106 protein-coding genes (2 of these 106 cut by a window edge) are annotated in these 115,343 nt (G+C 61.9%); 46 read left to right on the top strand and 60 right to left on the bottom strand.

What is annotated here, in order from left to right:
* The 3 genes in view from trpC to CHU95_RS14010 are tightly spaced (at most 7 nt apart) and all read right to left on the bottom strand, a layout consistent with a single transcriptional unit that may run on beyond the window.
* Positions 1-485 carry the 5' portion of an indole-3-glycerol phosphate synthase TrpC gene (gene trpC, locus CHU95_RS14020; RefSeq protein ID WP_094456954.1) on the bottom strand. The gene continues 334 nt to the left of window position 1, outside the view, so only the first 485 of its 819 coding nucleotides appear in the window; it begins with the start codon at positions 483-485; the stop codon falls past the left edge of the window.
* The gene (gene trpD, locus CHU95_RS14015) at positions 482-1,519 is read right to left on the bottom strand and encodes an anthranilate phosphoribosyltransferase (protein WP_094456953.1); all 1,038 of its coding nucleotides are present in this window, start codon (positions 1,517-1,519) and stop codon (positions 482-484) included. Before trpD ends, trpC begins: the two co-directional genes overlap by 4 nt.
* 7 nt (positions 1,520-1,526) lie before the next feature.
* A complete protein-coding gene (locus tag CHU95_RS14010; protein ID WP_094456952.1) occupies positions 1,527-2,129 on the bottom strand; it encodes an anthranilate synthase component II in 603 nt (200 codons plus the stop codon).
* Between the two features lie 286 nt (positions 2,130-2,415).
* Between CHU95_RS14010 and CHU95_RS14005 the strand changes: the two genes are divergently transcribed.
* Positions 2,416-3,558: a divergent polysaccharide deacetylase family protein gene (locus tag CHU95_RS14005; protein ID WP_165772176.1), complete on the top strand. Its 1,143-nt coding sequence runs from the start codon at positions 2,416-2,418 to the stop codon at positions 3,556-3,558.
* Between the two features lie 46 nt (positions 3,559-3,604).
* Here CHU95_RS14005 and CHU95_RS14000 read toward each other — a convergent pair whose 3' ends face one another.
* The 6 genes from CHU95_RS14000 to CHU95_RS22930 all read right to left on the bottom strand — a co-directional run bounded on the left by CHU95_RS14000 (position 3,605) and on the right by CHU95_RS22930 (position 12,131).
* Positions 3,605-5,539, bottom strand: coding sequence for an alpha/beta hydrolase family protein (locus CHU95_RS14000; protein WP_094456950.1), 1,935 nt, complete (start codon positions 5,537-5,539; stop codon positions 3,605-3,607).
* A gap of 94 nt (positions 5,540-5,633) precedes the next feature.
* On the bottom strand, positions 5,634-7,856 hold the full coding sequence (locus CHU95_RS13995) for a primosomal protein N' (RefSeq protein ID WP_094456949.1): 2,223 nt from the start codon (positions 7,854-7,856) through the stop codon (positions 5,634-5,636).
* The gene (locus CHU95_RS13990; protein WP_094456948.1) at positions 7,853-8,209 is read right to left on the bottom strand and encodes a type II toxin-antitoxin system RelE/ParE family toxin; all 357 of its coding nucleotides are present in this window, start codon (positions 8,207-8,209) and stop codon (positions 7,853-7,855) included. The genes CHU95_RS13995 and CHU95_RS13990 overlap by 4 nt, the downstream gene beginning before the upstream one ends.
* 6 nt (positions 8,210-8,215) lie before the next feature.
* The gene (locus CHU95_RS13985; RefSeq protein WP_094456947.1) at positions 8,216-8,509 is read right to left on the bottom strand and encodes a type II toxin-antitoxin system ParD family antitoxin; all 294 of its coding nucleotides are present in this window, start codon (positions 8,507-8,509) and stop codon (positions 8,216-8,218) included.
* Between the two features lie 64 nt (positions 8,510-8,573).
* Positions 8,574-9,818 carry a Bcr/CflA family multidrug efflux MFS transporter gene (locus tag CHU95_RS13980; RefSeq protein WP_094456946.1) on the bottom strand — a complete coding sequence of 415 codons (1,245 nt, stop codon included), beginning with the start codon at positions 9,816-9,818 and terminating at the stop codon, positions 8,574-8,576.
* A 162-nt stretch (positions 9,819-9,980) separates the two neighbouring features.
* Positions 9,981-12,131 (bottom strand): methyl-accepting chemotaxis protein, encoded by a 2,151-nt coding sequence (locus CHU95_RS22930; RefSeq protein ID WP_165772175.1) that lies wholly within the window; start codon positions 12,129-12,131, stop codon positions 9,981-9,983.
* 329 nt (positions 12,132-12,460) lie between these two features.
* Between CHU95_RS22930 and aat the strand changes: the two genes are divergently transcribed.
* Positions 12,461-13,114 (top strand): leucyl/phenylalanyl-tRNA--protein transferase, encoded by a 654-nt coding sequence (gene aat, locus CHU95_RS13970; RefSeq protein WP_094457245.1) that lies wholly within the window; start codon positions 12,461-12,463, stop codon positions 13,112-13,114.
* Here the strand turns inward: aat and CHU95_RS22735 are convergent.
* From CHU95_RS22735 to CHU95_RS13950, 4 genes are all read right to left on the bottom strand, one after another.
* Entirely contained in the window at positions 13,048-13,554 is a 507-nt protein-coding gene (locus CHU95_RS22735) for a DUF2155 domain-containing protein (RefSeq protein ID WP_207762501.1), read from the bottom strand. The genes aat and CHU95_RS22735 overlap by 67 nt on opposite strands.
* A 72-nt stretch (positions 13,555-13,626) precedes the next feature.
* Complete coding sequence (gene mlaD / locus CHU95_RS13960; protein WP_094456944.1) at positions 13,627-14,103, bottom strand: outer membrane lipid asymmetry maintenance protein MlaD; 477 nt, start codon at positions 14,101-14,103, stop codon at positions 13,627-13,629.
* 108 nt (positions 14,104-14,211) lie between these two features.
* A complete protein-coding gene (locus tag CHU95_RS13955; protein WP_094456943.1) occupies positions 14,212-14,601 on the bottom strand; it encodes an NADH:ubiquinone oxidoreductase subunit NDUFA12 in 390 nt (129 codons plus the stop codon).
* A gap of 105 nt (positions 14,602-14,706) precedes the next feature.
* A complete protein-coding gene (locus CHU95_RS13950; RefSeq protein WP_165772174.1) occupies positions 14,707-15,678 on the bottom strand; it encodes a lysylphosphatidylglycerol synthase domain-containing protein in 972 nt (323 codons plus the stop codon).
* Positions 15,679-16,150: 472 nt separating this feature from the next.
* Between CHU95_RS13950 and CHU95_RS13945 the strand changes: the two genes are divergently transcribed.
* The 4 genes from CHU95_RS13945 (at position 16,151) to CHU95_RS13930 (ending at position 22,930) form a co-directional block, all read left to right on the top strand.
* Positions 16,151-19,924, top strand: a complete 3,774-nt coding sequence (locus CHU95_RS13945; RefSeq protein ID WP_094456941.1) for a vitamin B12-dependent ribonucleotide reductase — start codon at positions 16,151-16,153, stop codon at positions 19,922-19,924.
* Positions 19,925-20,130: 206 nt separating this feature from the next.
* On the top strand, positions 20,131-20,904 hold the full coding sequence (locus tag CHU95_RS13940; RefSeq protein ID WP_245838247.1) for an N-acetylmuramoyl-L-alanine amidase family protein: 774 nt from the start codon (positions 20,131-20,133) through the stop codon (positions 20,902-20,904).
* A 159-nt stretch (positions 20,905-21,063) separates the two neighbouring features.
* Positions 21,064-21,591 (top strand): BON domain-containing protein, encoded by a 528-nt coding sequence (locus CHU95_RS13935; protein ID WP_165772173.1) that lies wholly within the window; start codon positions 21,064-21,066, stop codon positions 21,589-21,591.
* A complete protein-coding gene (locus tag CHU95_RS13930) occupies positions 21,572-22,930 on the top strand; it encodes a hypothetical protein (protein ID WP_245838245.1) in 1,359 nt (452 codons plus the stop codon). Before CHU95_RS13935 ends, CHU95_RS13930 begins: the two co-directional genes overlap by 20 nt.
* Positions 22,931-22,973: 43 nt before the next feature.
* Here the strand turns inward: CHU95_RS13930 and CHU95_RS13925 are convergent, their stop codons facing one another.
* Positions 22,974-23,486, bottom strand: a complete 513-nt coding sequence (locus tag CHU95_RS13925; protein WP_094456938.1) for an MmcB family DNA repair protein — start codon at positions 23,484-23,486, stop codon at positions 22,974-22,976.
* A 63-nt stretch (positions 23,487-23,549) separates the two neighbouring features.
* Positions 23,550-23,879: a hypothetical protein gene (locus CHU95_RS13920; protein ID WP_094456937.1), complete on the bottom strand. Its 330-nt coding sequence runs from the start codon at positions 23,877-23,879 to the stop codon at positions 23,550-23,552.
* 289 nt (positions 23,880-24,168) lie between these two features.
* Between CHU95_RS13920 and CHU95_RS13915 the strand changes: the two genes are divergently transcribed.
* Positions 24,169-24,513: a VanZ family protein gene (locus tag CHU95_RS13915; protein ID WP_133065531.1), complete on the top strand. Its 345-nt coding sequence runs from the start codon at positions 24,169-24,171 to the stop codon at positions 24,511-24,513.
* Positions 24,514-24,575: 62 nt separating this feature from the next.
* Entirely contained in the window at positions 24,576-26,276 is a 1,701-nt protein-coding gene (locus CHU95_RS13910) for a tetratricopeptide repeat protein (RefSeq protein WP_094456935.1), read from the top strand.
* A gap of 173 nt (positions 26,277-26,449) precedes the next feature.
* Here the strand turns inward: CHU95_RS13910 and lpxB are convergent, their stop codons facing one another.
* The 16 genes from lpxB to CHU95_RS13830 all read right to left on the bottom strand — a co-directional run bounded on the left by lpxB (position 26,450) and on the right by CHU95_RS13830 (position 42,281).
* Complete coding sequence (lpxB, locus tag CHU95_RS13905; RefSeq protein ID WP_094456934.1) at positions 26,450-27,679, bottom strand: lipid-A-disaccharide synthase; 1,230 nt, start codon at positions 27,677-27,679, stop codon at positions 26,450-26,452.
* Positions 27,676-28,494 carry an LpxI family protein gene (locus CHU95_RS13900; RefSeq protein WP_094456933.1) on the bottom strand — a complete coding sequence of 273 codons (819 nt, stop codon included), beginning with the start codon at positions 28,492-28,494 and terminating at the stop codon, positions 27,676-27,678. Before CHU95_RS13900 ends, lpxB begins: the two co-directional genes overlap by 4 nt.
* A 6-nt stretch (positions 28,495-28,500) precedes the next feature.
* The gene (gene lpxA, locus CHU95_RS13895; RefSeq protein ID WP_094456932.1) at positions 28,501-29,289 is read right to left on the bottom strand and encodes an acyl-ACP--UDP-N-acetylglucosamine O-acyltransferase; all 789 of its coding nucleotides are present in this window, start codon (positions 29,287-29,289) and stop codon (positions 28,501-28,503) included.
* A gap of 124 nt (positions 29,290-29,413) precedes the next feature.
* Positions 29,414-29,887, bottom strand: a complete 474-nt coding sequence (fabZ, locus tag CHU95_RS13890; protein WP_094456931.1) for a 3-hydroxyacyl-ACP dehydratase FabZ — start codon at positions 29,885-29,887, stop codon at positions 29,414-29,416.
* Positions 29,865-30,914 carry a UDP-3-O-(3-hydroxymyristoyl)glucosamine N-acyltransferase gene (gene lpxD, locus CHU95_RS13885; protein WP_094456930.1) on the bottom strand — a complete coding sequence of 350 codons (1,050 nt, stop codon included), beginning with the start codon at positions 30,912-30,914 and terminating at the stop codon, positions 29,865-29,867. Before lpxD ends, fabZ begins: the two co-directional genes overlap by 23 nt.
* A 54-nt stretch (positions 30,915-30,968) precedes the next feature.
* Entirely contained in the window at positions 30,969-31,559 is a 591-nt protein-coding gene (locus tag CHU95_RS13880) for an OmpH/Skp family outer membrane protein (protein WP_165772172.1), read from the bottom strand.
* Between the two features lie 17 nt (positions 31,560-31,576).
* Positions 31,577-33,904, bottom strand: coding sequence for an outer membrane protein assembly factor BamA (gene bamA / locus CHU95_RS13875; RefSeq protein ID WP_245838243.1), 2,328 nt, complete (start codon positions 33,902-33,904; stop codon positions 31,577-31,579).
* 17 nt (positions 33,905-33,921) lie between these two features.
* Positions 33,922-35,073, bottom strand: a complete 1,152-nt coding sequence (rseP, locus tag CHU95_RS13870; protein ID WP_094456928.1) for an RIP metalloprotease RseP — start codon at positions 35,071-35,073, stop codon at positions 33,922-33,924.
* Positions 35,074-35,094: 21 nt separating this feature from the next.
* Positions 35,095-36,261, bottom strand: coding sequence for a 1-deoxy-D-xylulose-5-phosphate reductoisomerase (locus CHU95_RS13865; protein WP_101749369.1), 1,167 nt, complete (start codon positions 36,259-36,261; stop codon positions 35,095-35,097).
* Positions 36,262-36,272: 11 nt separating this feature from the next.
* Positions 36,273-37,073: a phosphatidate cytidylyltransferase gene (locus CHU95_RS13860; protein WP_165772159.1), complete on the bottom strand. Its 801-nt coding sequence runs from the start codon at positions 37,071-37,073 to the stop codon at positions 36,273-36,275.
* Positions 37,036-37,776 (bottom strand): isoprenyl transferase, encoded by a 741-nt coding sequence (locus CHU95_RS13855; protein WP_094456926.1) that lies wholly within the window; start codon positions 37,774-37,776, stop codon positions 37,036-37,038. The genes CHU95_RS13860 and CHU95_RS13855 overlap by 38 nt, the downstream gene beginning before the upstream one ends.
* A gap of 37 nt (positions 37,777-37,813) precedes the next feature.
* Entirely contained in the window at positions 37,814-38,335 is a 522-nt protein-coding gene (gene frr, locus CHU95_RS13850; protein WP_094457241.1) for a ribosome recycling factor, read from the bottom strand.
* 40 nt (positions 38,336-38,375) lie between these two features.
* Entirely contained in the window at positions 38,376-39,098 is a 723-nt protein-coding gene (gene pyrH, locus CHU95_RS13845) for a UMP kinase (protein ID WP_094456925.1), read from the bottom strand.
* A gap of 114 nt (positions 39,099-39,212) precedes the next feature.
* Positions 39,213-40,136 carry a translation elongation factor Ts gene (tsf, locus tag CHU95_RS13840; RefSeq protein ID WP_094456924.1) on the bottom strand — a complete coding sequence of 308 codons (924 nt, stop codon included), beginning with the start codon at positions 40,134-40,136 and terminating at the stop codon, positions 39,213-39,215.
* A 137-nt stretch (positions 40,137-40,273) separates the two neighbouring features.
* Positions 40,274-41,047 (bottom strand): 30S ribosomal protein S2, encoded by a 774-nt coding sequence (gene rpsB / locus CHU95_RS13835; RefSeq protein ID WP_094456923.1) that lies wholly within the window; start codon positions 41,045-41,047, stop codon positions 40,274-40,276.
* Between the two features lie 253 nt (positions 41,048-41,300).
* Positions 41,301-42,281 carry a tetratricopeptide repeat protein gene (locus CHU95_RS13830; RefSeq protein WP_094456922.1) on the bottom strand — a complete coding sequence of 327 codons (981 nt, stop codon included), beginning with the start codon at positions 42,279-42,281 and terminating at the stop codon, positions 41,301-41,303.
* A gap of 191 nt (positions 42,282-42,472) precedes the next feature.
* Here CHU95_RS13830 and CHU95_RS13825 point away from each other — a divergent pair, with 191 nt between their 5' ends.
* Entirely contained in the window at positions 42,473-43,045 is a 573-nt protein-coding gene (locus CHU95_RS13825; RefSeq protein ID WP_133065529.1) for a hypothetical protein, read from the top strand.
* Between the two features lie 13 nt (positions 43,046-43,058).
* On the opposite strand, the gene CHU95_RS13820 is transcribed toward CHU95_RS13825, so the two are convergent.
* The 3 genes from CHU95_RS13820 to dnaE are packed head-to-tail and all read right to left on the bottom strand — an operon-like array spanning position 43,059 to position 48,667.
* A complete protein-coding gene (locus CHU95_RS13820) occupies positions 43,059-43,682 on the bottom strand; it encodes a hypothetical protein (RefSeq protein WP_094456920.1) in 624 nt (207 codons plus the stop codon).
* A 33-nt stretch (positions 43,683-43,715) separates the two neighbouring features.
* Positions 43,716-45,173: a calcium-binding protein gene (locus CHU95_RS13815; RefSeq protein WP_094456919.1), complete on the bottom strand. Its 1,458-nt coding sequence runs from the start codon at positions 45,171-45,173 to the stop codon at positions 43,716-43,718.
* A 2-nt stretch (positions 45,174-45,175) separates the two neighbouring features.
* Positions 45,176-48,667 carry a DNA polymerase III subunit alpha gene (gene dnaE / locus CHU95_RS13810; RefSeq protein ID WP_094456918.1) on the bottom strand — a complete coding sequence of 1,164 codons (3,492 nt, stop codon included), beginning with the start codon at positions 48,665-48,667 and terminating at the stop codon, positions 45,176-45,178.
* A gap of 365 nt (positions 48,668-49,032) precedes the next feature.
* Between dnaE and fliF the strand changes: the two genes are divergently transcribed.
* The 10 genes from fliF (at position 49,033) to CHU95_RS13755 (ending at position 63,010) form a co-directional block, all read left to right on the top strand.
* Positions 49,033-50,688, top strand: coding sequence for a flagellar basal-body MS-ring/collar protein FliF (gene fliF, locus CHU95_RS13805; protein WP_207762499.1), 1,656 nt, complete (start codon positions 49,033-49,035; stop codon positions 50,686-50,688).
* A gap of 12 nt (positions 50,689-50,700) precedes the next feature.
* A complete protein-coding gene (locus CHU95_RS13800; protein WP_094456917.1) occupies positions 50,701-51,453 on the top strand; it encodes a FliH/SctL family protein in 753 nt (250 codons plus the stop codon).
* A gap of 39 nt (positions 51,454-51,492) precedes the next feature.
* Positions 51,493-51,822 carry a flagellar motor switch protein FliN gene (gene fliN / locus CHU95_RS13795; protein WP_094456916.1) on the top strand — a complete coding sequence of 110 codons (330 nt, stop codon included), beginning with the start codon at positions 51,493-51,495 and terminating at the stop codon, positions 51,820-51,822.
* Between the two features lie 3 nt (positions 51,823-51,825).
* Positions 51,826-52,719, top strand: a complete 894-nt coding sequence (locus CHU95_RS13790; protein WP_094456915.1) for a motility protein A — start codon at positions 51,826-51,828, stop codon at positions 52,717-52,719.
* 43 nt (positions 52,720-52,762) lie between these two features.
* A complete protein-coding gene (locus tag CHU95_RS13785) occupies positions 52,763-54,304 on the top strand; it encodes a sigma-54-dependent transcriptional regulator (protein WP_094456914.1) in 1,542 nt (513 codons plus the stop codon).
* Positions 54,305-54,359: 55 nt separating this feature from the next.
* Complete coding sequence (gene flhA / locus CHU95_RS13780) at positions 54,360-56,477, top strand: flagellar biosynthesis protein FlhA (RefSeq protein WP_094456913.1); 2,118 nt, start codon at positions 54,360-54,362, stop codon at positions 56,475-56,477.
* Positions 56,478-56,589: 112 nt separating this feature from the next.
* Positions 56,590-57,597 carry a flagellar biosynthesis protein FlhF gene (locus CHU95_RS13775; RefSeq protein ID WP_094456912.1) on the top strand — a complete coding sequence of 336 codons (1,008 nt, stop codon included), beginning with the start codon at positions 56,590-56,592 and terminating at the stop codon, positions 57,595-57,597.
* Entirely contained in the window at positions 57,594-58,388 is a 795-nt protein-coding gene (locus CHU95_RS13770; protein ID WP_094456911.1) for a MinD/ParA family protein, read from the top strand. Before CHU95_RS13775 ends, CHU95_RS13770 begins: the two co-directional genes overlap by 4 nt.
* Positions 58,389-58,410: 22 nt before the next feature.
* Positions 58,411-61,596, top strand: a complete 3,186-nt coding sequence (locus CHU95_RS22120) for a hypothetical protein (protein WP_133065528.1) — start codon at positions 58,411-58,413, stop codon at positions 61,594-61,596.
* A 118-nt stretch (positions 61,597-61,714) separates the two neighbouring features.
* The gene (locus CHU95_RS13755) at positions 61,715-63,010 is read left to right on the top strand and encodes a DUF3422 family protein (protein ID WP_245838240.1); all 1,296 of its coding nucleotides are present in this window, start codon (positions 61,715-61,717) and stop codon (positions 63,008-63,010) included.
* Positions 63,011-63,012: 2 nt separating this feature from the next.
* On the opposite strand, the gene CHU95_RS13750 is transcribed toward CHU95_RS13755, so the two are convergent.
* Positions 63,013-63,951, bottom strand: coding sequence for a bifunctional riboflavin kinase/FAD synthetase (locus CHU95_RS13750; RefSeq protein ID WP_094456908.1), 939 nt, complete (start codon positions 63,949-63,951; stop codon positions 63,013-63,015).
* A 104-nt stretch (positions 63,952-64,055) separates the two neighbouring features.
* Positions 64,056-64,520, bottom strand: a complete 465-nt coding sequence (locus CHU95_RS13745) for a MaoC family dehydratase (protein WP_094456907.1) — start codon at positions 64,518-64,520, stop codon at positions 64,056-64,058.
* A gap of 113 nt (positions 64,521-64,633) precedes the next feature.
* Between CHU95_RS13745 and CHU95_RS13740 the strand changes: the two genes are divergently transcribed.
* The 3 genes from CHU95_RS13740 (at position 64,634) to CHU95_RS13730 (ending at position 68,248) form a co-directional block, all read left to right on the top strand.
* Positions 64,634-65,617: an alpha/beta fold hydrolase gene (locus CHU95_RS13740; protein WP_094456906.1), complete on the top strand. Its 984-nt coding sequence runs from the start codon at positions 64,634-64,636 to the stop codon at positions 65,615-65,617.
* Positions 65,618-65,669: 52 nt separating this feature from the next.
* Positions 65,670-67,355, top strand: coding sequence for a methyl-accepting chemotaxis protein (locus tag CHU95_RS13735; RefSeq protein WP_094456905.1), 1,686 nt, complete (start codon positions 65,670-65,672; stop codon positions 67,353-67,355).
* A gap of 110 nt (positions 67,356-67,465) precedes the next feature.
* Positions 67,466-68,248, top strand: a complete 783-nt coding sequence (locus CHU95_RS13730) for a type 2 periplasmic-binding domain-containing protein (protein ID WP_094456904.1) — start codon at positions 67,466-67,468, stop codon at positions 68,246-68,248.
* 70 nt (positions 68,249-68,318) lie between these two features.
* Here the strand turns inward: CHU95_RS13730 and CHU95_RS13725 are convergent, their stop codons facing one another.
* Positions 68,319-69,065, bottom strand: a complete 747-nt coding sequence (locus CHU95_RS13725) for a PhoH family protein (RefSeq protein ID WP_094456903.1) — start codon at positions 69,063-69,065, stop codon at positions 68,319-68,321.
* A gap of 657 nt (positions 69,066-69,722) precedes the next feature.
* Between CHU95_RS13725 and minC the strand changes: the two genes are divergently transcribed.
* From minC to CHU95_RS13700, 5 genes are all read left to right on the top strand, one after another.
* Complete coding sequence (gene minC / locus CHU95_RS13720) at positions 69,723-70,535, top strand: septum site-determining protein MinC (protein ID WP_094457238.1); 813 nt, start codon at positions 69,723-69,725, stop codon at positions 70,533-70,535.
* Between the two features lie 39 nt (positions 70,536-70,574).
* Positions 70,575-71,390, top strand: a complete 816-nt coding sequence (minD, locus tag CHU95_RS13715) for a septum site-determining protein MinD (protein ID WP_094456902.1) — start codon at positions 70,575-70,577, stop codon at positions 71,388-71,390.
* On the top strand, positions 71,387-71,680 hold the full coding sequence (minE, locus tag CHU95_RS13710; protein WP_094456901.1) for a cell division topological specificity factor MinE: 294 nt from the start codon (positions 71,387-71,389) through the stop codon (positions 71,678-71,680). The genes minD and minE overlap by 4 nt, the downstream gene beginning before the upstream one ends.
* A 93-nt stretch (positions 71,681-71,773) precedes the next feature.
* Positions 71,774-73,369, top strand: a complete 1,596-nt coding sequence (locus CHU95_RS13705) for an ABC transporter substrate-binding protein (RefSeq protein ID WP_165772171.1) — start codon at positions 71,774-71,776, stop codon at positions 73,367-73,369.
* Positions 73,370-73,520: 151 nt separating this feature from the next.
* A complete protein-coding gene (locus tag CHU95_RS13700) occupies positions 73,521-75,083 on the top strand; it encodes an ABC transporter substrate-binding protein (RefSeq protein WP_165772170.1) in 1,563 nt (520 codons plus the stop codon).
* 56 nt (positions 75,084-75,139) lie between these two features.
* On the opposite strand, the gene panB is transcribed toward CHU95_RS13700, so the two are convergent.
* Positions 75,140-75,964, bottom strand: a complete 825-nt coding sequence (gene panB / locus CHU95_RS13695) for a 3-methyl-2-oxobutanoate hydroxymethyltransferase (RefSeq protein ID WP_094456898.1) — start codon at positions 75,962-75,964, stop codon at positions 75,140-75,142.
* A 215-nt stretch (positions 75,965-76,179) separates the two neighbouring features.
* Between panB and trxB the strand changes: the two genes are divergently transcribed.
* A complete protein-coding gene (gene trxB / locus CHU95_RS13690; protein WP_094456897.1) occupies positions 76,180-77,133 on the top strand; it encodes a thioredoxin-disulfide reductase in 954 nt (317 codons plus the stop codon).
* 309 nt (positions 77,134-77,442) lie between these two features.
* Entirely contained in the window at positions 77,443-78,354 is a 912-nt protein-coding gene (locus CHU95_RS13685) for a LysR family transcriptional regulator (protein ID WP_094456896.1), read from the top strand.
* A gap of 151 nt (positions 78,355-78,505) precedes the next feature.
* On the opposite strand, the gene CHU95_RS22115 is transcribed toward CHU95_RS13685, so the two are convergent.
* Positions 78,506-78,742, bottom strand: coding sequence for a hypothetical protein (locus CHU95_RS22115; RefSeq protein WP_133065527.1), 237 nt, complete (start codon positions 78,740-78,742; stop codon positions 78,506-78,508).
* Between CHU95_RS22115 and CHU95_RS13680 the strand changes: the two genes are divergently transcribed.
* On the top strand, positions 78,735-78,971 hold the full coding sequence (locus CHU95_RS13680) for a hypothetical protein (protein WP_094456895.1): 237 nt from the start codon (positions 78,735-78,737) through the stop codon (positions 78,969-78,971). The genes CHU95_RS22115 and CHU95_RS13680 overlap by 8 nt on opposite strands.
* 104 nt (positions 78,972-79,075) lie before the next feature.
* Here the strand turns inward: CHU95_RS13680 and CHU95_RS13675 are convergent, their stop codons facing one another.
* Together CHU95_RS13675 and CHU95_RS13670 are read right to left on the bottom strand one after the other, a co-directional pair.
* The gene (locus CHU95_RS13675; protein ID WP_094456894.1) at positions 79,076-79,651 is read right to left on the bottom strand and encodes a hypothetical protein; all 576 of its coding nucleotides are present in this window, start codon (positions 79,649-79,651) and stop codon (positions 79,076-79,078) included.
* Positions 79,648-80,265, bottom strand: coding sequence for a hypothetical protein (locus CHU95_RS13670; protein ID WP_094456893.1), 618 nt, complete (start codon positions 80,263-80,265; stop codon positions 79,648-79,650). Before CHU95_RS13670 ends, CHU95_RS13675 begins: the two co-directional genes overlap by 4 nt.
* Positions 80,266-80,527: 262 nt before the next feature.
* Here CHU95_RS13670 and CHU95_RS13665 point away from each other — a divergent pair, with 262 nt between their 5' ends.
* The 8 genes from CHU95_RS13665 (at position 80,528) to CHU95_RS13630 (ending at position 88,700) form a co-directional block, all read left to right on the top strand.
* The gene (locus CHU95_RS13665; protein ID WP_094457237.1) at positions 80,528-80,950 is read left to right on the top strand and encodes a VOC family protein; all 423 of its coding nucleotides are present in this window, start codon (positions 80,528-80,530) and stop codon (positions 80,948-80,950) included.
* Between the two features lie 11 nt (positions 80,951-80,961).
* Positions 80,962-81,678, top strand: a complete 717-nt coding sequence (gene pdeM / locus CHU95_RS13660; RefSeq protein WP_094456892.1) for a ligase-associated DNA damage response endonuclease PdeM — start codon at positions 80,962-80,964, stop codon at positions 81,676-81,678.
* A 232-nt stretch (positions 81,679-81,910) separates the two neighbouring features.
* Positions 81,911-83,380 carry a cryptochrome/photolyase family protein gene (locus tag CHU95_RS13655; RefSeq protein ID WP_094456891.1) on the top strand — a complete coding sequence of 490 codons (1,470 nt, stop codon included), beginning with the start codon at positions 81,911-81,913 and terminating at the stop codon, positions 83,378-83,380.
* Between the two features lie 24 nt (positions 83,381-83,404).
* Entirely contained in the window at positions 83,405-84,739 is a 1,335-nt protein-coding gene (locus tag CHU95_RS13650; RefSeq protein ID WP_094456890.1) for an NAD(P)/FAD-dependent oxidoreductase, read from the top strand.
* Between the two features lie 5 nt (positions 84,740-84,744).
* Positions 84,745-85,557, top strand: coding sequence for a DUF1365 domain-containing protein (locus CHU95_RS13645; RefSeq protein ID WP_094457236.1), 813 nt, complete (start codon positions 84,745-84,747; stop codon positions 85,555-85,557).
* Positions 85,554-86,789, top strand: coding sequence for an SAM-dependent methyltransferase (locus CHU95_RS13640; RefSeq protein ID WP_094456889.1), 1,236 nt, complete (start codon positions 85,554-85,556; stop codon positions 86,787-86,789). Before CHU95_RS13645 ends, CHU95_RS13640 begins: the two co-directional genes overlap by 4 nt.
* An 8-nt stretch (positions 86,790-86,797) precedes the next feature.
* A complete protein-coding gene (locus CHU95_RS13635; protein WP_094456888.1) occupies positions 86,798-88,105 on the top strand; it encodes an MFS transporter in 1,308 nt (435 codons plus the stop codon).
* A 34-nt stretch (positions 88,106-88,139) separates the two neighbouring features.
* Positions 88,140-88,700, top strand: coding sequence for a DUF3833 domain-containing protein (locus tag CHU95_RS13630; RefSeq protein WP_094456887.1), 561 nt, complete (start codon positions 88,140-88,142; stop codon positions 88,698-88,700).
* A 67-nt stretch (positions 88,701-88,767) separates the two neighbouring features.
* Here the strand turns inward: CHU95_RS13630 and CHU95_RS13625 are convergent, their stop codons facing one another.
* The 9 genes from CHU95_RS13625 to CHU95_RS13590 form a co-directional block, all read right to left on the bottom strand.
* Positions 88,768-89,064 (bottom strand): PspC domain-containing protein, encoded by a 297-nt coding sequence (locus tag CHU95_RS13625; RefSeq protein WP_207762498.1) that lies wholly within the window; start codon positions 89,062-89,064, stop codon positions 88,768-88,770.
* 83 nt (positions 89,065-89,147) lie between these two features.
* Positions 89,148-89,822, bottom strand: coding sequence for a PspA/IM30 family protein (locus CHU95_RS13620; protein ID WP_165772169.1), 675 nt, complete (start codon positions 89,820-89,822; stop codon positions 89,148-89,150).
* Positions 89,823-89,878: 56 nt separating this feature from the next.
* Positions 89,879-90,022 carry a hypothetical protein gene (locus tag CHU95_RS22490; RefSeq protein ID WP_165772168.1) on the bottom strand — a complete coding sequence of 48 codons (144 nt, stop codon included), beginning with the start codon at positions 90,020-90,022 and terminating at the stop codon, positions 89,879-89,881.
* 272 nt (positions 90,023-90,294) lie between these two features.
* Positions 90,295-92,406, bottom strand: coding sequence for a transglycosylase domain-containing protein (locus CHU95_RS13615; protein WP_245838237.1), 2,112 nt, complete (start codon positions 92,404-92,406; stop codon positions 90,295-90,297).
* Between the two features lie 158 nt (positions 92,407-92,564).
* Positions 92,565-94,700, bottom strand: coding sequence for an NAD-dependent DNA ligase LigA (ligA, locus tag CHU95_RS13610; RefSeq protein ID WP_094456885.1), 2,136 nt, complete (start codon positions 94,698-94,700; stop codon positions 92,565-92,567).
* Positions 94,701-94,775: 75 nt separating this feature from the next.
* Positions 94,776-95,075: a ribbon-helix-helix domain-containing protein gene (locus CHU95_RS13605; RefSeq protein ID WP_094456884.1), complete on the bottom strand. Its 300-nt coding sequence runs from the start codon at positions 95,073-95,075 to the stop codon at positions 94,776-94,778.
* Between the two features lie 167 nt (positions 95,076-95,242).
* A complete protein-coding gene (gene rnhA / locus CHU95_RS13600) occupies positions 95,243-95,710 on the bottom strand; it encodes a ribonuclease HI (RefSeq protein WP_165772167.1) in 468 nt (155 codons plus the stop codon).
* Entirely contained in the window at positions 95,707-96,675 is a 969-nt protein-coding gene (locus CHU95_RS13595) for a homoserine kinase (protein ID WP_094456883.1), read from the bottom strand. The genes rnhA and CHU95_RS13595 overlap by 4 nt, the downstream gene beginning before the upstream one ends.
* A gap of 128 nt (positions 96,676-96,803) precedes the next feature.
* Complete coding sequence (locus tag CHU95_RS13590) at positions 96,804-97,901, bottom strand: alkene reductase (protein ID WP_094456882.1); 1,098 nt, start codon at positions 97,899-97,901, stop codon at positions 96,804-96,806.
* A 206-nt stretch (positions 97,902-98,107) separates the two neighbouring features.
* On the opposite strand from CHU95_RS13590, the gene CHU95_RS13585 reads away from it, so the two are divergent.
* Positions 98,108-99,427 (top strand): hemolysin family protein, encoded by a 1,320-nt coding sequence (locus CHU95_RS13585; protein WP_342744739.1) that lies wholly within the window; start codon positions 98,108-98,110, stop codon positions 99,425-99,427.
* Between the two features lie 26 nt (positions 99,428-99,453).
* On the opposite strand, the gene CHU95_RS13580 is transcribed toward CHU95_RS13585, so the two are convergent.
* Positions 99,454-100,218, bottom strand: a complete 765-nt coding sequence (locus CHU95_RS13580) for a TlyA family RNA methyltransferase (protein WP_094456880.1) — start codon at positions 100,216-100,218, stop codon at positions 99,454-99,456.
* 64 nt (positions 100,219-100,282) lie between these two features.
* Here CHU95_RS13580 and CHU95_RS13575 point away from each other — a divergent pair, with 64 nt between their 5' ends.
* Positions 100,283-100,411, top strand: a complete 129-nt coding sequence (locus CHU95_RS13575) for an entericidin A/B family lipoprotein (protein ID WP_094457232.1) — start codon at positions 100,283-100,285, stop codon at positions 100,409-100,411.
* A gap of 5 nt (positions 100,412-100,416) precedes the next feature.
* Here the strand turns inward: CHU95_RS13575 and CHU95_RS13570 are convergent, their stop codons facing one another.
* The 7 genes from CHU95_RS13570 to CHU95_RS23145 all read right to left on the bottom strand — a co-directional run bounded on the left by CHU95_RS13570 (position 100,417) and on the right by CHU95_RS23145 (position 105,982).
* On the bottom strand, positions 100,417-101,121 hold the full coding sequence (locus CHU95_RS13570) for a pseudouridine synthase (protein ID WP_094456879.1): 705 nt from the start codon (positions 101,119-101,121) through the stop codon (positions 100,417-100,419).
* A gap of 74 nt (positions 101,122-101,195) precedes the next feature.
* Positions 101,196-102,872 (bottom strand): energy-dependent translational throttle protein EttA, encoded by a 1,677-nt coding sequence (gene ettA / locus CHU95_RS13565; RefSeq protein ID WP_094456878.1) that lies wholly within the window; start codon positions 102,870-102,872, stop codon positions 101,196-101,198.
* 87 nt (positions 102,873-102,959) lie between these two features.
* Positions 102,960-103,310, bottom strand: coding sequence for a helix-turn-helix domain-containing protein (locus CHU95_RS13560; protein WP_094456877.1), 351 nt, complete (start codon positions 103,308-103,310; stop codon positions 102,960-102,962).
* Positions 103,291-103,578: a BrnT family toxin gene (locus tag CHU95_RS13555; protein ID WP_094456876.1), complete on the bottom strand. Its 288-nt coding sequence runs from the start codon at positions 103,576-103,578 to the stop codon at positions 103,291-103,293. The genes CHU95_RS13560 and CHU95_RS13555 overlap by 20 nt, the downstream gene beginning before the upstream one ends.
* A 74-nt stretch (positions 103,579-103,652) precedes the next feature.
* On the bottom strand, positions 103,653-105,428 hold the full coding sequence (locus tag CHU95_RS22485; protein WP_165772166.1) for a hypothetical protein: 1,776 nt from the start codon (positions 105,426-105,428) through the stop codon (positions 103,653-103,655).
* 90 nt (positions 105,429-105,518) lie between these two features.
* Positions 105,519-105,854 carry a helix-turn-helix domain-containing protein gene (locus CHU95_RS13545; RefSeq protein WP_094457231.1) on the bottom strand — a complete coding sequence of 112 codons (336 nt, stop codon included), beginning with the start codon at positions 105,852-105,854 and terminating at the stop codon, positions 105,519-105,521.
* On the bottom strand, positions 105,755-105,982 hold the full coding sequence (locus CHU95_RS23145; RefSeq protein ID WP_094457230.1) for a type II toxin-antitoxin system RelE/ParE family toxin: 228 nt from the start codon (positions 105,980-105,982) through the stop codon (positions 105,755-105,757). Before CHU95_RS23145 ends, CHU95_RS13545 begins: the two co-directional genes overlap by 100 nt.
* A 350-nt stretch (positions 105,983-106,332) precedes the next feature.
* Between CHU95_RS23145 and CHU95_RS13535 the strand changes: the two genes are divergently transcribed.
* Positions 106,333-106,665 carry a hypothetical protein gene (locus CHU95_RS13535; protein ID WP_094456875.1) on the top strand — a complete coding sequence of 111 codons (333 nt, stop codon included), beginning with the start codon at positions 106,333-106,335 and terminating at the stop codon, positions 106,663-106,665.
* Position 106,666: 1 nt separating this feature from the next.
* On the top strand, positions 106,667-107,158 hold the full coding sequence (locus tag CHU95_RS13530) for a hypothetical protein (RefSeq protein ID WP_094456874.1): 492 nt from the start codon (positions 106,667-106,669) through the stop codon (positions 107,156-107,158).
* 139 nt (positions 107,159-107,297) lie between these two features.
* Here the strand turns inward: CHU95_RS13530 and CHU95_RS13525 are convergent, their stop codons facing one another.
* The gene (locus tag CHU95_RS13525) at positions 107,298-109,160 is read right to left on the bottom strand and encodes a PAS domain-containing protein (protein WP_165772165.1); all 1,863 of its coding nucleotides are present in this window, start codon (positions 109,158-109,160) and stop codon (positions 107,298-107,300) included.
* Between the two features lie 341 nt (positions 109,161-109,501).
* Here CHU95_RS13525 and carB point away from each other — a divergent pair, with 341 nt between their 5' ends.
* From carB to CHU95_RS13510, 3 genes are all read left to right on the top strand, one after another.
* Positions 109,502-112,786, top strand: coding sequence for a carbamoyl-phosphate synthase large subunit (carB, locus tag CHU95_RS13520; RefSeq protein ID WP_094456872.1), 3,285 nt, complete (start codon positions 109,502-109,504; stop codon positions 112,784-112,786).
* A gap of 81 nt (positions 112,787-112,867) precedes the next feature.
* Positions 112,868-113,341 (top strand): transcription elongation factor GreA, encoded by a 474-nt coding sequence (greA, locus tag CHU95_RS13515; protein WP_094456871.1) that lies wholly within the window; start codon positions 112,868-112,870, stop codon positions 113,339-113,341.
* Between the two features lie 195 nt (positions 113,342-113,536).
* Complete coding sequence (locus CHU95_RS13510; protein WP_094456870.1) at positions 113,537-113,983, top strand: hypothetical protein; 447 nt, start codon at positions 113,537-113,539, stop codon at positions 113,981-113,983.
* 9 nt (positions 113,984-113,992) lie between these two features.
* Here the strand turns inward: CHU95_RS13510 and CHU95_RS13505 are convergent, their stop codons facing one another.
* The gene (locus CHU95_RS13505) at positions 113,993-114,658 is read right to left on the bottom strand and encodes a hypothetical protein (RefSeq protein ID WP_094456869.1); all 666 of its coding nucleotides are present in this window, start codon (positions 114,656-114,658) and stop codon (positions 113,993-113,995) included.
* A gap of 181 nt (positions 114,659-114,839) precedes the next feature.
* Here CHU95_RS13505 and CHU95_RS22110 point away from each other — a divergent pair, with 181 nt between their 5' ends.
* Positions 114,840-115,343 carry the beginning of a calcium-binding protein gene (locus tag CHU95_RS22110; RefSeq protein WP_094456868.1) on the top strand. The gene runs 2,784 nt beyond the window's last position, so only the first 504 of its 3,288 coding nucleotides appear in the window; the start codon lies at positions 114,840-114,842; its stop codon lies beyond the right edge, outside the window.

Below are 115,343 nucleotides of genomic sequence, written 5' to 3'. Positions count from 1 at the left end.
GCGTCATACAGCTCCCGCGCCAGGACATCGTCCAGGCAGGCCATGATCAGCAGGATGCAGTCGGCCCCCAGCGCCCGGCTTTCCACGATCTGATAGGGATCGATCATGAAATCCTTGCGCAGCGCCGGCAGTTCCACCGCCGCGCGGGCGGCCTGAAGGAAGGCGTCATCGCCCTGGAAGTACGGCACATCGGTCAGCACCGACAGGCAGGTGGCGCCGGCATCGCGGTAGGCCCTGGCCAGGGTCGGCGGATCGAAATCCGCCCGGATCAGGCCCTTGGACGGGCTGGCCTTTTTGATCTCCGCGATCAGGGCCCAGCGGCCCGCCGCGACGGTGTTTTCCAGGGCCTTAGCAAAGCCGCGCGGGGCGGGTTGGGCCTTAGCCAGATCGGTGACCACGGACAGCGGCCGGGCCGACTTGGCGCGGGCCACATGCTCGGCCTTATCAGCATTGATGCGGGCCAGGACGTCGGGTTGACTGGTCATAGGGTCATCGGCGTGTTGGTGATGGAGACAAGCCTATCCAGCGCCAGGCTGGCCTGGCCGGAGGCGATGCAATCGGCGGCTTTAGCCACACCGGCCTTGAGATCGGGCACGGCATCGGCCACGACAAGGGCGGCGGCAGCATTCAGCAGCACGATGTCGCGATAAGGGCCTGTGGCACCCGATAAGACGGCGCGCAAGGCGTCGGCGTTCTCCTCCGGCGTGCCGCCGCGCAGATCGGAGAGCGTGACGCGGGTCAGGCCCGCCTGTTCTGGCGTCACCTCAAACCGTCGCACCTGCCCGTCGCGCAACTCGGCAACATGGGTGGGGCCGGTGGTCGTGATCTCGTCCAGCCCATCGGCGCCTGAGACCACCCAGGCGCGGGTGGAGCCCAGGTTGCACAGCACCTGCGCCAGCGGTTCCACCCATTTGGCATCATAGACGCCCATGAGTTGACGTTGCGCCCCCGCCGGGTTTGACAAGGGCCCCATCAGGTTGAAGATCGTACGCGTGCCCAGTTCCACCCGCGTCGGCCCGACATTGCGCATGGCCGTATGGTGGCGGGTGGCCAGCAGAAAGCCGATATTGGCGTCGAACAGGGCCCGTTTCACCAGCGTGAAATCGGCATCCAGATTGACGCCCAGCGCCGACAGCACATCGCCGGCCCCCGACTTGGACGAAATGGCCCGGTTGCCATGCTTGGCCACGGGCACGCCACAGCCGGCAATGACAAAGGCCACGGCCGTGGAGATGTTATAGGTATGCGCGCCGTCGCCGCCGGTACCGCAGGTATCAATGATGCCGTCCGGCGCCTCGATCTTCAGGGCCTTGGCACGCATGGCGCGCACGGCCCCCGTGATCTCCCCCACCGTTTCGCCGCGCACGCGCAGCGCCATCAGGAATCCGCCCATCTGGGCCGGTGTGGCATTGCCCGACATGATGATGGTGAAGGCGTGTTCCGCCTCCACCTCGCTCAAAGGGGCGCCGGTGGCGACCTTCGCCAGCAGCGCCTTGAAATCCCCCATATCCCCTGACATCGGCCCCTCACGCCACGCGAAGCTGCGGACCGCGGGTCACGCCGGCCAGTTTCAGGAAATTGTCGAAAATCTTGTGCCCATGTTCGGACGCGATGCTTTCCGGGTGGAACTGCACGCCATGGATGGGCAGGGTCTTGTGCGACAGCGACATGATCATCCCATCGGGCAGCCAGGATGTCGCTTCCAGGCAAGCCGGCAGCGTTTCCTTCTCCACAATCAGGGAATGGTAACGCGTGGCCTTGAACGGGCTGGGCAGATCGGCCATCAGGCCACGCCCGTCATGGAACACATCCGACAGTTTGCCATGCATGGGTTCCGGCGCGCGAATGACCTTGCCGCCAAAGGCCTGGCCGATGGCCTGATGGCCCAGGCACACACCCATCAGCGGGATTTTGTGTTCCGCCGCCGCATGGATCAAAGGCAGGCAGATGCCGGCCTTGTCCGGGTCGCAGGGGCCGGGCGACAGCACGATGGCTTCCGGGTTAAGCGCCAAAGCCTCGTCCACACGCAGCGCATCGTTACGCCAAACGGCCATGTCAGCGCCCAATTCGCCCAGATAATGCACCAGGTTCCAGGTGAAACTGTCGTAATTGTCGATGAACAGCAGCATGGCTCTATTCCGCTATCGGCCCCCAGGGCCTTGGACCGCGAAGCCTACAGACTGCCCGCGATGATTTCCAGCCCATGCAGCCCTGTCCCCTGCGGCGGGCGGCATTGCGGCAGGGGCATTGCGCGAAGTCCTATGATTGTAGCAGTAAACTGTTCCAGTTCCCGTTGCCAAGGTCGCCCGCTCTATGCCGCCCTCAAAGCCCCGACCCGCCGGAAACAGCAAACGCCCCCGTACTGGCGGCAGCCAGGGTGCGCCGCGTCCCCGCGTGCGAACAGGGGCGGGAGCCGTGAAACGGGGTCGCGACCGGTTGGTCCACGCCCGGCGTCTGGCTATGCTCTGGCTGGCCCGTATAGGGGCGGGCGGGCGCATCGCGCTGGCACTGACCACGCTGGTGCTAGTGGCGGGCGGCATGACCGCCCTGTTGGGCGAGGAACGGTATCACCCTGTTGCCGCCGGCCCGGCTCTGACCCCAATGGAGGAGGAAGCGGACGCCAGCGGTGCGGACCAACCAGAAGATGCCGGCGATGAGGAAGCAGCGGAAACCGCCGACCTGCCCGCCCGCCCCGGCGCCGCCCCGCCCGTGCCCGACGCACAAGCCACTTTCCCGGCACAGCCACCGGTAACCGCGGACACCGCAAAACCTGCCGCCCCGCCGACACAGGTGGCGGCCCTGCCCGCTGCCCCGCCACGGCCCCTGCCGCCGCTGGTCGCTGCCCCCGCCGGCACACCCGTCTGGAAACATTTCGCGGTGGCGGCCCCGGCCCCCAACGGCCATCCGCGCATCGTGATCGTCATCGATGATATGGGTGTGGACAGGACCCGGTCGGAAAAGGTGGCGTCCCTGCCCGGCCCCCTGACCCTGGCCTGGCTACCTTATGCCCGCGACCTGCCGCAACAGACGGGAAAGGCCCGCGCCAATGGGCATGAACTGATCGTGCATATGCCCATGGAACCAACGGGCAAGGAAGACCCCGGCCCCGGTGCCCTGCTGACCCGGCTGGACGAGGCCACCTTGCGCCAGCGACTGGCCACCAATCTTTCTGCTTTCCAGGGTTTTGTCGGCATTAACAACCATATGGGCAGCCGCTTCACCGCCGATCCTACCGGCATGGCCGTGGTGATGGCCGAACTGGGGGCACGCGGCCTGCTGTTCCTGGACAGCCGCACGACGGCCAATACCGCCGCCGGCCCTCTGTCGGCGCATTATCAGGTGCCCATGCTGTCGCGCGATGTGTTCTTGGACCATGTGATGACAGCACAGGGTGTCGCGGCATCACTGGCCAAGGTGGAGGATATCGCCCGCAAAAACGGCCTCGCCATCGCCATCGGCCACCCCCACGATGTCACCATCGCCGCCCTGACCCAGTGGCTCCCGACCCTACAGGAAAAGGGGTTCCAGCTTGTGCCGCTGACGGCGGCGGTGAAATGAAAAACGCCCCGGCCATGCGACCGGGGCGTTTTCCTGTTTGGTGGGCTCACTTCCCCAGATGCGTCTTCAAGAACTTCTCCCACGCCTCCAGCACAGTCTTCATCTGGGCGGTGACGATGGGGGCGTGGTCCATGCCCTTGATCTCCACATACTCGACGGGCTTGCCGGCCCGTTCCAGGGCGCGGCGCATGTCGCGGCTGTGGGCGACGGAGGCCTGATAGTCCAGGTCGCCATGCACCAGCAGGACCGGCACCTTGATCTTGTCGGCCTGGTGATAAGGCGAAATGGGTTTCAGCGCATCGGGATTGTCACCGAAATAGAGGCCGCGCGTGATGTTACCGAAGCCTGACGACTTCACCTCATCATAAAGCCGCTCCAGATTGGCCACCGGTGCGGTCGCCACGGCGCATTTAAACAGGTCAGGCGTCTTCACCGCCGCCATCAGGGCGGCATAGCCACCATAAGACCAACCCAGGATGCACATACGGTTGGGGTCGGCATAGCCCTGGGCGATGGCCCATTTGGCGGCATCCGTTACGTCATCCTGCATCAACCCGCCCCACTGCCGCTCCCCCGCCTCGTTGAAGGCGGCGCCATAGCCGGTGGAACCGCGGAAATTAGGTTGAAGCACGCCATAGCCACGGTTGGCCAGGAACTGCGCCATCACATCGAAGGTGCCGGTATCGCGCGCGAAGGGGCCGCCATGGGGCATGATGATGAAGGGCAGGTTCTTACCCTCCACGCCGACGGGTAGGATCAGGTAACCGGGGATCTCGGTGCCGTCCGTGGCCTTATAGGTCACGGGCTGGCGCTTGCTGACATTCTCCTGCGCGATGCCGGGATAGGTGTCGCCGAACAGCGAGAACTCCTTGGTCCGCCGATCGAACATCCGGTAAGTCGTCGGCGCGTCCAGGGCGAAGCTGGCGACCAGGATCAGATTGCCGTCTGCCGCCGTGTCGATCACGATCTCCCGGCTGTCGGGCAGTGCCTTGTCCAGCGCGTCCTGCAGCTTCTGAATGGCAGGGTCAAGCCATTGCCGACGTGGCAGGTCATCCACCCAGGCGATGGCCACAACGGCCCCGCGCTGTATGATCGGTGTTTCCACATCAAAGCGCGGGTCGCTGGCGACCTTTTCGCCCATCTGGTCATTGGCCAGATCATATTTGTAAACGGCGGAACGGTCGCCTTCGTGCCGGGAAGCCACAAACAGGTTCTGGCCAGACGCATCGAAGCCCAGAATGCCGAATCCGCCATCATCCTCCAGCACCTTGTTCTTCATCATCAGTTCAAAATCGCCACCCGCCACGCGACGCAGGTATCGGCTTTCCAGCTTGCGGTCGTCATAGGTTTCCGCGATGCGGATTTCGCCCGTGGGGTCGGGGATGTATTCCATGACGTTGCGGACCGGACGGCGCACGCGGGTAAAGGCACCCGTGACCACGTTCAACTTCACGACGCCCGGCCAGGGGCCATCGTCGGTGGGAAAGGCGGCCAGCACATATTCATCATCAATGAATTGCAGGATCGGTGTATGCTGGAGATAGTAGCCATTATCCGGCGGGCGCTGCAGCAGCACCTTCATTTCCTGAAGATCCCGCGACATGGACACGGTCCGTGTAAAGCGCAGGGGCTTGCGTCCGTCGCTGGTATTCATCTTCTCGGTCGTCAGGATGCGGACCAGCAGGCGTTCATTGCTGATCCAGTCGAAGCCGATGATCTCTGCATCCGACGGGCCGATGACGGCGGGCTTCTCTGCCTGGGTCAGGGGCAGTTTGCGCACCACCAGATGCTGACGGCCACTGACGGGGGCCAGGAAGGCGACATGGCTGCCATCGGGCGACAGATCAACATCGGCCATCACAGGCTGATGCGCGAAGTATTCGACCGGGATTTCGGGTGCAGGTTCGGCCAGCGCAGCACTTGCCCACAGACCCCCAAACAATATCACGGCAATCCGGGCCACACCCCACAATGCACGCATTCCCACTCCCCGTTTCTATGACGTTCCCCAACGCCTTTGACAGGAAGGAGCGTAGAATATTCGTACAGGCACGGTAAAGGGCCCTGCACACGCCCTAGAGGAAACTGTAGGGGTCAATATCAACTTGCACACGTATGGATGCAGGCACCTCGACCCGCGCCAGCCAGTCATAGAGGATTGGTTGCAATGAGACCGATTTCGGCCCCTTGATCAGCAACCGGCGGCGGTATCGACCACGCAGCACGGCCAGCGGCGCGGGCGCTGGACCCAGAATCGTCAGGTCCTCCCGGTCGCGCGGTGCGGCCCGGCCCAGGGCGGCAGCCGCAGCATCCACCAGCCCCTCATCCTCTCCCGACACGATCAGCGCCGCCATGCGGCCAAAGGGCGGCATTTCCAGTTGCCGGCGCTGATCGGCCTCCACCGCCAGGAAACTGTCGCGGTCATGGCTGGCCAACGCCTGCATAACGGGGTTTTCCGGCATATAGGTTTGCAGCATAACGCGGCCCGGCCTCTCCTCCCGCCCTGCCCGGCCCGCCACCTGATGCAGCAGTTGGAAGGTGCGTTCCGACGCGCGCGGATCACCGCCGGCCAGCCCAAGATCGGCATCAACCACGCCGACCAGCGTCAGCATGGGGAAATGGTGGCCCTTGGCCATGACCTGCGTACCGATCAGCAGGTCGACCGCTCCATCCTTCACCTGTTCGATCACGGTGCGCAGTGCCTGCGGTCCGGACAGGGTGTCGGATGTCATCATCGCGATGCGGGCATCCGGGAACAGGGTCGCCACCTCCTCGGCCACCCGCTCCACACCAGGGCCGCAGGCAACAAAACTACCCTCGGCCTCGCACTCGGGACAGGCATCGGGGCTTTTCGCCTGATAGCCGCAATGATGGCATTGCAGCCGCTTGGTCAACCGGTGTTCGACCAGCCAAGCGGTGCAGTTCGGGCATTGCAGCCGGTGGCCGCAACTGCGGCACAGCGTCAAAGGCGCATAGCCGCGCCGGTTCAAGAACAGCATCCCCTGTTCACCGGCCAGCATGGTCTGGGCCAGTGCCTCACGCAGCACGGGCGACAGCCAAGCCCTTGCGGGCGGCGCCTGTTCCTTGCGCCGCATGTCAATCAGGGTGACGTCGGGCATGCTGGCCCCGCCATGGCGCGATGGAAGGTCGATGCGGCTGTAGCGACCATTCTCCGCATTCACCAGCGTTTCCAGCGACGGGGTGGCAGAGGCCAGGACGATGGGGAACCGGCCCAGATGGGCGCGTGCCACCGCCATGTCGCGCGCATGGTAGATGACCCCGTCTTCCTGCTTGAAGGCGGCTTCATGCTCCTCATCCACCACGATCAGGCCCAGATCGGGATAGGGCAGGAACAGGGCCGAGCGTGCGCCCACCACGACCCGCGCCTCCCCCTTGGCCACCGCCCGCCAGGTATGGCGGCGCAGCGGCGGGGCCATTTCCGAATGCCATTCAGCGGGCCGCACCCCGAACCGCTGCGCAAACCGGTCCAGCCATTGTGCCGACAGGGCAATTTCGGGCAGCAGGACCAGCGCCTGTTTGCCGGCGCGAAGGGCCGCCGCCACCGCCTCGAAATAGACCTCGGTCTTGCCCGACCCGGTCACCCCGTCCAGCAGCGTGGCCGAATAGCCGCCCGCCGAAACCTTGGCCGCCAGATCATCGGCGGCCAGACGCTGCGCGCCCGACAGGGTTTTGGGATTGGCCTCCGGGTCTGGCTGGGGAAAGCGCGGCAGGGCCAGCATGGGGACCGTGGTCAGCACGCCAGCGTCGGCCAGCCCACGCACCACACCCGTGCCGCACCCCGCCTCTGCCGCGATGTCGGCGGCCAGGCGCGGCGGGCCATCGGACAGGATTTCCAAGATACGCTTGCGCGCCGGGGTCAGGCGCAGATCGTCGGGCACCGCCGCATCGCTGCGCATATAGGCGGTCAGCGCACGCGGGTCCTCCAGCGCTGCTGATACCGACACGGCCATGCGCAGAACGGCCCCCACGGGCGACATGGTATAGGCTGCGACCCATTCCACGAAACGCCGGGTAATGTCGGGCATCGGGGGCAGGTCAATGGCGCGGATGACGGGACGCAGTTTGCGTTCCTCCACCCGCTCCCCCTGCCCGTCACCATCGGCCCAGACCACGCCGAACAGCCGGCGCGGGCCTAACGGCACCTCCACATAGGAACCGGGGACCAGCGCCATGTCACCGGGCACGCGGTAATCATAGGGTTCGGGCAGCGGCAAGGGCAGTTGTACCCGCACGCGCGCCGAAGGCGCCGTCACGCCGGAAAGCAGATCGCCGGTCAATTGTCATTATCCACGTGGCGGCGCGGGTCCATGCGATCATGCAGGACGCGCAAAATATCGACCAGCCCCGGTTCCACAACACGATAGTAGAGGGCATGGCAGGGACGCTGAACCCGTCCGTCGCGAAGTGCTGCGTCCGGGCAATGGCGCAGATGGAACTGCAGAAGCCCCTCTCCAAGATCAGGGCGCACAGCGGCACCCGACCTTCGGGGCTGCTCCGCCACCAACCGGAAAGCCGTTTCCATGAGGCCGCGATAGCGGCGTCGGGCCAGAGGGCCAAACATCTGGTGGCTATGGACCAGGATTTCCGCCACGTCGGAACGGGCAGCGGGTGCAAGACGGTATCGCGCCATCGGCTTTCACCGCACCGGCGCAGTCACGGGCCGGTCAATCTCTGCTTCAATGCTGTCAAAGAAATCGGACAGGCCCTGCTCGTCAAACTCCAGATACTCGCCATTGTCGATCTGGGTGGCACCCAGGGTCACCGCCGCCCGCAACGCCTCCAGCTTGGCCTTCTCCGCCGCCTCGCGCTTCTCGATCAGGCGGATGCCTTCGCGCAACACCTCGCTGGCATTCTGGTAGCGGCCAGAACGCACCAGTTCCTCGATCACCTTTTCGTGATGGTCGGTCAGGACGACATTGCGCGTGGGCATGGGGAACCTCCATTCAGGTCCCCCATTCTCCCACAATTGGCAGATCATGCCAATGGAACCGGTCTTACCGCTTCAGCAGCCGGTCAGACGCTAGCCCGGCCAGGGCGCAGCCGCACAGCACGGCGCACATGGGCAGGGGTGACCCACCCGTGGACAGCGCCCCCACAATGCCACCGGCCAGCGCGCCGATGGTCAACTGCAAGGCACCCGACAGCGAAGAGGCCGTGCCCGCCATATGCGGAAAGGCGGCCAGCGATCCTGCCATGCCATTGGCCCCGACCAAGCCCAGGGCGCCCAGATAGAAGAACAGCGGAATGGCCACACCATAGACACCGCCAATGCCAAAACCACCCGTAACGATCAGCACAGCGCCGATACCGGCGGTGGCCAGAATGCCCCAGCCCATCATACGATCCACACCATGCCGCAGAACCAGTCGACTGTTCACGATGTTGGCGATCATCAGGGCCACGACATTGACGCCGAACAGGAAACCGAAATGTTCCGGCGCCACACCAAAATGTTCAATGTAAACGAAGGGCGTGCCGGAGATGTAGGCGAACATGCCAGCAAAGACAAAGCCCGAGGACAATGCATAACCCATGAAGCGCCGATCCAGAAGCAGCAGGGCATAGTTGGACAGCAGACCACCCGATCGGCTGCCCATAGGCCGCGCTGTTTCCTTGACTGTCAGCAAGCCCAGCCCCGCCAGCAGACCGAAGCCGGCCAAGCACCAGAAGATGCCGCGCCAGCCCGCCTGGTCCAGGACCTGGCCGCCTGCCAAGGGCGCCAGCATGGGGGCAACCCCCATGACAAGCATCATCAGCGACATGACGGAGGCACCCCGGTCACGGTCGAAACTGTCGCGCACCATGGCGCGGGCGATGACCGGTGCCGCGCAGGCCCCGACACCATGCAGAAACCGCCAGGCGGTCAGCGACCAGATGTCAGGCGCCAGCGCACAGCCGGCACTGGCCAGGATGAACAGAGCCACACCAAGAGCCGCCGGACCCTTGCGGCCATAACGGTCGCCCAGGGGTCCCCACAACAACTGTCCCGCACCATAACCGATCAGGAAAATCGACAGGGTCATCTGCACCGCCGCCTGATCGGCGTTCAGATCAGCGCCGATGGCGGGCAAGGCCGGCAGATACATGTCAATGGCCATCGGACCGAACATGGTCAGGAAACCCATGACCACAACGAACCAGGTAAAGCTGGTGCCCGGCGGCAAACCACCTGGAATGGCAACGGCCTGACCGCCCGCCGTCTGTTCGGTGGGATTGTTCCCGATATCAACACTGCGCATGTTGGATGCCTTGCACAGAACCCGGTACTGACCAGGCACTGAAATGATTAAAGCACCAGCCTTTCCGCAGCGCACCCAACCTGTCCCGATGGCAGAGGCCCACCTGCCGCATGGCAATGTCCCCAGCCCGTTTCCAGCGCTGAACCAGCGTCCTTAGCGGCGTTACGCCACCTGACGCTGGCTTTCGGCCAGGATGACGGCCAACCGTTCGCGCAGTGCCCGCATTTCGGCCGTCACCTGTGTCGCGCGCTGACCCAAGTCCTGGGACAGGGTCCGGGTTTCACTGGCATCGGCAGCAACCGACCGGATGCGGTCGGAAACCTCCATCGTGCCATCGGCTGCACCGGCCGCACTCGCGCTGATACTTTCCGTGGCGCTGCCCTGCTGTGTAACTGCCGCGCTGATCGAACCGGCGATTTCATCGATCCGGGCAATGACATCATGGAGTTGGTGGATATCGGCGATGACACGATCAGTGGCGCGCTGCACTGCGCTGATCTGGGAGGTGATTTCTTCGGTGGCAGTACCCGTCTGGTTCGATAAATTCTTCACCTCTGCCGCGACCACGGCAAAGCCACGCCCTGCCTCCCCGGCTCGCGCCGCCTCTATGGTTGCGTTCAACGCCAGGAGGTTGGTCTGGCCTGAGATGTCGCCGATCAACTGCGCCGCACGGCCGATATTCTGTGCCGCATCGGCCAACTGGCTCACCATGGCGCGGGTCTGCGCCCCGCGTTGGACGGCCTCATGCACCATATCCGCCACAGCAGTGACTTGACGTCCAATCTCCCGCGAGGAGGTGGCCAGTTGCTCGGTTGCCGCCGCCACCGCTTGTACATTGCCAGTGGCATCATTGGCGGCACCCGCCACACCATCTGACTGTTCCCCGGTACGGGTGGCCGCACCTGTCATCCGTTCCGCCATGGCCGCGATGCCGGCCGCCTCCGTCAGGACGGCTTCCACCCGGCGGGTCATTTCTTGTTCCAACGCCTGGGCCAAACCACCTAACCGGTCCGACATCTCCTGCTTATGCGCGCGCTCACGTTCCTGTTCCTCGACTTTCAGCCGGTCCATCTCCTCGGCATTGACCCGAAAGACGTCAATGGCACGCGCCATATCACCGATCTCGTCCCGACGGCCCGTACCGGGAATGAAGGTGAGCCGTTCACCGCGCGCCAGCCCCTCCATCGCCCCTTCGATCTGGGCCAGCGGTGCCGTGATAGACCGGACGAGCAGCAGCGACAGTCCGCAGAACAAGGCCACCAAAACGCCCCCGATAATCAGGGTCAGGCGCTGTGTCTGGATACGGATTCCGCTTTCAGCCGCCTTGGCTTCGGTCAAGCCAACCTTGGTGTAGGTGAACAGCCGGCCAAGCAATGGTGTGGTTTCGCTGAAGGCCGCATTGAATTCCTTGACCGCCTGGCCCTGGGCCGTGACGGCAGAGGCCAGGGCAACCATGTCCTGCCGGTACTGGCGTGACAGGGTATCCAAGGCCTCCTTGGTCTGTGGGTCAAGTTGGCTTTCCGGGATGAAGAAGGAAAACTCATTGAAGGCCTTGCGATGCTGACCGACATATTTGTCATCACCGGTCATCAGGAAGGATTTCTCGGCATTGCGCATTTCGGCCATGCCAATGAAGAGCTGCGCCCCCATGCTGGCGGGCCATTTCTTCAGTTCCTGCTCTGTCGCGGCCACAGAGCGCATCATCTGCCCGCGAAGCCCATCCTCATCCGTGAACCCCACGTCACGCGTTGCCTTGTCGACACTGTCGAAGGCAGCGGTCAGGCGCGATAGCTTCTCCGCGAGGGCGGACACCGTTTCCGTCTCCTCAGCCACAGACGGATGGGCGGCCACTGCGGCTGCCGCCTTCTCCACTTCCGTGAGTGTGGATCTGAAGGCCTCCCCAGCCGCCGGGTCCCGTTCCTTAAGGAAACGCGTGAGGTGCAATTGTAACGCCGTCATGCCCCTGTTCAGATCGGCGGTTGATTCTGCCAGGGACGAGAGCCCCGTCATCCGACTGGTGGCACTTTCGCGCTTTGTATCCCCCAGCAGGAAAACACCCGCAGTCAGCAAAACCGTCAGCAGGGCCGCCCCCACCAGAAACCCGATACGGGTCGAAATAGACAGGCGGGCCAGCCAACCGCCCTCTTCGCCACGATCACCCGCCAGCAATCCGGTTGGCAGGCGGGCCATCACCCGCCCAACCCCTGATGAAAGACGGCTCAGCCAGACTGAATGGAAAGGCCCCACCGCCGACAGTAGCGATTTTTTATGCGAACCAGCGGTTTCCTCACTGGACAAGGTCAGATCGCTCATGCCGCGCATCCCATTGATGGAGTTTTGCTAAAATCCCAGCAAAATCTGTTTCTTCGACACCCTGCGGGCGACGGATAAGGCCAGCCACGCGGGGGCTTTGACCACCAGATAGGGACGAATTGGTAAAGCTCCGGCGGCGCTTTGATGAAGTTTCCATGACGGAACGCTCCGTCCCTCCACAAAGGCAAAGCGGGCGTGAGTTACCGTCCTGTGCATGGCGCTCATGCAAAAGCGGCGACAGGCGTTCAATCATCGCGGGGAAGATTTGTAAGCTGGCGCTCAGCTTGCTATGGTTGTGTGTGACCCTTGCCACCACGCGCCAGGGAATGATGGGTATACTGACGCCCGAACTTTTGATCCGTGCCTATGGCAGTGGGGTTTTCCCCATGGCGGAAAGCGCCGATGCCCACGATCTGCTGTGGTTTGATCCACCTTTTCGGGGGGTACTTCCGCTGGATGGGTTCCATGTGCCGCGACGACTGCGCAAAACCTTGCGCCATTTCCCTTTCGACATCCGGGTCGACAGCGATTTCCGTGCCACCATGACCCATTGCGCCGAGCCGGCCCCCGATCGCCCACAGACTTGGATCAACACCGACATCATGGAGACCTATTGCCAGTTGCACGCCATGGGTAAGGCCCATTCGGTCGAATGCTGGCAGGACGGGCAGATGGTGGGCGGGCTTTACGGTGTATCGCTGGGGGCCGCTTTTTTCGGGGAAAGCATGTTCTCTCGTGCGACCGATGCCAGCAAGATCGCTTTGGTCCATCTCGTGGCGCGGCTGCGCGCCGGCGGCTATATGCTGCTGGATACACAGTTCCTGACGGAACATCTGTCACAGTTCGGGGCCACCGAGATACCGCGACACCGCTACCGCGCGCTGCTGTCCAAGGCCGTCAACGCCCAGGCCGACTTTTACGGCTTTGAAGATGAACGTGTTTTGCTGTCTGACTTCCTGCAGTCCTTGACCCAGACATCATAGACCGGGTGTTCCATGGCGGATAGGGCAGGGCTGGAGGCAAACATCCAGCCCTGGAACACAGCAACCACGGTCCCGTCAGCCTGTTTCTCCTGCGCATCGAGAAATGCAGCGGATTCAGGCGGATCAATGGGGGAGGCTTTCTGACAAGCCTTCACCAGAAGGGTTAATTGACCGAACGACACAGGTTCGCCCACCGGTGCTTCAAAAGTGCTGGTCCGGGCGGTTACCTTGTCCAGCCCCTGCAACAATGCCACTGGCATCGGATCGAATTTACGAGCGGGGGGCGGCGGCGGGGCCGGACGCTGCACGGCACCCAGCGGCGCCTCGAGTGCCGGGGCTGAAGGCGGAGAGGCGGCCGGGTCTGCCGGTGGCACCTCCTGGGCAGTGGCCGGCAGGAACAGTGCCAAGGCGAGGCCGATGAATGCAAGGCGGGTGAGCATAAACGAACCAGTGGCAGCAGGAAAAGTCAGGCAGATTGGCCAGAGAAATGCGACAGCATCATGGCCCTCACGTCAAGGCGTGGAAGGGGTGTCAGATTTCTTGTCGCCACCGGCAGAACTGAAAATGAAGCGGCCCAGCAGTTCCTCCAGGTTCACAGCGGACTGCGTATATTCGATTGTGTCACCAGCCTTCAGTTTATCTTCCTCGCCACCTGGGTCCAGCTGCAGGTAGCGTCCACCCAACAGGCTTTCGCTGGCGATGCTGGCCGTCGTGTCGCGTGGCAGTTGCACATTGCTGTCAATGTCCATGCGGACAACGGCCTGGAAGGTCTGCTTGTCCAGGTGCTGGCTGGTGACAGTGCCCACCTTGACGCCGGAAATACGCACATCAGCACCAGCGGCCAGACCGCCAGTGCTGCTGAACCGTGCCTCCAGCGGATATCCCGTCACGGCCTTCACACTGCTGGTCGTGTAGGCGAAGAACAGGAAGAAGCCAGCGACCAGAAGGACGACAGCACCCAGGACGGTTTCGATCACGTTCTTGCGCATGGGACAGATCAACTCCTGCCGGACCGGGCAAAATCTCCCGCATCCCTTAAACGATCATGGCGGCGCTTGTGCGGCGCCGCCATGCGACATCCCTGAAGATAGGGATGATCAGTTCGGCGTCCAGGCCTCGTAGTCGCCCGTCGCCTTATCACGCTTGCCGCCAGCGAAAAGATGGCCAGGCGGCCGATAAGCCTGGGTTGTTCCGGTTGGGTTTGGCAGATAGGGCTTCTGCCAGGGCTTGTGAAACGGACTATCGGCCGGCAAGGGCGAGGCCATGTTGTAATGCATCCAGCCATGCCATTCCGGCGGTACCTTGGTCGCCTCCGGCTCACCCTTGTACAGGACCCAGCGGCGGGCCTTCATGCCGGGACGCGCCTTCTTCTCTTCGAAGTAACGGTTCCCGGCGGCATCGCTGCCGACCAGACGGCCGGCGCGCCAGACAAGCAGCCTGATCTGGATATTGGCCATCCAGGTGGCCAGGGAGATACGGTCGCTCATGGTACTTCCGTGATGCGGAACGAAGATCGGCGGCGACTATGCACCGGCGGCGGTGACCTTGTCCACTGCAACAGGGCCCACCCAGATGTGCTTGACGGGAGCCTGTTACGGCCCCCGGCCTCGCAGCCGGTCGGCGGCGCGGCCGAACCGACCCGTATGGTGGCGGATTTCCCAGATCGCGATGGACAGGCCTGCGATGGCCAGCGGTAGGACATAGTAGATGAACCGGTAGGCCAGCAATGCCCCCAGAATGGAACTGGCGGCGTCATGGTCGGCCATACCCAGCAGGATGATGCTTTCAAACACACCCAGGCCGCCCGGCACATGGCTGAAGATGGCCACGATCAGGGCCGCGCAGAACAGCGCCACGAATGATACAAAGGGCACATCCACATTCACCGGCAGCAGCATCCAGAGGATGCCTGCGGTGACCACCAGCTCCGCCGATGAAATGGTGATCTGGGAGACGACCCCACCCCAACTGGGCAGTTGAATGGACCAGCGCCAGATCTTCACAGGCTTGTGTGTCACCGCAGTGATCACACAGATGGCCAGAAGGCCCAGAAGCATCAGGGCGCCGGCTGCCTGAACCGCGACTTCCGGGATTTTCAGCAGGACCGAAACCGGGTGCGGGCCAACAATCATACCGACCGCACCAGTAAAAGTCAGACCCAGCGTGAAGGTCGTGGTGGAGAAAACCACGACCTTGGCCACGTCACCGGCCGACAGCCCTGCCTTGCCATAGGCCCGCAGCCGGACGCCAGCGCCGCTGATCACTGCCCAACCGACATTGTTGGAAATCGCGTAGCCGCAACCGGCCGCAAAGGCTGTGGTGCAGTACGGCACCTTCTTTTTCAGATAGATCAGCGCCGACAGGTCGTAGAGGGTCAATAACCAGAAGGCGAGTGCGGTCAGGGCAATGGCCTTGACTACCTTGGACAGCGGCAACGCCTCAAGATAGGCCAGTACGTCGCCGAAATTAACCTCCGCCATCACGTGCTGAACGGCGACGGCAAGCAGGACCCCCAGAAACAGAATAGTCCCGATGCCCAACAACGTCTTTTGACGCCTGCTCATGCCTTCGGCGGGCATCGCAGCGGGGCTCGGCGGAGACTCGGGATCGGGCGTCAGGGACATTCAGGGCACGACTTGTACGATGATACCGGCCACATTCGGCGGGGGCACCCTGCCACCGTTGCGGACGGAATGAAACCCCCTGTCCGGTGTGAATATGCCCTGCGGCGATGCACCTGACCTTCTGCGCCGAAGAGACTGTAGAGATTAAGACGACTCACACAGTTGGTCCAGGCCCGGCAGCCAGATTTTCCGCCACTTGCGCGATAGATCGCCGTGGACTCCCCCCTGCAAGGGCGTCAACCACAATAAGCGGTATATGCCTCTGTTTTTCCCAACAAAATCTCGTTGCCCCACCCGCCCCTGTGGCCTAGCCTCTCGCCCGTCACCATATATAGCGGTGTGGAGGTGCCCGTCCGGTCTGGAAGGGTTGGACCGGGACCGCCGCCTTGTCTGGGAAAAGGGGCCTGCAACAATGCGTATCGAGCGCCGTTTCACTGTCGAAGGCCAGGATGCCTATGCGGACATCCCATTCCGAACGGCGACCAGCGAAATCCGCAATCCGGATGGCTCCACCGTGTTTCAGGCCAAAGATATCCAGGTACCGGCGGAATGGAGTCAGGTGGCCTGTGACATCCTGGCCCAGAAATATTTCCGCCGTGCCGGCGTGCCGATGGCCTTGAAGGCGGTGGAAGAAAACAGTGTTCCCAGCTTCCTGTGGCGCCATGTCGCAGACGATAAGGCGCTTGCCGCCCTGCCCGACGATCAGCGCAGCGGTGGCGAGACCTCGGCGAGACAGGTTTTCGACCGTTTGGCGGGCACCTGGACCTATTGGGGCTGGAAGGGCGGATACTTCGATTCGGACGCCGATGCCGCAGCCTTTTTCGACGAAACGCGGTTCATGTTGGCCCGGCAGATGGCCGCCCCCAACAGCCCACAATGGTTCAACACCGGCTTGCACTGGGCCTATGGGATCGACGGTCCTGCGCAGGGCCATTTCTATGTCGATCCGGCGACAGGCGCTGTTGTCCCGTCCAATTCCGCCTATGAGCGGCCGCAACCACATGCCTGCTTCATTCAGTCAGTGGCCGATGATTTGGTCAATGAAGGCGGGATCATGGACCTCTGGGTCCGCGAGGCACGCCTGTTCAAGTATGGTTCCGGTAGTGGAACAAACTTCTCCCGCCTGCGCGGGGAGGATGAGAAACTGTCAGGCGGCGGCAAATCGTCGGGGCTGATGAGTTTTCTGAAAATTGGCGATCGGGCGGCCGGGGCCATCAAATCAGGCGGGACCACGCGCCGGGCCGCAAAGATGGTGACTGTCGATCTGGATCATCCCGATATTGAGGCCTATATCGGTTGGAAGGTCGTTGAAGAACAGAAAGTAGCGGCCCTGGTGACCGGGTCCAAGCAGGTGTCCCGCCATTTGAATATGGTGATGGCCGCCGCCAACGAGGGTATCGGCCCGGATGCCGACCGCCTGGACCCAACCAAGAACAGCGCCCTGAAGCGGGCCATCAGCGCCGCGCGCCGCGATCTGGTGCCTGAAAACTATATCCAGCGGGCCATACAGCTTGCGGGTCAGGGCTATGCGGAAATGGATATTCGCACCTTCGACACGGATTGGGACTCAGAGGCGTACCTGACGGTCAGCGGCCAGAATTCAAATAATTCCGTTCGTGTACCAAATGCCTTTCTGGAGGCGGTGGAAACAGACGGCCCCTGGCACCTGATTCGCCGCACCGATGGCAAGGTAGCCAAAACGTTGCGCGCCCGCGATCTGTGGGACAAGATCGGCTATGCCGCGTGGCAATCGGCCGATCCGGGCGTGCAGTTCGACACGACCATCAACGAGTGGCATACCTGTCCGGCCTCGGGCCGCATCAACGCGTCCAACCCGTGCAGCGAATATATGTTCCTGGACGATACGGCCTGTAATCTGGCGTCCATCAACCTGATGGAGTTTCGCCGATCGGATGGTCGTTTCGATGTCGACTCTTTTACGCATGCGTGCCGGCTCTGGACCATGGTCCTGGAAATCTCGGTGGCAATGGCGCAGTTCCCCAGCCGCGAGATCGCGCGCCTGTCCCATGATTTCCGCACCCTGGGCCTTGGGTTTGCCAATATCGGCGGCCTGCTGATGGCGGCGGGCCTGCCCTATGACAGCGCCGAGGGCCGGTCGCTGACAGGGGCGATTACGGCGCTGATGACGGGCGTGGCCTATGCCACCTCCGCGGAGATGGCGCGAGCCTTGGGCCCCTTCCCCGGCTTTGCGGCGAACCGGGAGCCGATGCTTCGGGTCATCGCCAATCACCGCCGGGCGGCGTATGGGGCACGAACCGGGTATGAAGGGCTTTCCGTAGCACCGGTGCCACTGCTGGCCGATGAATGCCCCGATGCCGACCTGATCAAGTCGGCCCGTCAGGCCTGGGACCAGGCCCTTGAACAGGGGAGTGCCCATGGCTTCCGCAACGCCCAGACGACCGTGATCGCGCCCACCGGCACCATCGGGCTGGTGATGGATTGCGATACAACAGGGATCGAACCGGATTTTGCCCTGGTGAAGTTTAAAAAGCTGGCCGGCGGCGGTTATTTCAAGATCATCAACCGCGTTGTGCCCGAGGCGCTTTCGCGCTTGGGCTATGATGACGCGGCCATCGCGAAGATCGAACGTTATGCCGTGGGACATGGCACGCTGGTCGGCGCACCGGGCATCACCCATGACCGGCTGCGCAAACTGGGCTTCAGCGATGCAGAGATCGAGAAGGTCGAAAGCGCCCTGGCATCAGCTTTCGACATCAAGTTCGTCTTCAACAAATGGACCCTGGGTGCGGCGTTCTGCACCGCCACGTTGGGCATTGCGGCCGACACGCTCGACAGTCCTGGCTTCGACCTTCTGACACATCTTGGTTTCACAAAAAAAGAAATCGAGGCGGCCAACCTGCATGTGGCCGGCGCCATGACGCTGGAAGGTGCGCCGGGCCTGAAAGACGAACATCTGCCGGTGTTCGACTGCGCCAGCCCCTGCGGGAAGATCGGCAAGCGCTATCTGTCGGCAGAAGCCCACATCCGGATGATGGCAGCGGCACAACCCTTCATCTCAGGGGCTATTTCCAAAACCATCAACATGCCCAACAGCGCCTCGGTAAGGGCCTGTACCGATGCCTACATGCTGTCCTGGCAATTGGGCCTCAAGGCCAACGCGCTCTATCGTGACGGATCAAAACTGTCGCAGCCGTTGAACGCCCAGGTGCTGGAAGAGGACGAGGATGCTCTGACGACCGACGAGCCAACCCTGCTGGAACGTGTGGTCGAGGCACCGGCTGCCGCCCGCATCCCACTGGTCGCCGAACGCATCATGGAAAAGATCGTCGAAAAGGTGATCCGCGTCAGCGAACGGGAAAAGCTGCCGCAGCGGCGCAAGGGCTATACCCAGAAAGCCAATGTCGGAGGGCACAAGGTCTATCTGCGCACCGGCGAGTATGAAGATGGTCGCCTGGGGGAGATATTCATCGATATGCACAAGGAAGGTGCCGCCTTCCGCTCAATGATGAACAACTTCGCCATTGCGGTCTCGCTGGGCCTTCAATATGGCGTGCCACTGGAAGAATATGTGGAAGCCTTCACCTTCACGCGGTTCGAGCCGTCGGGCATCGTGCAAGGGAACGACGCGATCAAGATGTCGACGAGCATCCTGGATTACGTGTTCCGGGAACTGGCCATTTCTTATCTCGGGCGTAACGACCTGGCGCACGCCACACCGGACGACCTTCTGCCTGACACGATGGGGCGGGGCGACGCGGAGGCCAACCTGGCCGGTGTACCGGAAGCCGCCAATACGGCCCCCGAACTGCCTGATAATGCCGCCCGCATGACCCAGGAAACCCTGGCCGCGGTGGCCCGTATCGCTTCCACTGGCTATGTCCGCTCCAACCTGCGCGTCGTACCGGGCGGTCAACAGGGCCGGGTTATCGCTGGTTTCCAACAAGCCACCACAGCCTTTGCCGCCACAGGTACCGATGTCAGCACCTATGCGGCCGCGACGTCGGTCCATTCTGACAGCCTGTCCAGCACCGCGCTGCGCGGCGGTACCGTCGGCCGTCAAGACAACCGGTTTGAGCGGATCAAGGAAGCCCGCGCCCGCGGCTATGAAGGCGACCCCTGTCCCGAGTGCCAGAACATGACTTTGGTGCGCAATGGGACCTGCCTGAAATGCGACACTTGCGGCGGAACGACGGGCTGCAGCTAAGGCGCGGACACCAACTGTAGCCTTGCAGGCACACAATGCCGCAGTTGCGCAACAGGAACGCATGTTTCTATTGCGCAACGGTGCGCTGGGGTCCAAACATGATCCGTTGACGAAGGGCCAGTCCGTTCCGGGCCCGATTGGTGGTCGCGTCGATGAATCGCAGGGATTTGCTCCGTTTCGCTTTAGGTGTCCCGGCCGTGTTGCCGATGGCATCGGTTACGCTGCTGCACGTCTCCCCTTCGCATGCCCAAGCGCAGGAGGGCGGCAAGCCCAAACCGCCATCCCGCAAGCCGCGACCGCCCCGTCTGGTCATGTTGGACCCCGGCCATGGGGGACATGATCCTGGCTGCATTGGCGCTCGCGGCACCTACGAAAAGCATGTCGTACTGGACATCGCCAAGGAGGTTGCCCGTCAGGTGGGCAAAGCGCGGGGCTGGCAGGTACAACTAACCCGCGATGATGACCGGTTCATCGACCTGAAAGAAAGGGTCCGGATCGCCCAAGCGGCAAAGGCCGACCTTTTCATTTCGCTGCACGCGGACAGCGCGCCGAATAAGGCAGCGCGCGGTATGTCGGCCTACACACTGTCAGAAAAGGCCAGCGACGACTTTGCGGCTGCCATTGCCCAGCAGGAAAACATCGCCGGCGGTCTGGGCGTGGATGTGTCCGGTCTGGATGAGAAGGTGGCCGGCATTCTGATGGATCTGGCTGCCCGACACACTGTGACCGCCGCCCTGCAGGCCAAGCGATCGATTATCCAGGGTGCGGGCAAGGATGTCCGCCTGCTGGAAAACCCGATGCGGTCTGCCAATTTCGCGGTGCTAAAAGCGCCCGACATTCCGTCGTTGCTGATTGAAACCGGTTTTCTGTCCAATCCCCAGGATGAGACGCTGCTGCGCGATGCAAAGGCACGCCGCAACATCGCCGGTATCCTGGCCCGTGAACTAACAGCGGTGATGACAGCCGCTCCCTTCGCCTGAGGCCCTCTTGACACACCCCGCCGGGGCGGAAACCGCATCCCCCGGCCCGGTTCTCACCACATTTCACCAATAGAGTCCGGCCGTACAACGGGAACATCACGGTCGCAGGAGGCATGAACGATGGGGAACATGCGCCTTTGGGCGCCCAGGGGTCTGGGAATGGCGATGCTGATGGCGATGGGCGCTGCCCTGACGCCACCGGCCCTTGGCCAGAACGATGCGGGGAGTAACCAAGCGGCTGTGGCGTTGGATGACAATGGCCTGCGCCGTGAGGTCGAACGACGCTGGAGGGAAGCCGGTGGCCTGAATGAGAGGTTGCGCGTGGAAGTGCGGGATGCCCGCGCGCTTCTGACCGGCCGCGCCGCCAACCCCGATGAGCGGGTAACCGGCGTCCGTCTGGCCTGGCAGGTCGATGGGCTGAAGGAAGTGATCAACGAGATCGGCATCGGCGACGAATCCGGCCTGTCTGATCGGGCTACCGACATGTGGATCACCGCACAGTTGCGCAAAGATCTGATGACCGACCCGGAGATTACCTCCAGCAACTTCACGATCGAGACGGTTAATCAGGTGATCTATCTCATGGGCCGCGCCCGGTCGCCGCAGGAACTGGAACGGGTACGAAACCACGCGCGCGAAATCGCGCGGGTCCGCCGGGTGGTGAGCCATGTCCAAGTCCCGAATTGACGCTGCCCGCCACTGGGGGCACGCACTGTTCGTCCCTGCCCTTCTGGCCCTGGCCCTGATGATGGTGCCCAGCACCGCCTGGGCGCAGGTCAGCGACCAGAACGCGCAGGCCAACCGGCAGTTTGTGCAAGCCATGCAGACCATTCGTCAGGCCGACCAATCCTATGATGAAGGGGAGCAGACAAAGCTGCTGCAACAGGCCGACGCCTTGCTGGCCGACATCATCATGCGGTTGCCGGAAAGCACCCTGGCCGTACAACTGATGACCAACCAGTTCATCGGTGATTTCGACTATGTCGAGTTCAAAAACCGGCTGCGCGGGCTGGTCTGTGCCGATCCGAAGTCAAATGCCTGCCTGCTGCACCGGATCGAGGCGCTGGTCACCCCCATCGAGTACCCGATTGCGGCCCCACGTTGGGACTGGTTGTCGCTGGCAGTCGCACATTACCAGATTGGAGAAAAGGCGCGGGTACGCCCCATTGTCGCCCCTTTCGTGCAGGCCCTGCGGACGGGTGGGGCCAAAGGGGATGTGAGTCCCGACCTGTTCGTCAGTCGCACCCTGGCCCTGACCGGCGAGGTGGACCGAGCCCTGACCATTACACGTGAGTTCCATGACTGCGCCACCCGCGTCTACAACCTGTCCGACATTGTCGAGGCACTGGTCTGGCGTGGTGACGTAACCAGAGCCACGGAGATTACAGAAGAACTGACCGAGTTTGCCCGCACGCAGGGGTGCGCCTGGGAACTGGGTCTGGTGGCGCAGTCGCTGCTGAATGTGGGCCTGGAGGCCAGGGCGCGCACGCTGTTCCTGAATACGGTGGAGGAGCAGTTCAGCCGGTTCAAAGACCGTCGCGGAAATTGCTGCCCGCCGGAACTGGCCGTGGCCGCCGGCGATCTGGGCGATACCAATTTGGCGCTGGGTCTGCTGCGCACGGTTCAGGAGGAAAGCCCCTGGACGATCCCGCAGGTACTGGGTCGGCTGGAAGCCCGTGGTGAAAAGGTGCTGACACTGACTTATGCCGACCAGTTGCAGGACAATGACCTGAAGGCCGAAACCTACGTCGAGTTAATTGACGGCGCCCTACGGGCCAAGGACCGCGGTCAGGCCGACACATTGTCCGCCCGGCTTGACAAGACAGTGACGGACAGTCGGACACCCATTACGCTGGTGCAACGGGCGCGCGCTGACCGACTGCTGTTTGCCGACAATCGCTGGCGCGGGACGTTCCAGGCCGCCATTTCGGAAGCCGAGCGCGGGTCCGGCCAGCGTCGTGACATCGCGGTGCCCCTGCTGGCGGCGCTGGTCGAAATCGAGACCGGCAAGCCAATGCTGGAGTGATGGCGCAGGGACGCCGACAGGCATGTCTGACGGCGCCACCGCTTCAGTCTGCAACCCGGAAACCGGGGTCCTCCACCCGATGCAGGCGGGCCATTGCGATTTGGGCCACACGGAGGGTCAGTGCCTTGCGCCGGGCGGCAGCCATTTTTGTCAAAGACGAGGAACGGATTATTTCGGCGCCAAACGCATCGGCAATGATCAGTCCGCATCCGGCTGGGATCAGGTCCAGCGGGAAGTCCGCCGCGACGGCAAAGAAAAAACGGTCGCAATACTCAAGATAGTCCGGCCATTTCTGGTCGGTCTTGAAATCGGCGGGCCCGCTTTTCACCTCGATGATCGTAACATCCCCATCGTCGGCTAGGGCCAGGATGTCTGCCCGGCGCCCGTTGGCCAGTGGAAATTCCAACAGCCCGCGCTGACCGCGTTCGGCCAGCATCCGCCGCACGCCGCGGGTGATCGCGGCAGCGGCATCGGATGGCGGGCGCGGCAAGGCAGCCGTTGGCTGCAACGGTAGATCACCGTCCAGGATCAGGGCAGGCCCAGTGGTAGGGTTCATGAGCACAGATCATGAACCTCACCCATCCTGCAAGGCAAGGCCGTTCTGGCAGCGGCCGCTGGGTCAGCAGCGAACCGACAGCACCGAAACACCACCCGTACTGGACGCACGGACGACCGGGGCCAGACCCGCCATCAACAGGCGGTTGCGCACCCCTTCCACCGTTTCGGTAGGACGGGTCAAAGTAATGCGGGTGTCACGGTGCCCAAGTGCCCGGCTGCGCGCAACGGCTGACAGAATCTGCTCTGTCAGAACCTCAACCCCGTCAAAAACAGGATCATTGGCAGGGGGCGGCGTGTGCGCCGCAGCGGTATCAAAAGTGGGGGTGGACAGAGCGGCAGCCACGATGCCATTGGCCGGATTGAGGGCTCCGGTCGCCACTGCGGGAAACATGCAAGGTCCCTGGGTTCGAGCAGCTCACGACTTCGCCGTCAGCAAGCCCTTTATTACAGCGATGTTTGTTAAAAAATAGGTAAGAGCCTGCGCGTCAAATGCGCGACCAGCCTGCAAAATATGCATGCGGTGTATCAACGCCAGGATCTGTCGCCGCAGTGGCCAAACTCCGCTATTCTAGCATTGCTTTAGAGAGCCGAAGTGATCGGAGTCTGCCCTGTTAACCTTTCTGCGAAACCCTTCCGCCCAGGTCAGACATCGTGTCGGCACGGTGATCCTGGCCCTGGCAATGGTGATCTTGCCCTGGATGGGGGCTGAAGCCGGACTGGCGCCGCCAGGGGATGGGTACACGGACAAGGGGTTGCACATCCTGTGTTTTGCCGGTCTGAGCTGTCTCAGCCTCTGGGCCTATCGTAGTCGGGGGGGGCGAATCATGGCCGTGCTGCTGCTGCTGGTCCTTGCAGTCGGCATCGAACTTGTGCAGGGCATGGTTCCCAACCGCCAGGCCAGCCTGGAGGATGTGATTGCAGATATCGTGGGTATCGGCCTGGCGCTCATCCTTTTGCGACACTGGTCCCTGGTCAGGGGTATGCTATTTGAACGTATGATAAAGGCGGACCGGTCAGGCGACTGACCGGACAGGCTTGTCTGGTGGAAGGATGGTGGCCCTTGGGTGGAGTGGGATTTCGGCCGAAAATGGTCGTGGTATCGACGATCATGCTGACCCTGGCTTTGCCAGGAATGGGATCGGCACAGCAGGCCACCCCATCCCAACCCGCCGACAACAGCACCGCCATTGCCCGCTATCTGATGGGCCGCATCGCCCAGAATGCCGGCGCCTGGGATGTTGCCAGTGAGAATCTGGGGGCAGTGCTGAAACTGGACCCCGGCAATGCGGGCCTTCTGCGTCGCACATTTCTGCTGTCACTGGGGGAAGGCCAGGATGAGGAGGCGTTGGCCCTGGCCCGCCGGCAAGTGTCCGGCGAGGCAGGTGGCGGCAGTTTCGTAGCCCACGCACTGCTGGTCGCCGACGATCTTCGCGCCGGCCGCACCAAGGAGGCTGCGGCCCGTGTTGCTGCGTTGCCGGCCGATGGCATGTCGCCCTATATCGGTCCACTCCTGGCCAGTTGGATCGCGGTGGCGGAAAAGGACTTCGACGGCGCCATAATGTTGCTGAACCCGCTATCGAGCCATGAGGGGTTCAAGTCCATCCAGACGCAGCAACTGGCCCTCATTGAGGATTTGCGGGGCAACCGCGATGGGGCCTTCCAACACTATGCTGAAGCCGCCAAGCTAGGGATGCCGCTGCGTCTGACTTTGCTGATCGGCAATTTCCAGGAACGGTCTGGGGCAAGCGATGCCGCCCGTAAACTGTACAGGCAATATCTGGAAGCCAATCCGGATAGCATGGTGGTTGAAGATGCCCTGAACCGGCTGGAAAAGGGCGGCAGACCTGCCCCGCTGGTTGGCAGCGCTGCCGCCGGACTGGGCCAAGCGCTGTTCGAGCTGTCTTCGGCGTTGCACCAGGAAGGAGCAGCGGAGATGGCGCTGCTTTATGGCCGGGTTTCGTTGCACCTGGAACCGGACCAGCCGCTGACACGCATGCTGTTGGGCGATATCCTGGTCGCCCGCGACCGGGCAAATACGGCGCTGAACGAGTTCCGGGGCATCACCGGTGGCCCAGGCATGTTGTGGATGGCGCGATTGCGCCAGGTCGACGTGCTTCGCCAACTGGAACGTGACAACGAAGCCATTGCCCTGTTGCAAAAAATGGCAGCAGAGCGGCCGGAACGAACCGACGCATTGCTTCGGCTGGGCGACATGCACCGGATCGCCAAACGTACAACCGAAGCATTGGCCGCGTATGATCAGGCCCTGGCCCGGATCAAGGAAACGCGGCCCCGCGACTGGATGCTGCATTATGCGCGGGCCATGACCCTCGACAGCAAAGGCGACTGGCCAGAGGCAGAGACTGCCCTGAAAAGGGCGCTGGAGCTTCAACCCGATCAGCCCAGCGTTCTGAATTATCTGGGATATTCGTGGGTTGATCGCGGCCAGCGCCTGGAAGAAGGCAAGGCACTGATCGAAAAGGCGCTCGCGCTGAGACCCAATGACGGCTTCATTACCGACAGTCTGGGCTGGGCCCTCTTCAAACTGGGCAAAACGGAACAGGCTGTGGAGATGCTGGAAAAGGCCTTGGAACTGGAACCCGGCGATCCTTCCATCAACGATCATCTGGGAGATGCCTACTGGGCCGTGGGCCGCAAGGCGGAAGCCCGGTTCCAATGGGCACGCGCTGCACATCAGGCCGGTAAGGATGACAGCTTGCGCCGTTCGGCAGAGGCCAAGCTGAAGAATGGGCTGATGGCTACGGTGAAGGCTGACACTACACCCTGAAGCGGGCGGTTGCTGTATGCGACGGGGTGGCCGCCAAGCCCGACGTGACCGCCTGCCCCATCGTCCTGCAGAAAGCAACGATCAAAGACGCCATCATCCTCTTCGGATGGTGCGGTTCCAGGCCAGAACGGCACCAGGTGCAATAGGCCTCACATGGGGCGTACCTTGACGGATTAGATCGGCGGATTCAGGCCGGGTGACATGGCATGGTCACCACGACACTCCGGTTGACTTCCCACCCGTGCCTTGTCCACCAGGTCCAGCACGGTGGCGGCCGCCCGCTGGCTGGGTGTTTTGCCACCGCCTTGGCCAAGCCACTGGGCAACCTGCGCCACACCGTCCACCTGTTGGCGACGGGCCGCGGCATCGGTCAGCAGCAAGGTGACGGCATCCGCCAGCTGCTGTGGGGTACAGTCATCCTGGAGACATTCCGGCACAAGCATCCGGCCCAGCATGATGTTGACCAAATTGGCAAATTTCACGCGGATCAGCCGCCGGTACAGCCAAAAGGTCAGCGGATGGATACGGTAGGCGATGACCGAGGGCAAACGCGCCAGCGCCAGTTCCAGCGCCACCGTGCCGCTTGCCGCCAAAGCCGCTATACTGGCGGCCATAGCATCATATTTCTCTCCGTCTCCTTCCACGACGATGGCGGGTACCGGCCAGACGGCAGCAGCAGCGCGGACCGGTGCCGCGACCTTGCCCAAGGTCGGTACCACGACGGTCAGGCCGGGATGGCGTTCCTTGAGGATGGCCAGGGTTGCCGCAAAGTCGGGCAGCAGCACCTTGATCTCGCTGCGCCGGCTGCCCGGCAGGACGCAGAGCAGCGGCGTATCGGCGGCAAGGTCATGGCGGGCACGGAAGGCCGCAGCATCCCCTCGTTCCACCCCCGCCTCGACAATCGAATGGCCGACGAAGGTGGCGGGCAGACCTACTGCCTCGAAATATGGCGGTTCAAACGGCAGCAGGACAAGCAGATGGTCCAGGAATTGCGCGATCTTCCGCGCTCGGCCGGGCCGCCAGGCCCAGACGGTGGGGGCGACATAATGGATCAGCTTGATCGACGCATCGGCCCGCCGCACCTTTTTCAGCACCCGGAAACAGAAATCCGGGGCATCAACGGTGATGACGGCGTCGGGCCGGCACGCCAGGATGTCGCCCGCCGTTTGCCCGATACGGCGGATCAGATGGGGCAGCTTGGGCAACAGTTCGGCCAGGCCGAACAGGGTCAGTTCCTCCATGGGGAACAGGCTGACCAGGCCCTCGGCGATCATCCGTTCACCGCCGATTCCGGCAAAGCGCACCTGCCCACCCATCGCCTGCTTCAGCGCCGCCATCAGCCGCGCACCCAGCACATCGCCCGAGGGTTCGCCTGCGACAAGGTAGATCAGGGGGCCCGTCATGCCGATACGCCCATAACGAACAGGCCCGCCGCATCGGCGGCCTGCAAGGCATCCTGACGCCCCACAAACAGGGTTGCTCCCGCTTCAGCCGCAATACCGGCGAAACCGGCGGCGATACAGGCGGCAACCGTATCGGGGCCGATGGTCGGCAGGTCAAGGCGACGGTCCTGACCCGGCTTGGCACATTTCACGAGGATCGGCCCAGTCCCGTCCCGCCTCAATGCGCCACAGCGGGAGATCAGGGCGTCGGTACCCTCAATGGCTTCCACGCCCAGCACCAACCCTGCCTGTACCACCACCGCCTGCCCGACATCGACGGCACCCAGGGCGTGTGCGACGGTCAGGCCATGGGCAATATCGGCCAGGGCCGCCTCATCCGGCACTGCCTGTGACAGTACGCCGGAGGGCATGAGCAGGTCAGCGATCATGGATTGGATGGCGATTACGCGGAACCCCTCCTCCTCCAGCAGCGCAGCGACAGCGCGTAATAATCCATCATCCCCCAAAGCCTTCAGGCCCAGGCGAGCAAAAAAACGCGCCGCGTACCAGTCGGGGCGCAGATCGGTCAGGGACGGGCGTCGCACGCCACCAGCCAGGATGATGTCGGTCACCCCCTCTGCGCGCAACCGATCAAGTATCGCGCCAGCCGCCCCCATACGGAACAGCGCGTGCGGCATGTCGGGCGACAGCCATACCTCAGCCCCCTGCCCTTCCAAGGCGATAACGAAGAAGCCACGGCCATCCCGTCGGCAGGTCTCTGCCACCTGCCGTGGCAGGTCCCCCCCTCCGGCGATAATGCCCAGCCGTCCCGCCATGGTGGATCAGCGTGGCTGTGTCAGGGCGCGACTACCCCGATCCGCCAGGAACGACAGCACATCGGCCACCGACGGCACAGCACCTGCCTCTGCCATCACGGAAGCAATGCGGTCGGACATCTGGCCCTCTCCCTCGAACAGGTGCCGGAAGGCAGCGCGAAGGGCGTGGATATCGTCCTTGGCAAAACCGCGACGCTGCAACCCAACCAGGTTCAACCCCGCCAGATAGGCGCGGTCCCCTTTAACAAGACCATAGGGGATGACATCCGCCTCTACCCCAGACATGCCGCCGATCATGGCATGAGCGCCAATGCGTACGAATTGATGAACCGCCGAAAGGCCGCCCAGAACGGCATGGTCGCCGACCACCACATGCCCGCCTAAGGTCGCATTATTGGCGAAGATCACATTGTTCCCAACCTGGCAGTCATGACCGATATGGACGCCGACCATGAACAGGCCGCCATCGCCCACCCGGGTCACCATGCCGCCACCCTCGGTACCGGTATTCATGGTGACATTCTCACGGATGCGGTTATGGCGTCCGATGATCAGCTCCGAGGGCTCCCCTCGGTACTTAAGGTCCTGTGGCGCATGCCCCAGCGAGGCAAACGGATAGACAATCGTGCCCTCGCCAATGGTAGTGCAGCCATCAACGGCGACGTGGCTGACGAGACGGACATAATCGCCCAGCACCACATTTGGACCGACCACACAGAATGGACCGATCTCCACCCCCGTACCGATACGGGCACCGGGATCGACGATGGCACTGGGATGGATATTGGCGCTCATGAGCCGGCCCTTCTGCTTCCTGACATGCGAAAGGGCGGTCGCCCGCCCTTCACACCGCCTTTAACAAAGGCGTTTGACAAAATTAAGTCGGCCCCGTGTCCACCCGATGGAGCGCGAACCGACCTCAATCCCCCATGACGATCATGGCCGTGTAGGTGGCCTCGGCATGCAGATTGCCGTCGACCCAGGCCTCGCCCTTGAATTTCCAGACATTGCGGCGGTTCTGGACCTTCTGGACCTTGATCTGGATCTGATCGCCGGGGCCGATGGGACGACGGAATTTCGCCTCTTCGATCCCCATGAAATACACGAGACGACCCTCGGCTTCCTGTCCCAGGGTCTGCATCACCAGGATTGCCGAGGTCTGGGCCATGGCTTCCACGATCATAACGCCGGGGAAAACCGGCTTTTGCGGAAAATGGCCAGTGAACTGCGGCTCATTCATCGTCACATTCTTGATGCCGGTGCAGCTTTCACCGGGAACAATGTCCTTCACCTTGTCAACCAGCAGCATTGGATACCGATGCGGGATCAGTTCCATGATCCGGTTGATATCCAGTTCGGTCGCCGCGACCTTATTCGTTTCCGTCGTGCTCATCGCCCCGTCCACTTTTCCCCTTCGCCAGCCGCGCCATCATGGCGACCTGGCGGAAATATTGCCGCTTGGGCTGCGCCGGCGTGCCGAACACTTCCGTCATCGGAGGCACATCCCGCATCACGCCGCTCTGTGCCGCGATACGAGCTCCTGCGCCGATGGAAAGGTGACCGGCCACCCCTGCCTGCGCCGCCAGCACAGCATGATGATCAAACTTCGTGCTGCCTGAAATGCCGGACTGAGCCACGATGACGCAGCCAGCACCAAGCGTGACGTTGTGCCCGATCTGGACCAGATTATCAATCATCGTGCCCCGGCCGATGATGGTATCCGGCCCCGCACCGCGATCTATAGTGCTGTTGGCCCCGACTTCCACATCATCCTCGATGATCACCCGCCCCATCTGCGGCACACGGACATGACCCGCCACATCCATGGCAAAACCGAAACCATCCTGCCCGATCCGGGCCCCCGGATAGATCACGACCCGATCGCCGATCAGACAATGGGACAACGAAGCACAGGCACCGATCACGCTGTCAGCCCCGATACGCACATGGCGTCCGATCACCGCATTAGCCGCGATACGGGTGCGCGGCCCGATTTCTGCGCCCGCCTCGATCACCGCCCCCGCCGCCACCTCAACATTCTCCCCCAACCTTGCGGACGGATCGACATGGGCGGCGGCGGAGATCCGGCCGGTCGACGCCGGCAGCGGGTAAAAGGCCTGCGCACAAAGCGCATAACTGCGATAGGGCTTGGTCGACAACAACAAGGCCGTGCCCGCTGGTGCCTTGTCGGCCAAGGAAGGATGAACGACACAGGCCGCCGCCCGGCTGGCCTGAAAGGCCTCCAGATATTTGCGGTTATCCAGAAAGGATAAATGCCCGGCACCAGCCTGATCGAGCGGGGCGACATCGGTCAGCACAAGGGCTGGGTCGGCATCGACAGACAAGGTCGCCCCACACCGGGCTGCCAGTTCGGCCAGCGTGAAGGGGCCGGCACGGTCGAAGAAACGGGGATCGGCCATGGGGGTTTCCTGCGTTCGATAACGAAAAGGGCGGGGCACCAAGCCCCTCGTCCCTTATGTCGGCGGCGGTACGCTGACCGTGACCTGGGGCAAGCGGCCGTTCAACCGTTCCAATACCTCGGCCGTAATGTCACCTGCGGCGCCCGATTGATAGACAATGAACTGCCGCGAGATGACCAAAGTGGCACCCGACTCCCGAGCCACCTCCGCGATCACCTGATCGAGCGTGTTGATGACATTATTGCGGGCCTGATTAAACGCAATATCCAGGCGGCGGGTGCGTTCCTGTAACGCGCGACCGGTGGCCGAAACCTGGGTTTCAAACTCCGTTCGCTTACGGTCGAACTCTTCCACCGACACCGTCTGCCGCAGTCGTGCCAGTTCCTGTTCAGCCTGGCGCAATCCTTCTTGCTGCTGAGCCACATCCCGCTGCAACTGTTCCTTCTGCACATCCAGTTGCTGCTGAATGGTACGCATAGCCGTGGCCTGCTGCAGGATCGTGGGGATATCCACCACAGCCACCTGCGCATAGGGCAAGCGACGGGACGCCGGCTGCGCCACACCCGTCGTTTCCTGGGCATAAGATGCGGCCGGCCCGACCAGAAGGGCCAGGCCGGCAAAGAGAAGGGCGATGGAGCGGCGCACCAAGGCCCGTTCCCCCGTTAGAACCGGGTACCGAAGCTGAATTTCAGCGTCTCGGTCTGGTCATACGGCTCTTTGGCAATGGGGTAAGCCAGATCCAACCGGATCGGACCGAAAGGCGACTTCCACGACACACCCACACCGGCCGACATGCGAACCTTATTGCTGTCGCGGAAAACATCGCCCGTGCCTGGGGTTTCCTTGGCTGCCGTCAGGGTGCCGGCATCGTAGAAGGCGTGTGCCTTCACACCCAGTTCATCGGGCAGACCTAGCTTTGTGGTCAACTCCAGGCTGGCCCGGCTGAAGATGGTGCCGCCCAGCGCGTCACTATTCTCCGGATTATTCGGATCGGGCACATTGCGGGGACCAATACCACCGATTTCAAAGCCCCGCAGGGTGTCACCGCCAATGAAGAAGCGGTCATTGATGCGCAGGTCTTCGCCCATTCCCCAGATGTAGCCGGCCTCGGTCGTCAGGCCCAGCACCACTTCCTCGAACGGCTCCCAATACTGGCCTGCGGTGACGCGGTTGCGCAGATACCGGGTGTCGCCACCAAGACCAGCAAACTCTACCGACCAGAGGAAATAGTAACCGCTGGTCGGATCGATCTTGCTGTCACGGTCATCATAGAGCAACTGGCTTTCCACCGATGAGGTGATGGTGGTGCCCAACTGGTCCTGAAGGAACAGCGACGATCCGAAGAAAATATTGTCGATCTTATTCTGGACCAACGAGTAGCTGAGGCGTTGACGCAGCTTTTCCGAAAGCGGATAGCCGGCACGCAGCACGACACCGGTCGATTCCAAATCGTAGGAAATGGTATCGCGGTTGTCGCGCACGACACGGAACAGATCAACACCCGCAGCCAGATCGCGGTCGAGGAAGTAAGGCTCGGTGAAGCCCAGATCAACCTCGAAGCTTCGGCTCGACAGCAGGGTGGACAGGCGCAAATCCTGGCCTTTACCCAAAAGGTTGCGCTGACGGATCGAAAAGTCCAGCAAAGCGCCATCGGTGGATGAGTAACCGGCACCAAGCTGAATTTCGCCGGTGGGCTGCTCTTCAACCTCGACCGTGATCACTGACTGATCGCGGGAGCTGCCCTCTTCGGTCTTCACCTCGACACCATCATCAAGGAAATAACCCAGATCCTTGATGCGCTGTTCGGAGCGCTTCAGCTTGGACACGCTGAACGGATCGCCCTCGATCAGGAGCATCTCGCGCCGGATGACCTTGTCCAGGGTGTTGTAATTACCAATAATATCAACACGCTCGACAAAGACGCGCGGGCTTTCCTTCAACTCAAAGATAACGTCGATCGTCTGATCTTCCTGGTTGCGGTCCAGCAACGGGTCGATTTCAACGAACGCATATTGCAAATCACCCAGACGGTTGGTCAGGGCGGTGATGCTCTCTTCGATCTTGTCGCCATTGTACCATTCGCCCTGATAGGCGCTGATGGCTTCATAGAGCGGGTTGACATCGATGTCGGGAATTTCCGACTGGATGGTGATCCGGCCGAACTTATAACGCTTGCCCTCATCCACCGTCATGGTGATGAAGAATTCCTCGCGGTCGGGCGTCAGTTCGGCGACCGACGTGAGGACCTTGAAATCGGCATAGCCATTACGCAGGTAATGACGGCGCACCTGCTCCTGGTCGTACCGCAGACGCTCGGGATCGTAGTTGTCGTTGGACGACAGGAACCGCCACCAGCGCGACTCCTTGGTGATCATGATCTCGCGCAGTTCATCATCGTCGAATACATTATTGTTGACGATGTTGATGGCCTGCACGCCCGTCATCTGACCTTCCTCGATCTCGAAGATCAGGTCGACGCGGTTCTGTTCCAGTTGAACGATCTTCGGCTCAATGCGCGCGGCAAAGCGGCCTTTACGACGATAGAGTTCCTGGATGCGTTCGACGTCATTCTGGACGCGGGTACGGGTATAGACGGTGCGGGGGCGCAACTGGACCTCGGGATTGATATCCTCTGTCTTGATGCGCTTGTTCCCCTCAAAGGCGATGCGGTTGATGATGGGGTTCTCCACCACCTGCACCAGCATCACCCCGCCTTCACGGCGGATCGACACGTCGGCGAACAGCCCAGTCGCAAACAGCGACTTCAGCGACTGGTCGATCTTGTCGGGATCGAAACTGTCGCCTGGTCGAACCGTAAGGTACGACTGGACCGTGGCGCTTTCGATGCGCTGCGACCCCTCGACACGGATATCGCGAATGATGCCACCATCAAACGCCTCCTGGGCCATGGCGCCGGTCGACAGCGCGATAGCGGATGTTGCGGTGCCGCCCAGCAGCAGGCACAGCGCGAACCTGGAAACCGAGACCAACTGTTCCCCCAAAAAGGCTAAGACAGGACACCCTTGACGAAATCAACGACACGCATTTGAACGATATCGTTCCACGTGGCGAAAACCATCAAGGTCAATACCAAAGCAAGACCGAACCGGAAACCATATTCCTGGACCCGTTCGCCAAGAGGCCGACCGCGAACGGCTTCCACTGCGTAATACAGCAAATGGCCCCCGTCCAGCATCGGAATAGGAAACAGGTTGATCAGACCCAGATTTATGGACAGCACGGCCACGAACCAGATCATGGTCACGAAGCCCATCTGGGCTACCTGACCTGACATTTGGGCGATGCGCAGCGGACCGCCCAGTTCAGCGGTACTGCGCATGCCGAGCACCATCTGCCAGACGGCATCAAGCGTCCCTTCCGTCAACCGGACCGTCTCCTTACCGGCTTCCCACAGGGCCGTCAGCGGTGTCTGGCGGCGGTACTCGTCATTACCACGCATCACCCCCATCCGGCCTATCGTGTGGATGTTGCCGAACCGGTCCTCCATCTGTTCCGCCCGTGGCGTGATACTCAGTTCCAGGCGCTTGGGCTCTGCGCCCTCCGCCTCGACCCGCTCCACCACCATCGACACGGTCCGGCCGGGATTCATAACGATGACGCCCAGCACGTCTTCGAAACGAGACGTTTCACGGCCATCCAGGGACAAGATTCGGTCGCCCGCCTTCATGCCGGCTTCAGCCGCTGCACCCTGAGGCAGGACTTCCCGGATCACGGGCGGAGTGTGAGGCTGACCATAGACCACGAACATGAAGGCCAGAGCCACGATGGCGAACAGAAAGTTCGCTGCCGGCCCCGCCACCACAATGGCCATGCGTTGTCCAACACGCTTGTGATGGAACGACACAGCACGGTCAGCCTCACTCATGCTCGACAGACCGGCGCCCGGCGTGGAGGCCGCCCCGGCATCACCGAACATTTTCACATAGCCGCCCAGCGGTATCAGGCTGAATCTCCAGCGGGTGCCCAGCCGGTCAGTGCGTCCGAAAATCTCGGGACCGAAGCCGATGGAAAACACCTCCACCCGCACGCCATTGCGGCGCGCCACCAGGAAATGTCCCATTTCGTGCACAAAGACCAGGATGGTCAGCACGACCAGGAACATTACCCCGTAATTCCAGATGAAGCCGAAGACTTCCATCAATGCGCCTCCTGGGGCCGCTCAGTTCGCGCGAGATAAAACCGCAATTTCGGCAAAGGCATGGCAACGTGCTTCCGCATCGGCCGCCTCCACATCTGCCAGCGTCGCCATAGGGCCATGCGACAGGGTATCCAGACACTTTTCAACGACGCGCGGAATATCCAGGAAACCCAGATTTCCGGCCAGAAAGGCGGCCACCGCCACCTCATTCGCCGCGTTGAGGATTGTAGGGGCCGCTCCCCCGCTTTGCAAGGCGCGGCGCGCCAAACGGAGGGCGGGGAAACGCTCTGGGTCAGGCGACTCGAAGGTCAGGCTGGCCGCCTTTACCAGATCCAGCCGATCGCCAGGCGTGGCCACCCGGTTGGGCCAGGCCAGCGCCACCGCAATGGGCGTGCGCATGTCGGGCGTGCCCAGTTGGGCAAGCACCGAGCCATCGACATATTCGACCAGTGAATGGATCACCGATTGCGGATGGACCAGCACGTCGATCCGGTTCTCCGGCACGGCGAACAGATGGTGGGCTTCAATCAGTTCCAGGCCCTTGTTCATCATGCTGGCGCTGTCGACACTGATCTTGGCACCCATGGACCAGTTGGGATGGGCACAGGCCTGGGCCGGGGTCACGTCCTGCATAGCCTCACGCGTCCAAGTGCGGAACGGGCCACCGGAGGCGGTGAGGATCAGGCGGGAGATGCCTTCACGGCGTGCTTCGTCAAACACCTGGAAAATGGCGCTGTGTTCGCTGTCCACAGGCAGCAGGGTGGCACCACAGCGACGTACCGCGGCCATCACCAGTTCACCGGCACAGACCAGCACTTCCTTGTTGGCGAGCGCTACGGTGGCGCCGCGCTGAACCGCAGCAAGCGTCGGGGCCAGTCCTGCCGCCCCGACAATGGCCGCCATCACCCAGTCAGCCTGCTCACGGCTCGCCGCCTCCACAACGGCTGCGGGGCCGGCGGCGAGCTCAATGCCGGTACCGCCCAGCGCCTGCTTCAGATCGGCATAGGCGCTGTCATCCGCGACCACCGCCAGGGCCGGGCGCAGCAGGCGGGCCTGTTCCGCCAGCTTGGCCACATTGCGGTTGGCCACCAGGGCTTCGGTGCGGAACCGGTCGGGGTAGGTCGCCAAAAGTTCGACGGTGTTGCTACCAACCGATCCGGTGCAGCCCAGCACGGTCACGCGGCGCATCGTCTCACATTTCACCAAAATCGCACCCATTCCCCGGCCGTCATCTCGAACAGTGCATAAAGCGGGGCTGCAAACAACAACCCGTCTATCCGATCCAGAATACCACCATGACCGGGAATGAGGGTGGAACTGTCCTTCACATCCACCCGGCGTTTCATGTAACTCTCGAACAGATCCCCTGCCTGCCCGGCCACGGCCAACACCGCACCGATGGCCGCATAAGCGGCAATCGCTGCCAGTGACACATCATGCGGCACATCGGTGGCCGCCGGTGGGACCAACCAGCCTGGCAACCAGTCCCCGCTCTGTGCCGCCCCGAACAGCCCCCCAAGGCAGGCCGATGCCGCCATGCCGCCGATCAGGCCGGCCCAGGTCTTCTTGGGGCTGATGCGCGGCGCCAGTTTCGGCCCGCCGATGCTCTTGCCCGCTGCATAGGCCCCAATATCGGTGGCCCAGATGGACAGCATCAGGAACAGGAACAGCGCCAAACCATAGGGACCGCTTTCCAGACGCAGCCACAGCATGGAGATAAAGGGGAGGCCAATATAAAATGGCATGAAGGCAAAATGGCCAGGACGATGCCGCCCCTGCCGCACCAGCCGGAAATACTCCCAACCAGACAAGACTGCGATTGCCAGAACCAGCATCTGGAAAGGCACGCCGCCCCACCAGACCGCGCCCAGCACAGGCGGAGCCAGGACAAGGGCGGAGATCACGCGTTGCGTGAAGTTGGAGCGGGGTTTTTTGGCAGGTACGCGCTGATCGTTCACGATTTCAACGACTTCCAACGGTGGCCCCGAACCGCCGGTCACGCCGGTGGTACTCCTGAATGGCCGCTTCCAGGTCGCGTCGGGTGAAATCCGGCCATAGCGTGTCCAGAAACACCATCTCCGCATAGGCTAGCTGCCACAACAGGAAATTGCTGATGCGCTTTTCACCGCTGGTACGGATCATCAGGTCAGGGTCAGGAATGGTGCCCCCTGTGCTCAACTCCCGGGCAAAGACGTCTGTCGTAATTGCATCCGGGTTCAACTCCCCGCGCTCCACCGCCTGGGCCAACTTGCGCGCGGCATCCACCAGTTCCTGACGGCCACCATAGGACAGCGCCAGCACCAAGGTCATGTCGGTGTTTTCGGCTGTCAGCGTTTCAGCATTGGCAATCAGTGCCTGGATGTCTGCGGACAGTCGGGACCGGTCCCCGATCACCCGCAGTTGGATGCCATTCTTATGCAGCTTGGCAATTTCACCCCGCAGATAGAAACGCAGGAGCTGCATAAGCGTGAAGACTTCGTCCTCAGGTCGGCTCCAGTTCTCCGTGGAGAAGCTGTAGAGGGTGAGGTAACGCACGCCCAGTTCGCGCGCGCCCTCGATTGCGTGGCGGACGGCATCCACGCCCTTCTTATGCCCTGCCGTGCGGGGCAGGCCCCGTGCCGTCGCCCAGCGCCCATTGCCATCCATGATGATGGCAATGTGCGAGGGCGGCGGCAGACAGGCGGATGTGGCGGGGCCCGGCATGGCAGCAGGTCCTTAACCCTTGGGTACCGGGAAACGATCAGACCTGCAGGATTTCCTTTTCCTTGGCCACAAGCGCCTCGTCCACCTTTTTGATGTGGGCGTCAGTGGCGGCCTGAACCTTGTCAGCCCATGTCTTCTGCTCGTCCTCGGACAGGTCGCCGTCTTTCTGCAGCTTCTTCAAGCTGTCCATGCCGTCGCGGCGCACATTGCGGACAGCGACACGGGTTTGTTCAGCGTATTTGGCAGCGACCTTGGAAAGTTCCTTACGGCGCTCGGAATTCAGTTCTGGAATCGGCACGCGGATGGTCGAGCCCTCGGTCTGCGGGTTCAAGCCCAAACCAGCGTCACGGATTGCCTTCTCCACGGCCTTGACTGTAGACCGGTCAAACACCTGGACCGAGATCAGCCGCGGCTCCGGCACGGAGATGTTGGCGACCTGGTTCAGCGGCACTGTCGTGCCATAGGCCTCGACCGTCACTGGTTCCAGCAGGTTGGCCGACGCGCGGCCCGTGCGCAGGCCGGCAAATTCCTTGCGGAGCACCTCAAGAGCACCGGCCATGCGATGCTCGATGTCCTTGATCAGAGCGGAAGCAGCCACCTTATGCCTCTTCGGTTATGATGGTGAATTTACCCTGCCCCGCCATCACCTCGGCGAAACCACCGTCCTTCTGGATGGAGAAGACAAGGATGGGAATCTTGTTCTCGCGGGCAAGCGAAATCGCTGAAGCGTCCATGACCTGCAGATCGCGGGACAGCACGTCCAGATAGGTCAGGCGGTCATAGCGGATGGCATCCTTCACCTTCTTCGGATCGGCGCTGTAGACGCCATCCACCTTGGTGGCCTTCAACATCGCATCGCAGCCCATTTCCGAAGCGCGCAATGCCGCAGCCGTGTCAGTGGTGAAGAAGGGATTGCCAGTGCCGGCGGCGAAGATCACCACCCGGCCTTTTTCCATGTGGCGCTCAGCCTTGCGACGGATATAAGGCTCGCAAACGCTGTCCATCGGGATGGCCGACTGCACGCGGGTTTCCACACCGGCCTTTTCCAGGGCGTTCTGCACGGCCAACGCGTTCATAACGGTGGCCAGCATCCCCATATAGTCGGCGGTCGCGCGTTCCATGCCGGACGCAGCGCCAGAAATACCACGGAAGATGTTGCCGCCGCCGATAACGGCGCAGACCTCGATCCCCATATCGATCACGGACTTGATCTCTGTCGCCATGCGGCTGACGACATTGGGATCAATCCCGTATTCCCTCTCCCCCATAAGGGCTTCGCCTGAAAGTTTCAGAAGAACGCGCTTGTAACGGGCCTCGGGCACGGGTTTGTCCTTTCGGTTGGAAATCCGGTCTTCAACAGATCATGTCGGGGCCGGCGAACCGGCCCCGACAGATTAACGCTCCAGAGCCGGCTCAGGTCCGGCCCCGGAACCGCATCAGCCGGCCATCGCGGCCACTTCAGCGGCGAAGTCGGACTGTTCCTTCTCGATGCCTTCGCCCAACTGGAAGCGGACGAAACCAGTCAGGGCAACCGGGGCGCCAACCGTCTTAGCGGCATTTTCCACGACCTTGCGGATCTTGGTTTCGCCGTCGATGACGTAGAGCTGTTCCAGCAGGACCACTTCTTCATAATACTTGCGGACGCGGCCTTCGACCATCTTCTCGATGATGTTCTCCGGCTTACCGCTCGCCCGGGCCTGCTCGACCAGAACAGCGCGCTCGCGCTCCAGGTTGGCGGTCGACACGTCGGCAATGTCCAGGGCCTCCGGACGGGCGGCAGCGACATGCATGGCGATCTGCTTGCCCAGTTCGGCCAGAGCGGCCTTGTCACCGGTCGACTCCAAAGCCACCAGCACGCCAATCTTGCCCAAGCCGGGGACCAGGGCACCATGAACATAAGACGCGACCACACCGTCGGTGACCGACAGCTTGGCGACGCGGCGCAGATTCATGTTTTCGCCGATGGTGGCGACCAGATTCGGCAGTTCATCGGCGACGGAGCGGCCGGTGCCCGGATAGGCAGCGGCCTTCAGGCTGTCCAGCGTCCCATCAGTGTCCAGCGCCAGCTTGGTGACGGTGGCAACAGCAGTCTGGAAGGCATCGTTACGGGCCACGAAGTCCGTCTCGGCATTCAGTTCGACGGCAGCGCCGACAGTGCCGTTGGCGGCCACGCCAACCAGGCCTTCGGCAGCGACGCGGCCAGCCTTCTTGGCAGCGGCGGCCAGGCCCTTCTTACGCAGCCAGTCAATGGCGGCTTCCAGGTCGCCGGCCGTTTCGGTCAGCGCCTTCTTGCAGTCCATCATGCCGGCGCCGGACTTCTCGCGCAGGTCCTTCACGAGGGCAGCGGTGATCTCGGCCATATTCGCCTCTCTAATCGTCTTGGGTCTGACGGGTATCTGGATAGCACAGGGACTAAGGCATTTTCGTGCCTAGCCCGGACAGCACAACGGCCGGACAGCATCCAATTCGGATGCGGCCCGGCCGTCGCACCTTAAACTCAGGCCTCGACGGCCTCTTCGGCGGGCAGAGCCTCAGCCGGGGCGACTTCCTGGGCGCCGACATCGATACCGGCGGCCGACATTTCAGCCTGCAGGCCGTCCAGGACGGCGCCGCTCAGCAATTCGCAATAGGTCTCGATGGCGCGCAGGGCGTCATCATTACCAGGAACCGGGAAGGTGATGCCATCGGGATCGCTGTTGCTGTCCAGGATGGCAACCACCGGGATACCCAGCTTGTTGGCTTCCTGAATGGCCAAGCTTTCCTTGTTGGTATCGATGATCACCAGCAGGTCGGGCAAGCCACCCATGTCACGGATACCACCCAACGCGCGCTCCAGCTTATCGCGGTCGCGCGTCATGTTCAGCAGCTCCTTCTTGGTGCGGCCAGAGCCTTCACCATGGGCGAGCGCCTCGTCCATTTCCTTCAGACGACGGATCGACTGAGAGATGGTCTTCCAGTTGGTCAGCATGCCGCCGAGCCAACGATGGTTGACATAGTACTGGCCACAGCGCTTGGCGGAAGCAGCCACCTGTTCCTGGGCGGCGCGCTTGGTGCCGACGAACAGAACGCGACCACCGCCAGCGACAACGTCACGCACGGCCTGCATGGCGCGGTGCAGCAGCGGAACGGTCTGCTCCAGATCGATGATATGCACGCCGTTGCGGGCACCGAAGATGTACGTGGACATCTTGGGATTCCAGCGACGGGTGTGGTGACCGAAGTGAACGCCAGCTTCGAGGAGCTGACGCATGGTAAAGGTCGGCATAGCCATGGAAAACTTCCTTTTCCGGTTTGGCCTCCGTGAGCAATGCCGGACGGGCACCATGCCCGCCTGACACCGGATCGATGGGCAGGCCCCTTTCAGACAACCAACGTCTGTGTAAAAGCCAGCACACCGCAAGCCCACGTGTGGGATTAACGACGGGCGGTGGAATAGCGCAGGCGGGCCTGCTTTGCAACCCCACCCGGAAGCGATTTGCGACCGCCCGCCCCGCCATCACCGCATGGCGGGGCTCCGCTCCGCATTAACCCGCTGTTTTGAGCGCCTTCAGTGCTGCCTGCGCTTCCTTATGTTTGGGCTCCAGAACCAAGGCACGCCTGTAGGCCTGTTCTGCGGTGCCCGTATCACCCATGGCCTGATAGATCATCCCCAGCCGCCAATGGGCAGCCGCACGGTAGTTCGTGCCACCTATCCAGGCCGGGCCCGATAGAAAACGCAAGAGCGCGTCGCGTCCGCTTTCCAGATGGCGCCCTGACGCGGCTGCGGCGCGCCCCCGCTGGTAAAGGGTGAACGGATCGGCTGGATCAATCTCCAGCGCCCTATCCAGGGCTGCAAACGCGGACTCTATGTCACCCAGCCGGCCCAGGCGGACAGCCGCCCCCGCCAGATCAGAGGCGTCGTCCAGTTTGGCCACCGCCTCCATCAGCCGTGCCCGTCCACCCGCCTCATCCTCATTGCTGAGAGCCTGATTCGCGCGCAGCAGCAGATAATGTCCTTCATTCACGGCCTGCATGGCGCTGATGGCTTCATCCGCCTTAGCCTTATCGCCTCCAACAATCGACGGCGCGACCAGGTGGTACTGCGCAATGCAGTTGAGAGCCGGAATGCTGCGGGGGTCACGCTGACGTTCACCCTCGCACAGGGTCAGCAACTCCCCTGCTGCCGCCTTCTTGGAGAACAGGGAGGCCGCATCGATGCGGCGTGTGGCCAGTACCATCCTGGCTTCAAGCACATCCCGATCGCCCGGCAACTCCGCCGCCAACCTGGCTCCCAACGATTGCCCTGCCTCGATATTGCCGTATCGCTGATAGACCCGCAGCAATTCGCGGGCGGCATTCAGGTCTCCCGGATTGGCAGCAAGCCGGTCCTTCAGCGGCGTGGCCGCGACCTCCTCCCGGTCATCGGGTTCGACCAGGGCGGCATAGTCACGCACCGCGGTCTGTGCGATCGCCGGGCCCGCCAACACAAGCAGCGACAGCATGGCGACATGAGCGATAAGACGCATGGGACCGTCCAGAATGCTTAAGGGTGCTTAACTATTTGGTCGCTCGCTGTGGCGGATTCATGGCGCCATGGTTCCAATTCCGTGAAGCCCGATAGCGCAGGTCCGCCATGCCTTGGCAACTGGCCCGGTCGTGGCTATGGTCCGCCGCGCGTGCCGCCTGTGCCCGCACCCCGATGGCTTCTGGCCCCGTGATGATGACCGCCCCTTCGCTGCCGACCAATGATGCTCCCGACCTGCTGACGGATTTTCTCCGTTCGCAATCCCCTGGTCGTGAGCCGGTGCCACCGCTGTGGTTGGATGGGAGCGGGCTGCCGGATGTACCCCGCCGTTTGCTGGTACATGACCATGGTATGACCGCCACCTTGGAAGCGTTCTGGGGAGAGCAGATGCGGCTGTCGGTATTACATACCGAAGAGAAGGGCAATCTGCTGCGCCGGCATGTTTTGCTGTCAGGTGCGGCAAGCGGAACACCAGCCGAATTGGGCTTGATCGAAATCCACCTGGATGCGCTGCCGCCGGGTGCGCTGTTCGCGGTGCGTCAGCGGCGTATCCCCTTTGGGGCGATCCTGTCAGCCTGTGGTGTGTCATTCAAAAGCCGACCAGCCGGGTTCCTGCGGCTGGTGGCCAATGACGATCTTGCCCGATTGCTGCGCGTCACGCCGGGGTCCGCCATCCATGGACGCGCTACAACCCTGTATGCCCAGACCGACGCCAGGGTTCTAGCCAATGCCGTCGAGTTACTGAGCGGCCATCAGCCGGCCTAACACCGGGGGACCGTTACCGCCGCAGCACGACAGCCGCGGACGCTACCCCAAAGCCCAAGGCGACGAACACCAACCCAAAGCACAGCCAAAGGGCAGTTTTTACCTCACCCAGTGAAGCGGTCACATAGGCCCGGTATTGTTCGATGATCGGATCGTTCGTGCGTGCCGCTGGGATTTCAGCGGCGAGTACGCGTTCCTGCTGCACCCGCCAGTTGGCGTCGATGCCTTCCCGCGCCTGCACAGATGTAACGACGGCAGCGACCCCATCGGCCAAGGCCGCATGCGTGTCACGGATGCGCCGGGCTGTGTCAGGATCGACGGGGTCCAGTTCAGTGCCCAGACGCTCCGCCAAGGCGCGGAACTCGGGCAGCCTGGTGACAAGGCGCTGGCCCGTCTTTCCCCGCGTCGGCTCATCAAAGATCAACAGCAGCACGTCGCGCTGTAACGCGCGGCTGGTAGAGCGCAGTTCGCTGGCCGCCGATAACACCGCCTGGGCATGGTCCAAGCCACGGAAAGCCGGGCGGACCAGCAGCAGCCCGACAGCGACCAAAACCAGCAGGACAGGTACCAGACCGGCCGCAACTGCCGGCAGTAACCGCCCCCGTGGCTGTTCCAAATCCCAATAGGCTTTGCTCATGAACCGATGCTCCCCAAAAGAAGAGCCCCGCTTCTACCCGATCCAGGCGCTGTCCGCAGCCGTGATGATGCGCCCTTCGTTCATTCCCCAGCCGATAAAATGGACCAGGGGGTTGACGCCGGCGACCGCGACATCCGGATTGCGATCCAAGTAAGCGGACGTATCGAAGGCCGCCGAGGGATCGCGCCCTTCCCGCCAGCCATTGATCAGATAATGGTCCAGCGCCGTCGTCGCCCTTTGTGCCACCGCCACCGCGACGTCGGGATTGCGAGCCAGATACCAGTCAGGATCAAACAGCACCGTGGTGGACCGCGCTTCGCCTTTGCCGAAGGCGTTGTAATGGGCAAGCCCGCTGGCAAAACCGCCGGCCGCAACCGCCGCCGCTACGTCCGGATTGGCTGCCAGATATCCAGCCTCGCTGAACCCCAGAACCAACCCCGCCGTCGGCGCCTCAGTCGCGGCGGGGGTTAGCAGCACAACACGGTCAGACAGATAAAGCAGTTCCATATCAATCAGCCGGTCGGTGACGGCCAAACCGGCTTCCATGGTCGTGACCTGGGTACTGCCATCAGGCAGCCGGGAGATGGTCACCTCAGCAAAGGCCAGTTTCATGCCTGCAGCATCGATGCCCGGGCCGCCTGTCAGCACATCCGCCCCGGCCCCGCCGAACAGCCGGTCGTCACCAGCACCAGCGGAAAGTGTGTCGGCGAAGCGGCTACCCAGCAGCAGGTCGTCACCCGCCGTTCCGGTGAGATTGCGTGCGGTGGCAAGGCGGACCTGCCCGGCAACAGCCTCAAAATCCGTCAGCACGTAAGTGCCGGCCAAACCGACGCCCATATCGAAACCGGCACTGTCATCCAGTCCGATCAGCAACTGCACACCGCCGGTGATCACCTGCACATGCACTTGTCCGGCGAGCAGGCCCGCGCCTGTACCGGGCGATACGGCACTGATCGGCAGCCACAGCCATTGTCCGCCGGTATTGCGATGAAACAGCAGCGCGTCTTCGGTATTAAAATCGGTGATCCGATCATAGCCGCCGGCGTCAGGGCCATAGAACCAGAACTGGTCGCGACCCTCGCCACCTGTCAGGCTGTCGACATTGGCGCCCCCGATGATTGTGTCATCACCCGGCCCGCCAGCGATCGTATCCGCACCCGTCAGACCATCCAGCTTCTCCGGCCGGTCACTGCCTGTAATCACATCGCTGAAGCGGGTTCCGGTCAGATGCACCTGTTCGATGCTGATGAGTGTATCGACCTCGCCACCGGTAATGCTGATCCGGTCGGTGCTGATCGTAAGGGTCAGGCCCGTATTGATGGCCAGAAGATGATCGAAGACGACCAAGTCATTACCGTCCCCCCCATCCAGAGTGTCATTTCCGGCGGCACCATTCAGGGTGTCGTCATCCATGGTCCCGGTCAGCCGTTCGGCACTGCTTGTGCCGGTGAGCGACCGGCCGGGAGCGGCCTGCGGACGAGGGGTGGTCATGATTAGAGCTCCTGCACTTCAACCACACCGGGGATGGATTTGAAGGCCCCTCGGCTGGCGGCATTGATGGCGACGGCACCGGGAAGACTGATCTCCACCTCCCGAAGGGCATCCAGTTCCACGGCCAGCGTTACCTTACCTCGGCCCGGCGGTAAACGGCCCAGGGTCGTCTTGATGGCGGCCACAGCATGCACATCATCCAGAAGAATACGCAAACCCGCGGCAGTCTTCGCAACTTCATCCTCAAGCGACTGCACGCCATGACAGGTCAGGCGCAACTCCTCGCCATTCTTTTGCGCATCGACGGACAAGAGCACCGCCCTGCCCGCCTCCAGCATCTCACGGCTCTGCGCCAGCGTTTCGGCGAACAGGGTCACTTCAAAGACACCAGAGGCATCTGATAGCGTTACGAAAGCAAAACGGTTCCCGCTTTTTGCCGTTCGTTCCTGTTTTGCAACAACAATCCCCGCCAGCTTGAACCGCGTGGATTTGGCGTCGCGCATCAGGCGCGGCAGTTCGCTGAACTTTACGACCTTCATGCGGGTCATGGCCGGGGCGAAACTGTCCAGCGGGTGGGCGGACAGGTAGAAGCCGATGGCTTCGAACTCATGCCGCAAGCGTTCCAGCGGGTCCCAGTCCGGCACCTTAGGCAGGTCGGGGGCCTTCATGGCTTCCGTGCCGCCAAACAGGCTGGCCATGCCGCTTTCCCGCTGCTGCGCCTCGGCCTGGGCGTATCGCACCACTGTTTCCAGACCCGCGAAAAGCTGCTGACGGTTGCGATTCAAACTGTCAAAAGCGCCGGCACAGACCAGTTTTTCCAGCATCCGCTTGTTCAGGGCCGAACTGTCAACACGGCGAGCAAAATCGAAAATGTCCTTAAACGGGCCGTTGGCGGCACGTTCGCGGACGACCATTTCCATAGCCTGTTGCCCGACACCCTTGACCGCGGCCAGGGCATAGCGCACAGCCCGGCTGCCATCGGCCAGCGTCTCCACGCGGAAGCGCGGTGCCGATGCGTTCACGTCTGGGGGCAGCAAACGGATGCCCAAGCGCACCAACTCCTGGCGGAACTGGTTTAGCTTGTCAGTGTTACCCATATCATAGGTCATGGTGGCCGCCATGAACTCGACCGGGTAGTTAGCCTTCATAAAAGCCGTCTGATAGGCGACCAAGGCGTAGGCGGCGGCGTGTGACTTGTTGAACCCGTACCCGGCAAACTTGTTGACCTGGTCGAAGATCAGACCGGACTGTTCCTCCTCCACCCCGCGCATTTCCCTGGCGCCGGCAATGAACTTGGCCCGCTCCTTCTCCATTTCCTCCTTGATCTTTTTGCCCATGGCGCGGCGCAGAAGGTCAGCACCGCCCAGCGAGTAACCGGCCAGAACCTGGGCGATCTGCATCACCTGTTCCTGATAGACCATGATACCGAAGGTTTCTTCCAGGATGGGCTGCAGCGCCGGGTGCATGTAATCGGGCGCCTCCTGCCCGAACTTCACTTTAATGTATTTGGGGATGTTATCCATGGGACCGGGACGGTAGAGCGACACCAGCGCGATGATGTCCTCTATCCGGTTCGGTTTCATGCGGCGCAGTACGTCGCGCATACCCGAACTTTCGAGCTGGAAAACACCCGCACTCTCCGCCCGGCCCAGAATGTCGTAGGACTTCTTGTCCTCCATATCCAGATCCAGCAGGTCCAGTTCAGGCCCCAGGTCGCGGACGTGATCCACGGCCGTTTTCAACACCGTCAGTGTCTTCAGGCCCAGGAAGTCAAACTTCACCAGCCCTGCCAGTTCAACATATTTCATGTTGAACTGCGTGACCGGCATGTCGGACCTAGGATCGCGGTACATTGGCACCAGTTGATCCAGCGGCCGGTCGCCAATGACCACGCCGGCTGCGTGTGTGGAAGCGTGGCGGTAAAGGCCTTCCAGACGCAGTGCAATGGTCAGCAGACGGGCGACATTCTCATCCCCGCGCTTCATTTCCTGCAATTGCGGCTCCCCATCGAGTGCCTGTTGCAGGGTGACGGGATTGGCGGGGTTATTGGGAATCAGCTTGCAGATACGGTCCACCTGACCATAGGGCATCTGCAATGTACGCCCCACATCGCGCACGACCGCACGGGCCTGCAGCTTACCAAAGGTGATGATCTGCCCGACCTTGTCGATGCCATATTTCTGCTGAACATATTTGATCACCTCTTCACGGCGATCCTGGCAGAAATCGATATCGAAGTCGGGCATCGATACACGTTCCGGATTCAGGAAGCGCTCGAACAGCAAGCCATAGCGGATAGGGTCCAGGTCGGTGATCAACAGCGACCAGGCCACAAGGGAACCGGCACCCGATCCACGGCCCGGCCCGACTGGAATGCCGTGGTCTTTAGCCCATTTGATGAAGTCCGACACGATAAGGAAGTAGCCGGGAAACTTCATCTTGATGATCGTATCCAACTCGAAGTCAAGGCGCTCCCGGTACTCCTTCTCGATCTTCTCTTTCTCATCCACCGCCATGCCGCTGCTGAAAACATACTTGTTCAGGCGGTAGGTCAGGCCATCATGGGCCTGCACGCGCAGCTCATCCGGCTCTGCTCGCCCGCCCTCCGTGGCGAAGGGTGGCAGGATAGGGTTCACCTTGCGCGGCATGTAGGCACAACGCTTGGCGATCACCACACTGTTATCCACCGCCTCGGGAAGGTCGGCAAACAGCTCCCGCATCTCCTGCGGTGACTTGAAATAATGATGGGGAGAGACGCGACGCCGTTCTTCCTGCATGACATAGGCGCCCTCTGCGATGCACAGCAGCACATCATGGGCCTCGTACATGTCGGGTGCGGCGTAGTAAGCGTCATTGGTTGCGACCAATGGAATATCATGGGCATAGGCAAGGTCGATCAGGTCGGGTTCGACCTTTTCTTCCGCCTGAGCCAGCGGCCCCTCTACATGGCGCATCAACTCAATATACAGTCGGCCCGGAAACAGGGTCTTGAGCCGTTCAAGAAGATCCAGCGCATGCGACTTTTGCCCATCCAGCAACAGGCGGTTCAGTCCCCCCCCAACTCCACCGGTCAGACAGATCAACCCTTCGGTTAATCCCTCCATCTTCTCCAAGGAGACCTGCGGCAACAAGCCCGTCTCGGTCTCCATGAAGGCAACCGACACAAGACGCATCAGGTTACGATAGCCCTGCTCGCTCTGCACCAGGAGAACCAACTGGTCAGCGCCCGGCCCCAGGACACGGCCACCGATCCTTTTTTGCGGCCCATAGGGCGTGACCCAGATCTGGCAGCCGATGATGGGTTGAATACCTTCATCCGATGCCGCCATGGCGAATTCCAGGCAGCCAAACAGATTACCGGTGTCGGTCACCGCTACCGCCGGATAGCCATGCTTAAGGCAGAGCTTCACCAGTTCTTTGGTCTTAATCGCCCCTTCGGCCAGCGAATAGGCGGAATGGACACGCAGATGAATGAAACCGGGATCGGCGGACATAGGGCGGGATGCCTGCGGCGACGGGATGGGTCTAGGGGACATTAACGCGGAAGACAGTCCAATTGCGACTCTGTCATCGGGTAGGGAGCCGTGCCGACCTCAAGCTCGTGGCATTGCTTTTGCTATTTCTGGGTTCAGCCGGGAAGCCGGCAGGGCATTTTGCATTCCGCATCGCGCCCTGCATGTAACCCAATGGACATTGCACGATGCGTTGTTTTTATGTCACAGTGCGAACGAATCGGGCAAAAATTGCCCAGTTGACACCGCCAAACTTCACGACTTGGATGCAAAGCACCTCGTAAAGGCGGGAAAACGCTAGTATTTTGTGGCCCAAACGCGTCCTCGCCTCACAGGAGATGATCCACGTGGAGTCGTTTCTGCAAACCTTGCGGAATCTCGGCACCCTGCGCCTGGCGGGGATCGGGGCCGCTGTGCTTATCACCATTGGTTCCCTTGTCTTCTTTGCGGGACAATGGTCGACACCGAACCTCGCGCTGCTTTATTCCGACCTTTCGCCGTCGGACGGTGGAGCCATCGTTCAGCAGCTCGAAGCGCAGCAGATCCCGTACAGGGCATCCCCGGACGGTACACGGATCGAAGTGCCGGCCGATCAGGTGGGCCGGCTGCGGATGACGCTGGCACAACAGGGCATCCCGACCGGCGGCAATGTCGGCAATGAGATTTTTAACCAGCCCGAAGGGTTGGGGACCACCGCCTTCATGCAGCAGATGCAACAGCTCCGCGCCAAGGAGGGCGAGCTTGTCCGCTCCATCCAGACCCTGCAACAGGTGCAGGCGGCCCGTGTGCATCTGGTGTTGCCAAAGCGCGAACTGTTCGCCCGTCAGGCGCAGACCGCAACAGCATCGGTCCTGCTGAAGCTAAAGCCCGGAAAACCATTATCTAAGGAACAGGTTGCGGCCATCCAGCAGTTGGTGTCCACCGCCGTTCCACAGATGGAGCCAGCCAACGTCTCCATTCTTGACGATAAAGGCAACCTGCTCTCCCGCGGTCTACGCCCCAATACGCCTGAAGCTATGGCTGCTAGCGCCGAGGAGCGGCGTCTAGCGCGCGAACGGGAGCTGACACAGACCATCGAGGAACTGTTGGGCCGGTCGGTGGGTATGGGACGGGTGCAAGCCCAGGTCTCGGTCGAAATGGATTTTGACCGCATCACCACCAACAGCGAGATCTATGACCCCGAAGGCCAGGTGGTGCGTGGCACGCAGTCGGTGACGGAAAACAGCGACAGCACCAACCGTGACGGTGTTGACCCTGTCACCGTCGCCAACAACCTGCCCAATGCCGACGCGGCTGATGCCGTTGCCGGCGCGAACAGGGAAACGCGCAACCGGTCGGAAGAAACCGTCAATTACGAGATTTCCAAGACGACGAAGGTCCATGAGCGGGAGACAGGGCAGGTTCGGCGTATGTCCGTGGCCGTGCTGGTGGATGGCACCTACACGACCGCCGAGGATGGGACCCGCACCTATAAGCCCCGCACGGAGGCAGAGCTGGCGCAGATGCAGCGCCTGGTTCAGGCTGCCGTGGGCTTTGACGCGTCACGCGGCGACAGTGTGGAAGTGGTCCCGATGGAGTTCGCGCGGCCGGATGACGAGCTGGCCGCGATGGAAGAGACCATTTTCGGCATGCCGAAAGCCGACGTGATCCGCATTGCGGAGACGCTGATCCTGGCCATTGTCGCCATCTTGGTGATCCTCCTGGTGATCAAGCCGCTGGTGACACGCGCACTGGACCGCTCGCCACAATTGGATGAAGAGCCCGACCTTCTGGCTGATGGCAGCGGAATGCCGCAGCTTGCCGGACCCGGCGGCGGCGCTCTGGCCCGAGAACTGGCCATGGAAGCCGCGCAGGCCAACGAAGAACTGGAACAGATGATCGACATCAACCGTGTCGATGGCCGCGTGCGCGCCTCCTCGCTGCGTAAAGTGGGCGAGATTGTCGAAAAGCATCCAGAAGAGGCTGTATCGATCATCCGCAACTGGCTCTATCAGGAAAATTGAGGCTTCTGAGGCATGGCCACCATCCAGAAGTTCTTGTTTGAGCAGGATTTTGAAGACGGGTTCGGGAACCCGGCGGGAAAGGCTGCCGGCTCCGCTCCGCCACCAGAACCAGAGCCGGAACTACCGCCGGCCCCCCCACCCCCACCACCGCCGCCTACCTTCAGCCTTGAGCAATTGCAGCAGCAGGTACGGCTGGCGAAGGAGCAGGCGCGTGCCGCCGCCCTGACCGAAGGTATCGCCCAGGGCAAAGAGCAAGCGGAAACACAGGACCAGCAGGAACTCGCCGCCGCCCTGCGGGCGGTGGAGAACAGTCTCAAGCAACTGGTCAACGTGCAAAATCAGCAAGCACAGCTTCGTCAGCAGAACACCTCCCGTATCGCATTGGCCATTTTCCGCAAGCTGTGGCCCGGACTGGTGGAACGACAGGGATTGACGGAGATGGAAGGTGTGATCGCCGCCTTCCTGGAGGAACTGGTAGAGGAACCAAAGCTGGTCTTCCGCGTCCATGAACGCTGGTTTGACGAATTGCGCGGCCGGATTGGCGATATGGCCCTGCGCCATGGGTTTGGTGGTCAGGTAACGGTGCTGGCCGACCCCAAGCTGGGGGAAATGGATGTGAAGGTCGATTGGGCCGCCGGCGGTGCCGAACGGGAGGTTGGGCGCCTGTGGGCCGACATCGAACGTTTGGCCGGCAACCTTCTGGCCGACTTCCCCGGTGGGCCGGAACAGCTTGGCGCTGCCAACCGGCGGGAGGTGGCGCTATGAACATGACGGGTGTCGCGATGACCGGGGATAGGGGCTGAGATGGCCGGCAAAGAGGATATGTCGCTCAGCGATTTCGAGAACAACCGTGGTGGCGGCGGGGGAGAGCTTGAAGCCCTTCCGGTCGTCAAGGACCTGGAGTCCGTTTATGACATCCCGGTTCAGATCTCGGCCGTGCTGGGCAAGACCAACATGCAGGTCAGCACCTTGATGCGCCTGAACAAGGGCGCTGTGGTTGAGCTGGATCGCAAGGTGGGCGAGGCTATTGATATCTATGTCAACAACCGTCTGGTGGCCCGCGGTGAAGTGGTTGTGGTGGAAGACCGGCTGGGTGTGACCATGACCGAAATCATCAAGACAGAGCGGGCGTAAGCCATGAGCGATCGCGCCACCAGCCGCAACCGCCCCCCTGCCCCGCCGCCGCCAGCGGCACCGGCAGCAGCAGCGGCCACACCCCCCGCCAAGGCCCCGCCTTTACCACGTATGCGGCGACGGCTGGATCTGGCCACCATCTTTGGGCTGTCATCGGGTCTGCTGCTGGTGTTGGGGGCCCTGGTCATGGGCGGCGGCGGGATTGGCTCATTCATCGATATCCCCTCGGTGCTGATCGTGTTGGGGGGGACCGCCGCAATCACCACCATTTCTTTCAGCGGTTCCGACATGCGCGCCGCCCTGAAGGCGTTGTCGGCTACGATGGTCGCCAATACACCGGACCCGCGCGCAGCGGCGCAGACGGCGCTGTCCCTGGCGGAATTTGCGCGGCGATCCGGTCCGTTGGCATTGCAGCCGCTGGCAACCAGCACCAGACCCTGGCCCGTACTGTCCAAAGCGGTGGAACTGATCGCCGATGGACTACCCGCCGATGATGCCGAACGCATTCTGCGGACAGAGATCGAGGCGAACCTGTCCCGGGCGCGTACCGCATCGGCGGTGATGCGGCGGGCGGCGGAGGTGGCACCGGCTATGGGTCTGATCGGCACACTGGTCGGGCTGGTACAGATGCTGGGCAATCTGTCAGACCCATCAACGGTCGGGCCTGCCATGGCCGTGGCCCTGATCACCACCTTTTATGGTGCCATCCTGGGTTCCATGGTGTTTTCGCCCATCGCCGCCAAAATCGATCGAAATGCCGAACGTGAGGCGCTGGTCGATGGTCTTTACCTGCTGGCTGCCGGTTCCGTGGCCCGGCAGGAGAATCCACGGCGACTGGAAGTGATGATCAATACGGTGCTGCCGCCCGAAATGCGGGTGTCAGCCTATGAACAATAAACCTGTTTTGAGCGACCGGACCGGTGAGTGAAAGGGTAGAACGATGCGTCTTCTGATCGTGGGAACACTCGAAGGCTATATCAGCGCCGCCGGCAAGATCGCCCTGCAAAAGGGGGCGAAGGTCGCGCATACGGACAGTATCGAAGGCGCGCTCAATGCGCTGCGCACCGGGCAGGGCGCCGATCTGGTGATGATCGATGTCAAGCTGGATGTGCGCATCCTGGTCGATGCCCTAAAGAATGAACGGTTCGCGGTACCGGTGGTCGCCTGTGGCGTGGGCACCGATGCCCAGGCTGCGGTGAAGGCCATCCGGGCCGGGGCCAAGGAATACATCCCGCTGCCGCCAGATGCCAACCTGATTGCCGCTGTTCTGGAGGCAGTGGCGGAAGAAAGCCATGCGATTGTTAGCCGCGACCCCGCGATGGCCGCCACCCTCTCGTTAGCCGATCAAATCGCACCGTCTGATGCCTCAGTCTTGATCACCGGTGAAAGCGGGACCGGTAAGGAATTGATGGCCCGGTACCTGCACCGGAAAAGCCGGCGATCCAATGCGCCGTTCGTGTCGGTCAACTGCGCCGCCATTCCAGAAAACCTGCTGGAAAGCGAGTTGTTCGGGCATGAAAAGGGGGCCTTCACCGGCGCCGTCGCCCGGCGCATCGGCAAGTTCGAAGAAGCCAATGGCGGCACCCTGCTGTTAGACGAAATCTCGGAGATGGACCTGCGTCTACAGGCCAAACTGCTGCGCGCTATCCAGGAGCGTGTGATCGATCGAGTGGGCGGCAATACGCCGGTCAAAGTCGATATCCGCATTCTGGCAACCAGCAACCGCGACATGCTGTCGGAAGCCAAAGCCGGTCGGTTCCGCGAAGATTTGTATTTCCGCTTGAATGTGGTGGCGTTGCAATTGCCGCCTCTGCGTGACCGCCCGCATGACATCGCCCTGCTGGCGCAGCACTTCGCCACCAAATATTCCGAAGCGAATGGGCTGCCGGAACGAACGGTGGGACCGGCGGCCATGGCTCTGCTGCAATCGCACCATTGGCGCGGTAATGTGCGCGAGTTGGAGAACACCATGCACCGCGCCGTCCTGCTGTCGCGCGGGACGGAGATCGGTACGGATGCCATCCTGCTGACCGGGGCGGAACCCGGCTATGTAGCAGCAGCGGTACCGGCACCACAGGCCCCCGCCTATCAGCCGCCACCGGCACCACAGCCGGTGATGCCAGCCGCAGCCCGCGCCGCCAGTTCCTATGGCAATGCGTCGATCTACTCGCCGCAGCCCTATGCGCCACAGCCCTATCCGCCGCCGCCCCCAGCACCGGTGATCCCTTTGGCTGATGCCGGCAGCAATTTCATGCCGGGCGGGTCGGCCACGCAGGCGCTGGTCGGTCGCACCGTCGCCGATGTCGAGCGCGATCTGATCATCGACACCCTTAAACATACGCTGGGCAATCGCACCCATGCCGCCAACATTCTGGGCATCTCAATCCGAACCCTGCGCAACAAACTGAAGGAGTACAGCGAGTTTGGGGTGGCTGTACCCCCGCCAGCTGGCGGTGTGGAGGATGACCGAGCGGTAGGATGACCGCCCAACTCTTTATCGAAACCATCGCTAAGACAGAGATCCAAGACCACCGCCCATGACCGACCAACCGCAGACAAATATTGGCTCCGCCCAGGATGCCCTGCGCCTTATCGGCCAGTCGCTAAAACGCGGCGAGGTGGGATTTGCGATTGCCATTCTGGCCATCGTGGTGGTTCTGATCATTCCGCTACCCACTTTCCTTCTGGATGTGGGGTTGACCATTTCTTTTGCCTTCTCCGTCCTGATCCTGATGACGGTGCTGTCGATCCAGAAGCCCCTGGAGTTCAGCAGTTTCCCGACCATCCTGCTGGTCAGTACCATGCTGCGTCTCGCCCTCAACCTAGCCTCGACCCGTCTGATCTTGGGGCATGGCCATGAGGGACCGGAGGCCGCCGGCCATGTCATCGCGACATTTGGCGAATTTATTATGGGCGGTAACTTCATCATCGGCGTGACGGTGTTCGGCATCCTGATGCTGGTGAATTTCAGCGTCATCACCAAGGGTTCTGGTCGTATCGCCGAAGTGGCGGCGCGCTTCACCCTGGATGCCATGCCGGGTAAGCAGATGGCCATCGACGCCGACCTCTCCGCCGGGCTGATTGATGAGGCCACGGCGCGATCCCGACGCAAAGAGCTGGAAGATGAAAGCCAGTTCTTCGGATCGATGGATGGTGCGTCGAAGTTCGTGCGCGGTGATGCTGTGGCAGGCCTCGTCATCACCTTCCTGAACATTGTTGTCGGCATGATCATCGGCATCGCCCAGAAGGACATGGAGTTCCTGGAGGCGGGCCAGACCTACACGCTGTTGACGGTCGGTGACGGTCTGGTGTCGCAGATCCCGGCCCTGCTGGTATCGCTGGCTGCCGGTCTCATGGTCTCGAAGTCGGGCTCCACCGGGTCCACCGACAAAGCCGTGTTTGGCCAGCTCACCTTCTATCCCACCGCTCTGGGCCTGACGGCCGCTGTGGTTATGGCCATCGGCCTGCTGCCTGGCATGCCGAAAATCCCGTTTAGCCTGCTGGCGCTTGGTTTGGCTGCCGCTGCTTATTACCTGCCCAAGACCAAAATGATGCGCGCCGCGCTGGAAGCGGAGCAGGAAACCCAAGCCGCAGCGGCGGCAGCCCCGGCCCCGGTGACCGACGAGCCCATTTCTACGGCTCTGGCCATCGATCTGGTCCGCCTTGAGCTGGGTTATGGCCTGCTCTCATTGATCAGTTCAGAGGCCGGGCACCGCCTCACCGATCAGATCAAGGGCCTGCGCCGGCAGTTGGCCGGTGAAATCGGCATCATCATGCCGGCGGTGCGCATCCAGGATAACCTCCAGCTACCCCCGAACACCTATCTGATCCGCATCAAGGAGATCGAGGCCGGCCGGGGCGATGTGCGGCCCAACATGCTCTTGTGCATGGACCCCCGTGGTGATCGTATCGGACTGCCAGGGGAAGCCACAACTGAGCCGACCTTCGGCCTGCCCGCCATGTGGATCGATGGCGCCTATCGTGAGGAGGCCCTGTTCAAGGGCTACACCGTGGTCGATCCACCGACCGTGGTCACCACACACCTGACCGAAATCATCAAGGACAATATGGCCGACCTGCTCTCCTATGCGGAGACGCAGAAGCTGCTGGACGAGATGGGCAAGGAACACCAGAAGCTGGTGGGTGACGTAGTGCCGGCCCAGATCACCATCGGGGGCCTGCAGCGCGTGTTGCAAAACTTGCTGGGCGAGCGGGTATCGGTGCGCGACCTGCCCACGATCCTGGAGGGTGTTGCAGAGGCCACCGCTTACACCCGGAACATGACCCAGATCACCGAACATGTGCGTGCCCGGCTGGCCCGACAGATTTCCGACAGCAATACTAACGATCTGGGCTTCATTCCCCTGGTGACCCTGTCGCCGGAATGGGAACAGGCCTTCGCAGAGAGCATCGTCGGTGACGGGGACGAGCGGCAATTGTCCATGGCGCCGTCACGCCTGCAACAGTTCATCACCGCTGTTCGTCAATCGTTCGAGAAGTTCGCCATGCAGGGCGAAGCGCCGGTCATGCTGACCTCCCCCCTGATCCGCCCGTTCGTGCGCTCGATCATTGAGCGGTTCCGGCCAGCCACGGTGGTCATGTCGCAGAACGAGATCCATCCCAAGGCCAAGATCAAGACATTGGGGCAGATCTGATGGGACCAACGGGAGGATACCTCCACCGCCCTAGGGCTTTCGCTGGAAAGGCTGCTATAGTGGTGGATCGACGAATCAACAAGGGCTGGAGGGCCGGGAAGGCGGGGTCGGCATGCGTCTGAAATCGTTCCATGCGCCATCCATGCAGGAAGCCATGCGGCTTGTCCGCGAGGTGCTGGGCGACGACGCCATCATCGTGGCCACCCGCGAGGAGGAAGGCGTCGGTGTTCGCGTCACTGCCGCCATCGAAGAAGATGAGGGCATGCTGGCCACCCATTCGCCGGTCGCCGCCGCCAATCCCTTGCGTTTCCTGGAACCGGAAGGGCCAGAGCCCGTTGATGTCGTTGCCGATACACTTCTGCGCCACGGTGTGCCGGCGGAGTTGAACCAGCGATTGGTCGACAGTCTGGAAGATTTTGACACCCGCGATCCGCTGATGGCCATGGCCGCAGCGCTGGACGCGGTGTTCAGCTTTCAACCGCTGCCCGATGGCCGCGCTCCGCGACCCTTCATGCTGGTCGGTCCCCCCGGTGGTGGGAAAACTTTGACCGTCGCCAAGCTGTGTGCTCGCTGTGCCCTGCAGAAAAGACCGGTCGGGGTAATCTCAACCGACACGATCCGGGCCGGCGGCATCGAGCAGCTTCAGGCCTTCACCCGCGTGCTGAAACTGCGCCTGATCACGGTGGAGGACCCGACGGCCCTGTCGGATGCAGTGGAAGTGTCCCGCGGGATGGAGCAGGTGCTGGTCGACAGTGCCGGCCGCAACCCATACAACGCCCAGGATATGAAGGATTTGCGGGAGTTTGTGGCCGCCACCGACATCGAACCGGTGCTGGTAATGCCCGCTGGGCTTGATCCGGTTGAGGCAGTGGAAATCGCCAAGGCGTTCCGCGCTATCGGTGCCAAACGCCTTCTGGCCACCCGCATGGACATGGCCCGACGCTACGGAAGCCTGTTGGCCGCAGCACATGAGGCTGGCCTGGCTTTTGCAGATGTGAGTGCGACGACAAAAGTTGCCGATGGGCTGACTGCCCTGACGCCGACAATTTTAGCCAAGATGATGATGCCGGAACTGCAAGCCGAACAGCGGCGAGCCAAGCAAACGGGGACCCACGCATGAACGACCTGTCCGCGATGATGGCCGCCTCCGCCAATGTCACACCGCTGCGCCAGCGTAACATCCTGGCTGTCGCCAGCGGTAAAGGGGGGGTCGGCAAGACCTTTTTCTCGATCAGCCTGACGCATGCGCTGAGCAAGCTGGGCCGTAAGACCCTGCTGTTCGACGGCGATCTGGGCCTTGCCAACGTTGACATCCAGTTGGGCTTGATGCCCAAGCGTGACCTGGGCCAGGTGATCGACGGCATGGTAACGCTGGGCGGCGCTACCACCCGCTATAATGAAGGCGGGTTTGACATTATTGCCGGCCGTTCCGGGTCCGGCAGCTTGGCCAATCTGCCCCCGGCAAAATTGACCCAGTTACGCAATGACCTGACCGATCTTGCCCGGTCCTACGATAATATCGTCATCGACTTGGGCGCTGGCGTGGACCGCAATGTCCGCACCTTCACGGCACCTGCCGGCATTTCTTTGGTGGTGACGACGGATGAGCCGACCAGCATCACCGATGCTTACGCCTTCCTGAAGCTGTCCTACCAGGCCAACCCGATGGCCGATCTGCGCATCGTCGTGAACATGGCGCAGACGCGGGCCGAGGGGGACAAGACCTACGAAACGCTGCTGGCGGCCTGCCGCAAGTTCCTGGGCAAAAGCCCGCAACTGGCCGGCATCATCCGTCGCGACATGAAGGTACGGGAAAGCATCAAGACGCAGACGCCGCTGCTGGTCCGTTCTCCCACCTCCGATGCTGCACACGACATCATGGCGCTGGCGCAGAAGCTGACAGCCGGTTGACCGGGCGGGCGGGCCGACGCCCATGTCTGCCCCCCTGCCCCCGGGCCTGACTGGACCGAGCGCGGCAACGGGGCCAGCCGCCGCTGGCCCCGGTCTGGTGCCGCTGGCTGAGGTCATTGTTCGGGCCCTTCCAGACAAACTGGTGGGGCTGGACCGAGCCCTTGTGGTTTCCGGCCAAGTAGTGGCACAGGAAGAGGGCAAGGCGACCATCCGGACCGCCGCCGGCGACGTGACGGTGGAAACGACCACACCGCTGCCCACCGACAGACCCGTCACCCTGCGCATCCCGCCGCAGGTAGCAGGGGTTGCCCCCCGTGCGGCTGCGCTGGCGCCACCGCCCCCGCAGACCCCGGCACCTGTCAGCACGCCAGCCACCAGTCAGGCGGCCGCTGCACAAACACCTGTGCCACCGATACAAGCGCTGCCGCAGATACAGCCAGGCGCAACCATCGCCGCCATCGTTGTGGCCGCAACCCAACCCCGCCCCCCGTCAACCACGCCCCCGGTCAACACGGCCACGCCCGCAGCGTCAAGCAGCCTGACCGACTTGCTCGACATTGGCGACGGGATGGCGCCGCGCGCACCAGCCCGCACTGTGCCACCAGCACCGTCACTGGCACCGTCACTCCCATCCCTACCGACACCGGCACCAAACGCCGCACCAGCACCCCAGCCGCCCCCGACTTCCGCAGCAGGCGGCAACATGACGGGGGGAGCCATCATTCCACCGGTCCAGGCGTGTGGCGTAGGACCTTTGACTTCCCTGGCCAGTTTGGCAGGCGCGCAACCGGTGCCCGCCGTGGCAGCCCCGCCAGAAATCCCGGTGTCCAGGCCCGCAACGGAACAGCCGGAGGCGACAGCGAAGGGCAATGTATCGCCACCGCCGGCACGCACCGAACTGGCCGCCGACCGCGACGCCGCACGGGCAGCACGGATGGCACGTTACAGTATCCCCACGACACCCGCGTCCGGACTGTTTGCCTTTAACGATCTGGAGGCAGCGCCCAGCGAGAGCAGACCGGCTGTGGAGGCCCGGCTGCGCAGCCCGTCGCCAACCGTTGCCACGACGCCCGCTTCTGTACCCACGGTTCCCACAGCGCCGGTGCCTGGACTGGTCAAGGCACCAACAGAGGGCAGCGTAAAAGGACAACCGCCAGCCGGTCCCATCAAGCCAGACCTACCGGGCCCTGGCCGCTTGGACAGTGCGCTGCCGCCGCCGTCAGCGGGCGACGATAGCCCAGGCAAGCTGGCGCGCGCACGCGGTGGTGTGGAAGTGGCGCCGGCAACTGCCCGTCCCACCATTCCATCACCCACTGGGCCGGCGCCGCAGCCTCCATTCCGCCCGGCGCCAACAGGAACGGGACAGCTAACACCGGAAATAGGGGGGCGGAACGGGTCGCCTGCTGCCACTGCGGCGACCTCAACGGCACCCGCACCGACCCAACCCAGCCCGGCACCCCAGGATATGCCGGTAACGCCTAGCCTGCCGTTGGCCCGCGCCCGCGACGGGTTGCCTCCCCTCCCCCCGACCGCCCCGCCAACGCGCCCCGCGACAGGCACGGGCGCCCCCAAGCTGCCAGCCGAACAGTTGGCACCACCGATCGCGCCACCCGAGTTGGCCCGCCTGCGTGATCGCATGGGGCCAGCCGCCCCCACAGCGCCCGCAACGATTAAGGTAGACCCGCCCCCCATCCCCCCGACCAAGCCGGCTGACCCAGCCATGCAGTTCCAGGACCAAGCCCCGGTCCAGGAAGCCCGCGCACGCGACGGGAGCAGGCAGCCGGGGGCGACCGCACCAGCAACCACCCCGATTACTCCCGCGCCACCCAACCAACCGCCGCGCCCCATGCCGGCCCTGCCCACCCCGCCGATACGCGAAGCACGGATTCGGGAAATGGGTACACCGGCGCCGGCCACCGCTCCTGCAACGGTACCAGCCGGAACGCCCTCACCGGCACCCGGATTGGCACCACCACCCGCAACCACACCCGCACCCGCACCCGCACAGTCATTGCCACAGCCATTCCCCGCACCAGCAGCACCGACGCGACCACCCCCGAAGGCGGCCGCCCCTGCGCCGGTCGAACCACCATCCGTACCGACGCGACCGAGTCGGGCGCCATTGCTGGAACCAGAGCCCCCTATGGCGAAAGCCCGGGAGGATGAAAAACCAGCCACCGCCACGATAGGGGCCACCTTTGCGGCCACAACCACGCCAACCGGTGGCCCCACCAAGCCGGCCCCGCTGCCCAATGGGCAGGCTGTCCAACTGCGGGTTTTGGCTGTGGCCAGCGCCGCGCAGCAGCAGGGTGGGCCGTTCATGCCCCCTGCGGCGGACACCATGCCAGACACAATGGTGGCCAATAGCATTACTGGCACCTTGGTCGGCACTACGGCACAGGGGCAGCCCGTGGTAACGACCCCACAAGGCATGCTTGTCCTGCGCGCCCGTACTGATCTGCCGCCCGGTACGAACCTGACCCTATCCCTGGAGATACCGCAAAACCGTGACCTTTCAGCCCTTCTGCCGCCGCTGGACCCAGTGCAAGGCAGCGACTGGCCGGCCCTACGAGAGGTGATGAGCAGCCTGATGGCAGCCGATCCCGCGCTGGCCCGTGCCATCGCCGCTAATGCCCTGCCGCAGCCAACCAAACGCCTGACCACCAATTTGACCTTCTTCATTGCCGCACTGCGGGGTGGCGATGCCGCCGGGTGGTTAGGCGGTGAGGCAACTGAACTGCTGACAGCCCGCGGTGGTGCGCAGTTGCTGGCCCGATTGCGTGAAGATTTCCAGGCGGCGGCGCGGCAAGCAGCAGAACCTACGCCTGATGGCTGGCGTGCCATGCCGATCCCATTCGGTACCCCCGATCAGGTGATGCGGGCACAGTTGTATGTGCGCAGTGCGACCGAGCAGGAGGGTGAAGACACACGCAGCGACGGGCGCGCGGCGCCGAAGCGGTTTTTGCTGGACCTGAATTTCAGCCATATCGGCCCCATGCAACTGGACGGCATGGTCTGGACGGGCCGGTTCGATCTGATGATCCGCACCCAGACCCTGTTGCCAGCCGACCTCAAACAATCAATTGGCACCATCTTCCGCGACAGCCTGGAAACTGTAGGTTATGCCGGGACAATTGGGTTCCAAACAGGAGCCCATGCCTGGGCGCGTGTTCAAGCAGCGCAGCGCGGGTCGGGCGTCAGCGCCTGATCTTCTGGCCCGCAGCCCCCTGCTGTAGGACACTGGTGCGACACGTGCCAAGATGTCCCATGACAAAAACCACGCGCCCACTTCATAGTTAACCATAATGATAAGTTGGGGGGCCTTTATGATGGCGGGGATGGACGGGCGCATCGAGGGGCGAGACCACCCACAGCGCGGGCAACTGAATGACGAACTGCATGCGCGCCCGCACATGCGCATCACAACGCCAGCCCGTCTGACCCATGTCGCGCATCTGACAGGGGAATTGGGGGCTGACCATGCCCACCTATTGGACCTATGCCGTGCCGTGGGCTTACCGCTGCCTGGAACGGAACTCAGACAGGTACAGTTGCTGGTAGATGGCCGAACCGTGAAGTGGGAACGGCATACCGAATTCACCGCCATCACCATCGCTGACATGGAAGCGGTAGAGAGCGGGGAATGGTCAGCCTTGTCGCCCCGCTTGGCCGACTGGCTGGCTCGGCTGCCCGGCCTTCGTCTTGTGGCCTGTCACCTGCGCCTGGAACCGGACGGCGAACCGCACCATAACCCGGAAAGTCTGGCGGCCGTTTTTCCACGCGGGGAAGTGCTGGGCAGCGAGGTGGCAGGTGGCGAAGCCCTGGTCTGGACGGACTTCCGGCTGTTCGCCGATGGGTTCACCCGCATGCTGGTACGGGACAAAGGCCTGTCGCCCAGCCATGCCGGCCGTGTCGTGCAGCGGTTGCTGGAGATCGAGACCTATCGCATGACAGCCCTGTTGGGACTGCCGCTGGCACGGGAAGCCGGACCGGAACTGGCCAGCCTTGAACAGAGGCTGGAAAGCATCGTGGCCCGCACCGCCACCGCCAACAACATGGCGGAGGAACACGGATTGCTGGACGCGCTGACAAGGCTGGCGACCGAAGCAGAGACACTTTCGGTGCGTTGCCGCTATCGCTTCGGGGCGACCACAGCCTATGCGGAACTGGTAGAGAAACGGGTGGAGGAGTTACGGGAGGAACGGATACCAGGGCTACAGCGCCTGGGCGTGTTTCTGGACCGACGCTTCCGCCCCGCCGTGCGCACCTGTGAGGCGGTGGCACGACGTCAGGCTGAACTGGCCGCTGGCATCAGCCGCGCCAGTTCTTTGCTGCGCACCCGCGTGGATGTGCAGCGGGCCGAACAGAATGCCGAGATCCTGAAAAGCCTGGAACATCGTGCCCGAACCCAACTTCGCATTCAGGAAGCGGTGGAGGGCTTATCGGTCTTCGCCATCACCTATTACCTGCTGGGGCTGGTGAAATATGTGGTGGAGGGACTGCCGGAAATCCCGCACCTGCCGCCGAAATCCCTGCTGACGGGCATCGCCGTGCCCACCATCCTGGCGGCTGTCTGGATTGGCATCCGCCGCCTGCGCCGGGCCGTGTCGGCGCGAGAGTGAGCTTACCCCGCCAGCAACTCCCGCGCCTGCGCGCTGTCAGCCACAATCTGATCTTTGAGTGCCTGGAAACTCTCGAACTTCATTTCCGGGCGGATGAAGTGGCAGAGGCGTACGCGCAAATGCTTGCCGTAAAGGTCGCCATCGAAATCAAACAGGTGAACTTCCAGCCGCTCACTTACACCGCCCACGGTGGGACGGCGGCCGATATTGGCGACACCCTTGTGCCACGCGGTGCGTGATCCTTCGTCCAGGCCAGCCATAACCGCATAGACCCCCAGACGCGGACGCTGATAGGTGCCAAGCTCAATATTGGCAGTGGGAAACCCAATCGTGCGGCCCCGCTTGTCGCCATGATCGACACGGCCTTCGATTTCCCAGTCATGGCCCAGGATGGATGCCGCCTCCCGCACTTCCCCGGCTTCCAGCAGGCGACGGATGCGGGTCGAGGAATAAGCGGTGCTGTCGGGCCCAGACACAGGCCGCACTTCCGTTACTTGAAAGCCGAACCGTTCACCAGCGGCGCGCAGAAAATCCATATCGCCCCCACGCCGATGCCCGAAGACAAAATCATAGCCCGCAACGACATGGGCGGCCTGCAGCCCATCCACCAGGATCTGGCGGACAAACTCCTCTGCTGTCAGGCAGGAGAAAGCTTCATCGAACCGCACCTCGAACAGAGCGTCGATGCCCAGTGTCTCCACCAGCCGCGCCTTGATCCGCCACGGCGTCAGACGGAAAGGGGCCTCATTCGGGCGAAACAGGCTGCGCGGATGGGGTTCAAAGGTCAAGACAGCCGCTGGTACCCCCAGGTGGCGAGCGGCTTCCTTGGCGGCCTCAATCACGGCACGGTGCCCCAGATGCACGCCGTCAAAATTACCCAGCGCCACGGCACACCCGCGAATAGCGGCCGGAAGGTCGGTGGTGTGGCGATAAATCAACATGGCGCCGCAGGATTGTTACGAATGCTGCCATGGGTATAGTCACAAGCAGGGACAGCGGTCCAGTCCCGCCATCCCCACCTGTCGGTCAATGCAGCGGCGCACAATCAACCGGGCCGACCGGGTACCATCACCATCGCTTCGCCATCAATGACCACACGGTCACCCACCGTACAGATGGTAGACAGCATCGCACGGCGCTTTTCCGGCACCAGGCCCGTCACGGTTACCGTGGTGGTCACCGTTTCCCCAATGCGCACGGGCGAACGGAATCGCAGATTCTGGGACATATAGATGCAGCCCGGTCCCGGCAAGCGCGTCCCCAGGACCGTGGTGATGAAGCAGGCTGATAGCATGCCATGCGCGATGCGCCCACCAAACGGCGTCGCCTTGGCATAGTCCTCGTTCAGATGCATAGGATTGGTATCGCCGGAAATGCCGGCAAACATAACGATATCCGTCTCGGTAATGGTACGGGCATAGATGCCCTTCATCCCGTCAAACAGGTCTTCAAAATAAAAACCGGTAAGATCAGCCGGGTCCAAGCCGGAACGGCGCGCAACATTATCCATCGTGACAGTGCTCCCAGACTTGGCGTTCAGGGCCGCTGCCCCCTACAGTGCCGGTGCAACCATAGGCCGGGCCCCGTGTTCCGGTCAAACCGACACACAGAACGAGAGGCGGCATGGACGGGGCTATGGGCGGTGTAACGGATAAGGCCGGGCACTGGGTGCATGAGAGGCTGGACCTCTGTGATGGTAAATACCTGCGCCTATCCCGCTGGCAGGCCCCGATCCCGCCGGCCCCCGAAGCGCCAACCATCCTGGTGCTCCCGGGACGGGCCGGACAGGTGGAACGGTATAGCGAACTGGCTGTCGATCTGACGGCCCGCGGCCTGCATGTCCTTTCCATGGATTGGCGCGGTCAGGGCGGATCATCGCGGTGCCTGCCCGATCACATGATGGGCCATGTCGGCTATTTCGACCAGTACCTGGACGATCTGGACGCAGCCCTGGGCCATTGGCGTGAAAAGGTCAGGGGGCCCTTTCTGGCACTGGGCCATTCTATGGGTGGGCACAGTCTGATGCGGTATGTCGCCGAACGGCCGCACCCTTTTGCCGGCATCATTGCCAGCGCCCCCATGCTGGCGATTAACACAGCGCCCCTGCCGGAATGGCTGGCAATGTGGCTGGCCCGACAGGCGGTGAAGGCAGGCTATGCTAACGCCTATGCTCCTTTGCAGGGCCCCCGCTGGACCGCGGACCCCCTACCCTTCGCAGGTAACCGTCTGACCAGCGATGCCCGTCGGTTCGCGCTGATGCAACAGGTGATGGAACGCGACCCCTCGGTGGCGCTGGGCGGGGCCAGTTGGGGGTGGTTGAACGGCGCTTTTGCATCCATTCGACATCTGTTTGATCAGGACCGGCTGGAGCAGGTAGCGGTGCCGATCCTGATCCTGTCGGCACGGGCCGATCGGATTGTGCGGCCCCACAGCCATGACCGGGCGGCTGCCCGCCTGCCCAACTGCACCCTCATTCGCTTTGAACAAGGCGAACATGAATTGCTGATCGAGACCGATGCGGTGAGGGACAAAGTGCTGGCCGCCATCGACCAATTCTTGATTGAAAAAATCGGCATTGCACTCAGGGGCGGAAATCTTGAGGCTTAACCCCTGATCACCTCAATCACCCACCTACTTCCAGAAAAAGCAAGAACAGGTCATGGATATCAGCCGTCTTAGCATTTCTGCCCGCATTCTGGCCATCATCGGCCTGCTCGGTGCCCTCGGTGTTGCCGTGGGGCTTTTCGCCTCCGCCCGGCTTATCAACACCGATGCGCAGTACTCGCATCTGTTGAATGGTGACCAGACGGCCGCACTGGAGGTGGTCCGCGCCGTCCGGGAACTCACCGCCGTCAGTCGACAAAGCTACAAATTGCTGTCGATGCCGGACGAGAAGCGCATCCAGGAAGCCCATGAACGCGGCGTGCGCAATTTCGGTCAGGCATCGGGCCATCTGGACCGTACGCGAGAGGCCGCCCCGCGCTATGCGGCGCGCATCGCGGATATCCAGCGGGATATCCAGGCCAGCCAGGAGATTTTCAAGGAAATCGCTCCGCTGGTCCGGGCTGGCAATCCCGCAGATGCCCTAGCCTATGTATCCAACCGTTTTGACCCATCCATGGATGGACTGCGGGACAAGGCCTTGAAGCTATCGGACGACCTGCGCGAAGCGGTTAAAGCACAGTCCGCCGCTGCCACGGCGGATGCAAAACAGTCCCGACTGTTAGTTCTGGCCGCGGTCGGCGTCGGTATCCTGGTCCTGGGCGGCCTTGCCTTTTATATTTCCACCTGGACGATTGCCCGACCTGTCGAGGCCATCACCGCTGCCATGGCCCGCGTAGCAGACGGCGACCTGTCCGTTGCTGTCCCCGGATTAGGTAGACATGACGAAATCGGGCGTCTGGCCGCGGCCTTACAGACCTTCAAGGCCAATGGTGTCGAAGCCGCGCGTTTGGCCGAACAGGTAAAAGATGCGCAAACCAGAACCGAGGTGGAGCGACGTCAAGCAATGATAACGCTGGCGGACAGCTTTGAGCGTGGCGTGATGGGCATCGTCGAGCGCGTTGCCGCCGCTGCCGCACAGGTCAATCAGAGTGCTGAACTGCTTTCAGTATCGGCGGAGGAGGCACGGGGCCGAACCGGTGTCGTTTCCGCTGCAACCGATCAAACCAGCGCCAATGTGCAGACCGTGGCCGCATCGGCAGAGGAAATGACAGCCTCCATCGGTGATATCACACGACAGGTCGGCAGCTCCGCCACTATCGCGCGCGCGGCGGCGAACCGGGCCGAGGCAACCAACAGCACTATTCAGGACCTGGCAACTGAAGCGGACGCCATTGGCGCAGTGGTCCGGTTGATTGCCGAAATTGCCAGCCAGACCAATCTATTGGCCCTGAACGCCACCATCGAGGCCGCACGGGCGGGCGAGGCGGGCAAGGGATTTGCCGTGGTTGCGTCGGAAGTAAAAAACCTGGCCAGTCAGACCGCGAAAGCAACGGACGATATCACCACGCGTATCAACGCCATCCAGCAGGCCACCGGCAGCGCCGTGTCTGCAACCACGGAGATAACCCGAACCATCGGCGAGATTAATGAGATCGCCGCCGAGATCGCCATCGCCGTGGAACAGCAGGATGCCGCCACGCGCGAGATCGCCCGTAATGTGCAGCAAGCCGCCACCGGTACGGCGGAAATTGCAGGCAACATCGGAGCTGTCCGCGAAGCGGCAGAGAGCACCAGCAGCAGTGCTGCCGGTCTCCTGTCATCGGCTGGTGATCTTTCGCGTGAAGCGGAAGGTCTGCGCCGGCAAGTCGAGGAGTTTATCGCCCAGGTGCGTGCCGGCTAAACCAAGACGGTGCCGGCCTGGAAACCACGCTTACGGTCATATGGGGCAATGTTGTCAGCCATCAGCCCAAGCCATAATTTCGGCAAAGGTCGTTGTCGCCGGGAGTGGTTATGCGTTGGCTGCGTTCATTGTCGGTGCTTCTTGGGGCGCTTCTGGCCCCAGCATCCGCGCATGCCGAAGAATGGTCATTCACCACCCTGGAATGGCCGCCCTTTTCTGGTTCTCTGCCACAGGGCGGGTCAATGACCAGCGTCCTGCGCGCGGCCTTTGGCGCGCAGGGTCATACGATCCGCATAACGGTACTTCCCTGGAAACGGGCCGTGGCGGCCGCCATGCAAGTGGACGGCCCCCATGTCGGCTTCTTTACGGCGAGTGCGGCGGAATGTGCAGCGGCTGAGGGCATCCTGTCCGAAAAGCCGATTGGACATTTCCGTTACGCGCTGGCGCAACGTCAGGAATTACCCATACGCTGGACAGTGCCATCCGACCTGTCAGGCCTGTCGATCGGCGTTGTTGACGGGTACGATAATGGGCCGATCATCAACGATCTGCATCAGAAGGGACTGGTCACCCTGGATGTCGCCCCGACGGATATCGCCAACCTGCGAAAATTGCGCGCGGGCCGTACCGATGCAGCCGTGGTGGAGATCAGCCAGTTTGCCTATATGCGGCCAGGGGTCGACCAAGCGGAAATTGAATCGGGTATGTCAGCCCTGACCCTTAACCAGCGTCCACTTGGCCCACCGCAGCCGCTGCATGTCTGTTTCAACAGCAGTCAAAAGGCAAAACTAGCGCATACCAGCCTGATCCATGGCCTTGGACAGATCGACAGCGAAAGCCTGGTCCATCGCTATATGGAGCAACTGAAGCTCGAGGGCGCTTTTTCCAACTAGTGCGTATCGTTCAAGAACCAGATGGGCAGCGCCACGGCGTTGGCCGAAGAACCGCCCAGCCGTGGTTGCATCAAAGCACTGTCAGCATGCTCGCCACCAGGGGATGGCGCACAATATCCACTTCCGCCAGCCTTACGATGGCAATGCCGTCTACAACCTCCAGCCGACGGGCGATATCCGCCAGACCCGAAACGCCGGGTAGCAGGTCCGACTGATCGGGGTCCCCTGTCAACACCATGGTCGAATGCCAGCCCAGCCGCGTCAGCAACATTTTGATCTGCGCATAGGTGCAGTTCTGCGCCTCATCAATCACGACAAAGGCGTTGTTCAGGGTGCGCCCTCGCATGTAGCCCACGGGCGCAATTTCAATGGACCCATCAGCCATCATGGCCTTGAGCCGCTTGGCCCCCAGCCGGTCGGACAGCGCGTCATAAAGGGGGCGCAGGAACGGCGCCATCTTCTCATTCACGTCACCGGGCAGATAGCCGATGCTTTCCCCGGCTTCGATAGCGGGTCGGGAAAGCACAATACGGTCGACCTCTCCCTTTTCAAGGGCCGTGACGGCCGAGGAAATGGCCAGATAGGTCTTGCCGGTCCCCGCAGGACCCAATGCCAGGGTCAGGTTATGTTCCTTGATTGCCTGCATCAGCAGCGCCTGTCCTGCACTCATCGGTTTGACGGTGCGGACATAGGACTGATCGCGTCGCTCCTCCGCACTGGCGCCCAGCGGGTCCCAGCCGGCGGTTTGGCGGGGGAAAAGCGGCTGGACCTTATTGTCGCTGCTGCTGGACGCGGGCTTGGACTGGCGCTTGGCCATCTGGCATCTCCTCACTTGCGGCAATGGACGTTGTCCGGTTGAAGCGGGAACGCAACAGGCGCCTGACAGGCCAACAAAAAACCGCACCGTCTGTTCGAGCGGTGCGGTTGCGGATGAAGCCGTCGGGCGGCTGGTGCTGCTGTGGGCGATGCGCATGTTGCCATGCGGCAAGGAAGGGCGCGGTCAGGTGCCGTTGCGCTGCAATAATGTGCTGCCGGGCCATCTGCCATTGAACGATCCATCCACCCCAGTCAGGACCAACATTGGGAATCCTATCTCAAAAGATTCCGCCCGTCACCATTTGTTGCGGCTGAAACGCAATCTTCACACAATATCTGGCGGGGTATGTCTTTTGACAGAGGTGGGCCCGGAGTCGGCCTTCGCGGGTGCAATAGGACTAGACACCCCCTCATTCCTGTGGGACAGACAGGCTTCTGGCGGCATCGCAGCGCCCAATCTGCCGGGACAGCAGGCGCTGATATGCAATCATACGCGCCCACCCGGAATAGATGTTGTGGAACAAGCGCCCATTGTCGCAAGATATGCCGCATGAAACTCTTGCGTCGGCGCACAAAACGCGCTTGAACGACGGCATGATTGGGCGCCCAGGCTGGGGCCGGTGCCGTGGGTTGGGGACAGGCGGGGTCAGGCAAGGATATGAGCAACCAGGTCGCCTTCAGGGACGCACCGTTCCAGCTGCGCGGCAGCACCTTCACTATGATGGTGCTGAAGGTCAGCGACCCTCACAACCCCAACTTTTTCCCGGTTCTATCCGGCAAAATTGCGCAGGCGCCAAATTTCTTCCGGCATGCCGGTGTGGTTCTGGACCTGGATGATCTTCCCGCCGGCACGCCCTTTGATATGGATGCCTTCTGCAAACTGCTGAGGAACCTGGGCCTGATGGCAGTGGGCCTGCAGGGTGGAACGAAGGAACAGCAGGATGCGGCCCTCGCCCGTGGAATGGCGCTGATCAGTGCGGCGAGGGGCAAGGCAGAGACCTTCGATCCGTTAGCCGGTACCGGCCGGAGCCCGGCACAGGGCCTCGCCAATGTGCAGGGGCAGCCCCATGCACCGGCCGCGCCGACGCCAGCGCCCGCCCCGGCCCCGTTGCCCGAGCCGGCGCCCCAGCGCACCACCATGGTGATCGCGGAGAATGTTCGGTCGGGCCGCCAGATCTATGCCCCCGGCGGGGATCTTGTGGTCATCGGCTCTGTCAGCCCTGGCGCAGAACTTTTGGCCGATGGCTCGATCCATGTTTATGGCGCACTGCGGGGGCGGGCTCTCGCCGGGGTCGGCGGGGACCAGACTTCGCGTATCTTCTGCCAGAGCCTGGATGCCGAACTGGTCTCTATCGCCGGGCTTTATCGCGTGTCAGAAGATATCGGAAAAGATATCCGCCGTCGCCAGGTGCAAATTTACCTGAACAATGGCTATCTGCACATCGACCCGCTGGTCACCAACGTGGCTTGACGGACAGTTTGATCAACCTTTGACCTTGGGAGACGCCACTTGGCCAAGATCATTACGATGACCTCCGGCAAGGGCGGCGTGGGGAAGACCACTTCGAGCGCCGCCTTCGGCACGGGCCTTGCCCTGCGCGGGTTCAAGACCTGCATCATCGATTTCGATGTGGGTTTGCGCAACCTTGACCTGATCATGGGATGCGAACGCCGTGTGGTGTTCGATTTCATCAATGTCATCAATGGTGAGGCCCGCCTCAGCCAGGCGCTGATCAAGGATAAGCGGGTCGAAAACCTCTATATCCTGCCCACCAGCCAGACGCGCGACAAGGACGCGCTGACCCAGGAAGGGGTGGGCAAGATCCTCGATGAGCTGAAGAAAGAATTTGACTACATTCTGTGCGACAGCCCGGCCGGTATCGAAAAGGGCGCGCTGATGGCGCTGTACTGGGCCGATCATGCCATCATCGTCACCAACCCCGAAGTGTCCTCAGTGCGCGACAGCGACCGTATTCTGGGTGTGATCCAGGCCAAGTCGCGCCGGGCTGAACAAGGGCTGGAACCGGTAAAGGAACATCTGCTGGTCACCCGCTACGATCCGGAGCGGGTGGAAAAGGGCGAAATGCTCAAGGTGGAGGATGTGCTGGAAATCCTGGCCATCCCGTTGTTGGGCATTATCCCGGAAAGTCCGGCGGTTCTGAAGGCGTCAAACGTCGGCATGCCCGTCGTTCTGGATGACAAGTCCAATGCTGGTCAGGCCTATGGCGATGCCGTCGGTCGGTTCCTGGGCGAAACCATCGAGCATCGTTTCATCAAGCCCGAGAAAAAGGGCTTCCTGGACCGTCTGCTGCGGAGGACCGCATGAGCCTGCTGGATATTTTCCGCCGGTCGAAACCGCCCACTGTGGCGGCCCAGGCCAAGGAGCGCTTGCAGATCGTGCTGGCGCATGAACGTTCGGGCCGCGACAGCCCGGACTTCCTGCCCGCGCTTCAACAGGAGCTGCTGGCCGTCATCAAAAAATACGTCAACATTGATGATGATAAGGTGGCCGTGAAGCTGGAACGCGAAAGCGGGTGCTCTATGTTGGAAGTCAATGTGGAACTGCCCGCACCGGCCAAGCGCGGACCCGCCGGCAAAGCTGCGACCGTGAACTGACGGGGGCGATCCGGGTGATAGCCGTCTTGCCTTCTGCATCGATAACCGGGCATGTTTTCAGTTAAGTGCCCGACTGGATATGGATGCGGGGTTTTGGAAGGACGCGCGATCATCCGGACACATGTGCTGATCCTGGTGTCGATCCTCATGCTGACCGGGATGGCACGTTCGGCAAGTGCCGCCGAACAGCTTGTCGCTGCCATTTCTGGCCAAGTTGCGGCTGATGATCCGCATGAGTCGCGCACCGGCGCCGACTTTCAATATTATGATCATATCTACGATACTCTGGTGACACGGGATGGCTTCGATGTCATTCCACGACTGGCCCGAAGTTGGTCCACCCAAGATCATCAGTCCTGGAGTTTCCAGATTGATCCGGCGGCCCGTTTTGCCGATAACCGGCCCGTCACCCCCCGCGACGTTATCTACAGCTTGTGCCGCTATCAGGTGCTGACCCGCCGCATGGGGCGGGAGATGCTGGGCCTGACCCATCTGTCGGCGGAAGCGGGGGGGCGGGTCTCGCTAACCTTGTCAGCCCCTTATCGGCTGCTGCCCTCCGCCCTGTCGCTGGTTTTCATCATGGCGGCACCTGATGATACCGGTGAAGGGCCACAGGGTTGTGACCCGGCCACGGTTCTGGCTGGACGGGGCAAGGCCCATATCGGCAGCGGCCCCTACAAGCCCGCCCCGCGCGAAGCCACGGCCCTTCCGGATCAGCACGTGCTGATCCCTTCTGCCCATTGCTGGCGCAACTGCGCGGCATGGCCGCGTGTTGTCCTGTGGTCGGCCCCGGATGCACGTGACCGTCTGCGCCTGCTGGTCACTGGGCAGGCTGACATCATGGAAGACGTGATCCCCGTTCACTTACCCTACATCTCCAAGTTAAAGGGGATGACGCTGACAGAGTTGCCCACTGACCGGACGCTGCTGCTGACCTTCAACCTGCGTCCTAAATCTGCTGGGGGAAAACCGAACCCCGTGGCCGATATCCGTGTACGCCAGGCCATTGCAATGGCGCTTGACCGCCATGTGCTGGTTGAGCGGGGCCTGGAGGGCTTTGCCGGTCCAGCCTGGCAACTGGCCCAGCCCGGTATGGAAGGGTATCTGGCGGACCGGCCGCAGACCATGCGACCGGACCCCGACCAGGCCCGTGCGCTGCTGGCTGAAGCGGGTTATGGACAAGGGCTGGATTTGACATTGCTGCTGCCGCTGACGCGGATCACCGACCGCCCGCGGGTTGCCGATGCCCTGGCCGGCATGTTGCGGGCCATTGGCATCACCCTGACCATCACGCCAGTGCCGGCCTCTGAATCTCGGGCCCGTGTGGCCAAAGGTGATTTTCAGGTGATGTTCGCCGGCCTGGGACTGACGGCCGGTTCCGCCATGGAAGGTTACGCCGCTGTCGCGGGTGCCGCCGAGAAGGATAGCATTGCCAACCCAAGCGGTTATCGCAATGCTATTCTGGATAATCTCCTGCATCAGGCACGGGGCGCCGACCCGAGCTCCATACCCGTCTTGACCCGACAGGCAACCGCGATTCTGGACGCTGATCTGCCGATGATCCCGCTGATGCATATCCGTGACCTGGTCGCGCATCGGGCGGGACTATCATTGCATGCCCGGGATACGACCCGCGCATTCGGCCGCATCACCAGCCCGGCCATGGCCGATGCCAGTGACGGCCCCTAATTCGCATACATTCATCAGTATGCTTTCGTGGCGACACTTTTCGTTGTGACGGAATGGAGTCATCATCCGCCAGGAACAGGTTTGCACGGCGCAACACGACAGAGGTGGTTGCATGGTCAGACACCGCAGCGTGAAAAGGATGCTGGCGCTGATGGCCACCATTCTCCTCCCCGTAGCCGGCGCGTCGGGCGCGTCGGGCGACCGGGACCTGCGCGTGATGACCGTTACAGGACCGAGCAGCCTGGACCCCCACCGGGCCTATACCGGGGCTGATTTTCAGCTATTGGGGCACATCTTTGACCCTTTTCTGTCCCGCGATCTTTTCGCACCGGTCCCAGGGTTGCTGGCCGGCTGGCAGAGCGTCGACCAGCGCATCTGGCGCCTTCAACCCGCCTCCGGGCGGCAGTTCAGTGACGGTCGCCCCGTCACCGGCCGCGACCTGTTGTACAGCCTTTGCCGGTGGGCGACCATCAATCGCGCTGCCCATCATGGCCAGCCTGTCAACCTGAAGCGCGCCTCGCTGAACGCTGACGGAACGGAAATCCTGGTCGAACTGGAAGAGCCACAAGTGCGGCTGACGTCCGCACTTCTGCTGATTTATGGCGTGCAGGCGCCAGATGGGTTTCGCGAGAATAGTTGCACAAGCGCTCTTCCTGCCACGATGGTACGGCTGTCGGCACCACAGCGTGGTTCGGGCCCCTACAAGCTTCGCCATTCGAAGTTGGGGAACAAGGCATCGTTCACGCTGGAGGCGGTGACAAACAGCAGAGGTCAACGGTCCGCACCCTTCGACAGGGTCCATATCACGACGGAACCCGATGCGCAGCAACGGGTCAGGGCGCTGGCCAACGGGCAGGCCGATATCATAGAGGACCCACCACCAGCCCCTCTGGCCTATCTGCCCAACCTGCCGCAGATTTCGCTGACCGAACTGCCAACCGACCGCACGCTGTTTTTGTCCATAAACCTCACCCCCCATGGCCCAGCCGACCCGAGTGGGTCGAGGTCGAAGGCGCTGGCCGATGTCCGGGTTCGCCAAGCCATAGCCCTGCTGATCGATAAAACGCTTCTGGCTCAACGCGCCACTGATGGGTATGGAAGTCCGGCACATCAGATCGCGCTACCTGGAATGCGTGGTTCTCTTCCAGCGCGGCCCGACGACACGAGCGACCCCGCTAAAGCGCGTGACCTGTTGCGAGAGGCCGGGTACGCGGAAGGATTGGACCTGGAACTGCTGGCGCCACCGCAACGGGGCAGTGATGGCGGACGAACGGCCGACATCCTGGCGGGAATGCTGTCCGTTGCGGGTATCCGCGTCACTGTTATCCGGCTGGATCGGGACGATTATCGCGATCGTTTGCGGGAAGGCCGATTCGATCTGGCGCTGAACATGCTCGGCATTGAAGATGGCCTGATCATGAGCGCCTTTCAGGGGATGTTGAGCCCACAGGCAGTCCGCAGTATTTTGAACCCGGGCCTCTATAAGAATGCTGCCATTACACGGATGCTGACCGAAGCGGCCGCCGATCCATCAAAAATGGACATGCTGACGGGGGAAATCCAGACCATTCTGGACCGCGACATACCTTTCATCCCGCTGCTCCATATGCGTGACCTTGTGCTGCATCGGTCCGACCTGACGTTGAACGCACGCGATACCGGGCGTGTGTTCGGTCGCATTGCGACACAGCGTGCAAGCGCTCTGGTGCGTTAGCACGAGCAGTGACGGCCTCTCCGCCGGCATCCCGGGCACCGGTCCCGATCAAATGATCACCCCTTGCGGGCCGGAAAAATGTGGGCAGGACCGGGAAAGGTGCGGGACCGGACATCCGCCGCATAATCAGCCGCTGCCTTGGAGACATTCTCCCCGATCTCGGCATACCGTTTGACGAATTTCGGGGTAAAGCCACCGAAAAGGCCAAGCATGTCATCCGACACCAAAACCTGTCCGTCACAGGCTGCACTGGCGCCGATGCCGATTGTTACCACGGGTACCTGTTCGGTGATTTGGCGGGCTAACGGCTCGACCACCCCTTCCACCACGATGGCGAAGGCGCCCGCCTCTGCGATAGCCTTGGCATCGCCAAGGATCTTAGCCTGTTCGGCATCTGACCGACCACGAGCACGGTAACCACCGAGCGCATTCACCGCCTGTGGTGTAAGGCCAACATGGCCCATGACAGGGATACCACGGCGGACCAGGAAATCGACGGTGTCCGCCATTTCCGCCCCACCTTCCAGTTTGACCGCCGACGCACCCGTTTCTGCCAAAACACGAGCCGCATTGCGGAAGGCCTGGGCAGGGCTTTCCTGATAGCTTGCCCACGGAAGATCAACAACCACACAGGCCTTGGACGAACCGCGTACTACGGCGGCACCATGGTTGATCATCATGTCCAGCGTGACCGGTAGCGTGCTGTCCAGGCCATAAAGCACCATGCCCAGACTGTCACCGACCAGCAGGCAGTCGCAATGGTCATCCAGAAGCCGAGCCATCGACACTGAGTAGGCGGTCAGAACCACAACGGGGTCCTGCCCCTTACGTCCGGCGATATCGGGCACACTGGTACGCTTTACCTGGGTGCTGGCGCTCATGGCCTGTCTCCTCCGGTCCGCTTATTGTGCGTTGCGAAATCCCGTACATCAGATCAGCAGGCAGGTAAAGCGGCGCCATTGCCGGGTGCTGCTCCTGCCTGTAGGGTCGCAACCCCGACCCGCGCTGGCATGATCTTGCCGGAAGGGACCAACACCCCCCATGTTTTCGCTCCAGCGCACCACGCTTTCTTCCCAGCTTCTTTCAAGGAACTAACATGGCCACCCATCGTTCCAAGGTCCTGATCATCGGCGCCGGCCCGGCCGGCTATACCGCTGCCATCTATGCCGCGCGCGCCAGCCTGGAACCGGTGCTGGTCCAGGGCATGACGCCGGGCGGCCAGTTGACCATCACCAAGGACGTGGAAAATTATCCTGGGTTCGCTGAACCCGTAGAGGGCCCGCACCTGATGGAACAGATGCGCGCGCAAGCGGAGCGGTACGGTACCAAGATGTTCTATGACATCATCACCGATGTGGATTTCACCCGCCGCCCATTCGTCTGCAAGGCCGACAGCGGCGATGAGTTCGTCGCCGATGCCGTCATCATTGCCACAGGTGCCCAGGCCCGCTGGCTGGGCATTCCGGGTGAGCAGCATTATCAGGGGGCTGGCGTCTCTGCCTGCGCCACCTGCGACGGTTTCTTTTTCCGCGGCAAACAGGTGGCGGTGATCGGCGGCGGCAACACCGCCCTGGAAGAGGCCCTTTACCTTACCCATCATGCATCCAAGGTCACATTGATCCACCGCCGCGACAGTTTCCGAGGCGAACGCATTCTCCAGGAACGGGTGCGCGACAATCCGAAGATCGAGGTCGTATGGGACAGTGTGGTTGAAGAAATCCTGGGTCAGGGGGGCTCCGGCTTCACCGACCCGAAAATGGTTACCGGCGTGCGTCTGCGCAATGTGAAGAGCAATGCCGTCACTAATCTGCCGCTCGACGGTGTCTTCGTCGCCATCGGCCATGACCCGGCCACCAGCGTCTTCAAGGGCAAGATACGCATGGATGATGAAGGCTATATTGTGACCGACCCGGACAGCACGCGCACCGATATCTCCGGCGTGTTCGCGGCCGGTGACGTGAAAGACAAGGTTTTCCGCCAAGCCGTCACCGCGGCCGGCATGGGCTGCATGGCGGCCCTTGAGGCGGAGAAGTTCCTGGCCGGCCACTGATTCGAGACCGGTATCGGTGTTCACCTGAAAATGGCCCCGGATGGGCGATGGATTCGCGTTCTCTCCACCTGGGGCCGTCCAGTTTCTACCACCTTTGGCGGGGAATCCCTGGCCGCTGGTCGGCGAACTGTTGCAAGAACAATACGATAGCTAGCGGTAAATCGACATTTTGGTGACAAGCCCTAGCATTGGCAGCGGGGGCTGTATATCATCCATGCGTCGGGCGCATTCCCGTGTCCGACCAACAGACGGGGCGCCTGGGACGTCAACCGGCGTTCGGCAGTTGCGCCACTATCTAGGGACGGGTCCATGGACTGGGACAAGCTTCGCGTCTTTCACGCTGTGGCGGAGGCGGGCAGCTTCACGCATGCGGGGGAAACCCTGAACCTCAGCCAGTCGGCGGTCAGCCGGCAGATCAGCGCCTTGGAGGAAAGCCTCCATGTGCCGCTGTTTCATCGCCATGCACGCGGGCTGATCCTGACGGAACAGGGCGAATTGCTCTACCGCACCGCGCGGGAGGTATTTGCCAAGCTTTCGATGACGGAGGCTATGCTCTCCGAATCAAAAGAGCATCCGAAGGGCCCGCTGAAGGTCACGACCACTATTGCGCTTGGCTCGACCTGGCTGACGCCGCGGGTCAAGGACTTCCTGTCCCTCTACCCGGATGTGCAGTTGACGCTCCTGCTGGATGACAACGAGCTGGATCTGTCGATGCGTGAGGCGGATATCGCCATCCGCCTGTCGGCTCCCCGCCAGCCGGACCTCATTCAGCGCCATCTGATGACGGTTCGTGTCCACCTGTATGCCCACAAGTCATACCTGGAAAAGCGTGGCACCCCGCAATCAGTGGCCGAATTGGATCAGCATGATCTGATCGCCTACCCGAACGAGGCGCGGGCACCGGTCACCAATATCAACTGGGCTCTGCATGTTGGCGACCCGCCAGGTGGCGAGCGTCACACGGCGCTGCGCGTTAACAGCCTCTACGCTATGTTCCGCGCTGTTCAGTCTGGCCTGGGTATCGCGTCCCTGCCCGACTATGTCGTCGATAACCAGCCGGATATCGTTCGGGTTCTGCCAGAAGTCAGCGGCCCGCGCATTGATGCCTATTTCGTCTATGCCGAGGAACTGCGCCATTCAAAGCGCATCGCCGTGTTCCGGGACTTCCTGGTCAAGAAAGTCGCAGAGACTTTCCCCTCAAGCCATGCGCAAAACGCATAACTCGGGCTTGGCTTCACCCCTGGTATAATCGTCCAGGATGCTTAAATCTTGGGCCATCGCTGCTGCGGCGCAGCAGCGATGTTTCGCCCCGATTTACCCGGTCGGGGTTGGGTCCTTGACCCAGCGTCTCCCAGACGTGAAGCCTCCCTGTTCAACTCGGCCGGAAACCATATGGTTTTCCGGCCGTTTTTTTGACCGACCACAGCCCGCCAACCGTGCCTGTTTTGGCAGCAGATGCTGGTGCCATTTGTGGCATCCACGAATGCATCACCAGCCCTGCGGTCACCGCATCGGCGCAGCCTGCCCGGCATGCAAAGTGCGCTACTGTGGTTGACCCATACACGCTATGATCTTCAACAGCTTCGCCAGAGTGCTTGATCATGGCCATCAACGGCATCTCCAACGGCAGTACCGGTAGCTACACCGCCCCCTCCCCGCCGGCACCGGAGGGCGCTCCCGGTCGTCGCTCAGCCGATCCGGCACCGGCACCGCCGCCGCCACAGCCAGCACCAGCCGCCCGGCTGCCGGACCGTAACCTGGCACCAGTTCCCCCGGTCACATTGCAACCTGTGCAGCCCGTGCAATATCGCGGCTATCTCATCGACATCACGGCCTGATGCTGGTGGCTGGGCGAGGCCGTTGCCCCAGCACATCGCAGCCCTGAATAGACCGTGACAACCGGGCTGCAAGCACCACAGCAAGGTCCAGCACAGAAGCCTTTTCAGGCGCTTTGTTTCTGTTTGTCAGAATTGTGCGCCCCCAGGGCCGGCGGATCAGACAGATCGCCTTCATGCGGCTTCACATCGACGATGCTAAATCCACCTTCCTCAGAGAAGCGCAGCAGCACCTTACGGCGCGCCCGCGCCATGTCAGATGCGAAGAAAAACACATAACGGCCCTCATCCCACAGCCGGGTGATGTTGCTGGGCTCCAGCGGCGACGCCGCTTCGGGCCGACGCCGTACGCAAATAATCCACCCCGTTTCGGAAAGTCCGCGCCGTTCATCCATGACCAGCACACGGCGATCTTCCGCCTCCAGCAGTTCGATGGTGCGCTGGAGATGATCTGTCCGGGATTGCAGTTCGAACGCCTCATGGTCGTCTTGTCCGGCCGTGAGGCGCTGACCCAAACTCTCGCGTGCCAGGGAGCGGATCTTGGTGCTGAGCGCATGCTGACGCCGCCGTAACTCTACCATGGCCCTGCGGGCCTCTTTCAGGCTGCGGTTCGCCTTGATGACGGTGGGTTTCACCGACAGGAACACAATCATCAGCATCAAGGCCATGGAGAAGCCGCTCATGCTGGCTCCACTTCCGAGGTGGCAGTCTCCACCCCTTCGCTATCGCCGCTATCCTTGGGTGCGGCGGCTCCGGTCAACGGCTGAACGTAAACAACCTTGAAGCCGGATGCCTTGGGATAAACGCGCTCAAACTCGGCTTTTGCTTCCTCCGGGCCACGCGCCCAGACATGGACAGGACAGGGCTGTGCCCAACTACTGTCGTAGAAGGGATGGCGTTCACCGCGTTTGACCTGATGGGACACCGAACTGTTGATGACCAGAAACTCGTAAGGCTTGTTGGGAAATTGCTCAGCCCCGATCATGCGAACAAAACGATGCGGGCATTTCTCCAATTCCCGAATCCGGCTCTTTAACTGCTTTTCATGGCGCTGGGCGGTGAACAGGTGAGTGGCGGCACCGGCGGCCGTGTTCTTGCGTGCTTCCACCCGGTTGGTCAAGCCAGTGGCGATGCGGGCATACCGTGCCAGGCGCCCCCGCAGTTCCAACTCATGCCCCTGTACCCGGATGATCTTCGCCCAGACATAGGCAACCAGCGACACAACCACGTTGGCAGCAACAGCCGCCAGGAACGTGATCACTGCGAACCGGATCAGCTCTATGATGCCGTTGAGCACAAGAAGCCTCAGACTTATCCAACTGAATTATTGTAGAGAAAGTTTCAATTCCTTGAAAGGGGCAATAAACAGGACCCAATTCGCAGGCGCACAATTGCCGGTACGACTTGGTCCTGGCCTCCAGAATTCAATGGCTGGTACTTGTAACGCGGCCAGCACCATAGGGATGGGGGCCACAGGCGGGCTTGTTGACCGCCACCCTTGCGGTTTTGTGACCAGTGTGGGTGAATGGCGGCAGCCCCGCCGCCTGAGGACCCGCTTCATGGAACAGCGCATCACCCTTGTCACCTTGCGCGTTGCCGAGGTAGCGCGCTCCCGCACCTTCTATGAAGGGCTGGGATGGCAAGCCTGCGCGGGTAGTCAGCCTGGCTTCGCTTATTTCCAGATGGGCGGGATGGGCCTGGGCCTGCTGTCCGCCGACAAGTATGAGGATGAGATCGCAGGCGATGCCGGCAAGGTGGCACACGGCCCCACCATGCTAGCGCAGAATGTGCGCAGCAAGGCGGAGGTCGACCGTCTGGTCTCCTTCGCGCTGACGCAGGGCGGGCGTCTGGTGCGGGCACCCGCCGACCAGTTCTGGGGGGGCTATAGCGGTGTCTTCGCCGATCCCGATGGTCATTACTGGGAAATCGCGCTGAATCCCTTCTGGCCTCTCGCCCAGGATGGAGCAGTGACCCTGGTCTGAAAGTTCGGTCGATGGACATTCTTCTAAATGGCGCGTCACTGACGGCCGATCCGGCTGGTGCCTTGTTCTGGCCAGCGCGCGGCTGGTTGCTGGTCGCCGACCTGCATCTTGAGAAAGGGTCCGCCTTTGCACGAAGCGGACAACTCCTGCCGCCCTATGACACGGCGGCCACACTGTCCCGGCTGGAAACGCTTTGTCAGCGCTGGAACCCCACGCAGGTAATCTGTCTGGGCGACAGTTTTCATGACCGGGACGCCGCCGGACGGGTATCGGCGGCCGATGGCCGGCGCATCAAGGCGCTGACCTCCGCCCATGCGTGGGTCTGGATTGCCGGTAATCACGATCCGGCACCGCCACCGGGCTGGGGAGGCCGCGTCATTGCCGATGAGTTGCGGGAGGGTCCACTGGTCCTGAGGCACCAGGCAGTGCCAGAAGCAGGCGCGAGCAGGGGTGAAATCTCCGGCCATTATCACCCCAAGGCAGCAGCCATTGTCCGTGGCAAACGGATCAGCGCACGATGTTTTGCAACAGACGGGCGGCGAATGATTCTTCCGGCTTTTGGTGCCTATACGGGGGGGCTTAACGTGCTGCACCCAGCCATCACTGGGCTTTTGCAGCGCCCGTTCCAGGCATGGATGATGGGAACGGGCCGTCTTTTCCCCCTGCCAAGCAATCGTCTTGCCGCCGATCTCACGACGCACAGGGACCGTGCAGCATTAAAAGGATGACCCCCGGACACCTGGGGGAAGGCATCCGGGGGTTTGGGAGGATGGTCGGCTGCTCTGGGGGAGGGGAAAATTGCCGCCATCGTTACGGCATGTAGCATCCCCGAAGCCAGGATCAACTGCGGCATCAGAAAAAATTCAGTGCATGAGGATAGTCGGCGGAGTGATCCAAAGCCAACACACCGACGTATCATCAGTAAAATCTGATGTTTACAGCCCAGGCCCCCCTGTCAGAATGACTGTTTCCCAACCCATCATTGTCTGGTTTCGCCAGGATCTGCGCATCGCCGATAACCCGGCCCTGCATCATGCAGCGCAAAGCGGTCGACCAATCATACCGGTATTTGTGCTGGATGATGTCACCCCCGGCATCTGGAAAGCAGGCGGTGCGACACGCTGGTGGCTACACCACAGCCTGACGCAGTTGTCCGACAGCCTGCGGCAGCGCGGCTTGTCCCTGCTGTTACGCCGCGGCCCAGGGGATGTGGTGATCGCTGATCTGGCAGAACAGGTTGGGGCTGCAGAACTGGTCTGGAATCGCTGCTATGAACCGTATGCAGTCGACCGCGACACGCGTCTCAAGGCCGCCTTAAAGGGCCGGGTTATGGCCACCAGCTTCAAGGCTGCGCTGCTGAACGAGCCCTGGGAAGTGCTGACCGGTCAGGGAACGCCTTATAAAGTTTTCACGCCCTATTGGCGCGCCGCTTTGGCTGTCACGGCCCCTGACCGGCCCTTGCCCGCGCCGGACCGACTGTTGCCCTGGCCAGGCGATTTAACAGGCGACGCCCTCGCAGATTGGCAGCTTCTGCCGACAAAGCCCGACTGGGCCGCCGGGCTGCGGCGTGCCTGGTCCGACGGGGAGGGTGTTGGGGAAAGAGCGGCGGCGGTGCGTTTGGCGCAGTTCCTGAGCAATGGCGCTGCCAATTACGCGCTCGGCCGTGATGTACCCGGCATTGACGGGACCTCACGGCTGTCACCGCATCTGCATTTTGGGGAGATATCGCCCCGCCAGATCTGGAACGCCGCCAAGATGGCAGGCGAGTCGGTTAACGAAACCTTCAAGGTGCAGATAGATAGTTTTCTGCGCGAGATCGGCTGGCGCGAATTTTCTCATTCGCTGCTGTATCACTTCCCTACCCTGCCCGAACGTCCCCTTTCCGCGTCATTTGAGGCCTTCCCCTGGACCCGCGATGACACGTCATTGGCCGCCTGGCAACGGGGGCAGACCGGGTATCCCATTGTTGACGCGGGCATGCGCCAGCTCTGGGTGACCGGCTGGATGCACAACCGAGTACGGATGATTGTCGGGTCGCTTCTGGTCAAACATCTACTGCTTCCCTGGCAGGCGGGCGAGCGCTGGTTCTGGGACACGCTGGTCGATGCTGATCTCGCCAACAACGCTGCGGGTTGGCAGTGGATCGGGGGATGCGGCGCCGATGCGGCCCCCTATTTCAGGGTGTTTAACCCTGTTCTCCAGGGACAGAAATTCGATCCGGACGGTCGGTATGTCCGCCAGTGGGTGCCTGAATTGAAACATATGCCGGACAAATATATCCATACCCCATGGACAGCACCGCCCGTGGTGCTGCGTGGGGCCGGGGTTACACTTGGCCGTGACTATCCTGCGCCGATCATTGATCATGCACTGGGACGGCAGCGCGCACTGGATGCTTTCGCAACAATCCGCAGCAGTGATCCGGTATAGTTGGCCTGAAAGAAGGATATTTCCATGAAGATCGCGGTTATCGGTGCCGGCATCTCGGGTCTCAGCGCAGCCTGGCTGCTGAACCGCCACGGCTATGACGTCACACTTTTCGAACAGAATGATTATCTGGGCGGCCACTCGAACACGGTGGATGTCACGGGCAAAAATGGGGAGACGATCCCCGTCGATACCGGCTTCATTGTGTTTAATGAGGCGACGTATCCCAACCTGCTGGCGCTCTTTGCCCATACGGGCGTACCCTCCATCCCCTGCACCATGAGCTTTGCGGTCAGTCTGGATCGCGGCAGGCTGGAATATTCGGGCAGTAATCTGGCCGGCATGTTCGCGCAGAAACGTAACCTGCTGTCGCCCACCTATCACCTGATGTTGCGCGATATTATGCGGTTCTATCGGGAAGCCCCGAAGCTGCTGCGCGATCCCTCCGGCATCAACATGACTTTGGGCGAATATCTGGATGCCGGCCGGTATGGTCATCGGTTCATCTATGATCACCTGCTGCCCATGGGCGCCGCGATCTGGTCATCGACCATCTCGGAAATGCTGGCATTCCCGGCGCACAGTTTTGTCAGGTTTTTCCAGAATCACGGCCTGCTCAAGATCAAGAATCGCCCGCAATGGTTCACCGTCAAGGGCGGCAGTCGGACCTATGTCCGGGTGCTTGCGGCGACGCTGTCCGGTCGCATCCACACCGATCGTGCTATCATCGCCATGCGACGCACCCCGGCCGGCGTCATCTTGCGCGATACGGACGGGCAGGAAAGCCAGTTCGACCAGGTGATCATTGGCGCCCATGCCGATCAGGCCCTGGCGATGCTGACCGATGCGGATGAGGAAGAAAAGCGGGTACTGGGGTCCTTCCGTTATCAGTTGAACCGTGCGCACCTGCACAGCGACCCAGCCCTGATGCCCAAACGGCCCAAGGCGTGGTCGGCCTGGAACTATCTGGCCAACGGCACGCGCGACCGCAATGCGAAGGTGGCTGTCACCTACTGGATGAACGAGCTGCAAAGCATTGACGAAGCAAACCCACTGTTTGTGACCCTTAACCCGATCCAGCCGCCACGGCCGGAATACAAGATCAAAGAATTCATCTATGATCATCCGATGTTCGATGCCGCAGCCATCCAAGCGCAAGGCGAGATGGCACGCATTCAGGGTGTGCGTCGAACATGGTTCTGCGGTGCCTATCTTGGATATGGCTTTCATGAGGACGGGTTGTCGGCAGGGTTGGCCGTGGCCGAAGCGCTTGGCGCCAAGCGGCCGTGGAGTGTTACAGACGTCTCCCCCGCCGGGCGCAATGCCAGACCGCTCAAGCCTTTCAAAGCAGCCGCGGAGTGACCGGCATGGTGGCAGCGGACGGCCAGACCCACGCGCTGTATCATTGCCGGGTGTTCCACGCCCGCTACCGCCCCTTCCGGCACGCGTTCAGCTATAAAGTCTGGTCGCTGCTGCTGGATATCGACCGGTTGGATGATCTGCCATCACCCTTGACACATAACCGGCCCGGCCTTCTCTCAATCCTTGACCGAGACCATGGGCGACGCGATGGCTCGCCGTTGAGACCGTGGGTTGAGGGTGTGCTGGCCGACAAAGGCGTGCATTTGAGTGGGGGGCGTATCCTGCTGTTCTGTTTCCCGCGGGTCCTTGGTTATGGCTTCAATCCTTTGTCAATCTTCTATGGCTTTGGGCCGGACGGCGACCTGCGCGGTGTGGTGTACGAAGTGAAGAACACTTTCGGCGACCAACATTGCTATGTGATCCCGACACCGAATGGTCTGCTGAACCATGCGCATGCCAAGGAATTTCACGTGTCGCCCTTTTTCGATATTGAGGGGGGCTACCGCTTCCGTCTTTCGCTGCCTGGGGACCATATCGGGATCGACATCCATTATGACGATGCCGCGGGCCCGTTGTTGGTGGCCACACAAACAGGGCAACGTCGGCACCTGTCCACCCGTAGCCTTTGGTCGGCCCTTGCCCGCCACCCGCTGGTCACCTTGAAGGTGATTGCCGGCATCCATTGGGAAGCGCTGAAACTATGGCGCAAAGGTGCCATGTTCCATCGGCGCCCCGATCCACCCGTTCGCCTGGAAACGCTTGCCGAACGGTCCGCCCGATCCATCTCAACCACCGGCCAAACAATGGTGGAACCATGACCGAACAGACCGAAACCAATCTCCTCGGCCTTGGCCAGACGGTAGCACATTACCGCCCCTCCCGCATGATGCGGCTGTTGATGTCACTGGCTCCCTCCATCCGGGTCGGGGCGCTGACCATCGTGCTACCGGATGGGCGCAGCCACCGTTTCGAGGGGCCGGAGAATGGGCCACACGGTGTGCTGTATGTTCGCAACGATCGTCTGGCGCGCCGGATGCTGTTCGGCGGCAAACTGGGTTTCTGCGAAAGCTACCTAGATGGCGATTGGACAAGCCCGGACGTGCCGGCACTGTTCGAGATGGCGCTGTTGAACGAGGCCGAGCTGGACCGCGCCATGAATGGAAAGGCCTGGGTCCGTGCGCTTAACTTCCTGCTGCACGCGGCCAAACCGAATAGCAAATCAGGCTCCAAGCGCAACATTGCCTACCATTATGATCTGGGGAACAGCTTCTATTCACAGTGGCTGGACCCGTCGATGACCTACTCAGCAGCCGTCTATGCCGACCTGGACCAGCCGGAATCCCTGTACGAAGCGCAACAGCGCAAATATGCCGCCATCGCGGCCCGTATGGATCTGCAGCCTGGCCAGCATGTGTTGGAAATCGGCTGTGGCTGGGGAGGGTTTGCTGAGTATGCAGCCAAAGTGATCGGCGCACGGGTCACTGGCCTGACGATTTCACAGGCGCAACATGATTACGCTGTGGCCCGCATGGAGCGCGCCGGCTTGTCCCATCTTGTCGAGATCCGTTTGCAGGATTACCGCGACGTCAAGGAGCAGTTCGACCGCATCGCCAGTATCGAGATGTTTGAGGCGGTGGGTGAGCGCTATTGGCCGACCTATTTCACTGCCGTTCATGACCGGTTACGGGCCGGTGGCAAGGCCGCCTTGCAGATCATTACCATCGGTGAGGATCATTTCGAGAGCTATCGCAAGGGCGCCGACTACATCCAGCGCTACATTTTCCCCGGCGGCATGCTGCCCAGCCCCACCCGCCTGAAAGCCGAGGTTGAGGCAGCGAACCTGCGTTTTGACAGCACACAGAGCTATGGCCTGCACTATGCCCGCACCCTGCGTGAATGGCAGGTGGCTTTCCAGGAGGCATGGCCGGCGCTGAAAGACGGTTTCGACGAGCGGTTCAAGCGCATGTGGGAACAGTATCTCTGGTACTGCGAGGCTGGGTTCAAAGTGGGCACCATCGACGTGGTGCATGTCGGCATCTCCAAGGGTTGAGGAGGGGGATGCCGACGGCCCCCCACCACCTGATCGCCTACGCCCTGCCGGCCTTGCCGTTGGCGGCCCTTGTCCTGCCGGTCTATGTGTTTTTGCCGTCGGCCTATGCGCAGGTCGGGCTGCCACTTGCGGGAATTGGGATCATCCTCCTGCTGGCCCGGCTGTGGGACGGGGTAACCGATCCGCTGGTTGGTGTGTTGTCCGACCGGACTGTAACCCGCTTTGGTCGTCGCAAACCATGGATCGCTGCCGGGCTGCCCTTGACCCTGATTTCGCTCTGGTACCTGATGGTACCGGGCGACGGGGTTGGGCCCGCCTATCTTCTTTGCTGGTCCTTCATGCTTTTCCTGGGCTGGACGATGATGATCGTTCCGCTGAATGCCTGGGGCGCGGAATTGTCGGGCGATTATCACCAACGCACCCGCATCGCTGGATTCCGTGAAGGCGCCAGTATCATCGGTACCGTGCTCGCGCTGACTTTGCCCTTTGCCATCGGCGTTGGTGCGGCCGGACAGGAACGGGATGCCCTACGTGTCCTGGCCATCTGTATCTTGGTGATGCTGCCGCTGTTTACAGTAATTGCCCTGGTGAGCGTGCCCGAATACAAGGCCCCGGCCAAGCCGCCATTGAAGTTCCGGCGTGGTTTGAAGGTGATTTTTGCCAACGGGGCTTTCCGAAAACTGATTGCGGCCTACCTCATTAACGGGATGGCCAATGGGCTGCCTGCACAGCTCTTTCTGTTTTACGTTCAGCATCTGCTGATGGAAGGTGAGCGGGCTGGTCTGTTGCTCCTGTCCTATTTTATGTCAGGTCTTATCACGGTGCCGCTGTGGTTATGGTTGAGCGGGAAATACGGCAAGCATGTCGTTTGGCGCTGGGCGATGATGTGGAATATCGCCTGGTTCTTGACCGTGCCGTTCCTGGGGCCCGGAGATTTTACCGCCTTCCTGATCGTTTGCCTCATGACCGGCATGTCACTCGGCGCCGATCTGATCCTGCCTTCTGCCATGCAGGCGGATGTGGTCGATCTGGATACGGCCCGCACCGGACGGGCGCGAACTGGTCTTTATTTTGCTTTTTGGGGACTGGCAACGAAGCTGGCGACAGCGTTGGCGGCGCTGGGATTGACAGTGGCCGGGCTGTTCGGGTTCGACGCCCTGACAGGCGGAACCGATACTGGCAAGACCGCTTTGCTGACGCTTTATGCCCTGGCACCGGTCGCCTTAAAAATCGTGGCGATCGCCATCCTGTGGCGGTGGCCGATCGATGCCGCAACGCAGGCCGCCCTGCGGGCACGCATCGCCGCCCGTACCTGACTGTTTTCCCCCGAAACCTGACGCGGAGAGCGCCATGTTCCGCCGCCTTTTCCTTCTGGCCAGCCTTTGCCTGGCCCTATCCGGGTGCACCAACATGAAGCCCGAACAATTCGCCAACGAAAAACCTGCCCTGGCGTTGGAAGAATATTTCCAGGGCCAGACGCGCGCTTATGGCATCGTGGAGGACCGGTTCGGCAATGTCCGCCGGACCTTCACGGTCGACATCAAGGGCGACTGGGACGGTAAGGTCCTGACCCTGGTTGAAGATTTCGTCTGGAACGACGGCGAACTGGAACAGCGCATCTGGCGGCTGACCCGGGACGGTCCCCAAAACTGGATCGGCACAACGGCTGACGCTATCGGGCCCGCCAAGGGTCGTGTCTCCGGCAATGCCTTTAACATGGTCTATGACTTCAACCTGAAGATGGATGGCAGCCGAACCAAGGTTCGCTTTGATGACTGGATGTTCTTGATGCCAGACGGCGTGCTGCTGAACCGCGCGACCATGAGCAAGTTCGGTATCCATCTGGCCACCGTCACCATCGCTTTCCGTAAGGATCTTCCGGAGCGGGCGGCTGTACGGGCGGCGGAGTAAGGGTAGAAACGAAACAGGCGGGTCCCCCCGGCCCCGCCTGTTTCTTCCTTGAAGCGACAGCGCTGGATCAGCGACGCCACTCCCGGTAATCCTCCCCAAAAGCGCGGGTATAACGGTCATACTTGGCCGCCGTCGGACGGTTGGACAGAACCAGCGCTGCCACAAAGTAAGCCAGGATGGGAGTGCCCCCCAGGAAGATCATCGACAGCACGGCGGCGACACGCACCCAGAAGCGGCTGATGCCAAGCCATTCAGCTACGCCGGCGCAGACGCCGAACAGGATGCCGTTGGTGCTGTCCTTGTAAAGCTTCCCACCCTGGAAACGGCTGGTGAAGCGGTCGAAATGGCGGTTATAGCGGCTCACGGTTCTCTCCATCATTCCATCTGTTCATCGGAGCCCCGTCGCCGCTCCCGGCGCCAGGGGTGACACTTATCGCAACTCATATTTCAGGAGGCTGCCCCCCGTTCGGCCACCCGCTTCTTCAGGGCGGCCAGTTCATCCTCGACCCGTCCCTTGGCCTCCAGGGTCGCGAACTCATCCTTCAGGCTCCGGGGCCGGCCCATGGACAGGGCTTCGCCAGCGGCCTCGACATGGTCGATTTCGCGTTCCAACTCACGAGAGCGGGCCAAAGCCTCGTCCAAGCGGCCATCGTACAGGCTGGTCCGCGCCCGCAGCCGGTCAACGGCGCCACGGTAGCGGGTCGCCAAGCTGCGGCGCCGGGCATGGGCCTCGGCCAGCTTGTCCTCCAGGGCGCGGGCATCTTCCGTCATCCGGGCGATGGCTGCTTCCAGAGCCTTGATTTCCGCCTCTGCCGGGGCAGCGGCGCGGCGGATTTCTTCCTTTGCGCCCAGGGCGGCCCGGGCCAGATCCTCGCGGTTATGAGCCAGCGCAATCTCGGCCTTGCGTTCCCATTCCAGCATCTCGAACTCAGCGGCACGCCAGTTCGCGGCCAGTTCCTTCTTTTCCGCAATCATGCGGACGGTGCCGCACCGTACTTCGGACAGGGTGTCTTCCATCTCCCGGATCGCCTGGTTCAGCGTCTGCTCCGGGTCGGCCGACCGGTCCAGCAGGCTGGACAGATTGGCATTGATGACATCACCGAGGCGGTCGATCAGGCCCATTTTCGGGGCTCCTTCTGAAACAGGTGGGATAAGCGGGTTTGAGGAAGAGGAGCAAATCAGAGCAGGATGTTCAGCATCAGGACCATGACCACGGCCGCAAAGAGGGCCGGGACCATTTCGGTCAAGCTGGACAGGTTTAAGTCGCCGGTGACCTCGTTGGTGCGGGCGGCGCGCTTGGCGAAGAAAGTCATCGTGGTCATTGTTGTCTCCATCAGGTTCGAATGTCGGTGGCCGTTTCAGCCATGCCGATATTAAAGCAAAGGGCGTGCCAAGTTCACTGCGCACCAGAAAACGTGGGATTTCCGCCATTTTCCCGGCGAGACCCAACGGCAGCCTTTTTACCTGATGGCGCCAGGCGCCACTCAGTGGTGAAAACCACCACTACCCCCGTGTTCGCATATCAAAACGCCCCCGATCCAGCGGGAACGGGGGCGGTCGAACAACATGGCTGACAAAGACGTATTCGAAAATCTCAACGGCCAGTGAGACGGCGAAGCAGGTCACCAATCGGGTCACCGCCATCGCTGGGCGCCGGCTGTTCGGGGGGTGGGGGCGTTCCCTCTGCGGTTTGTACCACACTGTCATCGGCGGGCACTTCACCAGCCGGTTCCATATCCGCGGGGTTTGCCATCACCTCGCCCTCTGTCACGCTGCCCCCCAGGCCCGGCAGGTCACGCGGTGGCAAGCCTTGATGGGCATCGGTCATGATCGCATGCCATAACTTTGCTGGCAGCCCACCACCTGTGACCTTCTTCATCAGGGCACCGTCATCGTTGCCAAGCCAGACACCGGCAACCAGATCGGCGGTATAGCCCATAAACCAAGCATCCTTATAATCCTGGGTCGTGCCGGTTTTGCCCACGGTGGGCCTGTCGAGCATGGCGGCCTTACCCGTGCCATAGGTCACCGGGCCCGCCAGAAGACGGTTCATCGCCTCAACATGCGGGGCAGCCACGGCGAAGCCCGCCGACGAACCCTGACGCTGATACAAGATGCCGCCCTGCACATCGCGGATCTCCAGAATGCCATAAGGGATCACCGCTTCTCCGCCATTGGCCAACGTGGCGTAGGCACCGGTCAGGTCGAGCAGCGTGACTTCCGACGTGCCCAACGCCAGCGACAGGTCACGACGCATGGGCGTGGTCAGGCCCAGTCGCTTGGCCGTATGCCGGACATTGTCGATGCCCACCGCCTCAGCCAACCGGATGGTGGCGGTGTTCAACGAATGAGCCAGTGCGTCCTGTAATGTCACATCCCCACGAAACTTACCGTCGTAATTGCCAGGGTTCCATTTGGCTTTGCGATAGGGGGCGTCCAGGATCGTACTGTATTCGTTCCAGCCTTCTTCCAGGGCCGTCAGATAGACGATGGGTTTAAAGGCGGAACCAGGCTGACGCAGGGCCTGGGTAGCGCGGTTGAACTCGCTGCTGGAATAGTCCTTGCCACCGATCATCGCCCGGATGGCGCCGTCCGGCGTCATTACCAATGCCGCTGCCTGCGATACCCTGGCCTCCACGCCCGGTCCGCGCAGCATCTCAGTCACCCGTTGTTCGGCCGTCCGCTGCAAACCGCGGTCGAAGGTCGTGTAAACAACCAAGTCACCATGATCGGCACCGACAAAGGCTGGCAACTGGTCGGCCACCCAGGCCGCGAAGTAACGGCCGTCGCCATCGTCACTGGCTTTGCGGGAAGGTGTCTGGGGCAGAGCCATAGCGGCATCAAACTGTGCCTGATTGATATAGCCTTCCTCCAACATGGCGCGCAGGACCACGCCCATGCGCTGGGTCGCGCGGTTCATGCTGGCGGTGGGCGCATAACGCGACGGGGCCTTCAGCAAACCGACGATGATCGCAGCCTCACGTAGGGTAAGGTCACGCGCCGACTTGTTGAAATAGGTGCGCGCGGCGGCATCGACACCAAATGTGCCGGCCCCCAGATAGACCCGGTTCAGATAGGCGGTAAGGATCTGTTCTTTGCTGTAGGTCGCCTCAAGCTGCAATGCCAGTAGCGCTTCCTGCGCCTTGCGCTTGAAAGTCTGGTCCGGTGTCAAAAACAGGTTCTTTGCCAATTGTTGGGTCAGGGTTGATCCCCCCTGCACCGTGCGGCCGGCCTGATAATTGGCATAAGCAGCGCGAGCAATACCAACGGGATCAACGCCAAAATGGCTGAAGAACCGCCGATCCTCCGTTGCCACCAGCGCCTGCACAAAGTGCGGCGGTAACTCCCGAACATCCAGCGTTTCGCCCCGCATGTCACCCAGTCGCTGGAACTCGGTTCCGTCCAGTGCCACCAGGGTAATGGTGGGTCGGCGTGTAGCCGTTGCCACCTCCGAAATGCCGGGCATGTCATGAGCAACAATGGCCACGGTCACCGCTGCCACGATCACACCCCAGATGGACGTGACAATCAGACCGGACAGAAGCCGCTGTCCCCAGGTCTTACGGGGCTTCGGTTGGCGTGGAACCTTGGGCGGATCGCCATTGCCGCCACCGCCACTTCCCCCCGGCGGCGGTCCGGAGGAACCACGCCTGGACGGGGCCGCCGGGGCAGGCTGGAAACGTTTGGGGGCGTTCAGTGTGTTCACGGGCGGATGGGTCCGGCAACGGCAATTTCAGGGATCAGCAGCCAGGATAGGACCCGGCCGCCCACCCGACAAGCTGATGCACCACCATTGCGGCGATTTCAGGGATATTGCGGCGGCATGTGCAAGGCGAGCGGATCCGTCACCGCCCCACAAGCCGGTCAACCGGCGATCAAGGATGCCCATTCCTCTTCGGAAAGGATCTTCACGCCAAGCTCCTGGGCCTTAGCGGCCTTCGATCCGGCATCGGCACCGACAATGACATAGTCTGTCTTGCCGCTGACGGATCCAGCCACCTTGGCGCCCAGCGCTTCCGCCTTGGCCTTTGCCTCCGACCGACCCATGGTCACCAGCGTGCCGGTAAAGACCACCGTCTTGCCCGCCACAGGAGAGGTTGTGGCGGCCGCCGGCGGTACATATTGCTGCGGGCTGACCTGCGCCAGAAGGGCCGCCAGCGCGTCAAGATTATGCTGTTCGCGGAAGAAGTCCGTCAGGTCGTCGGCCACACTCATGCCGATCTGTTCGATGGCACACAGTTCGGCATAGGCCTCGCCCACCAGTTCCGGCTTCTTTTCCGCCCGGTTCTCCGCCCGCTCGGCGGCGGCAATGACCATGCGGTCACGCCAGTATTCCGCCGTGCGATAGGCCTTGGCCAGCAGCTTGGCCGTGGCCTCCCCGATCTGGCGAATGCCCAGGGCGAAGATGAAGCGGTCCAGCGCGATGGTCCGACGCGCCGCAATGGCGGTGAACAGCTTTTCCACCGATTTTTTGCCGAAACCGGTCATGTTGATCAGGCGATCAAGACGCTGGTCTTCACGGGCCTCCAGTGTGAAAATGTCCGCAGGCTGCTTGATGCGGCCCTGCTCGTAGAAAAGCTGGATACGTTCGATGCCCAGCCCCTCGATGTCAAACGCGTTGCGCGACACGAAATGGCGTAGACGTTCCACCGCCTGGGCCGGACAGACCAACCCGCCGGTGCAGCGGGTGACCACTTCCCCCTCCTCCCTTACAGCCATGGACCCGCATTCGGGGCAACAGTCGGGAAAGACAAAGGGCACAGCATCGGCAGGACGGTGCTCGGGCACGTGCCCCACGATCTGTGGGATCACGTCGCCGGCACGCTGCACGATGACCAGATCACCGACGCGGATGTCCTTGCGCTCAATCTCGTCCTTGTTATGCAGGGTCGCGCGGCTGACCACCACACCACCAACATTAACAGGCTCCAATTCCGCCACCGGCGTCAGGGCGCCGGTGCGGCCCACCTGGATGGAGATCGCGTTCAGGCGGGTTGTCGACTGCTCCGCGGGGTATTTATGCGCCGTCGCCCATCGGGGGGAACGGGATATAAAGCCCAACCGCTCCTGCAGGGTCAGGCTATCCACCTTATAAACAACACCATCGATGTCGAAGGGAAGTTCGCTGCGCCGCCGCCCGATCTCACGGTAATAATCCAACAGATCGTCAACGCTGGTACACAAACGCGACGGCGCGGACAGGATGAAACCAAACATGCCCAGCCGCTGCCGACTTTCCGATTGCGTGGCGCCAAGCGGTTCCGACAGGTCCCCCCACGCATAAGCAAAAAACCGCAAGGGCCGACTGGCGGTAATGGAACTGTCCAACTGACGCAGCGATCCGGCGGCCGCATTACGCGGGTTGGCAAAAATTTTATCGCCCTTTTCTGCTTGGGTCCGGTTCAGATCCATGAAGTCGGCGCGGGTCATATAGACTTCCCCGCGCACTTCAACAAACTCCGGATATGGCGCCGTCAATTCATGCGGAATATCGCGGATGGTCCGAACATTGGCCGTCACATCCTCACCCTCTGCCCCGTCACCGCGCGTCGCGGCCTGAACCAGAAGACCTTTCTCATAGCGCAAGGACAGGGACAGACCGTCGATCTTGGGCTCCGCAACAAAGCTGATGGCGGTGTCGTCCGGCAGGTTCAGGAAGCGGCGAATGCGGCCGACAAAATCCGCCACATCATCGTCCTCGAACGCGTTCGACAGCGATAGCATGGGTACCGCATGCTTGACCTTGCCAAAGCCAGACGCAGGTGCCGCTCCGACGGTCTGGGTCGGGCTGTCCACTGTCATCAGGTCCGGGAACCGTGTCTCCAGCGCGATCAGGCGCTGTTCCAGCCTGTCATAATCAGCATCCAACAGGGCTGGCGCATCCTTGGTATAGTAAAGTTCCCGATGGTGCCTGATCTCGGCCACCAGGGCAGCATGCTCCCCTGCCGCCTCCTCAAAGCTCAACATGTCGACGTCGTTCAGGTGGTGGGGGGCGGGCATGGGGGGGTGCTCTGCGGTCAACGGGCGGTTCAGCCCGTTGTACGAGAGGGTGGGGCAGCGGGCAATGGCCGGCTGTCAGCAGGGCAAGAGATTGACCGGCTCGACATCGCGCAGACCACAAGGCGGCAGGCTGGCGCTCTGATAATAGGAAATAACGAACAGGTCCAGTTCCCGTGACAAACGACGCCGGCCATAACGGCGGGCGACATCTGCAACCAGTGTCTCCAGGCAGACACCCTGCTGGCTGCTGATATCTTCCAGCGCCTCCCAGCATTCCTGGCTGACACAGGCGCTCACACGCCACCCACCGACGTTGAATTCACGCCGTCGCTGTTCGCAGGAAATCTGAGCCAGGATGCGCAGAAGGTTCTGCACTGGTCGCGTGCCCTGTTTGGTTTGCCGACCTATTGTTTATACAGGCATAGAACCTTTAACGCAAAAGCCGATCCAGCAATTTCGTATACGTTCCGTACATCAAAGACCGAAACCATGCTGACATGTCGCTCGCCATCACAAGCCTGTCGCTTTCAACTGCCGGAAGTTTAGGTCCGATCGCGGGCTTCACGCAGGCCGTCACGGGCTAACTGGTCAGCGCGTTCATTTTCCACATGTCCCGCATGGCCTTTCACCCAGTGAAACTCCACCTGATTGCGGGCGACGAGATCGTCTAGCCGGCGCCAAAGATCCTCGTTCTTTACCGGGTCCTTGGATGCGGTCTTCCAGCCATTCTTTTTCCAGCCATGAATCCAGGTGGTGATGCCGTTCTTCACATACTGGCTGTCTGTATGCAAACGAACGGGCACAGGGCGTTTCAACGCCTCAAGCGCACTAATGGCAGCCAGCAACTCCATGCGGTTGTTGGTCGTATCGGGCTCCCCACCTTTCAGTTCCTTCTCGGTGCCGTTCCAGCGCAGCAGCACACCCCAGCCACCGGGGCCGGGGTTACCCGAACAGGCGCCATCGGTAAAGGCATCGACCACATTGTCGGCCGCAGCAGCGGGATCGTTCACGACCGGTCCAGTCCGTAATCGGCGATATGACGGATCTGCTGGTGGAAGCGGAGCTTATGGAGATATTCCAGCGGGTCCTTGCGCTTGACCATGGCGCCGGTTGGTGTGTTCAGCCAGTCATAAAGGCGGGTCAGCAGAAAGCGGATGGCACTGCCGCGAGCCAGGATCGGCAGGGCTTCGCGCTCCGCCGCCGACAACGGGCGCACACGATCATAACTGGCCAGCAGCAACCGCGCCTTGGTCACATTGAAGGACCCATCGGCCTCAAAGCACCAGGCATTCAGGCAGATGGCAACGTCATAGGCGAACAGGTCGTTGCAGGCAAAATAGAAATCAATCAGGCCGGACAGGGCCCCATCGCTGAAGAACACATTGTCCGGGAACAGATCGGCATGGATGATGCCGGCCGGCAGATCCGTAGGCCAATGGGTCTCCAAATAGTCCAGTTCCTCGGCCAGGGAATCGGCAAGGCCAGGCTTTACCTCGTCTGCCCGCCAGCGCGACGCCGCAAACAACGGGCGCCAACCAGCGACGGACAAAGCATTACGCCGGGTGAGTTCAAATCCATCGCCAGCCAGATGAAGACGGGCCAGTCCCTCACCCAGCCCGGCGCAATGGTCAGCCAGGATGCGGCGCGGCCACATGCCCTTGAGGAACGTCACAATGACGGCCGGGCGTCCGCACAGGCTGCGAAGGGCCACACCATCGGTACCCGCCACCGGTTGCGGACAGGTCAGCCCGCGTGCCGCGAGATGATCCATCAAACCGAGGAAAAAGGGCAGGTCCGCAGGGTCCACACGCTTTTCATACAGCGTGAGAATAAAGGGCCCCTTACCGGTCACCAGCAGGAAGTTGGAGTTTTCCACGCCCTCTGCGATGCCCTTGCAGGACACCACGTCGCCCAGATCATACTGGGCAACGAACGCGCGGACATCTTCATCGGAAACTTCAGTATAGACGGCCATGCCGGGATGGGTAGCCGGTTCCGCTCGCCCGGTCAATATCGACCCTGTGCGGCATGGTCGCGGCGGTTCGGGTTGCCGGCCACATGCCCACCCTTCCGGCTTGGAGAGGCAGGCATGTGGCAGCACCATCAGGCAGCGTCCAGTGTCGGGTAGTCCAGATACCCCCGCTCGTCTCCGCCATAGAAAGTGGCGCGGTCGGCCTGCGCCAGCGGGGCGTTCCGGCGGAAACGCTCTACCAGATCCGGATTGGCGATATAGGGTACGCCAAAGGCAATGGCGTCCGCGGCATCGGTGGCAATCAGATGGTCGCCTGCCTCACGCGTGATGCCGCCATTCAGGATGAACGGACCTTTAAAGGTCCGGCGCAGAAGACCGGCGACCCGTTGGGCGCCCGGCGGCGGGCTCATCGAATGGTTATCGACCAAGGGTTCAATCACATGCAGGAAAGCCAGATTGAAGCGGTTCAACTGCTCAGCGGCGTACCCAAAAGTTGCCGCCGGATCGCTATCCGACATGTTGTGATAGGCGCCGTTAGGGCTGAAACGGATGCCGACACGACCACCCCCCAGCACGTCGGTAACCGCCGCCACCACGTCCAGCATGAAGCGGTTGCGATTCGCCACGGACCCACCATAGCGGTCGGTGCGGGTATTGGACCCGTCGCGGATGAACTGGTCGATCAGATAGCCGTTGGCCCCATGCAGTTCCACAGCATCAAAACCAGCAGCCTTGGCGTTTTCCGCCGCCTTAGCGAAGTCTGCGACGATGCCAGCGATCTCTTCCGTCTCCAGCGCGCGCGGGGTTTCATAATCCAGCATGCCCTGTGGCGTGAAGGCCTGACCATCGGGTTTGATGGCAGATGGGGCAACCGGCAGCCCGCCGCCGGGCTGCAGCACGCGGTGCGACAGACGACCCACATGCCAAAGCTGGGCGGCGATACGACCACCAGCGGCATGGACGGCTGCCGTCACACCCCGCCAGCCCGCAACTTGTTCGGGGGAGTAGATGCCGGGGGTGAAAGCATAACCCTGCCCCTGCTGCGTGATCTGCGTCCCTTCGGTAATCAGCAGACCAGCGGTCGCGCGCTGCGCATAATATTGGGCCGTCGCCGCAGTGGCCACGTCCCCCTTACCAGCACGGGAGCGGGTCATGGGCGCCATAATGACGCGGTTAGGCAGATCGACATCGCCCAGACGCACGGGCGACAGCAGGTTTTGATCAGTCATCGGGGGTGGTCCCTGAACAGAGGTTGCGGCGCGCATCGCGCTGTGTGGCGGCGCACCATGTCATGGCCGCAGATGTAGACGCGGCCCGCAGACAGGCAAGTGACGGCGGTCACCCGGCGCGGTTTCGGTGATGAAACGGTGACAGCCCATCATGATTGCTCGCATTTCGCGGGCGATGCGATAGGATAGGCCTGCGGGCCGCCTCCGTGCTCGCGTCACATACCCCCGAGAAGATGGTTTCGCTCGAACTCTCCGCGGTCCTGTTCCTGATCCTGTTGAACGGGTTCTTCGCCATGTCGGAAATGGCCGTTGTATCGGCCCGTAAGATCCGACTGCAGCAGATGGCCGACGAAGGCAGCCGTGGTGCCAAAACCGCACTGGCCCTTCAGGAAGACCCCTCCCGTTTCCTGTCGACGGTACAAATCGGCATTACGTTGATCGGCGTCATCAATGGTGCCGTGGGCGGCGCCACACTGGCCGAAAGGCTTTCCCCAGTGCTGGACAACATCCCAGCACTCGCCGGCTATGGCGAGACCCTGTCGATTGTCATTGTCGTCATGGTCATTACCTACCTGTCGTTGATTGCTGGCGAACTGGTGCCCAAGCGCATTGCGCTCAACAATGCCGAGGCTATTGCCAGCTTCGCCGCCCCCACGATGCGCACGCTGTCACGCTCCACCGCGCCTTTTGTCTGGCTGCTGGGGGCTAGCACAGAGGCCATGCTGAAACTGCTGCGCGTGCCGGAAAAGGCAGAGCAGACGGTCACCGAAGAAGAGGTCAAAAGCCTGATCGCCGAGGGCACGGCCAGCGGTGTCTTCGATCCCGGCGAGAAGCGGATGATCGAAGGGGTGATGCGTCTGGCCGACCGCACGGTGCGGTCCCTGATGACCCCCCGACCGGAGGTCATGTGGCTGGACATTGATGACGAGCCGGAGAATATCAAGCGAGAGATTCGGGAAGCCGGACACAGCCGCTTCCCCGTCTGCCGTGGTGATTTCGACGATGTGATCGGCGTCGTCCATACCAAGGATCTGCTGCACCGTCTGCTGCAAGGCGGCACTTTCGACCTGCGCAGCGATGTGCGCGACGCCCTGGTCGTGCATGACGGTACGGAGGTGATGCGCCTGCTGGACCTGTTCAAGCAGTCGGGTGAGCAACTGGCCATCGTCGTGGATGAATATGGCACCGTCGAAGGCATTGCGACCCTGACCGATGTGCTGGAAGGCATTGCCGGCGAACTGCCCGATGAGGGTGGCGAGGACAGCGACATTGTCCGCCGCGCCGATGGCTCCCTGCTGATCGACGGCATGATGGCCGTGGAAGAGGTGGAAGCACATCTCGGTCTGAAAAGCCTGCGCGACGAGGATAGCGGCTATCACACCCTGGCCGGATTCCTGCTGTTCAAGCTGGGGCGGATTCCCACCGCTGGCGAATTTGCCGACCATGACGGGTACCGCTTCGAAGTGGTCGACATGGATGGCCGACGCATCGACAAGGTGCTGGTGATACCCACGCCGGATGCGTGATGTCCGGTTGGCGTGGAAGCGGCCCCTTACCCTTCCCGCCGACCACCAATCAGAAATTCCTTATTGCCCTCCGGCCCGGTTATCGGACTTTCGGCGATGCCCAGCACGGTCCAGCCCGGCTGGCCCGACAGCCAATCCTGAATCCGGTCGCAGACCTCCTGGTGCAGTTCCGGCTCCCGCACCACGCCGCCTTTGCCAACACGACCCTTGCCCACCTCAAACTGCGGCTTGATCAGGGCCACCAAGTAGGCGCCGGGCTTGGTCAAAGCCATGGCGGCGGGCAGTACCGTTTCCAGACCGATAAAGCTGGCATCGCAGACGACGATGTCGGCGGGGTCTGGAATGATCTCTGCCGTCAGATGACGGGCATTGGTCTTTTCCAAGACCACAACCCGCGTATCCTCCCGGATTTTCCAGGCGAGTTGTCCGTGCCCGACATCGACAGCATAGACCTTGGCGGCCCCGCGCGTCAGCAGCACGTCAGTGAACCCACCGGTGGAAGCACCAACATCAATGCCGATTAGCCCGGCCGGGTCGATCCCGAACGTGTCCAGCCCCTTCACCAGCTTCAGACCACCTCGGCTGACCCACGGATGGTCCTGGCCCTTCACCAGCAGCAACTGGCTTTCCGGTACCGTATCCCCGGCCTTATCGATGCGGCGGGTATCGGCATAGACCAGACCTGCCAGGATCAGGGCTTGGGCCTTTGACCGGCTTTCGGCCAAGCCACGATCAACCAAAGCCTGATCCACTCTGACTTTCGGCTCTTTAACTTTTGGTGGCTTGGACATGACAACACGCTTTTGCGATAATGAGATAACCGGGATTGATAGCCCCAGAACCATGGATATGCCAATGAAACGCGCCCTGATCCTTACGACCCTCACCCTCGCCGCCCTAGGCCTGTCTGGCTGCAACACCGTTGAGGGGGTGGGCAAGGACATCAAGAGCGCGGGCAAGGCGATCGAGAAAAGCGCGCAGTAAGCGGATCAGGGATCGCTGAAGACCAACGCGACCTCGTCTGCGTTCAGCAGCCGCCATTCACCCTCTGCCAGGTCGCCCAGCGTCAGCCTGCCGATGGAGACGCGGTGCAGCATTTCCACATGATTGCCGACGGCGGCAAACATGCGGCGGATCTGGTGATAGCGCCCTTCCTGAATGGTCAGGCGCGCGCGCGTCTCGCCCAACACCTCCAGCGTCGCGGGCAGCAGCGGCGTCTTTTCCGACTTCAGCAGCAAGGTGCCGGACGCGAACACCCCCGCCTCCTCCCCCGTCAGGGGGCGGGCCAGTTCCGCCTCATAGACCTTGGGCACATTGGCCTTGGGTGAGATGATGCGGTGGAGAAGCTGGCCATCATCGGTCAGCAGCAGCAGGCCGGTCGTGTCCCGGTCCAGCCGCCCCACGGGTGCGATGATGGGATTGCGATATTCAAACCGCTCGGGCAGCAACTCATACACCACCCGGCCCGGATCACTGGTGGAGCAGGTATAGCCCGCCGGTTTATGCAGCATCAGGACGGAGCCCTGCGGCGGGTCCAGTTCTTCGCCATCGATGCGGATATCGGCATGCTCGACCTTGTCCCCATCGGACAGGGTGCTGCCATCGGCCCGCGTGACGCGGCCCGCCTTCAGCAGCATCTTCACGTCCTTCTGGCTGCCATAACCCAGATTGGCGATCAGGCGGACAAGGCGCATCGACAGAACCTCTTTGAATGAACAAGGGCCGGGGATCGCTCCCCGGCCCTTTATCAGCAGAAAATAAGCCGGGATCAGCGTTCCAGCGGCTTGTACTTGATGCGGTGCGGCTGGTCGGCCTCTGCCCCCAGGCGGCGGCGCTTGTCAGCCTCGTAATCGGCATAGTTGCCTTCGAACCAGACCACCTGGCTGTCGCCTTCAAAGGCCAGAATGTGCGTGGCCAGACGGTCCAGGAACCAGCGATCGTGCGAGATGACGACGGCGCAACCGGGGAAGCTGGTCAGCGCCTCTTCCAGCGCGCGCAAGGTTTCGACGTCCAGATCGTTGGTCGGTTCGTCCAGCAGCAGGACGTTGGCACCGGACTTCAGCATCTTGGCCAGATGCACGCGGTTGCGCTCACCCCCCGACAGTTGGCCCAGTTTCTTCTGCTGGTCCGGACCCCGGAAGTTGAAGGCGCTGACATAGGCGCGCGACGGCATGGACTTCTTGCCCAGCTCGATCACGTCCAGACCGCCGGAGATTTCCTCCCAGACGTTCTTTTTGTCGTCCAGGCTGTCGCGGCTCTGGTCGACATAGCCCAACTGCACCGTCTCGCCCACGCGGAAGGTGCCGCCATCGGGCTTTTCCGCACCGGTGATCATACGGAACAAGGTGGTCTTACCGGCACCGTTGGGGCCGATGATACCGACAATGCCACCGGGCGGCAGGCGGAAGGACAGATCGTCGATCAGCAGCCGGTCACCAAAGCCCTTGCGCAGGTTCTCCGCTTCGATCACGACATTGCCCAGACGCGGCGGCGTGGGAATGACGATGCGGGTTTCGCCGATATTTTCCTTCTGGTTGGCCGATGCCAGCAATTCTTCATAGGCCTGGATACGGGCCTTGGACTTGGCCTGACGGGCCTTCGGGCTGGCGCGCACCCATTCCAGTTCCTGGGCCAACTGCTTCTGCTTGGCGCCCTCTTCGCGGCCCTCCTGCTCCAGACGCTTCTGCTTCTGTTCCAGCCAGGCCGAATAATTGCCCTCATACGGGATGCCCGAACCGCGATCCAGTTCCAAAATCCAGCCGGTGACGGCATCCAGGAAGTAACGATCGTGGGTGACCATCACAACGGTGCCGGCATAATCAGCCAGGAAGCGCTGCAGCCATGCCACGCTCTCGGCGTCCAGATGGTTGGTCGGTTCGTCCAGCAGCAGCATGTCGGGCTTGGACAGCAGCAGCTTGCACAAGGCCACGCGGCGCTTTTCACCGCCCGACAGCTTGCTGACATCGGCGTCACCCGCCGGGCAGCGCAGCGCGTCCATGGCGATCTCGACCGTGCGGTCCAGGTCCCAGGCGTCGGCCGCGTCGATCTTTTCCTGCAAATCGGCCTGTTCGGCCATCAACGCGTCGAAATCGGCGTCGGGATCGGCCATGGCCTCCGACACTTCGTTGAAGCGGTCCAGCAGCGCCTTGGTGGGGCCAACGCCCTCCATGACATTGTCCCAGACATTCTTGGCCGGGTTCAACTGCGGCTCCTGCGGCAGGTAACCGACCTTCACCCCCTCGGCGGCCCAGGCCTCGCCATTATAATCCTTATCCAGGCCCGCCATGATCTTCAGCAGGGTCGACTTACCTGAGCCGTTGACACCCAGCACGCCAATCTTGGCGCCCGGATAAAAGGACAGCCAGATATTCTCGAACACCTTCTTGCCGCCGGGATAGACCTTGGTCACACCCTTCATCACATAGACATATTGATACGCGGCCATGGGGGCATCCTTCAGATAAGCGTCTGCAAAAGGTTTGCGGGCCTTGTACCGCAGCGGGACGCGGGGTGCAATCGGGGGGTGGGGGTGTCAGGGCAGCAGCGCGCGTCGCACCGCATCCGGCTCCCGGTCGATCACCCGCAACAAGGTGCGGGCCGGCCCCTCCGGCTCCGCCTTGCGCTGTTCCCATTCCCGCAGCGTCCAGAGATTGACGCCGAAGGTGGTGGCAAACTCTTCCTGCGTCATCTTCAGCCGTGTCCGCAGGGCACGCGGATCGGGGTATGCGGATCTGGCGCGCAGACGCGCCGGCTCGACAGTGCCCAAATCGACATCGCCATCTTCGGCGATATAACCCGCCACCTCCGCCTCGCTCGTAGCTTTCAGACGGGCGCGCTGTTCTACGGTCAGGTTTGGTGCGTCCTCAATCGAGATAAGCGGCATAAATCCTCCTCTCGCCCCTGCTGGCCGGGCGTGCCGAGATGATCCAGCGGTACGGCCCCGCATCAGCGTCCAGACGCCAGGTGAACACGACACTGATCACAACATCCTCAATCCGCCCCACCGCCTGTATGCGCCGTTCACCATAGTCGAAACGGTCATCATCCCATTCCACCGTGTCGCCCAGGAAGATGCGCGCTGCCACATCAAAACCAAGCCCCCGCTCCCGCAGGTTCCGTTCATGCTTGGCAGGATCGAAGCCGACATTCATGGAAGATTATAGGGCCTGTCCCTAGTTGGGGGCAAGGGGGTGAAATTGCAGTACGGTCAAGGTTGGGGCGTCGTCTATTCGAGATCACCCTCACTCGGGCCGACCTGTTTTTTCGCTTCCTTGATGAAGTTGATGATGCCGGGCAGCCGGTCATATTCGGCCAGTGCAAAAAAGGCCAAGCCAACGATAGGGTTCACCAAACTGCCGACCAGGACGGATGCCCCGACCGAGGCGGCGGGGCGGATCAGGTTCAGGCCCGCCTTTTCCGTTTCGTCATAAACCCGGCCTGTTGTGTTAGGCAGGCGTGAAAGGATTTCGTTAGCGCAGCGGCGCAGGGCCACCGTGACGAGGTTGCGGGAGACAAGGGCCTGTTCAGCAGTGCGGATTTCTGTAATGTCGGGCGGGGCCTCTGCCTTCATCGTTTCGGTGCCTGCGGCCATCACCAACTTGGTGTTGTCCGCAACCACCGCACTTTCGGCCACAACCTTGTTGATTTGGTCCAGATGCTGTTGAACCGCTGCCACATCCTTGGGCTTCAGGTTCAGGGCGGCGATTTCCCGTTCGATGTCCCGCAGTTCGGGGAAACATCCTTCCAGATCACGCAGCCCGCCCGACAGGTCGATGATCATGGCGGTGGCATCGACCGGCAATTCACCATCCTGAAACTGCCCGGCATAGGCCGCAGCATCAGCATGTAACGAGCGGGCGCGGGAGCGCAGCAGGCCGGGGCGCAGGTCCGACGCCTGTTCCGGCAGAATGGCGATCACGCCATCCAAAGATTTGCGGACGCGCTGCGCCGCATTGGTCATGGCAAGACGTTCTTGCAGGTCCCTGGCCTTCTGCCGCACCTCGTCCAGAAAATCTTGCGCCAGAGACGTGGCGGGTAGTGGCGTGGGTGCATTGACCGACAGGCCTTCATCCGTCCAGGCGAAGGACGCGGCGGCGGGATGTTGTGAAAGCTGTTTTTCTAGCTCACTGAATTTGTCGATGAACTCTTCTTCGCTGTTTTTCTTTTCCCTTAGCCACGTAGCGATATCGGCATTCACCTCTGGCGCCGGACGGCCCCACCATTCATGGGGTTGTTGGGCGATGCGCAGGGTCAGGTCGGGGCCGAAATAATCGGCGCTGGGGCCATTACCGGTGAGCAGGGCCTGATACCAGTTGATCCAGGGGGCGAAGTGGGATGACCGGTTTTCGGTGGCCACAGATTGCCAGCGCAGCGCAATTGAAGGCGGTGTTTCCCCGGACCAGAGGGGGGTGAGGGTCAATTCCGCAAAAGATTGAGATGTTTTTCGTGTGTTTAGCCCAGAAGCGTCCATGCTGATGGATTTCCAGACGGCGGAAAGGGCGGCGGAACGGGCGGCGAAATCGGCGGCGGAAAGGGCGGCGTAACCGGCGGCGGAACGGGCGGCGGAACGGGCGGCGAAATCGGCGGCGGAAAGGGCGGCGGAACCGGCGGCGAAATCGGCGGCGGAAAGGGCGGCGGAACGAGCGGCGAAATCGGCGGCGGAACGGGCGGCGGAACCGGCGGCGGAACCGGCGGCGGAACCGGCGGCGAAATCGGCGGCGGAAAGGGCGGCGGAACGGGCGGCGAAATCGGCGGCGGAACCGGCGGCGAAATCGGCGGCGGAACCGGCGGCGGCGGTCATATCATGGGCCGGATATTTGCCGGCGGCCCATGGTATGAAGCACGCCCGGAGCAGCGACAACCAGTACTCCTCATGCATGTCGGACAGGGCCAGAGGCAACACCCGCAGGGCCGCCCGCGCCGCGATCAGGTGTGACCATTGTGCGGGTTTGTCCGCCAGGAATTTTTCAAGCTGCTCTGGTTTCGTAATCTCCAACGCCATCGCCCACCCCTGCCATTCTCCCGTAAGGGTAGCGCAAGCCACGCGCTTGCGTCAGCAGTAATCTAAACCAGTGGCGTGCCAGGTTCGGGGTTACCGCACCGGGATAGGTGCGGTGGGAGGGACGTCGGGGGTGGGGCGGATGGGGATGTCAACGGTGCAGCCCAACCGCACCAGCATGCGAAGCCGTTCGACGGAGATATCGCGGAACTGTCCGCGCAGCAGGCGGAAGATATCCGGCTGGCTGACGCCCATACGCTGGGCGGCATCGGCCTGCGTCAGGCTCTGGTCCTTCAAGACAAATGCAAATCGGGCAACAAGCTGTGCCTTCAGCAAATGGCTCTCCGGATCAGGTCCATGTCTTCCGTCGGGGTTTTGATCCCCGACTTTGACTTTTTCCGAAAGGCGTGGAGAACGTAGACTGCGGATGGGAACCGAACCTTGTGGACGGCGCGGCACGTCTCTGCCTGAGAATCCTCCACGATTTCCAACACGCCAGCACCGCCGAATCCCATCAGACCCTTGGCATCAGGGTGCATTCCGCCAGTCTGTGCCATGTAGAGGGCAAATCAGACAACATCCTGTACATCGGCAGGGAACGCCCGAAGGTCCTTCTTTGCCGAACCGATCCAACAGACAGCCCTTGTCGCCCTTTCTGGGGAAATGGTGGTTCCATCATAAATGGCCAAGGCTTCGTATGGCGGGCACCGCCCGCAGAAAGCATAGGTCCGTCGCCAACGGTAATGGAATGCCTGCAAAAATTAGCCTAAATATTCCAATGATCAGCTTTGAAGAAAATCCCCCCTGACCACGCCCCTCCGCCCCCTATCCGAATTCCTCCGCGCCAAACCTGCCAAAATATTGTAACATCCGTCATGCGAAGCCACGCCCCCAGGGAGCCAGCGCAATGGGTATGTTTGACTTCCTGAAAGTGGATGTCGTTGAGAAGGTGAAGGTGCCGAAATATACGGCACATCTGAATATCGACGGTAAGGAATTGACGGTAGCCGATCTGGGTGTGAACTCCGTTACGGTGGCAGGGGCGAAATTGAAGGTGGGGCAATCGGTCAGTTTTGATCTGGCATTGAAGGACCCCAAGCAGAGCCTCAAGCTGAAGGGGGCGGGCACAGTCGCGGCGGTGGATAAAAAAAAGGGCACCCGGATCAACTTCACCAGCCTTCCGGAAGACAGCAAGAAGGCGGTTGCCCTGTTTCTGGCCCGCCTCGCCATTACACGCTGACATGACCCACGTGACCATCAGTGCCATCATGGCTGGCCTTGTGGCCGCCCTGGTGATGATGGCTGGGCCGGCGCGCGCAGAGCGCCCGGCTGCGCCCGCACAGCCGGACCAGGGGCGCGGATTTGGCAAGCTGCCCTGGCAAAGCTGGATGGACCCGGCCATTGCCCGGCCCCGGCCAACCCCGCAGCGGCGTGATCGTATCGTCTATGCCTTTGACAGACCATCCCGCGGGTTACTGACGGTCGACCGGGAACTGTCACGCCTGTGCCGGCAGGGCCGGTTCAACCAATTGATCAACCTGCATTACCGCGCCTTCGGTCCCGATGAAAAACCGTGGGGCGTTGCCTATGGCCGCATGGCAGTAAACCTGTTCGACCCGACGCGCCGCCGCGACGAGGGACTGGTGTATTTCTTCCGGGGTCAGGAAACCAGCAATTGCACTGTGTACACCGCCCGGCAAGACGATTTGCGGGGTTTTTACATCGGGCCGTAACAGATTGGGGCCGGGGAACGCATTGCTGGTGACTGCAACGGCGTTCTGCCATTCGGGTCTGCAAGTGCCATCGCCACAAGGGCCTTTCCCAGGCACAGAAAACCACTCTCATCCCGGCTGTCAGCAGATCAGGACAGGATCAGCGCAGCAACGTCACCATATCCACCCCATCCGCCGCCAGTTTCATGCTGACGGTCGTGTCGGGGACATCTTCGATCCAGACCTTCATCTTGCGCAAATGACAGGTCCGTAGCAGCCGGGTCAGACGCGCATGGCCGTTCTGCTCCCCATATTCCAGCATGTCAAACGGCACGGTCACCATGCGCACGCGGTTGCCGACTGGGTCCAGTGGGTGATCAATCGCTGGCAGTTGCAGGGCGATGCCGCTGCAATGCGGCCCCAACGTCTGGATCATGCCCCCGACGCGCGACCCGGCGATCCCAGCGGGAATATGCAACATATGCAACAGGATGCGCTGGCGCAGTTCCACCGGGAGGTTGCGAACCACATCGACATAACGATCCAGCAACCGTGGCAGCATCAGGTTTTCAAACTGCACCGGCACCACCAGCGTGCCCTTGCGTTTCCTTAATTCACCCCAATCAATCGAGACCGAGAGGGTGACAAGATCAGCCTCGAAGCTGGCCGCCTTATCATCGCCCAGCGTGGTCATCGCCATCGCAATCTGTTGGCGCCAGGGATAGGCCAGTTCCGCCACCTGCATCGGCAGGGCAAAACCTTCCGGCCGCATGATCTGCCGCGGGTCGAGCGTCGCCTTGGTCATGGCCTCGCGCAGCAGTGTTTGCATATATCGCCGGCTTTCATCGCGCCGCGCCGCCAGTTTGCGGACCAGAAAATCCGCCAGATCCTCACTCTGCTGTTCGGCCAGATCTGCCGATCGCACGGTGGCCACCATGGCCTCCACCCGGCCCTCCGGTGTGGCGGCCCCGAGCAGCCGGTCGCGCACCGTATCGGCGATGCGTTGCGCTCTCACCACCGCCTCGGCCTCTGTGATGCCCGAAAAATTAATCACGAAACTGTCATCGGGCATCCGTTGCAATTGATCGGTGGGGGACAGGTCACGGCGGATTGTCTGCTCGGCGATGGCCAGTGCCTGCTCCCGCATGCTGCCCCACCGTTCACCGAAAGTGGAACGCATGTCATCCAGCCCGATGATCTGCAGGCGGCCCGCCAGAATGTCGTTGCCGGCAGCAAGCGTTTGGCCCATCGCGTCCAACCCATCATGGGTGGGGCTTGGCAGTGGTTCGAACGGGGTGAAGGTCAACATCCGCATCGGTTTGCCGCCGATATCGCCCATTGGCTGACCGCGGACCTCCATTTCCAGCAATTCCCCGCGCCCGCTGCGAATCCGAACGGCCCCGCGCTGTTCACTATGGCTACGAATACCGGCCTCAAAGCGGGCTGACACGGCGGGCCAGTCCTGGGCTGTGAACAGGATGGACAGGTGCTGACCCACAATCTCGTCCATGGGGCGTTCAAACAGCCGGGCGGCAGCAGGATTAGCCAGAATGATTCGGGCATCCTGGGTCAGCATCAATAACGGCAGATGGATGTTTTTAATGACCGCCGACAACATGCGTTCTGTCGTGGCCATGGCGTTGGCCTGCCGGGCTTCGTTGCTGACATCGCGCGCAATGGCCAGAAAGATCTGCTCTGGCTGACGGCTACCGACTCCAAGACCCTGACCCAGCACACGCAGACGCCGGGGGCGCCCATGCGCCATCACCGACACTTCGATATCCAGCACCCCGCCCTGCACCAGACTGCGGACAATGGCGGGACCGGGGTCTGGTTGGCCATCAATCGGCATCAGCAGTGACCCCGTCAGATGGGCCATACTGTCATGGTCACGCGCGCACAGATGCGCAAAGGCCTTATTGCAGAAGGCAAGCGACAAATGACCGGATTGCTTCCACCACGCCATGATCGGCACGGGAAAGTGCCTGAACAATTCGCCGAGGGCGGCCACGGAATCCAACATAGGCTTGATGCCCTCCCCTGAAGACCAAGCGACCCTCGGACGGCGAGTAGGCCACAGAAGACACATAAAGGCATATGTCTTTTGAGCTATTCTTGATAGGTAAATGGAATAGCATTATCGTATAAATAATCGAGTGCTGATTTTTCCCGCCGGCGCATGAGCACCATCCCCTGCGTCCCACCTGACGCATCCCAGCGCCCCAAGCTCGGCACTTCAATTCGGGCACCGACCCCTCTATATAGGCGCCTCAGCCGGGCGCCCCCCGCACCCATTGTGGCGCGGGGGGCGTTTTGCCGCGACCATATCGCCCTTCCCGCCCGAAAAAGACGGTCCGACTGATCATGCCGAAACGCACCGACATCAAATCCATCTGCATCATCGGCGCGGGTCCGATCATCATCGGGCAGGCCTGCGAGTTCGATTATTCCGGTGTTCAGGCCTGTAAGGCGCTGAAGGAAGAAGGTTACCGGGTGGTTCTGGTGAATTCCAACCCGGCCACCATCATGACCGATCCGGGTCTGGCCGACGCCACCTATATCGAACCGATCACGCCTGCCGTCGTCGCCAAGATCCTGGAGAAGGAGCGGCCCGACGCGCTGCTGCCCACCATGGGCGGGCAGACCGCGCTGAATACCGCATTGGCCCTGTTCCATAATGGCACGCTGGAGCGCCTGGGCATCGAGATGATCGGCGCCAAGGCCGATGTCATCGAGAAGGCCGAAGACCGCCTGAAATTCCGCGACGCCATGGACAAGATCGGGCTGGAAAGCCCGCGGTCGCGCGTGGTGAAGAATTTTGACGAGGCGCTGGACGCGCTGGCCTTTGTCGGCCTGCCCGCCATCATCCGCCCGTCCTTTACCCTGGCCGGCACCGGTGGCGGCATCGCCTTCAACCGGGCCGAGTTTGAGGACATTGTGCGTGGCGGCCTGCGCGCCAGCCCGGTGAACGAGGTCCTGATCGAGGAATCGGTCCTGGGCTGGAAAGAATATGAGATGGAGGTTGTCCGCGACAGCAAGGACAACTGCATCATCATCTGTTCGATCGAGAATATCGACGCCATGGGCGTACATACGGGCGACAGCATGACGGTCGCCCCAGCCCTGACGCTGACCGATAAAGAATACCAGATCATGCGCAATGCCAGCCTGACGGTGCTGCGCGAGATCGGTGTGGATACGGGCGGATCGAACGTGCAGTTCGGCATCCATCCCGACACGGGCCGCATGGTCGTGATCGAGATGAACCCCCGCGTGTCCCGTTCCTCGGCGCTGGCATCCAAGGCCACCGGCTTCCCCATCGCCAAGATCGCGGCCAAGCTGGCCGTCGGTTATACGCTGGATGAGCTGGATAACGACATCACCGGCTCCACGCCCGCCAGCTTTGAGCCGACGATTGATTATGTCGTCACCAAGATCCCGCGCTTTGCCTTCGAGAAGTTCCCCGGCGCCGACAACACCCTGACCACCAGCATGAAGTCGGTCGGTGAGGTCATGGCCATCGGCCGCACCTTCGCCGAGAGCATGCAGAAGGCGCTGCGCGGTCTGGAAACCGGTCTGACCGGCTTTGACGAGATTGACCTGCGTGACGCCAACGGCAATGTCGATCAGGGTCGCCTGCGCCATATGTTGAGCCGTCCGACACCGGAACGCCTGCTGATCGTGGCCCAGGCCATGCGCCATGGCTGGACGGTTGAGCAGATTTACGAAGAGTGCAAGTACGATCCCTGGTTCATGTGCCAGATCGAAGCCATCGTGCAGGAAGAGGCCGCCATCAAGGCAGCCGGCCTGTCGGGCATTGATGCCCAGTACATGGCCCGCATCAAGGCCATGGGCTTTAGCGATGCGCGTCTGGCCACCCTGCTGGGCCAGCCGGAAGCCGCCATTGCCGGCCATCGCCGCGCGCTCAATGTGCGCCCGGTGTTCAAGCGCATCGACACCTGCGCCGCCGAATTCGCCAGCGACACGCCCTACATGTACTCCACCTATGAAGGCAACGGCCTGGAGCCGGCGGAGTGCGAGGCGGAGCCGACGGGCAAGAAGAAGGTGGTCATCCTGGGCGGTGGTCCCAACCGCATCGGCCAGGGTATCGAGTTCGATTATTGCTGTGTCCATGCCGTCTATGCCCTACAGGAGGCGGGTTATGAGACGATCATGGTCAACTGCAACCCGGAGACGGTCTCCACCGACTATGACACGGCCGACCGTCTGTATTTCGAGCCGCTGACGGCCGAGGACGTGATCGAGCTGGTCGAGAAGGAAAAGCAGAAGGGCGAGGTGGTCGGCCTGATCGTGCAGTTCGGCGGCCAGACCCCGCTGAAGCTGGCCAAGGCCCTGGAACAGGCCGGCCTGCCCATCCTGGGCACCACGCCGGACGCCATCGACCTGGCCGAGGATCGCGAGCGGTTCCAGCAACTGCTGCACAAGCTGGACCTGCGCCAGCCGGCCAATGGCCTGGCCCGGTCCCTGGAAGAGGCCGTGGCAGTGGCCGAGAAGATCGGCTTCCCCGTCGTCATCCGCCCGTCCTATGTGCTGGGTGGCCGTGCCATGGAGATTGTCCATGATATGGCCGGTCTGCACCGCTATATCGCCACAGCGGTCAAGGTGTCGGGCAACAACCCGGTGCTGATCGACAGCTATCTCCAGAACGCCATCGAGGTGGATGTGGACGCCGTGGCCGATGCCGATGGTGAAGTCTATGTCGCCGGCATCATGGAGCATATTGAGGAAGCCGGTATCCATTCCGGCGACAGCGCCTGCGCCCTGCCCCCCTATACCCTGTCCAAGCCCGTCATTGACGAGTTGACGGTGCAGGCGGTGAAGCTGGCCAAAGGGTTGAGCGTTGTCGGTCTGATGAATATCCAGTTCGCGGTCAAGCAGACGACGGACGGGTCGGGCATCGGTGGCTACGACATCTACATCCTGGAAGTGAACCCGCGCGCCAGCCGTACGGTGCCCTTCGTGGCCAAGGCCACCGGTACCGCCATCGCCAAGATCGCGGCCCGCATCATGGCCGGCGAGAAGCTGAGCCAGTTCAAGCTGTCCGGCCCCTTCCCGCCGCACACCGCCGTCAAGGAAGCCGTCTTCCCGTTCAACCGTTTCCCCGGTGTGGACATCCTGCTGGGGCCGGAAATGCGCTCCACGGGCGAAGTGATGGGCCTGGACAAGAATTTCGGCCTGGCCTTCGCCAAGAGCCAGATGGGGGCCGGCGTCACCCTTCCGAAGGAAGGTACGGTCTTCATCTCCGTGCGTGAAGGCGACAAGCCCTCGATGGTGCCGGTGGCGGCCAAGCTGCTGGAAATGGGCTTCAAGGTCATCGCCACGCGCGGCACCGCCAAACATCTGGCCGATAATGGCGTGAAGGTCACCGCCATCAACAAGGTGGTCGAAGGCCAGCCGCATATCGTGGATGCCATGATCAATGGCGATGTGCAGCTGATCTTCAATACGACAGAAGGGTCACAGGCGGTTTCCGACAGCTTCAGCTTGCGCCGCGCCGCGCTGACCAATAACATCCCTTATTACACCACGGTGGCCGGAGCTGAGGCGGCAGTTGAAGCCATCTCGGCGTTGAAGGTCGGCGGTCTGGACGTGGCCCCGCTCCAGTCTTACTTGAGCGGCTCTTACTAAGGACGGTCTGGTCGGTCGGGGCGGGAAGCCGCCCCGTCGGGCTTGTTTTGTTTCTGGGCTACCTTTACTGGGATAGGGAAGATGGAAAAAGTTCCCATGACGGCTCGGGGGTACAACCGGCTGCAGGATGAGTTAAAGCACCTGAAGAGCATTGAGCGCCCGGCCGTGATCAAGGCGATCGCGGAAGCCCGCGAGCATGGTGATCTGTCTGAAAATGCCGAGTACCACGCGGCGCGTGAGCGTCAGTCCTTCATTGAAGGCCGTGTGATGGAACTGGAAGACAAGATCAGCCGCGCCGAAGTGATTGAGCCGACCAAACTCTCCGGCAATGCCGTGAAGTTTGGCGCGACCATCACGCTTGCGGATGAGGACACCGATGAAGAGGTGACTTATCAAATTGTCGGCCAGGATGAGAGCGACATCAAGCAGGGCTTGATTTCCATCACCAGCCCATTGGCCCGCGCCCTGATCGGTAAGTCGGTCGGGGACAGCGTGGAAGTGACCACGCCTGGCGGCTCCAAAAGCTATGAGGTCGTGGGTATCGCGTTCAAGTAAGCGCCCCCCACCATCTTCGACCTGATGAACCAGCCCGCCCGGTGAAAGCCGCGGCGGGTTTGGTTTTTCGGCGGCTCGGCCTCTGAGGTCAGAGGCATGTTTCTACTTCTGGTGTTTATTGCTTTGGTTATTTTTCGTTGAATGCGTGTCCCACACCGCGCATCATGGGGGCAGGATGCTAAGGGGAGGTCCCGCATGCGCGCCGTTCTTCCGCTGTTACTGGCGTTGACCCTCGTTCCGGTGGCTGCTGGTGCGCGTGAAATCACGGAAGTGACGGCTGAGAAGCCCGCCTGGCGTCAGGTCCCCTTGAAGCGGGCGCCGAGCGCGCGTGAGTTGGTGGCCCTGCGCATCGGGGTGCGAGAGGATAGCTTTTACGGCACCCGCCATATCCTGGTCGATGTGCCCGCCGGTCCGGCCTTTGTGGCGCAGATCATGCGCGACCCCAAGGCGCCAGCGGCAGATGACGGTATCCTGTGGTTCGACGCGGCAGTGCCGGCCCACGCCTTCAACAGCACTCGCCCGATCCTGAATCTGCGTTTCCTGATGGATGAGGGCTGCAAGCCGGGTGAAGCCGTTCCCCCCGGTCGGGGGCCGGTACAAGTGACCGCCGTCGAGGCCGAACTGGCACCTATCGGCCCGTGATCCTCCGCTTCAAGGCACCACCTGCCATGACCCATCGGGCTGCTGACAGGCGGTGCCATAGGCATCCTCGGTCCGGCCGCCGATGGTCACCTGCTGCTGAAATTCCCGGCAATAAGCCCCCTGCGGCGTACGGCCCTCTCGCAGGGCTGTCACCGATCCACCATCACTCCCATCAGACCAGATAATGGGCTGTCCCACTGGCGCCATGGTAGCCCGGATCTGCGCATCTTCATGGGCGCGTTGCTGCGCCTCTGTCAGAACACCCAAGGCCACCAGGGAAAGGGCTGTCAGGCCCAGGAAAAGGGCGGCATCATCATCACGGCGGTAATAGCCATAGCCATGATAGCCATGCCGATAGGGGCGCCCAAACACCACATCCCGATCAGCGCGACGTCGAACCGGGGGTGGGGCATCCCAATGCCAAGCCGCATACCCCCCCCGGTCGTACCAGCCCGGCGGCGACTTGTAGCGATAATCCGGGCCGGGGCGGCCGCGGTCATAACCACGGCGATCATCGCGCCAATGCCCCCAGTCATCATGCCAGTGATGTCCATGACCATACCCATCACGACCCCGGTCCCCGGCCAGGGCGGGCGGCACAACCAGGGACAGCACCACGGCGGTGGCAACGGCCAGCTTGCCCAGATCACGTAACGACATGATGTCCTCGTCCACGCAGGGTTCCAGTATCGGAACAACGTTCAAGGTGCAGATTGCACCCCGGCCGCGGCGAATTTAAGGCAGGTTTTGCGTCACATCACCCTGTCGAGCACATCATAGTAAAACGATTACAATTGACAGGTACTTCGCCTTTCATGTTGTTTCCAAATGAAGACTAAAATGGGGAATAGTGGAAATGGCCACAGGGGTGACGCGGACGGGCACCATCGGGGATGATGTTCTGGTGGGAACCGCGGCCGATGACACGATCACTGGCCTTGCGGGCAATGACAGCCTGACGGGCGGTGACGGTCATGACAGCATAAGCGGGGGCCTGGGTTTTGACACGGTGGAGGGTGGGAATGGGGATGACCGGATCGATCTGACAGGGGGCGCCTTCGGGGATATTGATGTTGCACGCGGCGGGGCCGGCAATGACACGATCATCAGCAGCCTGGGCGAGGAGCAAATTGACGGTGGCATCGGCGACGATATTCTGACCGCCATCGGTGGCACGGTTGCAGGCGGGGCTGGCGATGATGTGCTGACCTTGTCGTATGGCACGGCGGTGGGCGGGACAGGGCGCGACCGTTTTGTCATCGGCGGCCTGGGTAACCCGGACCTGGGTCAGGACTGGTCCGTCACCATCACAGATTTCGCCGTCGGCGTGCGCGGCGATACGCTGGACCTGTCTGCTATC

The sequence above is a fragment of the Niveispirillum lacus genome, assembly GCF_002251795.1.
Taxonomy (GTDB): domain Bacteria; phylum Pseudomonadota; class Alphaproteobacteria; order Azospirillales; family Azospirillaceae; genus Niveispirillum; species Niveispirillum lacus.
Note: the sequence above shows the minus strand (reverse complement) of the source record. Positions and strands in the feature narration are given on the sequence as shown.

Excerpts from the sequence above, each read along its gene's own strand:
- minE (WP_094456901.1), top strand. The coding sequence starts at position 71,387 with ATGAGCCTGCTGGATATTTTCCGCCGGTCGAAACCGCCCACTGTGGCG.
- CHU95_RS13950 (WP_165772174.1), bottom strand. The coding sequence starts at position 15,678 with ATGAGCAGGCGTCAAAAGACGTTGTTGGGCATCGGGACTATTCTGTTT.
- CHU95_RS13680 (WP_094456895.1), top strand. The coding sequence starts at position 78,735 with ATGGCCATCAACGGCATCTCCAACGGCAGTACCGGTAGCTACACCGCC.
- CHU95_RS13595 (WP_094456883.1), bottom strand. The coding sequence starts at position 96,675 with ATGGCCGTCTATACTGAAGTTTCCGATGAAGATGTCCGCGCGTTCGTT.
- fabZ (WP_094456931.1), bottom strand. The coding sequence starts at position 29,887 with ATGAGCACGACGGAAACGAATAAGGTCGCGGCGACCGAACTGGATATC.
- fliN (WP_094456916.1), top strand. The coding sequence starts at position 51,493 with ATGGCCGGCAAAGAGGATATGTCGCTCAGCGATTTCGAGAACAACCGT.
- CHU95_RS13955 (WP_094456943.1), bottom strand. The coding sequence starts at position 14,601 with ATGAGCGACCGTATCTCCCTGGCCACCTGGATGGCCAATATCCAGATC.
- CHU95_RS13925 (WP_094456938.1), bottom strand. The coding sequence starts at position 23,486 with ATGAACCCTACCACTGGGCCTGCCCTGATCCTGGACGGTGATCTACCG.
- CHU95_RS13855 (WP_094456926.1), bottom strand. The coding sequence starts at position 37,776 with ATGCCGGGCCCCGCCACATCCGCCTGTCTGCCGCCGCCCTCGCACATT.
- CHU95_RS13830 (WP_094456922.1), bottom strand. The coding sequence starts at position 42,281 with ATGCGTCTTATCGCTCATGTCGCCATGCTGTCGCTGCTTGTGTTGGCG.
- carB (WP_094456872.1), top strand. The coding sequence starts at position 109,502 with ATGCCGAAACGCACCGACATCAAATCCATCTGCATCATCGGCGCGGGT.
- CHU95_RS14010 (WP_094456952.1), bottom strand. The coding sequence starts at position 2,129 with ATGCTGCTGTTCATCGACAATTACGACAGTTTCACCTGGAACCTGGTG.
- CHU95_RS13990 (WP_094456948.1), bottom strand. The coding sequence starts at position 8,209 with ATGGCGCGATACCGTCTTGCACCCGCTGCCCGTTCCGACGTGGCGGAA.
- CHU95_RS13650 (WP_094456890.1), top strand. The coding sequence starts at position 83,405 with ATGAAGATCGCGGTTATCGGTGCCGGCATCTCGGGTCTCAGCGCAGCC.
- CHU95_RS23145 (WP_094457230.1), bottom strand. The coding sequence starts at position 105,982 with ATGGCACAGACTGGCGGAATGCACCCTGATGCCAAGGGTCTGATGGGA.
- ettA (WP_094456878.1), bottom strand. The coding sequence starts at position 102,872 with ATGGCCGCGTATCAATATGTCTATGTGATGAAGGGTGTGACCAAGGTC.
- ligA (WP_094456885.1), bottom strand. The coding sequence starts at position 94,700 with ATGCCCGCCCCCCACCACCTGAACGACGTCGACATGTTGAGCTTTGAG.
- CHU95_RS13570 (WP_094456879.1), bottom strand. The coding sequence starts at position 101,121 with ATGCGCCTTGTCCGCCTGATCGCCAATCTGGGTTATGGCAGCCAGAAG.
- CHU95_RS13745 (WP_094456907.1), bottom strand. The coding sequence starts at position 64,520 with ATGGATAATGTTGCGCGCCGTTCCGGCTTGGACCCGGCTGATCTTACC.
- greA (WP_094456871.1), top strand. The coding sequence starts at position 112,868 with ATGGAAAAAGTTCCCATGACGGCTCGGGGGTACAACCGGCTGCAGGAT.
- CHU95_RS13770 (WP_094456911.1), top strand. The coding sequence starts at position 57,594 with ATGAACGACCTGTCCGCGATGATGGCCGCCTCCGCCAATGTCACACCG.
- lpxD (WP_094456930.1), bottom strand. The coding sequence starts at position 30,914 with ATGGCCGATCCCCGTTTCTTCGACCGTGCCGGCCCCTTCACGCTGGCC.
- CHU95_RS13755 (WP_245838240.1), top strand. The coding sequence starts at position 61,715 with ATGATGGCGGGGATGGACGGGCGCATCGAGGGGCGAGACCACCCACAG.
- CHU95_RS13815 (WP_094456919.1), bottom strand. The coding sequence starts at position 45,173 with ATGACCACCCCTCGTCCGCAGGCCGCTCCCGGCCGGTCGCTCACCGGC.
- CHU95_RS13630 (WP_094456887.1), top strand. The coding sequence starts at position 88,140 with ATGTTCCGCCGCCTTTTCCTTCTGGCCAGCCTTTGCCTGGCCCTATCC.
- CHU95_RS13790 (WP_094456915.1), top strand. The coding sequence starts at position 51,826 with ATGAGCGATCGCGCCACCAGCCGCAACCGCCCCCCTGCCCCGCCGCCG.
- CHU95_RS13700 (WP_165772170.1), top strand. The coding sequence starts at position 73,521 with ATGGCCACCATTCTCCTCCCCGTAGCCGGCGCGTCGGGCGCGTCGGGC.
- tsf (WP_094456924.1), bottom strand. The coding sequence starts at position 40,136 with ATGGCCGAGATCACCGCTGCCCTCGTGAAGGACCTGCGCGAGAAGTCC.
- panB (WP_094456898.1), bottom strand. The coding sequence starts at position 75,964 with ATGAGCGCCAGCACCCAGGTAAAGCGTACCAGTGTGCCCGATATCGCC.
- CHU95_RS13580 (WP_094456880.1), bottom strand. The coding sequence starts at position 100,218 with ATGTCCAAGCCACCAAAAGTTAAAGAGCCGAAAGTCAGAGTGGATCAG.
- rpsB (WP_094456923.1), bottom strand. The coding sequence starts at position 41,047 with ATGGCTATGCCGACCTTTACCATGCGTCAGCTCCTCGAAGCTGGCGTT.
- CHU95_RS13575 (WP_094457232.1), top strand. The coding sequence starts at position 100,283 with ATGAAACGCGCCCTGATCCTTACGACCCTCACCCTCGCCGCCCTAGGC.
- CHU95_RS13685 (WP_094456896.1), top strand. The coding sequence starts at position 77,443 with ATGGACTGGGACAAGCTTCGCGTCTTTCACGCTGTGGCGGAGGCGGGC.
- CHU95_RS13800 (WP_094456917.1), top strand. The coding sequence starts at position 50,701 with ATGGCCACCATCCAGAAGTTCTTGTTTGAGCAGGATTTTGAAGACGGG.
- CHU95_RS13945 (WP_094456941.1), top strand. The coding sequence starts at position 16,151 with ATGCGTATCGAGCGCCGTTTCACTGTCGAAGGCCAGGATGCCTATGCG.
- trpD (WP_094456953.1), bottom strand. The coding sequence starts at position 1,519 with ATGTCAGGGGATATGGGGGATTTCAAGGCGCTGCTGGCGAAGGTCGCC.
- CHU95_RS22115 (WP_133065527.1), bottom strand. The coding sequence starts at position 78,742 with ATGGCCATGATCAAGCACTCTGGCGAAGCTGTTGAAGATCATAGCGTG.
- aat (WP_094457245.1), top strand. The coding sequence starts at position 12,461 with ATGGGTATACTGACGCCCGAACTTTTGATCCGTGCCTATGGCAGTGGG.
- CHU95_RS13640 (WP_094456889.1), top strand. The coding sequence starts at position 85,554 with ATGACCGAACAGACCGAAACCAATCTCCTCGGCCTTGGCCAGACGGTA.
- CHU95_RS22485 (WP_165772166.1), bottom strand. The coding sequence starts at position 105,428 with ATGGCGTTGGAGATTACGAAACCAGAGCAGCTTGAAAAATTCCTGGCG.
- CHU95_RS13920 (WP_094456937.1), bottom strand. The coding sequence starts at position 23,879 with ATGTTTCCCGCAGTGGCGACCGGAGCCCTCAATCCGGCCAATGGCATC.
- CHU95_RS13785 (WP_094456914.1), top strand. The coding sequence starts at position 52,763 with ATGCGTCTTCTGATCGTGGGAACACTCGAAGGCTATATCAGCGCCGCC.
- CHU95_RS13740 (WP_094456906.1), top strand. The coding sequence starts at position 64,634 with ATGGACGGGGCTATGGGCGGTGTAACGGATAAGGCCGGGCACTGGGTG.
- pdeM (WP_094456892.1), top strand. The coding sequence starts at position 80,962 with ATGGACATTCTTCTAAATGGCGCGTCACTGACGGCCGATCCGGCTGGT.
- rseP (WP_094456928.1), bottom strand. The coding sequence starts at position 35,073 with ATGGAAGTCTTCGGCTTCATCTGGAATTACGGGGTAATGTTCCTGGTC.
- lpxA (WP_094456932.1), bottom strand. The coding sequence starts at position 29,289 with ATGAGCGCCAATATCCATCCCAGTGCCATCGTCGATCCCGGTGCCCGT.
- trxB (WP_094456897.1), top strand. The coding sequence starts at position 76,180 with ATGGCCACCCATCGTTCCAAGGTCCTGATCATCGGCGCCGGCCCGGCC.
- CHU95_RS22735 (WP_207762501.1), bottom strand. The coding sequence starts at position 13,554 with ATGCTCACCCGCCTTGCATTCATCGGCCTCGCCTTGGCACTGTTCCTG.
- CHU95_RS13620 (WP_165772169.1), bottom strand. The coding sequence starts at position 89,822 with ATGGGCCTGATCGACCGCCTCGGTGATGTCATCAATGCCAATCTGTCC.
- frr (WP_094457241.1), bottom strand. The coding sequence starts at position 38,335 with ATGGCCGGTGCTCTTGAGGTGCTCCGCAAGGAATTTGCCGGCCTGCGC.
- CHU95_RS13560 (WP_094456877.1), bottom strand. The coding sequence starts at position 103,310 with ATGCCGCTTATCTCGATTGAGGACGCACCAAACCTGACCGTAGAACAG.
- CHU95_RS13985 (WP_094456947.1), bottom strand. The coding sequence starts at position 8,509 with ATGCCCACGCGCAATGTCGTCCTGACCGACCATCACGAAAAGGTGATC.
- CHU95_RS13915 (WP_133065531.1), top strand. The coding sequence starts at position 24,169 with ATGGTGATCTTGCCCTGGATGGGGGCTGAAGCCGGACTGGCGCCGCCA.
- CHU95_RS13980 (WP_094456946.1), bottom strand. The coding sequence starts at position 9,818 with ATGCGCAGTGTTGATATCGGGAACAATCCCACCGAACAGACGGCGGGC.
- CHU95_RS13935 (WP_165772173.1), top strand. The coding sequence starts at position 21,064 with ATGGCGATGCTGATGGCGATGGGCGCTGCCCTGACGCCACCGGCCCTT.
- CHU95_RS13635 (WP_094456888.1), top strand. The coding sequence starts at position 86,798 with ATGCCGACGGCCCCCCACCACCTGATCGCCTACGCCCTGCCGGCCTTG.
- CHU95_RS13820 (WP_094456920.1), bottom strand. The coding sequence starts at position 43,682 with ATGAGCAAAGCCTATTGGGATTTGGAACAGCCACGGGGGCGGTTACTG.
- minC (WP_094457238.1), top strand. The coding sequence starts at position 69,723 with ATGAGCAACCAGGTCGCCTTCAGGGACGCACCGTTCCAGCTGCGCGGC.
- CHU95_RS13535 (WP_094456875.1), top strand. The coding sequence starts at position 106,333 with ATGGGTATGTTTGACTTCCTGAAAGTGGATGTCGTTGAGAAGGTGAAG.
- CHU95_RS14000 (WP_094456950.1), bottom strand. The coding sequence starts at position 5,539 with ATGCGTGCATTGTGGGGTGTGGCCCGGATTGCCGTGATATTGTTTGGG.
- CHU95_RS13750 (WP_094456908.1), bottom strand. The coding sequence starts at position 63,951 with ATGTTGATTTATCGCCACACCACCGACCTTCCGGCCGCTATTCGCGGG.
- CHU95_RS13555 (WP_094456876.1), bottom strand. The coding sequence starts at position 103,578 with ATGAATGTCGGCTTCGATCCTGCCAAGCATGAACGGAACCTGCGGGAG.
- CHU95_RS22930 (WP_165772175.1), bottom strand. The coding sequence starts at position 12,131 with ATGAGCGATCTGACCTTGTCCAGTGAGGAAACCGCTGGTTCGCATAAA.
- CHU95_RS13655 (WP_094456891.1), top strand. The coding sequence starts at position 81,911 with ATGACTGTTTCCCAACCCATCATTGTCTGGTTTCGCCAGGATCTGCGC.
- CHU95_RS13590 (WP_094456882.1), bottom strand. The coding sequence starts at position 97,901 with ATGACTGATCAAAACCTGCTGTCGCCCGTGCGTCTGGGCGATGTCGAT.
- CHU95_RS13775 (WP_094456912.1), top strand. The coding sequence starts at position 56,590 with ATGCGTCTGAAATCGTTCCATGCGCCATCCATGCAGGAAGCCATGCGG.
- CHU95_RS13865 (WP_101749369.1), bottom strand. The coding sequence starts at position 36,261 with ATGCGCCGCGTGACCGTGCTGGGCTGCACCGGATCGGTTGGTAGCAAC.
- CHU95_RS13910 (WP_094456935.1), top strand. The coding sequence starts at position 24,576 with ATGGTCGTGGTATCGACGATCATGCTGACCCTGGCTTTGCCAGGAATG.
- CHU95_RS13825 (WP_133065529.1), top strand. The coding sequence starts at position 42,473 with ATGATGACCGCCCCTTCGCTGCCGACCAATGATGCTCCCGACCTGCTG.
- CHU95_RS13510 (WP_094456870.1), top strand. The coding sequence starts at position 113,537 with ATGCGCGCCGTTCTTCCGCTGTTACTGGCGTTGACCCTCGTTCCGGTG.
- CHU95_RS13730 (WP_094456904.1), top strand. The coding sequence starts at position 67,466 with ATGCGTTGGCTGCGTTCATTGTCGGTGCTTCTTGGGGCGCTTCTGGCC.
- CHU95_RS13735 (WP_094456905.1), top strand. The coding sequence starts at position 65,670 with ATGGATATCAGCCGTCTTAGCATTTCTGCCCGCATTCTGGCCATCATC.
- CHU95_RS13665 (WP_094457237.1), top strand. The coding sequence starts at position 80,528 with ATGGAACAGCGCATCACCCTTGTCACCTTGCGCGTTGCCGAGGTAGCG.
- CHU95_RS13930 (WP_245838245.1), top strand. The coding sequence starts at position 21,572 with ATGTCCAAGTCCCGAATTGACGCTGCCCGCCACTGGGGGCACGCACTG.
- CHU95_RS13530 (WP_094456874.1), top strand. The coding sequence starts at position 106,667 with ATGACCCACGTGACCATCAGTGCCATCATGGCTGGCCTTGTGGCCGCC.
- CHU95_RS13675 (WP_094456894.1), bottom strand. The coding sequence starts at position 79,651 with ATGAGCGGCTTCTCCATGGCCTTGATGCTGATGATTGTGTTCCTGTCG.
- CHU95_RS13645 (WP_094457236.1), top strand. The coding sequence starts at position 84,745 with ATGGTGGCAGCGGACGGCCAGACCCACGCGCTGTATCATTGCCGGGTG.
- dnaE (WP_094456918.1), bottom strand. The coding sequence starts at position 48,667 with ATGTCCGCCGATCCCGGTTTCATTCATCTGCGTGTCCATTCCGCCTAT.
- CHU95_RS22490 (WP_165772168.1), bottom strand. The coding sequence starts at position 90,022 with ATGACCACGATGACTTTCTTCGCCAAGCGCGCCGCCCGCACCAACGAG.
- CHU95_RS13525 (WP_165772165.1), bottom strand. The coding sequence starts at position 109,160 with ATGTTGGATTCCGTGGCCGCCCTCGGCGAATTGTTCAGGCACTTTCCC.
- lpxB (WP_094456934.1), bottom strand. The coding sequence starts at position 27,679 with ATGACGGGCCCCCTGATCTACCTTGTCGCAGGCGAACCCTCGGGCGAT.
- CHU95_RS13725 (WP_094456903.1), bottom strand. The coding sequence starts at position 69,065 with ATGGCCAAGCGCCAGTCCAAGCCCGCGTCCAGCAGCAGCGACAATAAG.
- mlaD (WP_094456944.1), bottom strand. The coding sequence starts at position 14,103 with ATGCGCAAGAACGTGATCGAAACCGTCCTGGGTGCTGTCGTCCTTCTG.
- CHU95_RS13900 (WP_094456933.1), bottom strand. The coding sequence starts at position 28,494 with ATGGCGGGACGGCTGGGCATTATCGCCGGAGGGGGGGACCTGCCACGG.
- flhA (WP_094456913.1), top strand. The coding sequence starts at position 54,360 with ATGACCGACCAACCGCAGACAAATATTGGCTCCGCCCAGGATGCCCTG.
- CHU95_RS22120 (WP_133065528.1), top strand. The coding sequence starts at position 58,411 with ATGTCTGCCCCCCTGCCCCCGGGCCTGACTGGACCGAGCGCGGCAACG.
- CHU95_RS13940 (WP_245838247.1), top strand. The coding sequence starts at position 20,131 with ATGGCATCGGTTACGCTGCTGCACGTCTCCCCTTCGCATGCCCAAGCG.